Source organism: Rahnella woolbedingensis (assembly GCF_003602095.1).
GTDB classification, from domain to species: domain Bacteria; phylum Pseudomonadota; class Gammaproteobacteria; order Enterobacterales; family Enterobacteriaceae; genus Rahnella; species Rahnella woolbedingensis.
The window spans coordinates 1-113365 of sequence record NZ_RAHH01000006.1 but is presented as its reverse complement, the minus strand read 5'-3'; the positions used below and the strand labels follow the sequence as shown (position 1 = coordinate 113365).

127 protein-coding genes, 3 tRNA genes and 1 other RNA gene (1 of these 131 cut by a window edge) are annotated in these 113365 nt (G+C 50.4%); 79 read left to right on the top strand and 52 right to left on the bottom strand.

The genetic code is table 11. From position 1 onward, the window contains the following. On the bottom strand, positions 1–606 hold the 5' portion of the coding sequence (gene ppsR / locus D6C13_RS06425) for a posphoenolpyruvate synthetase regulatory kinase/phosphorylase PpsR (RefSeq protein WP_120131980.1). 216 nt of this gene lie to the left of the window's left edge; only the first 606 of its 822 coding nucleotides appear in the window; the start codon lies at positions 604–606; the stop codon falls past the left edge of the window. Between the two features lie 520 nt (positions 607–1126). Here ppsR and ppsA point away from each other — a divergent pair. Continuing rightward, a complete protein-coding gene (ppsA, locus tag D6C13_RS06420) occupies positions 1127–3502 on the top strand; it encodes a phosphoenolpyruvate synthase (RefSeq protein WP_120131979.1) in 2376 nt (791 codons plus the stop codon). A 201-nt stretch (positions 3503–3703) separates the two neighbouring features. Here ppsA and rprA read toward each other — a convergent pair. Together rprA and ydiK are read right to left on the bottom strand one after the other, a co-directional pair. Beyond that, positions 3704–3814: antisense sRNA RprA (gene rprA / locus D6C13_RS06415), an RNA gene on the bottom strand. A gap of 198 nt (positions 3815–4012) precedes the next feature. After that, on the bottom strand, positions 4013–5110 hold the full coding sequence (ydiK, locus tag D6C13_RS06410) for an AI-2E family transporter YdiK (protein WP_120131978.1): 1098 nt from the start codon (positions 5108–5110) through the stop codon (positions 4013–4015). Between the two features lie 407 nt (positions 5111–5517). Between ydiK and ydiJ the strand changes: the two genes are divergently transcribed. Both ydiJ and D6C13_RS06400 read left to right on the top strand, forming a co-directional pair. Next, complete coding sequence (gene ydiJ, locus D6C13_RS06405) at positions 5518–8574, top strand: D-2-hydroxyglutarate dehydrogenase YdiJ (protein ID WP_120131977.1); 3057 nt, start codon at positions 5518–5520, stop codon at positions 8572–8574. A 15-nt stretch (positions 8575–8589) separates the two neighbouring features. Next, positions 8590–9009 carry a hotdog fold thioesterase gene (locus D6C13_RS06400; protein ID WP_120131976.1) on the top strand — a complete coding sequence of 140 codons (420 nt, stop codon included), beginning with the start codon at positions 8590–8592 and terminating at the stop codon, positions 9007–9009. Between the two features lie 112 nt (positions 9010–9121). Here the strand turns inward: D6C13_RS06400 and D6C13_RS06395 are convergent, their stop codons facing one another. Next, positions 9122–9526: a hypothetical protein gene (locus D6C13_RS06395; RefSeq protein WP_112287950.1), complete on the bottom strand. Its 405-nt coding sequence runs from the start codon at positions 9524–9526 to the stop codon at positions 9122–9124. Between the two features lie 458 nt (positions 9527–9984). On the opposite strand from D6C13_RS06395, the gene sufA reads away from it, so the two are divergent. The 7 genes from sufA to D6C13_RS06360 all read left to right on the top strand — a co-directional run bounded on the left by sufA (position 9985) and on the right by D6C13_RS06360 (position 17010). Continuing rightward, positions 9985–10356, top strand: coding sequence for a Fe-S cluster assembly scaffold SufA (sufA, locus tag D6C13_RS06390; RefSeq protein ID WP_120131975.1), 372 nt, complete (start codon positions 9985–9987; stop codon positions 10354–10356). Positions 10357–10408: 52 nt separating this feature from the next. Then, entirely contained in the window at positions 10409–11932 is a 1524-nt protein-coding gene (gene sufB, locus D6C13_RS06385; protein WP_120131974.1) for a Fe-S cluster assembly protein SufB, read from the top strand. A 116-nt stretch (positions 11933–12048) separates the two neighbouring features. Then, positions 12049–12795 (top strand): Fe-S cluster assembly ATPase SufC, encoded by a 747-nt coding sequence (gene sufC, locus D6C13_RS06380; protein ID WP_120131973.1) that lies wholly within the window; start codon positions 12049–12051, stop codon positions 12793–12795. Further along, a complete protein-coding gene (gene sufD / locus D6C13_RS06375; protein WP_120131972.1) occupies positions 12770–14071 on the top strand; it encodes a Fe-S cluster assembly protein SufD in 1302 nt (433 codons plus the stop codon). Before sufC ends, sufD begins: the two co-directional genes overlap by 26 nt. Next, positions 14071–15291 carry a cysteine desulfurase SufS gene (gene sufS / locus D6C13_RS06370; RefSeq protein WP_120131971.1) on the top strand — a complete coding sequence of 407 codons (1221 nt, stop codon included), beginning with the start codon at positions 14071–14073 and terminating at the stop codon, positions 15289–15291. The genes sufD and sufS overlap by 1 nt, the downstream gene beginning before the upstream one ends. A gap of 28 nt (positions 15292–15319) precedes the next feature. Then, the gene (gene sufE, locus D6C13_RS06365; protein WP_120131970.1) at positions 15320–15733 is read left to right on the top strand and encodes a cysteine desulfuration protein SufE; all 414 of its coding nucleotides are present in this window, start codon (positions 15320–15322) and stop codon (positions 15731–15733) included. Positions 15734–15993: 260 nt separating this feature from the next. Continuing rightward, complete coding sequence (locus tag D6C13_RS06360; RefSeq protein WP_120131969.1) at positions 15994–17010, top strand: L,D-transpeptidase family protein; 1017 nt, start codon at positions 15994–15996, stop codon at positions 17008–17010. 202 nt (positions 17011–17212) lie between these two features. On the opposite strand, the gene D6C13_RS06355 is transcribed toward D6C13_RS06360, so the two are convergent. From D6C13_RS06355 to D6C13_RS06330, 6 genes are all read right to left on the bottom strand, one after another. Then, on the bottom strand, positions 17213–17449 hold the full coding sequence (locus D6C13_RS06355) for a major outer membrane lipoprotein (RefSeq protein ID WP_056773575.1): 237 nt from the start codon (positions 17447–17449) through the stop codon (positions 17213–17215). Positions 17450–17742: 293 nt separating this feature from the next. Further along, the gene (gene pykF / locus D6C13_RS06350; RefSeq protein ID WP_120132072.1) at positions 17743–19155 is read right to left on the bottom strand and encodes a pyruvate kinase PykF; all 1413 of its coding nucleotides are present in this window, start codon (positions 19153–19155) and stop codon (positions 17743–17745) included. A gap of 555 nt (positions 19156–19710) precedes the next feature. Further along, positions 19711–19787, bottom strand: a tRNA-Val gene (locus tag D6C13_RS06345). Between the two features lie 28 nt (positions 19788–19815). Continuing rightward, positions 19816–19892: transfer RNA gene (locus D6C13_RS06340), tRNA-Val, on the bottom strand. A 28-nt stretch (positions 19893–19920) separates the two neighbouring features. Further along, positions 19921–19997, bottom strand: a tRNA-Val gene (locus D6C13_RS06335). Between the two features lie 225 nt (positions 19998–20222). Then, positions 20223–21596: an MATE family efflux transporter gene (locus D6C13_RS06330; protein ID WP_120131968.1), complete on the bottom strand. Its 1374-nt coding sequence runs from the start codon at positions 21594–21596 to the stop codon at positions 20223–20225. 257 nt (positions 21597–21853) lie between these two features. On the opposite strand from D6C13_RS06330, the gene D6C13_RS06325 reads away from it, so the two are divergent. After that, complete coding sequence (locus D6C13_RS06325) at positions 21854–22507, top strand: riboflavin synthase subunit alpha (RefSeq protein ID WP_120131967.1); 654 nt, start codon at positions 21854–21856, stop codon at positions 22505–22507. Between the two features lie 92 nt (positions 22508–22599). Here the strand turns inward: D6C13_RS06325 and cfa are convergent, their stop codons facing one another. Both cfa and punC read right to left on the bottom strand, forming a co-directional pair. Further along, on the bottom strand, positions 22600–23751 hold the full coding sequence (gene cfa / locus D6C13_RS06320; RefSeq protein ID WP_120131966.1) for a cyclopropane fatty acyl phospholipid synthase: 1152 nt from the start codon (positions 23749–23751) through the stop codon (positions 22600–22602). Positions 23752–24128: 377 nt separating this feature from the next. Beyond that, the gene (gene punC, locus D6C13_RS06315; protein WP_120131965.1) at positions 24129–25322 is read right to left on the bottom strand and encodes a purine nucleoside transporter PunC; all 1194 of its coding nucleotides are present in this window, start codon (positions 25320–25322) and stop codon (positions 24129–24131) included. Positions 25323–25458: 136 nt separating this feature from the next. On the opposite strand from punC, the gene punR reads away from it, so the two are divergent. Next, positions 25459–26364 (top strand): DNA-binding transcriptional activator PunR, encoded by a 906-nt coding sequence (punR, locus tag D6C13_RS06310; RefSeq protein WP_120131964.1) that lies wholly within the window; start codon positions 25459–25461, stop codon positions 26362–26364. 39 nt (positions 26365–26403) lie between these two features. Here the strand turns inward: punR and purR are convergent, their stop codons facing one another. Further along, positions 26404–27429, bottom strand: a complete 1026-nt coding sequence (gene purR / locus D6C13_RS06305; RefSeq protein WP_120131963.1) for an HTH-type transcriptional repressor PurR — start codon at positions 27427–27429, stop codon at positions 26404–26406. Between the two features lie 262 nt (positions 27430–27691). Here purR and cydH point away from each other — a divergent pair, with 262 nt between their 5' ends. Next, positions 27692–27853: a cytochrome bd-I oxidase subunit CydH gene (gene cydH / locus D6C13_RS26175; RefSeq protein WP_112287936.1), complete on the top strand. Its 162-nt coding sequence runs from the start codon at positions 27692–27694 to the stop codon at positions 27851–27853. 164 nt (positions 27854–28017) lie between these two features. Here cydH and D6C13_RS06295 read toward each other — a convergent pair whose 3' ends face one another. Then, a complete protein-coding gene (locus D6C13_RS06295) occupies positions 28018–28923 on the bottom strand; it encodes a C40 family peptidase (protein ID WP_120132071.1) in 906 nt (301 codons plus the stop codon). Between the two features lie 354 nt (positions 28924–29277). Here D6C13_RS06295 and D6C13_RS26070 point away from each other — a divergent pair, with 354 nt between their 5' ends. Beyond that, positions 29278–29406, top strand: coding sequence for a hypothetical protein (locus D6C13_RS26070; protein ID WP_279630050.1), 129 nt, complete (start codon positions 29278–29280; stop codon positions 29404–29406). Then, positions 29387–29728: a Grx4 family monothiol glutaredoxin gene (locus tag D6C13_RS06290; protein WP_120131962.1), complete on the top strand. Its 342-nt coding sequence runs from the start codon at positions 29387–29389 to the stop codon at positions 29726–29728. The genes D6C13_RS26070 and D6C13_RS06290 overlap by 20 nt, the downstream gene beginning before the upstream one ends. Before the next feature lie 111 nt (positions 29729–29839). Here D6C13_RS06290 and rnt read toward each other — a convergent pair whose 3' ends face one another. The 3 genes from rnt to nemA form a co-directional block, all read right to left on the bottom strand. Further along, positions 29840–30556 carry a ribonuclease T gene (gene rnt, locus D6C13_RS06285; RefSeq protein ID WP_120131961.1) on the bottom strand — a complete coding sequence of 239 codons (717 nt, stop codon included), beginning with the start codon at positions 30554–30556 and terminating at the stop codon, positions 29840–29842. A gap of 91 nt (positions 30557–30647) precedes the next feature. Continuing rightward, complete coding sequence (gene gloA, locus D6C13_RS06280) at positions 30648–31055, bottom strand: lactoylglutathione lyase (RefSeq protein ID WP_112287933.1); 408 nt, start codon at positions 31053–31055, stop codon at positions 30648–30650. Between the two features lie 162 nt (positions 31056–31217). Further along, a complete protein-coding gene (gene nemA, locus D6C13_RS06275; RefSeq protein WP_120131960.1) occupies positions 31218–32315 on the bottom strand; it encodes an alkene reductase in 1098 nt (365 codons plus the stop codon). 193 nt (positions 32316–32508) lie between these two features. Between nemA and D6C13_RS06270 the strand changes: the two genes are divergently transcribed. Together D6C13_RS06270 and D6C13_RS06265 are read left to right on the top strand one after the other, a co-directional pair. Beyond that, positions 32509–32748: a DUF1289 domain-containing protein gene (locus tag D6C13_RS06270; protein WP_120131959.1), complete on the top strand. Its 240-nt coding sequence runs from the start codon at positions 32509–32511 to the stop codon at positions 32746–32748. Between the two features lie 129 nt (positions 32749–32877). Continuing rightward, on the top strand, positions 32878–33774 hold the full coding sequence (locus D6C13_RS06265; protein WP_120131958.1) for an aldo/keto reductase: 897 nt from the start codon (positions 32878–32880) through the stop codon (positions 33772–33774). A 51-nt stretch (positions 33775–33825) separates the two neighbouring features. Here the strand turns inward: D6C13_RS06265 and D6C13_RS06260 are convergent, their stop codons facing one another. From D6C13_RS06260 to D6C13_RS06250, 3 genes are read right to left on the bottom strand one after another with little or no spacing between them, the layout of a single operon-like run. Beyond that, complete coding sequence (locus D6C13_RS06260; RefSeq protein WP_120131957.1) at positions 33826–35877, bottom strand: FUSC family protein; 2052 nt, start codon at positions 35875–35877, stop codon at positions 33826–33828. Between the two features lie 9 nt (positions 35878–35886). Continuing rightward, complete coding sequence (locus D6C13_RS06255; protein ID WP_120131956.1) at positions 35887–36744, bottom strand: efflux RND transporter periplasmic adaptor subunit; 858 nt, start codon at positions 36742–36744, stop codon at positions 35887–35889. 1 nt (position 36745) lies between these two features. Further along, positions 36746–36970 carry a DUF1656 domain-containing protein gene (locus D6C13_RS06250; protein WP_120132070.1) on the bottom strand — a complete coding sequence of 75 codons (225 nt, stop codon included), beginning with the start codon at positions 36968–36970 and terminating at the stop codon, positions 36746–36748. Between the two features lie 194 nt (positions 36971–37164). On the opposite strand from D6C13_RS06250, the gene slyA reads away from it, so the two are divergent. Continuing rightward, positions 37165–37599, top strand: coding sequence for a transcriptional regulator SlyA (gene slyA / locus D6C13_RS06245; RefSeq protein ID WP_101077051.1), 435 nt, complete (start codon positions 37165–37167; stop codon positions 37597–37599). 116 nt (positions 37600–37715) lie between these two features. Here the strand turns inward: slyA and D6C13_RS06240 are convergent, their stop codons facing one another. After that, on the bottom strand, positions 37716–38186 hold the full coding sequence (locus D6C13_RS06240) for an outer membrane lipoprotein (protein ID WP_120131955.1): 471 nt from the start codon (positions 38184–38186) through the stop codon (positions 37716–37718). A 395-nt stretch (positions 38187–38581) separates the two neighbouring features. On the opposite strand from D6C13_RS06240, the gene anmK reads away from it, so the two are divergent. The 5 genes from anmK (at position 38582) to pdxY (ending at position 43272) form a co-directional block, all read left to right on the top strand. Next, positions 38582–39700 carry an anhydro-N-acetylmuramic acid kinase gene (gene anmK / locus D6C13_RS06235; protein ID WP_120131954.1) on the top strand — a complete coding sequence of 373 codons (1119 nt, stop codon included), beginning with the start codon at positions 38582–38584 and terminating at the stop codon, positions 39698–39700. 83 nt (positions 39701–39783) lie between these two features. After that, the gene (locus tag D6C13_RS06230; protein WP_120131953.1) at positions 39784–40095 is read left to right on the top strand and encodes an MliC family protein; all 312 of its coding nucleotides are present in this window, start codon (positions 39784–39786) and stop codon (positions 40093–40095) included. A 111-nt stretch (positions 40096–40206) separates the two neighbouring features. Continuing rightward, positions 40207–40872 carry a pyridoxamine 5'-phosphate oxidase gene (gene pdxH / locus D6C13_RS06225; RefSeq protein ID WP_120132069.1) on the top strand — a complete coding sequence of 222 codons (666 nt, stop codon included), beginning with the start codon at positions 40207–40209 and terminating at the stop codon, positions 40870–40872. A 162-nt stretch (positions 40873–41034) separates the two neighbouring features. Continuing rightward, a complete protein-coding gene (gene tyrS, locus D6C13_RS06220; protein ID WP_120131952.1) occupies positions 41035–42309 on the top strand; it encodes a tyrosine--tRNA ligase in 1275 nt (424 codons plus the stop codon). Between the two features lie 102 nt (positions 42310–42411). Continuing rightward, complete coding sequence (gene pdxY / locus D6C13_RS06215; protein WP_120131951.1) at positions 42412–43272, top strand: pyridoxal kinase PdxY; 861 nt, start codon at positions 42412–42414, stop codon at positions 43270–43272. Between the two features lie 89 nt (positions 43273–43361). On the opposite strand, the gene gstA is transcribed toward pdxY, so the two are convergent. From gstA to D6C13_RS06190, 5 genes are all read right to left on the bottom strand, one after another. Beyond that, positions 43362–43967: a glutathione transferase GstA gene (gene gstA / locus D6C13_RS06210; protein ID WP_120131950.1), complete on the bottom strand. Its 606-nt coding sequence runs from the start codon at positions 43965–43967 to the stop codon at positions 43362–43364. A gap of 198 nt (positions 43968–44165) precedes the next feature. Beyond that, complete coding sequence (gene dapA / locus D6C13_RS06205; protein ID WP_120131949.1) at positions 44166–45032, bottom strand: 4-hydroxy-tetrahydrodipicolinate synthase; 867 nt, start codon at positions 45030–45032, stop codon at positions 44166–44168. A 124-nt stretch (positions 45033–45156) separates the two neighbouring features. Continuing rightward, positions 45157–46830: a sensor domain-containing protein gene (locus tag D6C13_RS06200; RefSeq protein WP_120131948.1), complete on the bottom strand. Its 1674-nt coding sequence runs from the start codon at positions 46828–46830 to the stop codon at positions 45157–45159. 190 nt (positions 46831–47020) lie between these two features. Next, on the bottom strand, positions 47021–48154 hold the full coding sequence (locus D6C13_RS06195; protein WP_120131947.1) for a GGDEF domain-containing protein: 1134 nt from the start codon (positions 48152–48154) through the stop codon (positions 47021–47023). 141 nt (positions 48155–48295) lie between these two features. Further along, positions 48296–48565 carry a hypothetical protein gene (locus tag D6C13_RS06190; RefSeq protein WP_120131946.1) on the bottom strand — a complete coding sequence of 90 codons (270 nt, stop codon included), beginning with the start codon at positions 48563–48565 and terminating at the stop codon, positions 48296–48298. A gap of 305 nt (positions 48566–48870) precedes the next feature. Between D6C13_RS06190 and D6C13_RS06185 the strand changes: the two genes are divergently transcribed. Then, positions 48871–49902, top strand: coding sequence for an AraC family transcriptional regulator (locus D6C13_RS06185; protein WP_120132068.1), 1032 nt, complete (start codon positions 48871–48873; stop codon positions 49900–49902). A 164-nt stretch (positions 49903–50066) separates the two neighbouring features. After that, positions 50067–51962 (top strand): diguanylate cyclase domain-containing protein, encoded by a 1896-nt coding sequence (locus tag D6C13_RS06180; protein WP_120131945.1) that lies wholly within the window; start codon positions 50067–50069, stop codon positions 51960–51962. A gap of 72 nt (positions 51963–52034) precedes the next feature. On the opposite strand, the gene D6C13_RS06175 is transcribed toward D6C13_RS06180, so the two are convergent. The 6 genes from D6C13_RS06175 to sapC form a co-directional block, all read right to left on the bottom strand. After that, positions 52035–52589 carry a serine acetyltransferase gene (locus D6C13_RS06175; RefSeq protein WP_120131944.1) on the bottom strand — a complete coding sequence of 185 codons (555 nt, stop codon included), beginning with the start codon at positions 52587–52589 and terminating at the stop codon, positions 52035–52037. Between the two features lie 129 nt (positions 52590–52718). Further along, positions 52719–54233: a dipeptide/tripeptide permease DtpA gene (gene dtpA, locus D6C13_RS06170; protein WP_120131943.1), complete on the bottom strand. Its 1515-nt coding sequence runs from the start codon at positions 54231–54233 to the stop codon at positions 52719–52721. A 583-nt stretch (positions 54234–54816) separates the two neighbouring features. Then, positions 54817–56019, bottom strand: coding sequence for a CMD domain-containing protein (locus tag D6C13_RS06165; RefSeq protein WP_120131942.1), 1203 nt, complete (start codon positions 56017–56019; stop codon positions 54817–54819). 255 nt (positions 56020–56274) lie between these two features. Further along, the gene (sapF, locus tag D6C13_RS06160) at positions 56275–57084 is read right to left on the bottom strand and encodes a putrescine export ABC transporter ATP-binding protein SapF (RefSeq protein ID WP_120131941.1); all 810 of its coding nucleotides are present in this window, start codon (positions 57082–57084) and stop codon (positions 56275–56277) included. Further along, on the bottom strand, positions 57084–58076 hold the full coding sequence (gene sapD, locus D6C13_RS06155; RefSeq protein ID WP_120131940.1) for a putrescine export ABC transporter ATP-binding protein SapD: 993 nt from the start codon (positions 58074–58076) through the stop codon (positions 57084–57086). Before sapD ends, sapF begins: the two co-directional genes overlap by 1 nt. Next, positions 58076–58966 carry a putrescine export ABC transporter permease SapC gene (gene sapC, locus D6C13_RS06150; RefSeq protein WP_120131939.1) on the bottom strand — a complete coding sequence of 297 codons (891 nt, stop codon included), beginning with the start codon at positions 58964–58966 and terminating at the stop codon, positions 58076–58078. Before sapC ends, sapD begins: the two co-directional genes overlap by 1 nt. 174 nt (positions 58967–59140) lie before the next feature. Between sapC and D6C13_RS06145 the strand changes: the two genes are divergently transcribed. After that, entirely contained in the window at positions 59141–60331 is a 1191-nt protein-coding gene (locus tag D6C13_RS06145) for a tyrosine-type recombinase/integrase (protein ID WP_120132067.1), read from the top strand. A gap of 475 nt (positions 60332–60806) precedes the next feature. Here the strand turns inward: D6C13_RS06145 and D6C13_RS06130 are convergent, their stop codons facing one another. The 11 genes from D6C13_RS06130 to D6C13_RS06085 form a co-directional block, all read right to left on the bottom strand. Further along, positions 60807–61175 carry a hypothetical protein gene (locus D6C13_RS06130; RefSeq protein ID WP_120131936.1) on the bottom strand — a complete coding sequence of 123 codons (369 nt, stop codon included), beginning with the start codon at positions 61173–61175 and terminating at the stop codon, positions 60807–60809. After that, positions 61172–61597, bottom strand: a complete 426-nt coding sequence (locus D6C13_RS06125) for a hypothetical protein (RefSeq protein ID WP_120131935.1) — start codon at positions 61595–61597, stop codon at positions 61172–61174. The genes D6C13_RS06130 and D6C13_RS06125 overlap by 4 nt, the downstream gene beginning before the upstream one ends. Before the next feature lie 11 nt (positions 61598–61608). Further along, positions 61609–61995, bottom strand: a complete 387-nt coding sequence (locus D6C13_RS06120; RefSeq protein WP_120131934.1) for a hypothetical protein — start codon at positions 61993–61995, stop codon at positions 61609–61611. A gap of 9 nt (positions 61996–62004) precedes the next feature. Next, complete coding sequence (locus D6C13_RS06115; protein WP_120131933.1) at positions 62005–62385, bottom strand: hypothetical protein; 381 nt, start codon at positions 62383–62385, stop codon at positions 62005–62007. A 110-nt stretch (positions 62386–62495) separates the two neighbouring features. Continuing rightward, positions 62496–62852, bottom strand: coding sequence for a S24 family peptidase (locus D6C13_RS06110; RefSeq protein ID WP_120131932.1), 357 nt, complete (start codon positions 62850–62852; stop codon positions 62496–62498). Further along, complete coding sequence (locus D6C13_RS06105; protein WP_120131931.1) at positions 62849–63046, bottom strand: hypothetical protein; 198 nt, start codon at positions 63044–63046, stop codon at positions 62849–62851. Before D6C13_RS06105 ends, D6C13_RS06110 begins: the two co-directional genes overlap by 4 nt. Continuing rightward, the gene (locus D6C13_RS25595) at positions 63036–63206 is read right to left on the bottom strand and encodes a hypothetical protein (protein WP_167457990.1); all 171 of its coding nucleotides are present in this window, start codon (positions 63204–63206) and stop codon (positions 63036–63038) included. The genes D6C13_RS06105 and D6C13_RS25595 overlap by 11 nt, the downstream gene beginning before the upstream one ends. After that, positions 63193–63483, bottom strand: coding sequence for a host cell division inhibitor Icd-like protein (locus D6C13_RS06100; RefSeq protein WP_120131930.1), 291 nt, complete (start codon positions 63481–63483; stop codon positions 63193–63195). Before D6C13_RS06100 ends, D6C13_RS25595 begins: the two co-directional genes overlap by 14 nt. Next, entirely contained in the window at positions 63467–63775 is a 309-nt protein-coding gene (locus tag D6C13_RS06095; RefSeq protein WP_095921507.1) for a hypothetical protein, read from the bottom strand. The genes D6C13_RS06100 and D6C13_RS06095 overlap by 17 nt, the downstream gene beginning before the upstream one ends. Beyond that, complete coding sequence (locus D6C13_RS06090) at positions 63772–64098, bottom strand: hypothetical protein (RefSeq protein WP_095921508.1); 327 nt, start codon at positions 64096–64098, stop codon at positions 63772–63774. The genes D6C13_RS06095 and D6C13_RS06090 overlap by 4 nt, the downstream gene beginning before the upstream one ends. Before the next feature lie 242 nt (positions 64099–64340). Beyond that, positions 64341–64973 carry a LexA family protein gene (locus D6C13_RS06085; protein ID WP_120131929.1) on the bottom strand — a complete coding sequence of 211 codons (633 nt, stop codon included), beginning with the start codon at positions 64971–64973 and terminating at the stop codon, positions 64341–64343. A gap of 110 nt (positions 64974–65083) precedes the next feature. Between D6C13_RS06085 and D6C13_RS06080 the strand changes: the two genes are divergently transcribed. The 43 genes from D6C13_RS06080 (at position 65084) to D6C13_RS05870 (ending at position 95401) form a co-directional block, all read left to right on the top strand. Further along, positions 65084–65290, top strand: a complete 207-nt coding sequence (locus tag D6C13_RS06080; protein ID WP_095921510.1) for a helix-turn-helix domain-containing protein — start codon at positions 65084–65086, stop codon at positions 65288–65290. A gap of 29 nt (positions 65291–65319) precedes the next feature. Continuing rightward, positions 65320–66144: a BRO-N domain-containing protein gene (locus D6C13_RS06075; protein ID WP_095921511.1), complete on the top strand. Its 825-nt coding sequence runs from the start codon at positions 65320–65322 to the stop codon at positions 66142–66144. Next, positions 66141–66947: a helix-turn-helix domain-containing protein gene (locus D6C13_RS06070; RefSeq protein ID WP_120131928.1), complete on the top strand. Its 807-nt coding sequence runs from the start codon at positions 66141–66143 to the stop codon at positions 66945–66947. The genes D6C13_RS06075 and D6C13_RS06070 overlap by 4 nt, the downstream gene beginning before the upstream one ends. A gap of 8 nt (positions 66948–66955) precedes the next feature. After that, entirely contained in the window at positions 66956–67837 is an 882-nt protein-coding gene (locus D6C13_RS06065; RefSeq protein WP_120131927.1) for an ATP-binding protein, read from the top strand. Next, positions 67834–69180 (top strand): replicative DNA helicase, encoded by a 1347-nt coding sequence (locus D6C13_RS06060; RefSeq protein ID WP_120131926.1) that lies wholly within the window; start codon positions 67834–67836, stop codon positions 69178–69180. Before D6C13_RS06065 ends, D6C13_RS06060 begins: the two co-directional genes overlap by 4 nt. A gap of 17 nt (positions 69181–69197) precedes the next feature. After that, positions 69198–70019: an antitermination protein Q gene (locus D6C13_RS06055; RefSeq protein WP_120131925.1), complete on the top strand. Its 822-nt coding sequence runs from the start codon at positions 69198–69200 to the stop codon at positions 70017–70019. 194 nt (positions 70020–70213) lie between these two features. After that, entirely contained in the window at positions 70214–70765 is a 552-nt protein-coding gene (locus D6C13_RS06050) for a hypothetical protein (protein WP_120131924.1), read from the top strand. After that, entirely contained in the window at positions 70759–71685 is a 927-nt protein-coding gene (locus D6C13_RS06045) for a hypothetical protein (protein ID WP_120131923.1), read from the top strand. The genes D6C13_RS06050 and D6C13_RS06045 overlap by 7 nt, the downstream gene beginning before the upstream one ends. Next, positions 71606–72226: a methyltransferase domain-containing protein gene (locus D6C13_RS06040; RefSeq protein WP_120131922.1), complete on the top strand. Its 621-nt coding sequence runs from the start codon at positions 71606–71608 to the stop codon at positions 72224–72226. The genes D6C13_RS06045 and D6C13_RS06040 overlap by 80 nt, the downstream gene beginning before the upstream one ends. 109 nt (positions 72227–72335) lie before the next feature. Further along, positions 72336–72713: a putative holin gene (locus D6C13_RS06035; RefSeq protein ID WP_120131921.1), complete on the top strand. Its 378-nt coding sequence runs from the start codon at positions 72336–72338 to the stop codon at positions 72711–72713. Next, a complete protein-coding gene (locus tag D6C13_RS26170; RefSeq protein ID WP_120131920.1) occupies positions 72710–73006 on the top strand; it encodes a phage holin family protein in 297 nt (98 codons plus the stop codon). The genes D6C13_RS06035 and D6C13_RS26170 overlap by 4 nt, the downstream gene beginning before the upstream one ends. Beyond that, entirely contained in the window at positions 72990–73427 is a 438-nt protein-coding gene (locus tag D6C13_RS06025) for a lysozyme (RefSeq protein WP_120131919.1), read from the top strand. The genes D6C13_RS26170 and D6C13_RS06025 overlap by 17 nt, the downstream gene beginning before the upstream one ends. Continuing rightward, entirely contained in the window at positions 73424–73942 is a 519-nt protein-coding gene (locus D6C13_RS06020; RefSeq protein WP_120131918.1) for a DUF2514 family protein, read from the top strand. The genes D6C13_RS06025 and D6C13_RS06020 overlap by 4 nt, the downstream gene beginning before the upstream one ends. A 47-nt stretch (positions 73943–73989) precedes the next feature. Continuing rightward, a complete protein-coding gene (locus D6C13_RS06015; protein ID WP_147408173.1) occupies positions 73990–74211 on the top strand; it encodes an Ig domain protein group 1 domain protein in 222 nt (73 codons plus the stop codon). Between the two features lie 115 nt (positions 74212–74326). Further along, entirely contained in the window at positions 74327–74590 is a 264-nt protein-coding gene (locus D6C13_RS06010) for a hypothetical protein (protein WP_120131916.1), read from the top strand. Between the two features lie 16 nt (positions 74591–74606). Next, the gene (locus D6C13_RS06005; RefSeq protein ID WP_120131915.1) at positions 74607–74789 is read left to right on the top strand and encodes a hypothetical protein; all 183 of its coding nucleotides are present in this window, start codon (positions 74607–74609) and stop codon (positions 74787–74789) included. Between the two features lie 16 nt (positions 74790–74805). Then, entirely contained in the window at positions 74806–75411 is a 606-nt protein-coding gene (locus tag D6C13_RS06000) for a terminase small subunit (RefSeq protein WP_120131914.1), read from the top strand. Positions 75412–75630: 219 nt separating this feature from the next. Continuing rightward, positions 75631–77253 carry a terminase large subunit gene (locus D6C13_RS05995; RefSeq protein WP_120131913.1) on the top strand — a complete coding sequence of 541 codons (1623 nt, stop codon included), beginning with the start codon at positions 75631–75633 and terminating at the stop codon, positions 77251–77253. Further along, positions 77253–78719: a DUF1073 domain-containing protein gene (locus D6C13_RS05990; protein WP_120131912.1), complete on the top strand. Its 1467-nt coding sequence runs from the start codon at positions 77253–77255 to the stop codon at positions 78717–78719. The genes D6C13_RS05995 and D6C13_RS05990 overlap by 1 nt, the downstream gene beginning before the upstream one ends. Next, complete coding sequence (locus tag D6C13_RS05985; protein ID WP_244212642.1) at positions 78679–79422, top strand: phage head morphogenesis protein; 744 nt, start codon at positions 78679–78681, stop codon at positions 79420–79422. Before D6C13_RS05990 ends, D6C13_RS05985 begins: the two co-directional genes overlap by 41 nt. A gap of 287 nt (positions 79423–79709) precedes the next feature. After that, on the top strand, positions 79710–80933 hold the full coding sequence (locus tag D6C13_RS05980) for a DUF2213 domain-containing protein (protein WP_120131911.1): 1224 nt from the start codon (positions 79710–79712) through the stop codon (positions 80931–80933). Between the two features lie 6 nt (positions 80934–80939). Further along, complete coding sequence (locus tag D6C13_RS05975; RefSeq protein WP_120131910.1) at positions 80940–81443, top strand: structural cement protein Gp24; 504 nt, start codon at positions 80940–80942, stop codon at positions 81441–81443. Positions 81444–81454: 11 nt separating this feature from the next. Further along, positions 81455–82396 (top strand): DUF2184 domain-containing protein, encoded by a 942-nt coding sequence (locus D6C13_RS05970; protein WP_120131909.1) that lies wholly within the window; start codon positions 81455–81457, stop codon positions 82394–82396. 42 nt (positions 82397–82438) lie between these two features. After that, on the top strand, positions 82439–82810 hold the full coding sequence (locus D6C13_RS05965) for an STY1053 family phage-associated protein (RefSeq protein WP_120131908.1): 372 nt from the start codon (positions 82439–82441) through the stop codon (positions 82808–82810). Next, positions 82776–83186, top strand: a complete 411-nt coding sequence (locus D6C13_RS05960; protein WP_120131907.1) for a DUF4054 domain-containing protein — start codon at positions 82776–82778, stop codon at positions 83184–83186. The genes D6C13_RS05965 and D6C13_RS05960 overlap by 35 nt, the downstream gene beginning before the upstream one ends. Next, positions 83183–83731, top strand: a complete 549-nt coding sequence (locus D6C13_RS05955) for a hypothetical protein (RefSeq protein ID WP_120131906.1) — start codon at positions 83183–83185, stop codon at positions 83729–83731. Before D6C13_RS05960 ends, D6C13_RS05955 begins: the two co-directional genes overlap by 4 nt. Beyond that, on the top strand, positions 83718–84104 hold the full coding sequence (locus D6C13_RS05950; protein WP_120131905.1) for a head-tail adaptor: 387 nt from the start codon (positions 83718–83720) through the stop codon (positions 84102–84104). The genes D6C13_RS05955 and D6C13_RS05950 overlap by 14 nt, the downstream gene beginning before the upstream one ends. Then, positions 84097–84645, top strand: coding sequence for a phage neck terminator protein (locus D6C13_RS05945; protein WP_425272695.1), 549 nt, complete (start codon positions 84097–84099; stop codon positions 84643–84645). Before D6C13_RS05950 ends, D6C13_RS05945 begins: the two co-directional genes overlap by 8 nt. A 3-nt stretch (positions 84646–84648) precedes the next feature. Beyond that, complete coding sequence (locus D6C13_RS05940; protein ID WP_120131903.1) at positions 84649–85809, top strand: DUF3383 family protein; 1161 nt, start codon at positions 84649–84651, stop codon at positions 85807–85809. 10 nt (positions 85810–85819) lie between these two features. Beyond that, on the top strand, positions 85820–86260 hold the full coding sequence (locus tag D6C13_RS05935) for a DUF3277 family protein (protein WP_120131902.1): 441 nt from the start codon (positions 85820–85822) through the stop codon (positions 86258–86260). A gap of 3 nt (positions 86261–86263) precedes the next feature. Continuing rightward, positions 86264–86689: a phage tail assembly chaperone gene (locus D6C13_RS05930; RefSeq protein WP_120131901.1), complete on the top strand. Its 426-nt coding sequence runs from the start codon at positions 86264–86266 to the stop codon at positions 86687–86689. After that, complete coding sequence (locus D6C13_RS25875; protein WP_371819756.1) at positions 86686–86877, top strand: DUF6889 family protein; 192 nt, start codon at positions 86686–86688, stop codon at positions 86875–86877. Before D6C13_RS05930 ends, D6C13_RS25875 begins: the two co-directional genes overlap by 4 nt. Continuing rightward, positions 86867–88864, top strand: coding sequence for a hypothetical protein (locus D6C13_RS05920; protein WP_120131900.1), 1998 nt, complete (start codon positions 86867–86869; stop codon positions 88862–88864). Before D6C13_RS25875 ends, D6C13_RS05920 begins: the two co-directional genes overlap by 11 nt. Beyond that, positions 88864–89466, top strand: coding sequence for a phage baseplate protein (locus tag D6C13_RS05915; protein ID WP_120131899.1), 603 nt, complete (start codon positions 88864–88866; stop codon positions 89464–89466). The genes D6C13_RS05920 and D6C13_RS05915 overlap by 1 nt, the downstream gene beginning before the upstream one ends. 1 nt (position 89467) lies before the next feature. Further along, positions 89468–89773: a phage baseplate plug family protein gene (locus tag D6C13_RS05910; RefSeq protein WP_120131898.1), complete on the top strand. Its 306-nt coding sequence runs from the start codon at positions 89468–89470 to the stop codon at positions 89771–89773. 2 nt (positions 89774–89775) lie between these two features. Continuing rightward, a complete protein-coding gene (locus D6C13_RS05905; protein WP_120131897.1) occupies positions 89776–90840 on the top strand; it encodes a hypothetical protein in 1065 nt (354 codons plus the stop codon). A gap of 19 nt (positions 90841–90859) precedes the next feature. Beyond that, positions 90860–91195: a hypothetical protein gene (locus D6C13_RS05900; RefSeq protein ID WP_167457992.1), complete on the top strand. Its 336-nt coding sequence runs from the start codon at positions 90860–90862 to the stop codon at positions 91193–91195. 62 nt (positions 91196–91257) lie between these two features. Then, positions 91258–92007, top strand: a complete 750-nt coding sequence (locus tag D6C13_RS05895; RefSeq protein ID WP_120131895.1) for a Gp138 family membrane-puncturing spike protein — start codon at positions 91258–91260, stop codon at positions 92005–92007. Between the two features lies 1 nt (position 92008). Then, positions 92009–92362, top strand: a complete 354-nt coding sequence (locus D6C13_RS05890; RefSeq protein WP_120131894.1) for a contractile injection system sheath initiator — start codon at positions 92009–92011, stop codon at positions 92360–92362. Further along, complete coding sequence (locus tag D6C13_RS05885) at positions 92363–93562, top strand: baseplate J/gp47 family protein (protein ID WP_120131893.1); 1200 nt, start codon at positions 92363–92365, stop codon at positions 93560–93562. Then, positions 93559–94239, top strand: coding sequence for a baseplate wedge 1 family protein (locus D6C13_RS05880; protein WP_120131892.1), 681 nt, complete (start codon positions 93559–93561; stop codon positions 94237–94239). The genes D6C13_RS05885 and D6C13_RS05880 overlap by 4 nt, the downstream gene beginning before the upstream one ends. Further along, complete coding sequence (locus D6C13_RS05875; RefSeq protein ID WP_120131891.1) at positions 94239–94973, top strand: gp53-like domain-containing protein; 735 nt, start codon at positions 94239–94241, stop codon at positions 94971–94973. Before D6C13_RS05880 ends, D6C13_RS05875 begins: the two co-directional genes overlap by 1 nt. Before the next feature lie 2 nt (positions 94974–94975). Continuing rightward, the gene (locus tag D6C13_RS05870) at positions 94976–95401 is read left to right on the top strand and encodes a tail fiber assembly protein (protein ID WP_120131890.1); all 426 of its coding nucleotides are present in this window, start codon (positions 94976–94978) and stop codon (positions 95399–95401) included. Positions 95402–95738: 337 nt separating this feature from the next. On the opposite strand, the gene D6C13_RS05865 is transcribed toward D6C13_RS05870, so the two are convergent. The 8 genes from D6C13_RS05865 to pspF form a co-directional block, all read right to left on the bottom strand. Then, positions 95739–96557: a DUF3037 domain-containing protein gene (locus D6C13_RS05865; RefSeq protein WP_120131889.1), complete on the bottom strand. Its 819-nt coding sequence runs from the start codon at positions 96555–96557 to the stop codon at positions 95739–95741. Next, positions 96554–97294, bottom strand: a complete 741-nt coding sequence (locus tag D6C13_RS05860) for a HipA family kinase (protein ID WP_120131888.1) — start codon at positions 97292–97294, stop codon at positions 96554–96556. Before D6C13_RS05860 ends, D6C13_RS05865 begins: the two co-directional genes overlap by 4 nt. Before the next feature lie 156 nt (positions 97295–97450). Continuing rightward, the gene (locus tag D6C13_RS05855; protein WP_095921872.1) at positions 97451–97687 is read right to left on the bottom strand and encodes a DinI-like family protein; all 237 of its coding nucleotides are present in this window, start codon (positions 97685–97687) and stop codon (positions 97451–97453) included. Between the two features lie 9 nt (positions 97688–97696). Further along, positions 97697–97939 (bottom strand): DinI-like family protein, encoded by a 243-nt coding sequence (locus tag D6C13_RS05850; protein WP_120131887.1) that lies wholly within the window; start codon positions 97937–97939, stop codon positions 97697–97699. 7 nt (positions 97940–97946) lie between these two features. Continuing rightward, positions 97947–98216, bottom strand: coding sequence for a hypothetical protein (locus D6C13_RS05845; RefSeq protein WP_120131886.1), 270 nt, complete (start codon positions 98214–98216; stop codon positions 97947–97949). A 185-nt stretch (positions 98217–98401) separates the two neighbouring features. Next, positions 98402–99367 carry a putrescine export ABC transporter permease SapB gene (sapB, locus tag D6C13_RS05840; RefSeq protein ID WP_120131885.1) on the bottom strand — a complete coding sequence of 322 codons (966 nt, stop codon included), beginning with the start codon at positions 99365–99367 and terminating at the stop codon, positions 98402–98404. Beyond that, on the bottom strand, positions 99364–101046 hold the full coding sequence (gene sapA, locus D6C13_RS05835; protein WP_120131884.1) for an ABC transporter substrate-binding protein SapA: 1683 nt from the start codon (positions 101044–101046) through the stop codon (positions 99364–99366). Before sapA ends, sapB begins: the two co-directional genes overlap by 4 nt. Positions 101047–101410: 364 nt before the next feature. Next, positions 101411–102418, bottom strand: coding sequence for a phage shock protein operon transcriptional activator (gene pspF / locus D6C13_RS05830; RefSeq protein WP_120131883.1), 1008 nt, complete (start codon positions 102416–102418; stop codon positions 101411–101413). Positions 102419–102650: 232 nt separating this feature from the next. Between pspF and pspA the strand changes: the two genes are divergently transcribed. The 6 genes from pspA to D6C13_RS05800 all read left to right on the top strand — a co-directional run bounded on the left by pspA (position 102651) and on the right by D6C13_RS05800 (position 106770). Next, positions 102651–103322 carry a phage shock protein PspA gene (gene pspA / locus D6C13_RS05825; protein ID WP_120131882.1) on the top strand — a complete coding sequence of 224 codons (672 nt, stop codon included), beginning with the start codon at positions 102651–102653 and terminating at the stop codon, positions 103320–103322. Positions 103323–103411: 89 nt separating this feature from the next. Beyond that, a complete protein-coding gene (gene pspB / locus D6C13_RS05820) occupies positions 103412–103639 on the top strand; it encodes an envelope stress response membrane protein PspB (RefSeq protein ID WP_013576050.1) in 228 nt (75 codons plus the stop codon). Further along, the gene (pspC, locus tag D6C13_RS05815; RefSeq protein ID WP_120131881.1) at positions 103639–103998 is read left to right on the top strand and encodes an envelope stress response membrane protein PspC; all 360 of its coding nucleotides are present in this window, start codon (positions 103639–103641) and stop codon (positions 103996–103998) included. The genes pspB and pspC overlap by 1 nt, the downstream gene beginning before the upstream one ends. Before the next feature lie 84 nt (positions 103999–104082). Then, positions 104083–104334, top strand: a complete 252-nt coding sequence (locus tag D6C13_RS05810; protein WP_120131880.1) for a phage shock protein PspD — start codon at positions 104083–104085, stop codon at positions 104332–104334. After that, a complete protein-coding gene (locus D6C13_RS05805; RefSeq protein WP_120131879.1) occupies positions 104309–105706 on the top strand; it encodes a YcjX family GTP-binding protein in 1398 nt (465 codons plus the stop codon). The genes D6C13_RS05810 and D6C13_RS05805 overlap by 26 nt, the downstream gene beginning before the upstream one ends. Continuing rightward, entirely contained in the window at positions 105703–106770 is a 1068-nt protein-coding gene (locus D6C13_RS05800; RefSeq protein WP_120131878.1) for a YcjF family protein, read from the top strand. Before D6C13_RS05805 ends, D6C13_RS05800 begins: the two co-directional genes overlap by 4 nt. Positions 106771–106874: 104 nt before the next feature. Here D6C13_RS05800 and D6C13_RS05795 read toward each other — a convergent pair whose 3' ends face one another. Next, positions 106875–107066 (bottom strand): chemotaxis protein, encoded by a 192-nt coding sequence (locus D6C13_RS05795; RefSeq protein ID WP_120131877.1) that lies wholly within the window; start codon positions 107064–107066, stop codon positions 106875–106877. A gap of 425 nt (positions 107067–107491) precedes the next feature. Here D6C13_RS05795 and D6C13_RS05790 point away from each other — a divergent pair, with 425 nt between their 5' ends. The 4 genes from D6C13_RS05790 to tssI all read left to right on the top strand — a co-directional run. Then, positions 107492–108778, top strand: a complete 1287-nt coding sequence (locus D6C13_RS05790) for an HlyD family secretion protein (protein ID WP_120131876.1) — start codon at positions 107492–107494, stop codon at positions 108776–108778. Further along, a complete protein-coding gene (locus D6C13_RS05785; protein ID WP_120131875.1) occupies positions 108765–110864 on the top strand; it encodes a peptidase domain-containing ABC transporter in 2100 nt (699 codons plus the stop codon). Before D6C13_RS05790 ends, D6C13_RS05785 begins: the two co-directional genes overlap by 14 nt. A 216-nt stretch (positions 110865–111080) precedes the next feature. Continuing rightward, the gene (hemB, locus tag D6C13_RS05780; RefSeq protein WP_120131874.1) at positions 111081–112055 is read left to right on the top strand and encodes a porphobilinogen synthase; all 975 of its coding nucleotides are present in this window, start codon (positions 111081–111083) and stop codon (positions 112053–112055) included. A 423-nt stretch (positions 112056–112478) separates the two neighbouring features. Continuing rightward, a partial coding sequence (tssI, locus tag D6C13_RS05775) for a type VI secretion system tip protein TssI/VgrG (protein WP_120132064.1) occupies positions 112479–113365 on the top strand: 887 nt, incomplete at its 3' end.

Here is a 113365-nt window from a genome sequence, read left to right as displayed (position 1 = left end):
ACCAAACAATTTATGCATATGCGGTTTCAGTGCTGAGGGCAGCTGGATGTTATCCATATCGTCAGCAGTAAACGGATAGTTAGCCGCGCGGATACCGAACTGAAGCGCCAGATAGAGGCTGGTGGGGGTTTTACCGCAGCGAGAAACGCCCAGTAAAATCACTTGCGCCTGATCGAGATTGCGCAGGGAAATACCATCGTCGTGTGCCAGCGTGTAATCAATGGCGGCAATGCGCGCATCATATTTAGTGATGTTACTGGCCGTCAGGCCATGCGTCCGGTTGGCAATGGGAGTGGGATCGACCCCCAGTTCATTTTGCAAAGGTGCCACCAGTGACTGAACGATATCCTGGCAAAACCCTTCGCTGCCATTAATGATGTCGCGGATGTTGGGGGAAATAATTGAGTAAAACACCAGCGGACGGGCACCCGTTTTTTCAAAGATTTCGTTAATCTGCTTGCAGACAGTTCTCGCACGTTCCTCACTTTCCACAAAAGGTAACGAGTAAGTGGTCGCGTTGACCGGAAATTGAGAAAGCACCGCATGGCCCAAAACCTCTGCCGTGATAGCCGTACCATCGGAAATGTAAAACACGCATCTGTCCACAAATGACTCCTGAATTAAATCACTTCATTTTATTTATTCGCGCCGATGTCTCGCAGCTTATTAAGTAATAACCAGAATTGAAGGAAATAAAAAGGGTAATTCCTTTGCAATCCCAACTTATCGTCATTGCTGCGAGACAGTGCGCAAAACTGCTGTAAAAAATGAAATGGCATTTTAAATTTTTCGCGATTCCTCGCAGGTTTTTGATTTGCTTCAGCACGGCTTCAGCAGCTCTGTTAGCATGAATCACTGATCGGAAAGGGAGATAACTTCTTCATGATTCATAAGGAATAATGCTCAGTTCACGTCAGTAACAAAAATCCGGGGGCGGGAATTTTCCTAAACAAAAATAGTTTGATTTGCTGGATCGATTCACCTGTCCATCTCTTATGGATCATTATGCTAGTCTCAAAATGAAAGCGTTGTTAAGTGACACAAAAAGTGTCGCAGGCAGCGGTGGAATAACCGGTTTTACACTCCTGTTGACTATTACTGTAAATAAATAAGAAAGGATTGTTTCATGGCTCATCCCGATCCCGATTTACGCAATGTTATCTGGTACAACCAACTGGGTATGAACGACGTTGATAAAGTCGGGGGCAAGAACGCATCCCTCGGAGAAATGATCACTAATTTGTCTGACCTGGGTGTTTCCGTTCCAAATGGTTTTGCAACGACGTCGCAGGCATTTAATGATTTTCTCGATCAAAGCGGCGTAAACCACCATATCCATGAACTGCTGGATAACACGGATGTGGACGACATCGCACAACTGACCAGAGCGGGCACACAAATTCGTCAGTGGATCATTGAGACGCCATTCCAGCCAGAACTTGAGCAGGCGATTCGTGAGGCTTATCAGCAGCTTTCTGAAGGCGAGCCGGATGCCTCTTTTGCCGTACGTTCATCAGCCACAGCCGAAGATATGCCCGATGCGTCTTTCGCCGGGCAGCAGGAAACTTTCCTGAACGTTCAGGGCTTCGATGCGGTAATGACGGCTGTGAAACATGTTTATGCTTCCCTCTTTAACGACCGCGCCATTTCTTATCGTGTGCATCAGGGCTACGACCACCGCGGGGTGGCGTTATCTGCCGGTGTGCAACGCATGGTGCGTTCAGATCTCGCTGCGGCTGGCGTGATGTTTACCATTGATACTGAATCGGGTTTTGATCAGGTCGTCTTTATCACTTCTGCCTACGGCCTGGGTGAAATGGTGGTGCAGGGGGCGGTGAATCCTGACGAGTTCTATGTGCATAAGCCGACGCTTGAGAAGAAAAAACCTTCGATTGTTCGTCGTACCATGGGCTCAAAGAAAATCCGCATGGTCTATGCACCCAGCCAGGAACACGGTAAACAAGTTCAGATTGAAGATGTGCCGGCACAGCTGAGTACCCGATTCTCCCTGACCGACGATGAAGTGCAGGCGCTGGCGCGTCAGGCTTTGCTCATCGAAAAACACTATGGCCGTCCGATGGATATCGAATGGGCAAAAGATGGTCATAACGGCAAACTTTATATTGTGCAGGCGCGTCCTGAGACCGTGCGTTCAAACGGGCAGGTGATGGAACGTTACCAGCTCAATGGCAGCAGTAAAGTGCTGGTTGAAGGGCGTGCAATTGGTCATCGCATCGGTGCAGGGCCCATCAAGATAATCCACGACATCAGCGAAATGCATCACGTTAAAGCAGGTGATGTCCTCGTGACAGATATGACGGATCCCGATTGGGAGCCGATCATGAAAAAGGCCTCGGCCATCGTCACTAACCGCGGAGGCCGCACCTGCCACGCCGCGATTATCGCCCGTGAACTGGGGATTCCTGCTGTTGTCGGTTGCGGAGATGCCACGGAAAAACTCACTGAAAATCAGAAAGTCACGGTTTCCTGTTCAGAAGGCGATACCGGGTATGTGTATCAGGATGAGCTGGATTTCACCGTACAAAGTTCTGAAATCGATGAGCTGCCAGAATTACCGCTGAAAATTATGATGAATATCGGCAATCCGGATCGCGCCTTTGATTTCGCGTGTTTGCCCAATGAAGGTGTCGGGCTGGCGCGTCTGGAATTTATCATCAACCGCATGATTGGCGTCCATCCTAAAGCCTTGCTGGAGTTTGATCAGCAATCGCCGGAACTTCAGGAAGAAATCAGCAAGCTGATTCAGGGCTACGACAGCCCGCGTGAATACTACGTCGCGCGCCTGACCGAAGGGATCGCGACGCTTGGCGCAGCATTCTGGCCAAAACGCGTCATCGTTCGTTTGTCTGATTTCAAATCAAACGAATATGCCAATCTGGTAGGCGGCGAGAAGTATGAACCGCATGAAGAAAACCCGATGCTCGGCTTCCGTGGTGCGGGTCGGTATGTTTCAGATAGCTTCCGTGATTGTTTTGCACTCGAGTGCGAAGCAATGAAGCGCGTGCGTAATGATATGGATCTCACCAATGTTGAAGTGATGATACCGTTTGTGCGTACCGTGGCTCAGGCTGAAGCCGTCGTAGCCGAACTGGCTAATCAGGGACTGAAGCGCGGCGAAAACGGGCTGAAAGTCATCATGATGTGTGAAATACCGTCGAATGCTTTACTGGCGGATCAGTTCCTCGAACACTTTGATGGCTTCTCGATTGGTTCGAATGATATGACTCAGCTCGCTCTGGGGCTGGATCGCGATTCTGGTGTGGTTTCTGAACTCTTTGACGAGCGAAATGAAGCCGTCAAAGCACTGCTTTCAATGGCAATCAGAGCAGCCAAAAAACAGGGGAAATATGTCGGCATCTGCGGGCAAGGGCCTTCTGATCACCAGGACTTTGCGCAATGGCTGATGGATGAGGGAATTGACAGTCTGTCGCTGAACCCGGATACGGTTGTCCAAACCTGGCTGGCATTAGCGGAAAAGTAACCCGGTCCATAAAGTAATTTTTAAAGCAATAAAGTAAAGGCTGTCACTCCCGGGTGATGGCCTTTTATTTTCGTTCAATTCAGTGGCGAATAATCAGTGGCGAATAAATATACCGGAGAAGGTAAGAAAAAAACGGAGATTTCGTCGGATAGTTGTGGGGGCAATAATTAAAATATTCTGACAATTTCAGCTGGCAATAAATAAAAAAAAGGCCCGTCATAGATGACAGGCAAAGACTACACACAGCAATTTGGGGTATACCGGCTCAGGGGAAAGCCTGTATATATATCAGTGGGTTGAAATCCGAACTGTTAATAATACTAAGTTTCTCAAGGTATTTAGTCTGTAAGAATTCTCCTAATAGGGTTTATTCTCATACTATTTAATGAGGACAGTTTTTGAGGGCAGGCCAGATGTTGAAAAAATGAAGATACAAGAAGGGAATAAAAAAAGGCGCTGCCACATTAAATTTCATGGGCAACGCCGTCAGAGCGTTACTTAATGACGATATTATTCATCCAGTGCTTTTAGCGCTTCTTCAGGATCCATCTCCGGCTCAGGAGCTTCATGTACCCAAAGGGAAATCAGGCGATAGGATACGGCCAGTACCACCGGGCCGATGAACAGCCCGATCATACCGAAAGCAAATAATCCGCCGATAACACCAGATAAAATCAGTAGCATAGGCAGATCCGCGCCCATGCGGATGAGAACCGGACGCAGCACGTTATCAAGTGACCCGACCACGCAACTCCAGACCAGAAGCACGGTGCCCCAGGTGTTGTCGCCTGACCAGTAGAGCCAGATAATTGCCGGGATCAGTATCAGCAACGGGCCTATTTGCGCGACGCAGCAAACGAACATTATTACGGTAAGGACAGTGGCATAAGGGATACCCGCAATCGCCAGTCCGATACCACCAAGAATTGACTGCACAAGGGCTGTTACGACCACGCCTAAAGCGACAGCGCGGATAGCTTGCCCGGCGAGAATGACGGCGGCATCACCGCGTTCTGCGGCCAGACGAATGGCGAAGTGGCGGATCCCCAGAGCAACCTGTTCACCGCGGCTGTACAGTAAGGCGCTGAATAACAGCATCAGCGAACAATGGACAATAAACCGGCCCAGATGCCCTGCCTGGATAACAAACCACGCGGCTGTTTGTCCTACATAGGGCTGAACTTTACTCATCAGCGCATTACCACCGCCATTAATCAGCGCGTGCCAGCCGGTGTAAAGCTTATGGCCCACCAGCGGAATAGAGTTGAGCCAGTGGAAATCAGGCATATGTAATGAGGAAGGGTGGCTGGCAATTTCAACCAGTGGCGCACCATTTTCAATTGCGCTGCTCACCAGCGTCGCAATTGGCAAAACAAACAATAAGATCAGCAACAACGTCATGATGATGACGGCAAGAAACCGGCGTCCCCAAAGCAGGCGTTGCAGCTTTATCATCAGCGGCCATGTTGCGATAACCACCATGCCTGCCCAGACAAACCCAAGGATAAAGGGCTGAACGATCCAGATACTGGCGACGGTCATGAGTGCAATAAACAGCACCCCAAACATAATCTGGGGTAAATCGTAACGTTTAATTGGGAGATTCATTCATGTTTCTCAATGTGATAAACGAAGTAAGGCACGAACCCTATGCCTCCATACCTTGTATTTCAAACCCGGGACTTTCAAACTCCTGGGTATTCAAAATTCATAGTCTTCAAAATTCATAGTCTTCAAAACCGAGAGTGTTCAAAATCCATGCAATCTGAAATAAGCATGGAACATCCGGCCGCTTTTGGATAGCTCGCCGCAAGATTAGTTGCAACGCGATTTGTTGATACGTGCTTTTTGCGATTCATCATGAAAGTAATGCAACAAAGGGCAACCAGACGGAGCGCGGAAAAACGAAGTATGTTAGTTTTTATTCTGGGTAAATAACAGGTGGATCTGCAAGGCAGATCCGGCAGGTCGCCTCGGGCCCGCCAGGCATACAACAAAGACAGAGTCATAATTCAATGATCCCACAGATTTCTCAGGCGCCGGGTGTCATCCAACTGGTGCTCGATTTTTTGGAAGCGCTAAAAAAGAACGGTTTTACGGGTGATGCCACAACAACGTACGCAGACCGGCTGACGATGGCGACAGACAACAGTGTCTATCAGCTGTTGCCGGATGCCGTTCTGTTCCCGATCGCCACATCAGACGTTGCACTGATTGCGCGTCTTGCTGGGCAGGAACGTTTTAAAACGCTGGTATTCACTCCGCGCGGTGGCGGTACCGGTACCAACGGTCAGTCGCTGAACCGCGGAATTGTGGTTGATATGTCCCGTCATATGAACCGCATTCTGGATATTAATACCGAGCAGGGCTGGGTCAAAGTAGAGTCTGGTGTAATAAAAGATCAACTTAATGATTACCTGCGCCCGTTTGGCTATTTCTTCTCACCGGAACTCTCAACCAGTAACCGCGCCACGCTTGGCGGAATGATTAATACCGATGCCTCCGGGCAAGGGTCGCTGGTGTACGGCAAAACCTCAGATCATGTTCTGGGCGTCCGGGCTATCGTGCTTGGCGGCGACATGCTTGATACCACCGCTATTCCTACCGAACTTGCCGATAAACTAGGCGAAGAAGATTCCGTTATCGGGCGGATTTACCGCACGGTGCTCGACAGTTGCCGTGATAACCGGGCGCTGGTGATTGAGAAATTCCCGAAACTAAACCGTTTCCTCACCGGATACGATTTGCGGCATGTGCTGAGTGATGACCTGCAAACTTTCAACCTGACCCGTATTCTGACCGGTTCAGAGGGATCGCTGGCCTTTATTACCGAAGCCCGGCTGAACATCACGCCAATTCCTAAAGTGCGTCGTCTGGTCAACATCAAGTATGACTCGTTCAACTCGGCCCTGCGCAACGCACCTTTTATGGTGGAAGCTAAAGCCCTTTCAGTAGAAACCGTGGACTCAAAAGTACTGAATCTGGCGCGTGAGGATATTGTCTGGCACAGCGTGCGTGACTACATCAAGGATGTTGAAGGCAAAGACATGCAGGGGCTGAACATTGTCGAGTTCGCGGGTGATGATGCGGATCTTATTGAAAGCCAGGTGAGCGCTTTGTGCGAACGTCTCGACGGGCTAATGAGTGACAAAGAAGGCGGTGTGATTGGCTATCAGATTTGCGCCGATCTGCCGGGTATCGAGCGCATCTATAACATGCGTAAAAAAGCCGTCGGACTGCTGGGCAACGCGAAAGGGCAGGCTAAACCGCTGCCCTTTGCCGAAGACACCTGCGTGCCGCCTCAGCATCTTGCGGACTACATCGTTGAATTTCGGGCGTTGCTCGACAGCCATAATCTGAGTTACGGCATGTTTGGACACGTGGATGCGGGCGTATTACATGTTCGTCCGGCACTGGATATGTGTGATCCACAACAGGAAATGTTGCTCAAGCAAATTTCCGATGAAGTGGTGGCGCTGACGGCAAAATATGGCGGTCTGCTGTGGGGCGAACATGGAAAGGGCTTCCGTGCTGAATACAGCCCGGCATTCTTTGGCGAAGAACTGTTCCATGAGTTACGCCGGATTAAGACCGTGTTCGACCCGGATAACCGTCTCAACCCGGGTAAAATCTGTGCGCCACTGGATTGTGACGAACCGATGATGAAAGTGGACGCGGCAAAACGCGGCACACTGGATCGCCGTATTCCGCTGGAGGTTCGCCAGTCATTCCGCGGTGCGATGGAATGTAACGGTAACGGTCTGTGTTTTAATTTCGATGTGAAAAGCCCGATGTGTCCGTCGATGAAAATCACCGGCAGCCGCATTCATTCGCCAAAAGGTCGCGCGGGTCTGGTACGTGAATGGTTGCGCCTGCTGTCAGAACAGGGTGTTGATCCGCTGGCGCTGGAAAATGCCTTGCCTGAAAAAGGCCTCAGTTTCCGTACCCTGATTGACCGCACGCGCAATACCTGGCACGCCAATAAAGGTGAGTACGATTTTTCGCATGAAGTGAAGGAGGCGATGTCCGGCTGTCTGGCCTGTAAAGCCTGTTCCACACAGTGCCCGATTAAAATTGATGTTCCCGGATTCCGCTCGCGTTTCCTGCAGCTTTATCACACACGTTACCTGCGTCCTGCCCGTGATCATTTCGTGGCTGGCGTGGAAAGCTATGCACCTCTGATGGCGAAAGCACCCAAGCTGTTTAACTTCTTCCTTAAACAGCCATGGGTGCGTGAAATGAGCCGGAAAAGTATCGGCATGGTGGATTTGCCCTTGCTCTCTTCACCGACATTGCGTGAGCAACTGCTTGGGCATCGCGCCAGTACAATGACGCTTGAGCAACTGGAGGCGATCCCTCCTGCACAGCGCGGCGAGTATGTTCTGGTGGTTCAGGATCCGTTTACCAGTTTCTATGACGCGCAGGTAGTGGCGGATTTTGTCCGGCTGATTGAAAAGCTCGGCCTCAAACCTGTTTTGTTACCCTTCTCACCGAACGGTAAAGCGCAGCACATTAAAGGCTTCCTGACCCGATTTGCGAAAACAGCAAAGAAAACGTCACTGTTCCTCAACCGGGTTTCGCAATTAGGGATGCCGATGGTGGGCGTCGATCCTGCGCTGGTGCTGTGTTATCGCGACGAATATAAAGAAATCCTGGGTGAATCACGTGGCTCATTCCAGGTGCAGCTGGTACATGAATGGCTGGATACGTGGCTGGCAGAGCTTCCGGCTCAGCAGCAAAGTGGCGAATCCTGGTATCTGTTTGGCCATTGCACAGAAAGCACGGCGTTGCCCAACAGCGGCAAACAATGGGGTGATATTTTTGCCCGCTATGGCGCGAAGCTGGAAAGCGTCAGTGTGGGTTGCTGTGGAATGGCCGGGACGTACGGGCATGAAACTAAAAATCTCGAGAACTCTCTGGGGATTTACGAGCTTTCCTGGCATACGTCTTTGCAGCGATTACCGCGCCAGCGGTGTCTGGCAACCGGCTATTCTTGCCGCAGTCAGGTAAAACGTATTGAAGGTAACGGTGTCCGCCATCCGTTACAGGCCTTACTGGAAATCATTCCCTAAACATAAGGAAGCGCTATGCCACTCTGGAAACGCAGTACCACGCTGGACGCCCTGAATCAGCGCAGTCAGGGATGTATGGTCGGGCATGTGGGAATAGAATTTACTCAGCTCGGCGAAGATTTTCTCGAAGCCACTATGCCGGTGGATAACCGCACAACACAACCGTTTGGGCTGTTGCATGGCGGTGCCTCGGTAGTGCTGGCTGAAACGATGGGGTCGATGGCGGGCTACTTATGCTGCGAAGGCAGCCAGACAGTGGTCGGTGTGGAAATTAACGCCAGCCATATGCACTCAGCGCGACAGGGACATGTTCGCGGCGTATGTCGTGCATTGCGCGCAGGGCGTCGCAGTCAGGTCTGGCAAATTGAAATTTTTGATGAGAAACAAAATCTGTGCTGCGTTTCAAGGTTAACGACGATGGTCATTGATCACTGATACAGGTGCTAATCAGTTTCACAGAGTGGTGTGACAGGGGAGGGCGGATACATCAATCGGGTGTCCGCCTTTTTATTTGGCTTAAAGAATTTCGTAACGCATTGATAGTAAATCAAAGCTGGAAAGGGACTCGCTTTGCGAAGTCAGTTTGAAAGGCCGTCGCTTTTTCCCAGATGCCCATCATGGCATAATACTGACAGATGAGTTTTAACGTATGCCGTGCAAAATGATAACTCTGAACACGAAAGAGTTCACAGCGGACAACACTGTTGATTTCAAGGATCAGGCGGTTGTGTAATTTGCAAAGCGCATGAAGATAGCTGTGGTCATCCCCGTTTTGCAGGCAAAGATTCGCCATTTCCAGACAGATGTTGTTGAAGCGTTTGAGCTGGCACAGATGTGCATCAGGGCGTCGTAAGGCAGCATCAGCCATGTAGAAATCCACAGTAGCATCGCGGACATTCGATTTATATTCGTCGATCTTGCCTTGCAACCACGCATTTACCGATTGAGCCATTCTCAGTATTCCGGGTTATCTGAATGATAATCATTATCAAAGTATGATCATCATATTGGCAAAAAATGGCCGGATCAACGTTTTCATCGGTTTTTTTTCATTTTGTTGTGTGCAGGCAGTTAAGCAAAAAGAGCTTTAATTTTTTCGGTTGTGGCGAATTCATAAATAGGCATTTCCGATGAATGTTTTATAATAGACACAATGAAAGCTATTAACCCGCAATGTTTATAAGGTTAATTTTAATTTTTAACAAAAAATTGACAATTTATTCAATCAGTTGATGGTTGTGGTGTTCAAGACCCGCCGACGACCAGGTGTTAACCCGATGCACATTGAGTGGCTTTCCTCGTGGGCGATCGCTATACCCTCTTAAAACAAGAGGTTGAAGTGGTACCTGTTATCACTAGAATAGAGACAATAGGTCTTGTCTATGACCGTAAAATTATGAGGTAAGACAGATGCAAACTGAAACTGTCGGCTCTTTCTCTTTAGACGACAACGTATGGCAAGGTGTGAGCCTGACTGATTCTGCTGCGAAACAGATTAACACTCTGATGGCGCAGGACTCTGACGTCAAAGGTCTCCAGCTCTCGGTGAAACAATCGGGCTGTGCCGGCTTTGGCTACGTTCTGGATTTAACCAAACAACCGGCCAGCGATGACCTGGTGTTTGAACATGACGGCGCTTTGCTGTTTGTTCCGCTGAAGGCCATGCCTTTCATCGACGGAACCGAGGTGGATTTCGTCCGCGAAGGACTGAATCAGATATTTAAATTCAATAATCCTAAAGCTCAGCATGCGTGCGGGTGTGGCGAAAGTTTCGGCCTGTAAAACAACGGCTTTCAGTCTCTAAGATTATTGTAAACAAAGCGATGTAACCAACATGTCACGAAGCAACGTAGAAATTCCAGATGATGTGCAGTCTTGGGTCGGCGAGGGGACGAACTATAAAGAAGGGTTCTTTACCCAGCTGGCAACCGATGAATTAGCATCAGGCATCAATGAAGATGTGGTGCGTGCCATTTCCGCGAAGCGTAATGAGCCTGAGTGGATGCTGGAGTTCCGTCTGCAGGCTTATCATGCCTGGTTGAAAATGGAAGAACCGCACTGGCTCAAAGCGTATTACACGCCTCTTGATTATCAGGATTACAGTTATTACTCCGCGCCATCATGTGGCAGCTGCGATGATACCTGCGGTTCTCAGCCTGGCGCCACGCAGCAACCTCCGGCCGATTCTCACAGTATTCCTGCACTCGACGGTAAAAACTATCTGACCAGTGAAGTGGAAAAAGCCTTTGAGCAGCTGGGTGTTCCGGTTCGTGAAGGCAAAGAAGTGGCGGTCGATGCAATCTTCGACTCCGTTTCAGTGTCCACCACCTACCGTGAAAAGCTGGCGGAATCAGGCGTTATCTTCTGCTCATTCGGCGAAGCGATTCACGAATATCCTGATCTGGTGCGCAAATACCTCGGTACTGTAGTGCCGGCGCAGGATAACTTCTTCGCAGCCCTGAACGCTGCCGTTGCTTCTGACGGGACCTTTGTTTACGTGCCAAAAGGCGTGCGTTGCCCGATGGAACTGTCGACCTATTTCCGTATCAACGCCGCGAAAACGGGTCAGTTTGAACGTACAATCCTGATTGCCGACGAAGGCAGTTACGTCAGCTACATCGAAGGGTGTTCTGCACCCGTTCGTGATACCTACCAGCTGCATGCAGCGGTGGTTGAAGTGATCCTGCACAAAGACGCGGAAGTGAAATACTCCACCGTGCAGAACTGGTTCTCAGGCAGCAAAGACAGCAGCGGCGGTATTCTGAACTTCGTGACCAAACGTGCATTGTGCGAAGGTGCCGGTTCCAAAATGTCCTGGACGCAGTCTGAAACCGGTTCGGCGATCACCTGGAAATACCCAAGCGTTATCCTCAAAGGCGATAACTCTATCGGTGAGTTCTTCTCAGTTGCACTGACCAGCGGCAAACAGCAGGCGGATACCGGCACCAAAATGATCCACATTGGTAAAAACACCAAGTCGACCATTATCTCCAAAGGCATCTCTGCGGGTCACAGCCAGAACAGCTATCGCGGTCTGGTGAAGATCCTGCCAAGTGCAGAAAACGCACGTAACTTTACGCAGTGTGACTCGATGCTGATTGGCGCAGACAGCGCAGCGCATACCTTCCCGTATGTCGAAGTGCGTAACAATACTGCGCAGCTGGAACATGAAGCCACAACGTCAAAAATCGGCGATGACCAGCTGTTCTACTGTCTGCAACGTGGTATCAGTGAAGATGATGCTATTTCCATGATTGTTAATGGTTTCTGTAAAGATGTCTTTTCCGAGCTGCCGCTGGAGTTCGCTGTCGAAGCACAGAAACTGCTGGCCATCAGTCTTGAACATAGCGTCGGTTAATTCGTCGACGTTTTTCCTCCCGGCATGGCGTGGTGTGACGTCTGCGCCGGGCAGGTTTTAGTTCAGCAAAGCATAAACAGAATTATGAGCGCGCAGGCGCAAACTCAAGGATACGTATGTTAAGCATTAAGAATTTGAAGGTCCGTGTCGAAGAAAAGGAAATTCTGAAAGGCCTTGATCTGGAGATCAAACCGGGTGAAGTACACGCCATCATGGGCCCTAACGGCTCAGGTAAAAGTACGCTCTCCGCGACACTGGCTGGCCGTGAAGATTACGAAGTCACCGATGGCTCCGTCATGTTCAACGGCAAAGATTTGCTGGAACTCGCTCCTGAAGATCGCGCGGGTGAAGGCGTCTTTATGGCTTTCCAGTACCCGGTGGAAATTCCCGGTGTGACTAACCATTTCTTCCTGCAAACTGCAGTGAATGCGGTCCGTAAATACCGCGGGCAGGAGCCTATGGATCGTTTTGACTTCGCTGATTTCATCGAAGAAAAAATCGAAATGCTGAAAATGCCTGCCGATTTGCTGACCCGCTCAGTGAACGTTGGTTTCTCCGGCGGTGAGAAAAAACGTAACGATATCTTGCAGATGGCCGCCCTTGAGCCAAGCCTGTGCATCCTCGATGAAACCGACTCCGGTCTGGACATCGATGCGCTGAAAATTGTTTCCAACGGTGTTAATGCTCTGCGTGATGGCAAACGTTCATTCGTTATCGTGACCCACTACCAGCGCATCCTCGACTACATCAAGCCTGACTACGTGCACGTTCTGTATCAGGGCCGTATTGTTAAATCCGGCGATTTCACCTTGGTTAAACAGTTAGAGGAGCAGGGTTATGGCTGGCTTACCGACGAAGAGTAATGCACCTGCGGCGGGCAGTTCGCACGCCATGCAGCAGCTTTACCGTCTTTTTGAAAGCCGTGGTGGTGAACAATCCACTCACGCTCATGCACACTGGCAGCAGGTGCTGCGCCTGGGTTTCCCGCACGCAAAACTGGAAGACTGGAAATACACCCCGGTTTCTTCATTGCTGGGTAATCAGTTCTTTGCTCCGCAGCAACAGGCACTGACTGTTGATCATGTCAAATCGCTGGCGCTGCCACTCGATTGTTACCGTCTGGTGTTCATTGATGGTCGTTTCGATGCCGATCTCAGTGATTCAGACACCGGTGCTTTTGACATTGAGAAACTGAGCCCGGCGGCGCAGCAAACTTTGCCCGATCCGATTCAGTCAGAGGTGTTTTTACACCTGACAGAAAGCCTGGCGCAGGATTCTCTTTCTGTGCGTTTGCCCGCGGGCAAGCAGGCAGAAAAACCGTTGTATCTGCTGCATCTGAGCAGCGGTCGTGGTGAATCACGCGAAATGAATACCGTGCATCATCGCTATCATCTGGCGATTGAAGGCGGGGCGAAAGCTGAGGTTATCGAACATTATCTCAGCCTCAACGATCACGGCCATTTCACCGGTGCACGTATGACGGTGAACGTGGGCGATAATGCCGATTTCGCGCATTACAAACTGGCCTTTGAAAGCCAGGCAAGTTTCCATTTCTCGCACAATGATCTGGTTATCGGTCGTGATGCGCGTGTTTCCAGCCACAGCTTCCTGCTGGGTGCGGGCCTGACCCGCAACAACACCAGTGCGCAGCTGAACGGTGAAAACAGCAACCTGAACATTAACAGCCTGGTTCTGCCGGTTGATTCTGAGATTGCAGATACCCGTACTTACCTGGAACACAACAAAGGTTATTGCAACAGCAACCAGTTGCATAAAGTGATCGTGAACGATCGTGCTAAAGCGATTTTCAACGGCATGATCAAAGTGGCTCAGCACGCACTGAAAACCGACGGCAAAATGACCAACAACAACTTGTTGCTGGGCAAACACACTGAGGTTGATACCAAACCGCAGCTGGAAATTTATGCCGATGACGTGAAGTGCAGCCACGGTGCGACTGTGGGTCGTATCGACGACGAACAGCTTTTCTATCTGCGTACCCGTGGGATCAGCGGGCAGGATGCTCAGCAAATGATCATCTTTGCTTTTGCCGCTGAACTGACGGAAGCCATTGAGAATGAAACCCTGCGTGAAGTCGTGATTGCCCGTATTGCAGGCCGGCTAAATCGAGGTAAGTAATGAGTTTTCCACTGGAAAGAGTACGTAGCGATTTCCCTGTACTGAGCCGTGAAGTTAACGGCCAGCCGCTGGCCTACCTTGACAGCGCGGCCAGCGCACAGAAACCGCGTCAGGTCATTCAACGTGAAATGTCTTTCTTCGAGCAAGGTTATGCTGCGGTTCACCGCGGCATTCACACAATGAGCGCAGAAGCGACCGAGCAGATGGAAAACGTCCGCACGCAGGCCGCACAATTCATGAATGCTGAGTCGGCAGAAGAAATTGTCTTCGTGAAAGGTTCCACGGAAGCCATTAACCTGGTCGCTAATACCTGGGGGCGCGAATTTTTGCAGCCCGGCGACCACATTATTCTGACCGAAATGGAACACCACGCGAACATCGTACCCTGGCAGATGCTGGCGAAAGAACGTGGTTTGCATATCGACGTCTGGCATCTGACGCCGGAAGGTGAGCTTGATTTATCGCAGCTCGAATCCCTGATCACGCCGCGCACTAAATTGCTGACTCTGGCACATGTTTCCAATGTGCTGGGCACCGTTAATCCGCTCGAAAAAATCATTCCTCAGGCGAAAGCCGCCGGGCTGACCGTTTTGGTGGATGGCGCACAGGCAGTTATGCATCACGCGGTAGACGTTCAGGCGCTGGGTTGTGATTTCTACGTGTGGTCCGGGCATAAACTGTACGGGCCGACCGGCATTGGGATTCTGTATGGTCGCAAAGCCTTGCTGGATCAGATGCCACCGTGGGAAGGCGGCGGCTCGATGATCAAGCATGTCAGCCTGACAGAAGGCACCACTTTTGCAGCAGCCCCGTGGCGCTTTGAAGCGGGTACCCCGAACACCGGCGGTATTATGGGGTTGGGTGCTGCCATCGAATATGTGACTGAACTGGGCCTGCAGAACATCCACGCTTATGAACAGGAACTGATGGACTACGCGCTGAAAGCGATGGAGCAGGTGCCGGATATTCAAATTTACGGCCCGACAACGCGTGCAGGGGTGATTGCGTTCAATCTGGGTAAACACCATGCCTATGATGTCGGCAGTTTCCTTGATCAATACGGAATTGCCATTCGCACCGGTCATCACTGTGCGATGCCGTTAATGTCCTTCTACGGTGTACCGGCTATGTGCCGCGCGTCGCTCGCGATGTACAATACCCGTGAAGAAGTCGACCGTCTGGTCGCAGGACTGCAACGTATTCACCGGCTGTTGGGTTAATCCTGCCAGCCTTGATCAGGATGTTGTTATGGCTTTGCCCGATAAAAATAAGTTAGTTAAAAACTTTTCCCGGTGCCCGAACTGGGAAGAGAAGTATCTGTATGTGATCGAACTGGGTGGCCAGTTACCGGTGCTGGCAGAAGAATATCGTCAGGATCAAAACCTGATTTCCGGCTGCCAGAGCCAGGTGTGGATTGTGATGCGTACGGATGAAAATGGTGCGCTGACCTTTGAGGGTGACAGTGATGCTGCCATCGTAAAAGGTCTGGTGGCTATTGTGTTCAGCCTGTATCAGGGCTTAACGCCGCGTGATGTCGTTGAGCTGGATGTGCGTCCGTTCTTCACTGAACTGGAACTGAGCCAGCATCTGACACCTTCCCGCTCGCAAGGGCTGGAAGCGATGATCCGCTCGATTCGTGCTAAGGCTGCACAGCTGTCTTAATATAGCCTACCGTCATGCTGCTTTGCTCATTAGGAATTGTCTGCTAATGAGCAAGGCAAATTCCCCGTTCTCCCTTTCGCATTTCCTTTTTAGTCTGATTTTTCAATTCACTATCTTTGTCGTTTTCTTCAGACTTACTTCAGGTAACTTTCTGATTTTCTGTGGTTTGATTGCCACCAGATTCTGCGCTGCTAGTATTACCAGACGAGAAAATTGTCTTGCCTCAGATTGTCTGAGTGCAGGCCGAAAAAGGACTGAGTATGAGACGCGCATTACCCCTTCTGGCAATGTTAGTTGGCACTTTTGTGGCAGCGCATTCCATGACTGCAAGTGCAGCAGAATACCCTTTGCCGCCGGATAACAGCCGCCTGATTGGCGAAAACACGACTTATGTGGTGCCTAATGACGGTAAACCGCTGGAAGACGTGGCAGCCAAATATCAGATTGGCCTGATCGCTATGCTGGAAGCTAACCCCGGTACTGACCCCTATCTGCCAAAAGCGGGAACCGTACTGACTATTCCTTCACAGATGCTGTTACCCGACACAAAACGCGAAGGCATTGTGGTGAATCTGGCGGAACTGCGTCTGTATTACTATCCGAAAGGCGAAGATAAAGTCATCGTCTATCCGATTGGTATTGGTCAGCTGGGTCGCAATACGCCGGAGATGGTGACATCAGTCAGCCAGAAAATCCCTAACCCTACCTGGACGCCGACGGTAAATATCCGCAAAGCGTATCTGAAAGATGGCATTACCTTGCCGGGAATGGTGCCTGCCGGACCGGATAACCCGATGGGGTTGTTCGCGATGCGTCTGTCAGCCGGAACAGGGCAGTATCTGATACACGGCACGAATGCCAACTTTGGTATTGGTATGCGCGTGAGTTCAGGCTGTATCCGTCTGCGTCCTGACGATATCGAGGCGCTGTTTAACTCGGTGCCAAAAGGGACACGGGTGCAGATTGTGAATCAGCCAATCAAATATGACGTGGAGCCGGACGGTAAGCGTTATATCGAAGTGCATCAGCCTTTATCGCATACAGAAAAGGATGATCCGCAAACCAAACCGATCCCGCTGACCGCTGCCATGAAGAAATTCATCAAGAACGATGAGACTAATGCCGCCATGGTAAAAGAGGCGATTACGCGCCGTTCAGGCATGCCGGTTGTAGTGAGTGTGGGTGATAAGGCGACAGATACACCACCCCCTGTGAATGAGCCACAAACGGCTGCTGCGGCACACCAATCTGGAGTGACAACCGCAAGCGCGCAGTAAGCGCTACAGAAACGATTCAGAAGCGATTTTTTCTAAAGGAGCCATTATGGCTCCTTTTTTACGTCCGATATTCAGGCGTGCCATAGGGAGCGTTTTAAAAAAGAGGAAAGATGAAGGTCATGCCAGATGAACAACGGGGAGGGTAAATTGCAGGCAAAAAAAATGGCGCACTGAGTGCGCCATTGAACTAGAGAAGTAAATATTACTTCTTGTAAGCGTGAGCTTGGTTGTCAAGACGTTGGTTAGCGCGAGCTGCATCGTCTTTAGCTGCTTGAACGTCAGAACGCATTGCGTTCACGTCGTTGCTCAGTTGGTCAACTTTAGAGTTCAGAGTAGAAACGTCTGAAGACAGTTGGTCGATTTTAGCATTGCTTGAACAACCAGCCAGCATAGTTGAAGCCAGGATTACAGCGCCCAGTACCAGTTTAGTGCGATTCATTATAAAACCCTCTAGATTAAGTTAATCTCCATGTAGCGTTACAAGTATTACACAAACTATTTTCTAATGAGAATAATTTTTTGCCAGTAAACGCTATATTTTGATCGTTCGCTCAAAGAAGCATCTTTTTTTACGAAAAAGTTAAAAATTGCTGCGAAAACAGCTGTATTCCATGGGACTTATCCCAATTTTGCTGCTACCGCTTTTCGCACTTTTTATGAAACAAGATACTTTTTGAATAAATGAACGCCACTTTACGCGGCGTTCATTAATGCTTTTGGTGCCGTTTTTAATTAAACAACATGTACCGATGAAGTATTTGTTGTGCCGCTCTGAACCAGTGCGCCAGAAACCATTACTACGATGTCGCCTTTCTGAGCCAGACCACTTTCGATGGCGGCTTCTTTACCGATACGGTAGAAATCATCAGTAGAGGCAATTTCTTTTACCAGCTGAGTCACAACACCTTTGGTCAGGATCAACTGACGTGCGGTGATTTCATTGGTGGTCAGAGCCAGGATAGTGGCATGCGGGAAGTATTTACGCACAGCTTTAGCGGATTTACCACCGCTGGTTGCGACAACGATCAGTGGCGCATCCAGTTTCTCAGCAGTTTCTACAGCACCGCGGCAAACGGCTTCAGTAATACGCAGTTTGCGGTTGTCGTTCTGACCATCGATGCGGCTTTGCATTACTCGGTCAGTACGGTCACAAATGGTCGCCATGATGGTCACAGCTTCCAGCGGGTATTTACCTTTCGCACTTTCACCAGACAGCATAACTGCGTCGGTGCCGTCGATGATGGCGTTAGCCACGTCGCCTGCTTCAGCGCGGGTAGGGCGTGGGTTTTTGATCATAGAATCGAGCATCTGCGTAGCGGTGATAACCACTTTGCGTGCACGGTTACATTTCTCAATCATCATCTTCTGCGCGAAGATAACTTCTTCAACCGGGATTTCAACACCCAGGTCGCCACGTGCAACCATGATGCCGTCAGAAGCTTCGAGGATTTCGTCGAAGTTGTTCAGGCCTTCCTGGTTTTCAATTTTGGAGATGATCTGGATGTGCTCGCCACCGTGTGCTTTCAGATGTTCGCGGATTTCCAGAACGTCAGAACGTTTACGGATGAAAGAAGCCGCGACGAAGTCAACGCCTTGCTCACAACCGAAGATCAGGTCACGTTTGTCTTTTTCAGCCAGCGCTGGCAGTGCGATAGAAACGCCTGGCAGGTTAACACCTTTGTTCTCGCCCAGGTCACCGTTGTTCAGCACTTTACAGGTGACTTCGGTTTCAGAGACGTTGGTCACTTCCATACCGATCAGGCCGTCATCGACCAGAATGGTGTTGCCGATTTTCAGGTCAGCTGCGAAGCCCTGATAAGTGACTGCAACGCGCTCGGTGTTACCGATAACGCTTTGATCAGTCGTGAAGGTATAAGTCTGACCCGCAACCAGAGAAGCGTCTTTGCCGCCTTCCAGTTTCATGGTGCGGATTTCAGGACCTTTGGTGTCGAGCAGAACTGCCGCTTTGTGACCGGTCTTCGCCATCACGTTGCGGATATTTTGAATGCGCTGACCGTGCTCTTCATAATCACCGTGGGAGAAGTTCAGACGCATAACGTTCATGCCTGCATCAAGCAGTTTGGTCAGCATTTCTTCGGATTCGGTTTTCGGGCCGATGGTACAAACAATTTTAGTCTTTTTCATGACGATTTTATCTACAAGTTGTGATGGATTGGAAAAGTGTTTGCCTGACAGCATTGCTGCCCGCGCGGAAATTGGATGGTGCCTGGTTGAATCAAATCATTACTAAGCGTAGAAGACTGTGAAAGGAATGGTGTAGTAAGTTCAGCCAAAGCATAGCGATTTGTGCGATTTATCATCGCTACTGGAGTGGTCACGCTTTTATTAGGGCGATATCGACAGATCAAGGGGCTGAAACCATTCAATCGAAGAGACGATGCGTATTATAGAGGGGAACGGGTTGGGAAACCAAATAAAAAACGTGATGTTGCGCAAGCTTAGGGCATATTTCGGAACGTTGTTTTGAATTTACCCAATGCGGGCAGCGTATAAATCAGCAGGTCACAACATTTTTTTCACGCTGCGATCGAAAATGACACAAGTGACAAATAATCTTAAAAAAATACAAACGGATGTCGCTGAGAAACGCTGGACGTAAACAGAAAAGGGTGTTCGGAGATTTTAGTGTTGGGATTTGAATCAGAATTGACAGCACAGAGGAAAGAGAGAACGTTGCTTTGGTGCGTCCGAGTGGACTCGAACCACCGACCCCCACCATGTCAAGGTGGTGCTCTAACCAACTGAGCTACGGACGCACATCATGCAACGGTACTGCGAGAAAATTGGTGCGTCCGAGTGGACTCGAACCACCGACCCCCACCATGTCAAGGTGGTGCTCTAACCAACTGAGCTACGGACGCACATCATGCAACGGTACTGCGAGAAAATTGGTGCGTCCGAGTGGACTCGAACCACCGACCCCCACCATGTCAAGGTGGTGCTCTAACCAACTGAGCTACGGACGCATCGTTTTTCTTTTTTTGTCAGCCAGTGTTGGCGACGGGGACGAATATTAACGACCTCTCTGAATACTGGCAAGGGAAAAAAGACATTTTCCTGTCATATTGTGCGTGACTGTCGAGCGAATGCGCATTGCGTTGTTTTTTTAGGCATATCAGGCACTGCACGGATACAAAATCCCGCGCGCCGTAAGAGAGCTTATCAGCGCGTGGGAGAAAACAGCAGATCAGTCAGCGACCGGCTTTTTGCAAAATCGTGTAGGACGGTTGCTTCTGTAACCAGCGCATGCGCAACGTCATCATCAGCGCTGCAAAGGTCAGCCCCAGAATAAATCCGCACCAGAAACCACTCGGTCCCATTCGCGGTACCAGCAAATCGGTAAGGCCCAGCATGTATCCGACCGGCAGTCCGAGTACCCAATAGGCAATGAACGTTATATAGAAGATAGAACGGGTATCTTTATAGCCACGCAGAATGCCGCTGCCAATAACCTGGATGGCATCTGAAATCTGGAACAACGCTGCAAAAATCAGAAGATGCGAGGCCAGCGTTACCACTTCAGGGCTGTCGTTATACAGCGCAGCAATGTGTTCGCGGAACAAAATCGCCGTTGTTGCGGTACAACAGGCCATAAGTATGCCGGTCATAATACTGGTATAGGCAGCGACTTTGGCGCCTTCAACGGAAGATTCCCCCAGTCTTGAACCTACCCGAATCGTTGCCGCCACACCGAGTGAAAGGGGGACGACAAACATCAGTGAGCCCACATTAAGGGCTATCTGATGACTGGCCACGGCGACAATGCCCAGCGGAGAAACCAGCAGGGCCACAATGGCGAACAGTGTGACTTCAAAGAATAATGCCAGTGCAATAGGCAGGCCCAGCTGAGAAAGACGGCGCAGCGTCGCCCAGTCGGGTTTAGCAAAACGTGTAGCAGGTTGTATGTCACGCAGGGCACGGTTATGACGGACATAAAATCGCATCATAAAGAACATCACCCAATAGACAGTTCCCGTTGCGACGCCGCAGCCGACGCCACCGAGGGCGGGTGCACCGAATTTACCGTAGATGAAAATATAGTTAACGGGGATATTCACCAGTAAACCGATAAAGCCAAAAACCATCCCCGGCTTGGTTTTTGACAGGCCTTCGCATTGGTCGCGCAGCACCTGGAAGAACAAATAACCCGGCGCACCCCACATAATGGCGTGTAAATAACCGACGGCCTTGGCCTTCAGTACGGGATCAATATTGTGCATCAGGCTGAGAATATGGTCGCATTGATATAATACGGCGATGATCAGCACGGAAACACCTGAAGCCAGCCAGAAGCCTTGCTGAATCTGATGTCCAATCTTGTCGCGGCGACCGGCACCATTGAGATGCGCCACGGTCGGCGTCAGGGAAAGTAATAAGCCGTGTCCGAATAAAATAGCGGGCAGCCAAATGGAGGTCCCGACTGCGACGGCGGCCATGTCTGTGGCACTGACTGAGCCGGCCATTATGGTGTCGACGACGCCCATGGAAGTCTGAGCGATTTGCGCAAGGATGACCGGAATGGCAAGCGCTAATAAAACCCGCGCCTCTGCAAGGTACTTCTGCACAGATACACCTTTTTTTGTTGATTATATTGAATAAAAATCGCCACGTAAGGTGGCCGCAAAGAGTGGGGGAATAGCCCGAAGATTGTACATTGTCGGGATTTTTAAGCAAACAAAGCTGTTAACGAGCGGTTAAATAATGAAATGAAAGCAGACGGGGCTATTTCTGCCCGTGAGGATTTGGCTTTCCCTGAAATCTGCGGCAAACTGACAACAGTGTCGCTTTTAATACAACAGACTTATGAATTGAGGAAAGGGCTATGTTTACCGGAATTGTTCAGGGAACCGGAACGGTCGTATCGATCGATGAAAAACCTAATTTCAGAACCCATGTTGTCCGCTTGCCGGAGGATATGCTCGACAATCTGCAGCTGGGTGCTTCTGTTTCACATAACGGCTGCTGTCTGACTGTGACCGAAGTGAAGGGTGATTTGGTCAGTTTCGACCTGATGAAAGAGACGCTTCGTCTGACAAATCTGGGCGAGCTGAATGTCGGTGATCAGGTGAATCTGGAACGCGCCGCGCGTTTTAATGACGAAATTGGCGGTCACCTGATGTCGGGGCATATTATTTGTACCGCGGAAGTGGCGAAGATTTTAACGTCAGAAAATAACCGTCAGATCTGGTTCCGTATGCCACATGAAGATCTGATGAAATATGTATTACATAAAGGTTATATCGGCATTGATGGTATTAGTCTGACCATCGGCGAAGTCACCCGTACCCGTTTCTGCGTGCATCTGATTCCGGAAACGTTGCAACGTACTACGCTGGGGACTAAACGTCTGGGCGACAAAATCAATATCGAAATTGATCCGCAGACTCAGGCGATAGTTGATACCGTTGAACGTGTTTTAGCCAGCCGAGAAGCCGCTATTGCGACCGCGCAGGCAATGATCGAAAAGTCTGAATAAAGGTTTTACCGTCAGCTTTTAAGCCTCTGAAAAACAAAAACCGGACATGATAGTCCGGTTTTTTTATGTCGTTCAGTCGCTCACAGGGATGATTAACGTGGAACGCGCATTCCGCCGTCAACGCCTTCAGGACTGAATACCACTTGCCAGAGCTGAATGTCACGTGCCCTGAATGCCCCTGCACAAGCATTGAGATAATAAGTGAACATGCGGTGGAAACGATCGCCATATTTTTCTGCCAGTTCAGGCCAGTATTTCTGGAAACGTTCATTCCACGCCATCAGGGTACGATCATAATCCGCGCCGATATTATGCCAGTCTTCCATCACAAATAATGATTCGCTGGTGTGAGCAATTTGTTGAATTGAAGGCAGGCACCCATTCGGGAAGATATATTTGTCGATCCACGGGTCTACGCTAAGATCTGTTTTGTTAGAGCCTATGGTATGTAGCAGGAAAATGCCGTCGGGTTTGATATTGCGTTTGGCGACATTAAAGTAGGTCTGGTAATTTTTCGGACCCACATGTTCAAACATACCGACAGAAACCACGCGGTCGAACTGATCGTTGAGATCACGATAATCCTGCAACAGAATAGTGACATCCAGCCCTTCACAGCGTTTCTGAGCCAGTTTCTGTTGTTCTGCCGAAATCGTAACGCCCACCACGCTGACACCATAATGGCGTGCTGCAAATTCTGATAATCCGCCCCAGCCACAACCGATATCCAGCAACCGCTGGCCGGGTTTTAATTGCAGCTTATCGCAGATCATTTTGAGTTTGGCTTCCTGAGCTTCTTCAAGTGTTGTCGCTTCTTTCCAGTAGCCACAGGAATATTGCATGTAGGGGTCGAGCATCAGAGTAAATAAGTCATTACCCAGATCGTAGTGTTCTTTTCCTACAATCCATGCACGTTTACGGGATTGCAGATTGGTAAGACGCGCCGCTGCGATGCGCAGAGTGTCTTTAAAATGGTGGGGGAGTTTATTTTCCAGGCCTGCACGGAGAACACGCTGGAAAAAAATATCAAGGCGGTCGCATTCCCACCAACCATCCATATAGCTTTCACCCAGACCCAAAGAACCTTCCTGTAAAACACGTTTAAAGAAGTCAGTGTTTTTTACTTTAAGGTCAAAAGGGCGATTACCGTTAATCTGGATGTCCGCTGTAGCCAGTAATTCGCTGACTATCCGATACCACTGATTGTCCTGAATGCTTAGGTCTTCTATACACGATGAACTCATAGCTTCTCCATCACTTTCTCTTCTGACTTATTAACCTGCCGGGAAAAGCAAAGGCTATATTGCAGGTCTTTATGAGAACAGACGACTAGCGCCTCGTCCGATATCCGACAACAACAGAGGAAATTTAGAAGAACGCCTGCGGCCAAAGACACGCAGGAAAATCATCCCTGAAGAACGTACTAGAGAAAATAGTGTGACGCATTCCGCGCGTCCGGCTTAAGTATGTAATAAAAGTTTTGTATAAATGCTACTTTGTAAGGTTTTGTAGAGTATAGGCTCGCCGGCAGGCATTCTCAATAGTTAATCGTCATGAATGAAAATGTCCGTTAAGTGATTGTTACTTATGGTCATTATAACGATTAATTTTCGAGACTGACTCAGGCTTCCTGCTCTGACTTTTGCTCAGTATATTGCGGATTTTCGTGCCGTACAGACATCCACCGGCCCAAAACTACCAACAATAGTGTAGACAGCATGGTGGTGACTGTCGCTATTAATGGTTGCACAATAAATGCGGAAACTAAAAGACTGGCGAGGAAGCATAATCCCAGTTGCAGGGTATTTTGCAACGCAGCGGCTTTGCCTGTATTAGCAGGAAATGGCATTAATGCGTTTGCGACAACAATGGGATAGATTGCGCCATTCACCAGCGCCATGAAGCAGAACGGGATCAACAGGCTCACTAACCCGGCATCAGTGAACATGGCGACACAAAATAGCCCCGCAACACTCAGACCATACCCCGTCAGCAGCCAGGGCAAAATTTTATTGCCGTCTAATTTGCTGATAAGCAACCGGCAGCCAAAACCACCCAGCAGGAAAGCGATGGTCTGCGGAACATAGCTCAGACCAATCATGCCCGGCGAATAGCCCATATCGCTCAAAATAAACGGCGAGCCCGTCAGCCACGCAAAGAAACCGGCGGAGCAGGCGGCGTAAATCATGACATTACCGCTGTAAACGCGTGATTTCAGCAAAGTGCCAAAACCCACTTTATCCGCAGATTTGTGTTCTGCAGGCTTGTTTTCCCGCAGCGTGAAAGTGGCGATAAGCAACAGGGCGGCTACCGCAGTGAGCAGGGCAAAGATGGCTTCCCAGTCAAAATGATTGAGCACCCATGCGCCCAGCAAAGGGGCCAGCGCCGGTGAAAGTGCCACCAGCGGCATAATGCTGGCGAAAGTTTTTTTAGCGACATCGGCTGAAAAACGATCCACCACGATAGCCTGCCAGGTCACTGCCGCAGCACAGACGCCCATTGCCTGTAAGAAACGCAGAGCGAGAAGGGCGCGTACGTTGTCGACCCAAATCACACCCAGACAGCCCACGGCAAACAACATCAGGCCGAGTAATAAAACCGGTTTACGGCCAATCCGATCCGACAGCGGTCCCCAGAGCAATTGTCCTATAGCGAATCCGCCGAGAAAAATACTCAGGCTGGCGCTGATCATTCCCGGACTGGTCATCAGGCTGGTTTGCATTGCGCTAAACGCAGGAAGGTACATATCTGTGGCTAAAAAGCCGAGCATGCTCAGGCCAGCCAGATAGAGCATAAATCCAAAGGAGGGTTTCATTATTATCTCGTTAATTTATTTGTTGCAGGTGATTTGAGGCAGAAATCAGTTCGGAGACGGATTTTAACGCTTTGATAACAGCGTTGTGAAACGCTAATATTTGCACTCTGCTATCAAAAATATTGAAGGCTAAATTATGTGGTCAGAATACGCACTGGAAGTCGTCGATGCTGTGGCGAGAACGGGCAGTTTCAGCGCAGCGGCACAGGATTTACATCGTGTGCCTTCTGCCATCAGCTATACCGTTCGTCAGCTGGAACAATGGCTGGCGGTGCCGCTATTTGAGCGCCGCCACCGTGACGTTGTTTTAACGCCAGCGGGCAAAGTTTTCGTGGATGAAGCGCGCGTTCTGACAAAAAAAATGATAGCTACACGCCGCCAGTGTCAGCAGGTTGCCAACGGCTGGCGGGGCGAGTTGCGGATTGCTGTCGACAGAATCGTCAAACCGGCAAGAACCCGGCGACTGGTGCTGGATTTCTATCGCCATTTCCCTGATACCGAACTGATCATTCACTCTGAGGTGTTTAACGGTGTGTGGGATGCGCTGGTCGACGGGCGTGCTGATGTGGCAATCGGCGCGACCCGGGCGATCCCCGCTGGCGGTCGCTTCAGCTTTCGCGACATGGGGTTTATGGACTGGCACTGCGTCGTCAGCCCGCAGCATCCTCTGGCGCAGTTATCGGGCGCGCTGAGCGATGAACAGCTCAGGCCATATCCCGCGCTGTGCCTGGAAGATACTTCACGAACGTTGCCCAAGCGTGATACCTGGACTCTGGATAACCAGCGGCGTCTGGTTGTGCCGGACTGGACCTGCGCGCTGGAATGTCTGAGTGAAGGTTTATGCGTAGGGATGATGCCCGCTCATCGCGTCAGTCAGCAGATTGAACAGCAAAAATTACAGGTCCTGGCGCTGGAAAATACGTTCCCTGACAGTCCGTGTTGTCTGACGTGGGATCAGAGTAATCCTTCGCCGTCACTGGCCTGGTTGCTGGAATATATGGGCGATACAGAAACGATGAACAAAGAATGGCTGCGGGATTAAGAAATAAAAACGCCTGCAAAGGCAGGCGTTAAAACAGCATTAACGACGGTAATCACGGTACGGGCCATCGGCCACCGAACGACGCTCAACCAGTTTCGGATGCACCTCGATGGTTTGTGATTCTTCGCGTTTACTGATGATGCGGTCGAGCAGCATGGTAAAGGCCATCTCACCTAACCTTTCTTTCGGCTGATGCACGGTCGTCAGGGCCGGAGAGAAATACCGCGCATTACGCACGTTGTCATAACCGATCACTGAAATATCCTGAGGAACACGCAATCCGAGCTCATCAGCAGCGCAGATAGCGCCCATCGCCATGACATCACCACCGCAGAAAACGGCGGTAGGGCGTTGTTTCTGCATCAGAATCTTGTGCATCGCCTGATAACCTGACTCCGGTTCGAAATCACCCTGAACAACCCATTCATCGCGAAGCGGGATATTGGCTTCGGTCAGTGCTTTGACGAACCCCTGGAAACGACCACCGCCAGTGTTACGCGCCAGCTGTCCCGGGATCACGCCAATATCACGATGCCCGCGTTCAATCAGATAGCGCCCGGCCATGTAACCGCCTTCGAATGCGTTATCGATAATGCTGTCGGTGAAGTTTTTACGTGCTTCGCCCCAGTCCATCACGACCATCGGGATCGAGCGGTACTCTTCGAGCATATTGAGCAACTCGTCAGGATATTCCGCGCACATCACCAGCAGACCGTCGACGCGTTTTTGCGCCAGCATTTGCAGATAGGCCTGTTGTTTTTCCAGATTATTGTGCGAGTTACACAAAATAAGCGTATAGCCTTTAGAGAAACAGCTGTTCTCAACGGCTTCAATCACCTCGGCAAAATAGGGCGCTTCACTGGACGTTGCCAGCAGGCCAATCGTCTTGGTGTTATTCACCTTAAGGCTGCGGGCTACGGCGCTCGGCGAATAATGTAGCTCTTTAATGGCAAGGAGCACCGCATCCTTGGTTTCTTCGGCGACGAAACGTGTTTTATTGATGACGTGCGACACGGTTGTAGTGGAAACGCCAGCGCGCTTTGCGACATCTTTAATCGTTGCCATGTAAAGAATGACTCCTGAACTTCCGTGCTTCAGCACGTTAGCATTATGTTAATCGTTTGCCTGCGTGGATTTAACTGCTGACTCAGAAAAGGGCAGTGAAATCGTTGGGTGGATTCTTCAGAATGAGGCGTGAAATGCTCTCGGGTGAAATCGACCGGCACACAGGCGTGTTAACCGACAATTTTCTCTTATAATGCATGAAAGTGGAAGTAAAATTGTCATGTTCACATTGTCATTCAGCAGAAGATTTTAAATGTGAATTATGCGAAAATGCGTTGGCACACATTTAGTGTGGCTAAAAGAAACGCCACAACTTGATCCGAAAGGGGGTTTGATGGACAGCAACCTGAAATTATCGTTGATCACCACGGTATGCGCTTTGCTCATGATTATCGCTTTCAGCTTCACGGCAGTGATGAACTAATTCAGCAGTGAGACGCAACAAAAAAGGGCGATACCTCTCACAGGAATCGCCCTTTTCAATTTTACGCAGTGCCCGTTACCGCCGATACTCTTCCCTGCAGAAACTCTTCGTTAAATGCTATTCAATGGCTGATTAGCGAAACTTCAGACTTAACGAATTGTTTATTATCGGATTGTTTTCGGGGTCATCACCCGACGTGCGCCAACATAGTGATCTTGCCAGTAATCGTCACCCAGTGAGGTGATTTTGATGTCTTCACCGGTTCTTGGTGACTGAATGAATTTGCCGTTGCCGACATAAACACCCACGTGGTCCGCAGCGCCGCGGTTATTGATCCTGAAGAACACCAGGTCACCGCTTTCAAGTTCGCCGCGTTTGACCGGAGCCGCATCGCGCAGATGGTACATTTCATTTGCCGTACGCGGCATTTTAATGCGGATCAAATCTTTGTAAGCGTAATAGACCAGACCACTGCAATCAAAACCGGTATTCGGAGAGGTTCCTCCCCAGCGATAAGGTTTACCGACCTGGTGCATCAGTTTCGTCATCGCCGTTTGTTGTGCATGCTGATAGCGTTTTTTATGTGTCGCACTCAGCGTAATCGGTTTGGTGTCTTCTTCGCGTAACTTCTTGCCTTTGCGGTGCCGGCCATATGCTTCTTTTTTGCTGACCTTTTCAGTGCTGTTTTTGGCAAGCGTTCGTGATTTCGTTTCTTTCTCTGTCTTTTTCCCGGCCCGTGTTGTCCTGAGTGTTTTTTCTTTTTTACCTTCGGTCCGGGTCGTTTTAAGGTTTTTTTCTGAAGTCGTCTTTTGCTTAACCAGTTCGGTGCTGCTGACTTTCTTCGATTTAGCTATTTTTTCCTGAGTCTTTTTCTCTGTCACCGGCGCGACTTTTGATTTCTTACTGGTTTTCGCCGCCACTGTTTTTCGCTTTCGCCGTTCTTCCGGCGTCACGGGAGTCGCATGACTCTTTCGCTGATCGGCAGAAACGCGTGTCTGTGGCGACGCATGAGCCATATTGAGCATCATCTGGGTAAAGAGCAGCACAAAAAGCGTGAACAGTACGCGCATAGCTTCGTTACCATGAGTGGTTGAGTTAAACATCAGGGATGTCAGAGTATTGCCTAAAAGAACCTGACAAAAAAGCACGAATTGACTCGATTCTAGATCATATTGTGAGAAAAAGTTAATAGCTTTTTTTATGTTGAAATAACCGCCATTTTCAGTCAAAAAAATAACCATTTTTCATCAGGTTAATATTTGAGATAAAGAAGGCGATTTTGCAAATCTGTCATTATCGTCGAACGGCAAAAATGTTATTCTCGATGGATCTTTAAATATGTGATGCTCAGCGCAGTCGCCGAAAATTGTTTAATAAAATGCCAGTATTGAGAAAGACCCCACAAAAAATGGCGTTTTTATCTGATGGCTGGCGTCGTTACAATAGAAAGTATTGTGTTTGCGCACCGTTTTTGGGTGCCGCGCGTGATGAGTAATGACCGTGACAGCCTGTACCGGCTTGAGGAAGCAAGAAATGACCACTCCAACTATTGAAAAAATTCAGAAGCAAGTTTCTGAAAATCCGATCCTGCTTTACATGAAAGGTTCTCCAAAGCTGCCAAGCTGCGGTTTTTCCGCTCAGGCTGTTCAGGCGCTTTCCGCCTGTGGCGAACGCTTTGCTTACGTTGATATTTTGCAGAACCCGGATATCCGTGCTGAAATGCCAAAATATGCTAACTGGCCAACTTTCCCTCAACTGTGGGTTGATGGTGAACTGGTTGGCGGTTGTGACATCGTCGTTGAGATGTTCCAGCGTGGCGAACTGCAGCAGCTGATCAAAGAAACTGCTGAGAAATATAAAACCTCTGAAGAGTAATTTGCAGAAGTTCGCTGTCCTTTGAGGATGGCAGAGACAAAAAGAGCGACATTGCGTCGCTCTTTTTTTATGACTGAATTGAGTCAGTCCAGAATTGCAGACATTACGGACTTACTGCTGATTTTCCTGCTGTGCCGCCTGGTCTTCGGTTTCTTCTGCGGTCAGTGGCAACGGCCAGCCGCCAAGGCGCTTCCAGCGATTCACCAGCTCACAAAACAGCTCAGCGGTACGTTCGGTATCATACAGCGCAGAGTGAGCCTGACTGCTGTCAAACACCATGCCTGCGCTGATGCAGGCTTTCGCCAGCACGGTTTGCCCGAGCACCAGCCCGCTTAACGCCGCAGTATCAAATGTGGCGAAAGGGTGGAACGGATTACGTTTCAGCCCGGCGCGCTCGGCTGCTGCCATCAGGAAGCTGTGATCGAAATTGGCATTGTGCGCCACGATGATCGCGCGGTTGCAGTTTTGCTCTTTCATCCCTTTGCGGATGACTTTAAAAATTTCGTGCAGAGCGTCATATTCACTGACCGCGCCGCGCAGCGGGTTGGTCGGGTCGATACCGTTAAACGCCAGCGCTTCCGGCACCAGTACCGAGCCTTCAAAAGGTTCTACGTGGAAATGCACGGTCTCATCGCTTTGCAGCCAGCCGTCCTCATCCATCTTCAGTGTGATTGCCGCAATTTCCAGCAGCGCATCGGTTTGGGCATTAAATCCGGCAGTTTCAACATCAATTACTACCGGATAAAAACCACGAAAACGGCCTCTCAGGGCGTTAATGTCACTATTCTCGGCCATTAGTTTCTTATCTTCATCGAATTCAGCGCGCATTATGACAAATTTTGCCGCCCGTTGCAGGGCTGCGGCAAAAAATGGGCAATAAAAAAGGGCGCAGTTGCGCCCCTTTCAGCAATCCGTAGGATCAGTTGCCCAGACCCTGGCCTGCATGTTTGGATTCGATCAGCTCAATTTTGTAGCCGTCCGGATCTTCAACAAACGCGATGATGGTGGAGCCGCCTTTGACCGGACCGGCTTCACGGGTTACTTTTCCGCCCGCATTGCGGATGTCATCGCAAGTTTGTGCGACGTTATCAACGCCTAAAGCGATATGCCCGTAAGCGGTGCCGATGTCGTAGCTGTCGACGCCCCAGTTGTAGGTCAGTTCAATGACTGCGCCTTCGCTTTCATCGGTGTAACCCACGAATGCCAGAGAATATTTGTATTCAGTATTTTCGCTGGTGCGCAGCAGGCGCATGCCTAATACATCGGTATAGAAGCTGATCGCGCGTTGCAGATCGCCAACACGAAGCATGGTATGGAGTAAACGCATAGGTTCCTCTTTATTTGCAGGATGAGAATTATCGGTTCAAGCCTAACTGATAGTGACCATTTTGTCTGTAAAACGACGCTCAGTGACTGAAGGCCTGACCAAAAAAAGCAGCAGAAGGAGGGCATCTTCTGCTGCAAGGATGGGATCACTCTTTTTTAATCATTACAGCGTCGGGTAATCGGTGTAACCCTGAGCACCGCCGCCGTAGAAGGTTTCTGGTTTTGGATCATTAAGCGGAGCGCGGGATTTCAACCGTTCAACCAGGTCCGGGTTTGCGATATAGCTGCGACCGAAAGCCACGGCGTCGATGTAACCTTTTTCGATAAGCTCTTCGCCTTTTTCAGCGGTATAAGCACCGGCACCGACAATCACGCCCTGATAATGGGCGCGGATCACCGCACGGAATTCAGTCGAATAAGGCTTGCCGCCGGCCCAGTCCGGTTCAGAAATATGCAGATAAGCGAGTTTACGTTTGTTCAGCTCATCCAGCAGATAGATGGCGGCCTGTTCCTGATCTTCACCGTTGTCCAGCCCGTTAAACGGACCCATTGGCGAAATACGGATACCCACGCGGTCTGCGCCGATTACCCCGATGGCCGCATCAACCACTTCCAGCGTCAGGCGGGTACGGTTTTCAATGCTGCCGCCGTATTCGTCTTCACGCAGGTTAGATGCCGGAGACATGAACTGGTGCAGCAGATAACCGTGCGCCGCGTGCAGCTCAATGTAATCAAAACCGGCTTCGGCAGAACACTCAGCGGCGTGGCGGAAATCATTAATGATCCCCGGAATTTCGCTCAGTTCCAGCGCACGCGGAGTCGGGGAATCAACACGAATGGCGTTGCCTTGCTCATCGCGCAGGCTGGTGCGGGTATTAGGATTGACGGCTGAAGATGAGACCGGTGTCTGGTTATCCGGCTGCACGCTGTTGTGAGAAATACGGCCTGTGTGCCACAGCTGAACCGCAATATGGCCATTTTTCTGATGCACGCCAGCGACGATTTTTTTCCACGCAGCGACCTGTTCTGGTGTGTGCAGTCCCGGCGCACCGGCATAGCCTTTCGCCTGGAAGGAAACCTGAGTGGCTTCAGTAATGATCAGGCCGGAACTGTGGCGCTGAGCGTAATATTCGCCCATCAGCGGGGTAGGGATGTCACCCGGTTCGATGCTGCGCAGGCGGGTCAGTGGCGCCATAAAGACACGGTTAGGCAGCGTATTCTGGCCGACAACAATGGGGGTAAAAAGCTTGGTCATTTCAATAACTCCGGATTTAATGGACTGATCGGTATGGCATTTAGGAACATAATTCCCGCTTCACGATCGTTTCGCAATGCCTCTTTCTATCGCATCTGGCGTCTGTCTGACTACGCGCACGGTGCCTTTTTGCAGATCTTCTTGCAGGATGGGAAGAAAACGTCTTGAATAAAAGTTCACCGTTATTTGCGGAGGGCATGTGGCTCAGCAACTTGAGTTCTTCGAAATTCCCAGTCCGTGCCGTGGCATTTGTCAGGCCGATGAGCGCGGCTATTGTCGTGGTTGCCTGCGCAGCCGTGAGGAACGTTTCGGCTGGATGAAAATGACGGACGCGGAAAAACGTCACGTGATCCGTTTGTGCCAGCAGCGGCTTTTACGCCAGATTCGGGCCGGAAAACAGCCCGACGAACCTTTGCCGGAACAACCGGAACTGTTCTGATTTTTCACACCAGCTGTCAGTGTGGTGACGGTTGTCTGCTTCTTTGCAATTCTTACGTTCCGCATCAATACAGCGCCGCAGGCGTTGTGTATTCTGTCGATCGAAAATCAAAAATTTAAGGGATTCATAATGGAAGCGCGTACCCCGATTTCTCCTCAAGGCCCGGTATTCTCAAAACTGATTTGCGGTTACTGGCGTCTGATGGAATGGAACATGACGCCGCAACAGGTCCTGGCCTTCATGGAACAGCATATTGAGCTGGGCATTACCACAGCTGATCATGCTGATATTTATGGCGATTATCAGTGCGAAGCCGCGTTCGGTGAGGCGCTGCGACTCAAGCCATCCTTGCGCGAAAAAATGCAGCTGGTCAGTAAATGTGGCATTGCGACGCGTGCCAATCCTGATAACAAAATCGGTCACTACATTACAGACACAAAGTATATTGTGGAACGTGCCGAGAAATCGTTAAGTAATTTGCATACCGATTATCTGGATTTGCTGCTGATCCATCGCCCGGATCCGCTGATGGATGCCGACGAAGTGGCTGAGGCATTCACACAGTTGCACAAAAGCGGCAAAGTAAAACACTTTGGCGTTTCCAATTTCACCCCGGCTCAGTTCAGCCTGTTGCAGTCACGCCTGCCATTCCAGCTGGCGACGAATCAGGTGGAAATTTCCCCGATTCATCAGCCAGCCATTCTTGATGGCACGCTGGATCTCTGCCAGCAATTGCGCATCAGGCCGATGGCGTGGTCCTGTCTGGGTGGTGGTCGTCTGTTCAGTGATGATGAATTCCAGCCGCTGCGCGACGAACTTCAGACGGTGGCAAACGAAATGGGTGCCGATACGATTGAACAGGTGGTTTACGCCTGGGTGATGCGTCTGCCATCTCAGCCATTGCCGATTATCGGTTCGGGCAAAATTGAACGCGTGAAATCAGCCTGGAAATCATTGTCACTGGAAATGACCCGTCAGCAGTGGTTCCGCATTCGCAAAGCCGCGCTGGGCTACGACGTTCCTTAATCGCTCGGGCTTCAGGCTGCGGTCAACATTCGCAGCCTGAAGTGTTAAGCGTCAGGCAGGTTTGATGGTACTGACCACCGGCTGTGCCGGGCCATCATCGGTTGAAATGGCTTGCTGTAACTGCGACAGCGAGCAGTACAGACGCCAGATAACCCCCGCCAGTTCGCGCGCAGCCGGTTCAGGGTGATGAGCCAGCGAATTGCTCATCCGCAGTAACTCAATCAGCGTGGCATCCAGATTATCGTGGCTGACGCCGCGCTCCGTCATAACTCCTTTCAGACAGTGAATACACACGTCACGCACCGCAGAAAGCGGATCCGAACGCGTTTCCCATTCACGTAACTGCCAGACTATATGGCTGCAATTGAGCAGCACCACACCCCAGCGCAACAGCCAGGTGCGGGAAAGCTGATCTTTACTCTGACTGAGCTGATTCATCCGGTGGTAAATCAGCGATTCAAACTGGAAATGGCTCAGGGAAGGCTTGCGGCTCAGCTGATCCATAAAATCACGGCGAAGGGCGCGGATAATACGACGACTTTTGCGTTTATCAGAACTCGGCCTTAAGACCTGAAAAGCGATCCCCGCCAGCATCACTCCGGCAATTTTGGCCACGCCGTCATTCATAAATGCGCCATAGTCGTAATCTGGCGGATTGGTCACCGACAGAAAAGACCCCATGAACACAATCATTTGCGCCCACAAACCAGCGTAGCGTTTGTATTGCAGCTTCATCATCTGCATCGTGACTAACATGGGCAGGAAAAAGGCGCAAAACACCCAGAAATTGTCGATTTGTATCATCAGTCCGAATTTCAGCAGGAAGCAGCCGATAAACAACAATCCCAGACATTTAATCAGCAACTTAACGCTGCTGATGGGAGATGCGGTGGAAGAGTAGAGTACACAACTGACGGCTGTCAGCGCCACAGCACCGGCGCCCGAATCCCACTGCGTGGACATCCAGAATGCACAGCCAATCACAATACATAAAAATGTCCGTAGCCCGTTATACGCTGCCTCGAGGGTGTCAGTATGTTGCGCCAGTTGGCTGATTTTGGGCGGCTGGAGTGTTTCAGCCTCGGCCACATTGGCGTTTTCCACCCGGCGCAGCCAGCGTTCACTGCGCAGATACAGCCAGCAGAAATCACGCAACCGCTGCCAGAATGCCTGATGACGAAAGTCGGACGTGTCGTGAGGTTTAATGTGCTGGAGAATTTTCGACAGTTTGTATTTGTTGGTATCGGGCTTGCGCAATTCATCGAGCAAAACGCCCATCACTTCCGTCAGGTTTTCCGGCGGATTTGGCCAGTTAAGCAACATACGACGCAGGCTGGAAATATAACTGGTCATGCGCAACTGCTGATGAAGCAGATAATTGAGCACGTTGTTCTGACGGCGCAGGCGGTAATGACTCCAGACGGCCTGAATGCGCAACAGATTCATGGTAAGGATTTGCCCGATCAGACCCTCATGAGAAGTGCGGATCTGGTCGGAGATTTCGGTACGCCAAAGCAGCTGGGCATGTTCCAGTAACTGGGTATGCATTTTACGCAGCGAAGTGAGCAGGGCGTCGCCGTCGGAAGTGCTGGGCAGCACCATCATCATAAAGCCGCCGCACAGGATACCGGTGATGACTTCACCGACACGCGCCTGGGCGATATCAAAAATTTGTGTTGTGTCGGTGACGTTGACGGTGGAAAACGCAATGATGGCGGCGGTATAACCGGCCAGTGCGAAGGCATAAGAAACGTTGTTTTGATAATGATTGGACACATAGGTGCAAAGCCCCAACCAGGCAGCGATAGCCAATGTGAATAACCAGGGCTCATTCAGGCAGTATCCGGCAATAAAAACTGCGCCCATGGCCCCCAGAAGGCTGCCAATAATTCGGCCAATACTCTTACTGATTACGCCACCGACGGTAGGGAAACTGACCACCGCCGCGGAGGTCAGCGCCCAGTAGGGTTCATCCATCTGGAACTCAAAGGCGATATACAGCGCAAGTATCATCGCCAGCGAATTGCGCAGCGCATAACGCCATTGTGCCCACGTGGCTTTTCCCCACGGAGTGTTTTTCCATTCAAGCCAGGAAAGATTCACGGCGCCGCCTTAGTTGCGGACAGAAATCGAGCAGGTTGTTCCGGCCACTAAAATGACGTGTTCCGGTACGTTTTCAAGCTTAATGCGCACGGGTATTCTTTGCGCCAGCCGCACCCACGGGACATTCGGTTTGACGTTCATCAGCAAATCTTCGGGCGCGTCCAGGCTCTGATCATAAATCGCACGACCAATACTTTCTACCCGGCCCTGCAACGGAATATTGCCGTTAAAGAGGGTGATATCCGCCATATTTCCTTCGCGAATATTTTTGAGTTTCGTCTCTTCAAAATATCCCAGCACATAGAAAGAGTGGATATCCACCAGACCGACCAATGGCGTGCCGGTAGAGGCATAGTTCCCTTTGCGGGTTTGCAGATTGGTAATATAACCATCCGTCGGGGCAACGATATTAGTTTTGCTCAGATCCCACTTCGCTTGTTCAAGTGACGCTTGTGAGGCCTGATAGGCAGCCTGCATGGCTTTAGCGCTGATATTTGATTCGTCCAGAGATTCAGCTGAAATCACATTGGTGCCAAGACCTCGCCGACGCTGGGCTTCATGATTGGCCTTCGCCAGATCTGCTGCCGCCTTAGCGACTGCCGCTTCGGCATTATCGACTGCAATTTTAAAAGGCACGGGATCAAGACTAAAAAGCGGATCACCGCTTTTAACGAACTGATTATCGTGAACATTAATGTCGATGACGCGACCGGAAACTTCCGGCGTAATACTCACTATTTCGGCGCGAATTTTGCCATCGCGTGTCCACGGCGACTGCATATAATAGTTCCACATCCACCAGCCTGCGCATATTGCGACAGCGAATATCAACACGGTAGAAAAATATTTCAGAGTCTTAAATTTCATTTCAGAGGTTCACCATGAGCATCAGCGCGGCACAAATAGAGATCACAAAAAGAGATAAATCCATCAGGGTCGGGTGCCAGACTTCACCGGAATAAATCCAATCACGCAGGACCTGATGTATCAGAAGCCAGAAAACCAGCCCCAGTAAAAAAGCTTTAAACATCGGGGGGAAATATAGTGAGGCTCCCAGGACCAGATCGGGTAGCGGGAAGCCTGAGTGAAACATTTGCGCAGTCACAATATTAATCTCTGACGGTGATTGTGTTATAAACAAGTTTAAATCTGAAAGCGTTAACAGCGCTCCCGGATGCAATAGTACCTATCATTATATATTGAATTGTAATTTCTCGATTAAAGTTTCAAAAACTAAGCTAAACTCTGGGGAGTTATCTTAGCATGCTAATTATAAGGAGGGGATAATTGGAATCGAATCTGGGGTCAGATTTAGCACGATTAGTTCGTGCCTGGCGTGCGTTGATTGACGATCGGTTAAAGCCGTTGGAACTCACGCAAACACACTGGGTAACACTGCACAATATCAACATGTTGCCTCCGGAGCAGTCGCAGATCCAGCTGGCGAAAGCCATCGGAATCGAGCAACCGTCTCTGGTTCGTACACTGGACCAACTGGAAGAAAAGAAGCTGATTACCCGTCAGACTTGTGCGAGCGATCGCCGTGCTAAGCGTATCAAGCTGACTGAAGAAGCCGCGCCAATCATCAATGAAATGGAATCGGTCATTGATTCCACACGCAAAGAAATTTTGTCTGGCATGTCTTCTGTAGAAATCGAACAACTCGGTGGGATGTTATCCCGGCTGGAAAAAAATATTGCTTCACTGCAAAGCAAATCATAAGAACCGATTGTTAGCTCATTTCGTCACACAGCGTCGTATTTGCTCTACCCATAAAAAAACCGAAGCCAGTGGCTTCGGTTTTTTATTTGCGCTCAGTAGCCGGTTCTCAGAAGAGATCAGGCACCCGGAGAAACGGTGATAGTGCTGCCGCTGCTCGCCATACTCACACGCTGACCTACGCTGAATTTGGTCGCGCCGACTTTCTGAACGACCTGAATTGTGGTGCCGTCATCACGACGGATTTGCAGTTCTACGCCCTGAGAGCGGTTAAGAGAACTTTGCACGCCCTGACCCGCGACGCCACCGGCAACAGCGCCCGCAGCCGTTGCCAGGCTACGACCTGTCCCGCCACCGACCGTATTACCCAGGAAACCACCCAGTACCGCACCGCCCAAAGCACCGACGATGTTTGAATCATCTCCGCCCTGGATCTGTACCGCACGTGTAGAAACGATAGTCCCGTAAGTCACTTGTTGAATTTGTTTTGCCTGAGACGAGGAGTAAACGTCGCCTGACAGTGAGTTATCGCTGACGCAGCCAGCAAGTGAAATGCCGGCGAGTGCGACGACAACTAAACGCTTAATCATAAATAGCTCCTTTATAATGCTGCTGTACAGCTTTCAGACCAGCCACAACAACAGAGAAAAAAACAGTACACAGTTCAACATCAGTGTCGAGGGTGGTCGTATACCATATTGACTTCACTTTCTCCTAGTATACAGGAAGCGCGCTCAACTAATAATAAACGCTGGTTTAAGTTTTCGACAGCGGCGGGTGTGATCAAATAAGTACATCTTAAATGTTGTTCTTGCCTGATTAATCGCCAGTCTTCTTTCAAAAATTAAAATTCGCATCACGAAAAACACGAAGTCATCACAAGGTGTAATAAAAACTGAGTAACTCATGGCGTTATGCTTCCTATAGCGATTACTCTGTCGTTATTACTTTGTCGGATGTTTTTTGGGAATTGAGGATGTTATCTATGAAGTCAGGTCGTTATATCGGCGTGATGTCCGGCACCAGTCTCGATGGCGTGGATGTCGTGCTGGCTGCAATCGACGAGCGCATGGTCGCGCAACAGGCCAGCTACTCGCATCCCATTCCTATTGCATTAAAAAATGCCATTCTCGGCATGTGCCAGGGACAACAGGTGACGCTGGAAGAAGTCGGCAGGCTTGACACGCAACTGGGGATTTTATTCGCTGAAGCTATTTTAGGGCTGCTGAAAAGCGCCGATATTTCGCCGGAAGAAGTCACCGCGATTGGCTGCCACGGACAAACGGTCTGGCATCAGCCTAAAGGCGAAACCACGTTTTCAATGCAGCTGGGTGATAACAATCGCATTGCGGCCATGACCGGCATTACTACCGTCGGGGATTTTCGCCGTCGCGATATGGCGTGGGGCGGGCAGGGTGCGCCGCTGGTGCCGGCTTTCCATCAGGCGCTGTTGTCTGATCCGGCTGAACGCAGAATGATCCTTAATATTGGCGGGATCGCGAATCTTTCAATGCTGCTGCCGGGACAACCGGTGCGTGGTTACGATACCGGTCCGGGCAATATGCTGATGGATGCGTGGATCTGGCGTCATAAAGCGCAGCCTTACGACAAAGGCGCGGAATGGGCCAACGAGGGAAGGGTAAACTTACGTCTGCTGCAACAAATGTTGTCCGATGCGTACTTTGCTGAGCCTGCGCCTAAAAGCACCGGGCGCGAATATTTCAATATGGCGTGGCTGGAAAAGCAGCTGGCGCGTTCACCGGAAGTTTCTCCTGCTGCTGTGCAGGCCACGCTGGCTGAGCTCACGGCAGTCAGTATCGCCGAGCAGGTTCAGCTTGCTGGGGGCTGTGACCGTCTGATGGTTTGTGGCGGCGGGGCGCGAAATCCGCTGCTGATGACGCGGTTGTCTGCGATGCTGCCGGGTACTGAAGTGTGTACTACCGATGCCTGTGGGATCAGTGGTGATGATATGGAAGCGCTGGCGTTTGCCTGGCTGGCATTCAGAACGTTATCCGGTCAGTCGGGCAACTTGCCTTCCGTGACCGGAGCCAGTCGCGAAACCCTGCTCGGAGCGATTTATCCGGTGGTTTCAACCCGCGCCTGAAGCGTTCTCGGTTTTATCTCAATGTGTTGTGCTAAACGGCATGGTACATAACAGATAAACCGAGAACACTCAGGGAGTTCAGAATGAAAAAGGCGATCATCGCTTCTCTTGCAGGATTAACGCTGGCCGGATGTAGCCAGTTCAGCCACCAGACCGAAAGCCCGACGCAGGAACTGCACTACCAGTGCGGAACATTGCCGCTGACCGTCACGCTGGATAAGCCGGCGCAGCAGGTTAATATGGTGCTCGATGGCGAACAGCTGAAACTGAAACAGGTTGAAGCCGCTTCCGGAACTAAATACAGCGATGGCCGTTACACGTTCTGGTCGAAAGGCAATCAGGCCTTTGTGCAGCGCGGTGAGAACGTCATCATCGATGATTGCGTTCAGCAATAGAATTTATTAAACCTCTGCTTTCCCTTTCTAAACCCCGCATCAGGAACGTTGAGATCCTGACGCGGCGGGTGCACAATGCGTATACCTTCCCTTGATACGCAATTGATCCATATGGCTGATAATAAAGAATTTGATATTGCGGACTCACGCCGCGAATACACCCGTGGCGGATTACGTCGTGCGGATTTAACGCCACAACCGCTGCCTTTGTTTGAACGCTGGCTGAAACAGGCGTGTGATGCCCGTCTGGCGGACCCGACGGCGATGGTTGTCGCGACGGTGGATGAAAATGGACAGCCCTTCCAGCGTATCGTGCTGCTCAAACATTATGATGAAAAGGGGCTGGTGTTTTACACCAATCTCGGCAGCCGTAAGGCGCAGCAGCTGGCGGGCAATTCCCGTATCAGCCTGTTATTCCCGTGGCATATGCTCGACAGACAAGTGAATGTTCTCGGTCAGGCAGAACGTTTATCCACGCTGGAAGTAATGAAATACTTCACCAGCCGTCCGAAAGACAGCCAGATTGGCGCGTGGGTTTCTCAGCAATCCACCCGCATTTCAGCGCGCGGCGTGCTGGAAAGTAAATTCCTCGAACTGAAACAAAAATTCAGTAATGGCGAAGTCCCGTTGCCAAGTTTCTGGGGCGGTTTTCGTGTCAAAGTCGATTCAATGGAATTCTGGCAGGGCGGCGAACATCGTCTGCACGACCGGTTCATTTATCAGCGGGATGAGGCAGAGACAGAAACTGGCTGGAAAATAGACCGCCTCGCACCTTAACCACGAAAAAATACGCGATTTCCTAGCGCTCGGACGACGAGCGCTTTATTCTATGTCGTTCCCCGTAAAGGTGAGAGAAAAGGCACATGCGCGGCATGTTGCCGGACATGAATCTGCACACATTCAGTACATATTTCTAAGTACAAACAAACGGAGTCTTTGATGGCGAGCAGCAACCTGATTAAACAACTGCAAGAGCGGGGCCTCATTGCCCAGGTAACGGATGAAGAAGCGTTAGCAGAGCAACTGGCGCAAGGGCCAATTGCACTCTATTGCGGTTTCGATCCTACCGCAGACAGCTTGCATTTGGGACATCTGGTGCCGTTGCTTTGCCTGAAACGCTTCCAGCTGAACGGGCACAAGCCTGTGGCACTGGTCGGCGGCGCAACCGGTCTTATCGGTGACCCGAGCTTTAAAGCGACAGAGCGTAAGCTGAACACCAATGAAACCGTGAACGAGTGGGTGGAAAAAATCCGCCAGCAGGTTTCTCCGTTCCTGGATTTCAGCTGTGGCGAAAACAGCGCGATCACCGCCAACAACTACGACTGGTTCGGCGGCATGAATGTGCTGACCTTCCTGCGTGATATCGGTAAACACTTCTCTGTTAACCAGATGATCAACAAAGAAGCGGTGAAACAGCGTTTGAATCGCGATGACAGCGGCATCTCCTTCACCGAATTCTCTTACAACCTGCTGCAGGGTTACGATTTCTCTGAGCTGTACAGCCGTCATCAGGTGGTATTGCAAATCGGTGGTTCTGACCAGTGGGGCAACATCACGTCGGGTATTGATTTAACCCGCCGTATGCACCAGAAGCAGGTTTTCGGACTGACGGTTCCGTTAATCACGAAAGCGGATGGCACTAAATTCGGTAAAACCGAAGGTGGCGCTGTCTGGCTGGATCCGAAGAAAACCAGTCCGTACAAATTCTATCAGTTCTGGATCAACACCGCGGATGCTGACGTTTACCGCTTCCTGAAATTCTTCACCTTTATGAGCATTGAAGACATCAATGCGCTGGAAGAAGAAGACAAAACCAGCGGCAAAGCGCCGCGCGCGCAGTACGTTCTGGCCGAAGAAGTGACCGGTATGGTTCACGGCGCAGAAGGCCTGGCGGCCGCAAAACGCATCACGCAGAGCCTGTTCTCCGGTTCTCTGAGCGAAATGACCGAAGTCGATTTCGGTCAGCTGGCGCAGGATGGTCTGGAATTGTTTGAAGTGCCACGCGATACAGACCTGCAACAGGCGCTGGTCATTGCGGGTATGGCACCGTCGAAAGGTCAGGCGCGCACCATGATTTCTTCCAACGCGGTTTCTGTAAACGGCGAAAAACAGACTGACACTGAATACAGCTTTGCTGACAGCGATCGTCTGTTTGGTCGTTATACCTTGCTGCGTCGCGGTAAAAAGAACTATACCTTGCTGCTCTGGGCATAAGTTTTAGGCCGGCATAACGGGGGACTGAAAAGTCTCCCGTTTTTGTTCACTGATATCAGTTATTCCGCCATCTCCCGATGACGTTACTATCGGAAATTCTTCATGAAAAGCATTCTTTCTATCCAGTCACACACCGTTTTTGGGCACGCGGGTAACAGCGCGGCACAATTCCCTATGCGTCGCATGGGCGCAAACGTTTGGCCGCTGAATACCGTTCAGTTCTCCAATCATACTCAGTACGGCCACTGGACCGGCTGTGTGATGCCCGCCACGCATCTGACTGAAATCGCGCAGGGGATTGCGAACATTGACCGTCTGAAGGATTGCGATGCGGTGCTAAGCGGCTATATCGGCTCGGCGGAACAGGGACAAAGCATTCTGGAGATTGTCCGTCTGGTGAAAGCAGCAAATCCTGATGCCTGGTATTTTTGCGATCCGGTCATGGGGCATCCTGAAAAGGGCTGTATCGTGGCGCCGGGTGTTGCTGAGTTCCATTGCAATCAGGCACTGGTTAACTGCGACATCATCGCCCCGAATCTGCTGGAGCTGGAATTACTGAGCGGCCATGCGGTGGCAAGTGTTGAAGAGGCGGTCGCCACGGCGCGTGAGCTTATCAGCAAGGGGCCGAAAATTGTGCTGGTGAAACATTTAAGCCGCGCCGGTTATCACAGTGATCGCTTTGAAATGCTGCTGGTGACGGCGGATGAAGCCTGGCATATCGACCGTCCGCTGGTTGATTTTGGTGTGCGTCAGCCTGTCGGCGTTGGCGACCTGACCAGTGGTTTGCTGCTGGTCAATCTGCTCAAAGGCGAGGCACTGGATAAAGCGCTGGAACACGTCACTGCGGCAGTTTACGAAGTGATGCTGACCACCCACACGATGGGCGAGTATGAGCTGCAAATCGTGGCGGCACAGGACAAAATGGTCAAACCTGAGCACCATTTCCCGGCGGTAAAACTGTAAGATTTACTCCCATAGAAAACGCCCCGTGCTGTGACCAGACGGGGCGTTTTTGTTTGTGCGTTGCTATTTATACCTGTCAGGCGCAGGAATTACTTCAGGCCTTCCGCCGTCATTGCAGCGTCAACCGCAGGACGTGCAGCCACACGATCCAGATACGCATTCAGTTCGGTCAGGGCGCTCAGGTCAAACTTCAGGGCTTTTGCCCAGCCCATTACGGTGAACAGATACGCATCCGCTACGCTGAAACGGGCACCCAGCAGGAACTGATTGCCTTTCAGGGACTCATTCACGTAAGCAAACTTCTTGCTCAGCGCTTCGCGGGTCACGGCTTTAAAATCATCCGGCGTTTTAGGATTGAACAGGGGAGAGAAGCCTTTATGCAGCTCTGTCGCAATATAGTTCAGCCATTCCAGCGCGTGATAACGGGCCAGCGTACCTTGTTCCGGCATCAGCTGACGGTCTGGTTTCTGATCGGCCAGATACTGCACGATAGCCACGCCTTCGGTCAGAATGCTGCCATCATTAAGCAGCAGCGTCGGGATTTGTCCCTTCGGATTCACCGCCAGGAAGTCGTCACCGGCTTCGGTTTTCTTGGTCGCCAGATCAACTTTTTCAATGCTGAAGTCCAGACCTGCTTCACGAAGGACGATATGCGGGGAAAGCGAACAGGCACCGGATTTATAATACAGTTTCATAAATACTCCATTAGATGAGCAACGCGTCTGACGCCGTAAAACATCGAGGTTTTGCGAGACACAATACGGCTATATAAAATCTGCTTCTATCCTAGAACCGGCGGGAGCAAATGTCAGTGTTTTAATTCTGAGAATGAGCCTGATTGCTCATATTATAATGCGCAGAGTGACGGCCACCGCTGACCGTCACCAGGCTTATCAGCGGGAATGTTGATTGAGGAAGTCACGGATTGCCGCTTCGACATTTTCCGGCGCAGGGAGCATAGGTGAACGCAGTTCATTGTTCATCAGCCCGTCGAGCGATAAGGCGTACTTAATCGCCGCCGGATTAGGCGCAGAGAACATCAGGCGGATCATCGGCAGCAGGCCGAAAAACGTTTTACGCGCGGCCACCATATCCTGTTCTTTGAACTGACGGATGAGCTGCACAAACTCTTGTGGGAAAATATGCGAAGAAGCCGCAATGGCACCGGCACCGCCCAGACTCAGCGTCGAGAAAATCTGTACGTCTTCCCCGCATAGCACATCCAGTTCACCATCAGCGAGCAGTGACAGCGTCAGGTCAATGCTACCGCCGCAATCTTTGACGGCGCTAATTTGCGGATGCTTAGCCAGCTGGCGGAATGTATCAATCTCCATCTGCACGCCGGTACGGTAAGGAATGTTGTAAAGCACCAGCGGCACCGTGGAATGGTCGGCAATTTCAGTAAACCAGGCAACCAGTGCGGCCTGAGATGGGCGAATATAATAAGGTGCGGGGATCAGCAGACCGGCGACAGGGCGGCGAAGGATCGCATCCTGCATTTCGCGGATAACCGGCATATGGGTACCGGAGAGCCCCATGATGACCTGATGTCCGGGCACGACTTCCAGCACGGCATCCAGAACCTGAAGTTGTTCTTCTTTGGAAAGCATCGGCGCTTCGCCGGTAGTGCCGCAGACGACAACGCCATCAACGCCCCGTTTGAGCAGCCGGGTGCACAGAGATTTCAGTGCAGTAAAGTCGATCTCACCCTGTTTGAAAGGCGTGACCAGCGGGACCCAGATACCTGAAAACGATGACATGATGTATTTCCTTAAACGGCGTGATTTATCAGCCTCGGATCATGTCAGTAAAATAGGGACGAGCGCCAATTGAATGAATTAATAAGGTGTTTTGAGTTATCTATGAAGCTTATGTATCCGCGTTTCAGATACTGGCTGACATATTCATTTCTGCGTTAAGCAACGTTGATAATACTTCAACCGGCACCGGCCTTGAGAAAAGATAGCCCTGAAGATGTGAGCAACCTGCTGATACTAAAAAGGATTTTTGAAGCTGATTTTCCACACCTTCGGCGATGACGTTGAGATGCATTTTATTGCCGAGCTGGGAGACAGCAGAAACGATGGCGGCGGTATCATTCACTTCTGTGACGTACTGCACAAACGAACGGTCAATTTTTACGCTGTCGACCGAGATATCTTTCAATAAACTGAGGCTGGAATAGCCGGTACCGAAATCATCGAGCGAAATTTTGACGCCCGCTTTGCGCAGTTCAGCCAGATGACTGAGGCTGGTCGCATTGGCGTTCATCACCGACGTTTCTGTCAGCTCGAGTTCCAGACGTGAAGGCGGGAAATTCTCTTCTGCCAGAACAGCCAGAATTCGTGGCCCGAAATCCGGTTCACCTAGCTGTACGGCGGATACGTTAATCGCCAGATTCAGCTGACCAAAGTTTTTAATGTCCCGGCAGGCCTGGCGCAGAACGATTTCACCCAGCTGGATAACCATACCGGTTTCTTCTGCCAGAGCAATAAACTGAACCGGGGAAACCTGCCCGAGTACGCCGTGGTTCCAACGCGCCAGCGCTTCCACACAGACAACCTTTTCATCACGGCTGCGCAAAATAGTCTGGTAGACGCAGGAAAGGTCGCCTGCTTTTGCCAGCGATTCAGCCAGCGCTTTCACCATAATGCGTTTGCTGACGCTGCTGGCATCCAGCAATTCAGAATAAAACGAGAACATATTTTTGCCGCGTTGCTTGGCTTCCAGCAGCGCGGTATTCCCGCGGCGCATAATTTCACCGGCAGTAATATTTTCAGCGCCAAACATCACGATACCGAAAGAAATAGTGATCATCGGGTTTGCGCGCGTCAGCGTGAAAGGCTGGCGCATCATCACCAGAATTTCCAGCGCCAGATTATTGGCCATTTCGCTGGTCGGATTATTTCGCAAAATAATGGAGAACTCATCACCGCCGATACGGGAAACGGTTCCGCTGTTACCGACTTCATTTCGCAAACGCTGCCCGAATTCACACAGAATCGCATCACCGGCCTGATAGCCGTAAGTGTCGTTGATGTAATTGAAATCATTGAGGTTGAGCAGGAAAAGCGCGTACGGTTCAGGGCGATACATCCTCTGCGCCGCGATCTGGCTGAGTTCTTCACTCAGCGCCGTACGGTTCGGAAGACCGGTCAGCACATCATGGCGGGCGAGATAACGGATCTGCGCTTCGGAACTGCGCAGCAGGGAGATATCCATTATGGAAGTCAGAATAAAATGCCGGGACTCGAGGGTGACGCGCGACTTGCGCACCAGCACATTGCGCCGCTTTCCGGAAGGATCCACCAGCGTTTCTTCATTAACCGTTTTCTCACCGGTTTCCAGGACTTCGATATCACGCTGGCGCTGACGGGTGGCCTGCTCCGGCTCAGTGAAAAATGACACATCCTGACCAATCAGCTCCTCACGCGCACGACCATAAAACTCGCAGGCTTTCTGATTGAGAAATACCAGTTTACGGCTGTCGTCTTTGAGCACCGTCGCCTCGGGAAGAGCATCAAGAACTGCCTGGCATATCGCAATATCAGTAAGCATGAGTTAACTACCCCGAGCAGGAAATGAGTGTGGGTGTGGCACGGTGTATCAGCCGGTGACTCATCAGGTTGTTTTTACAATTATTACTCACAATTGGATGAGATTATTACCGTTGTTTTTAAATTTTAAAATTCAATCGGTTATCATGCCCTAAGTGAGGTATTCGATATTTTGTTCGGGTGAATAACGATCAACTCAGCTCAATGCGGTTTTTACCGGCGGATTTCGCCCGATACAAAGCATGATCTGCCTGGATTAATAAATGTGAAATTGAGTCCTGATCGGATTCACTGAAAGCCATTCCTACACTGACCGTCATCGGAATACTGTGCTGTGAATTCTGGGCCAGCTGAAAACGAATATTCTCTGCCATCCGTATTGCCTGTTCCCTGGGACGGGTGGTCAGGCAGGCGAATTCTTCTCCGCCTATACGGGCGAAAATATCCTTTTTCTCCAGGGAAGCCTTCACCACATTACAAAAGAAAACCAGCGCTGAATCGCCACCGGCATGGCCATACTGGTCATTGAGCCGCTTGAAATTATCCAGATCAAATAAGATCAGCTGCAAAGGGAAATCATTATTTTTACGCTTTCTTATTAGCTCATTACCGCGCTCAAGAAAATCCCTGCGATTACCCACACCCGTCAGTGGATCTGACAAAGAAGCCTGCTTATAACCCAGCTGACCGCGTTCGTAGACCATGGCAAGAATGATGAAAGACAGGCAAATTGCGTACAAAATGGCTTCAAAAATCAGTATAGCGAAGAATCCGCTGCTATGACCGCCCGCCATCTCGGCATAGGGCAGGCTGTCATCAAAGAAAGGACGAGCCAGGTAGAAACAGGCGTGGAAGAAACTCAGCGGCAACGCGGGCCAGTATGTCACCTGCAACTGCCTGCGCGCATGCCAAATCTCCAGTGTCGTCAGCAGGGTATAAGTCGCCGTTAACAATGATGTCAGGAAAATCCGCGGCTCAAGGTTGTGATAAAACGCCGGGTACAGGCAAAACACAAGCCAGATAATTGGCCCGGAAAATACCACCGGCAGAAACACCCGCCGGCCCGTAAATATTCTTAATGCGGCCCACATAATCCCGTAACAAAGTAAAATCATCATGTTACTGAACACCACGGGAATAACTTCACTCACTCCGGCGCGCATACTGCTGAGCAATGTGCCTGCCGTGGAGAACGCCAGCATCAGAGCTGTCAGCCCGAGCGTCGGATCCCTGCGCCCGCCGATCCACGCGAACAGCATGACGGCAGTGAGCAGGATGAGAATAAAAAGCTCAAATATAAATAACGTGTAAACGTCGAGATGCATAAATTTTATAAGTTTTTATTTGCGGGTATGCCGGAAGTTATTTTGACTGATTTTTAGTATGGGGCAGAAACACTTTTATCAAATTTAGGAATTTCTTTATGGCCGGAAAGGTAAACGGAGACGTTCAGGCAGGGTAAAAACTCAGGGATGTTTTTTAGTGCCGAATTTTTGATCCCATTCGCGGCGGTAACTGCGCGATTGTTTGCGGCCTTTTAGCCACAGAAAAGTACAGACGATGCAAACACCGGCCGAGAAAACGATATTACGCATATCCTGATCGTAAAAAATAACCAGCACGCAGTCGAGTGCGGCCACGATGGCAAACCATTTATGCATGTGCGATTGCCTGCGGGTTTCCGCATTCATGCGTTTGAGCTGACGTCCTTCATCCAGGACCTTTCTTTTTTCCATGGGCACTTCCTGGCGAGGGTTGAGTGAAAAAATGAATCGTGCTTTTTTAAGAATAGCAAATCACGAAAGTGAGGATCTTCAACATGATATTAACCGATCCTAAAATAATTATCGCGGATAACCGGATCATTCAATCCGGGGAATAACGCCCTTTAATTCCTGATTTTACAATCCGTTGTGCAATTTTCGTCGACCTCTAAAATATTAAGAAACAGTGAAAATGTATGACCAGGTGCTGCTACGCATTGATTTATCAGTATGAGGTAGATTATCGTTTCGGAATCATCTTAATTTCCGGTGAGAAAATGAGCGATTCATCTTCACGAAAGATAGTTGACGGTGCCAATATCTATCAGGATTTCGAAACCCGTTTCTATGAATGGGAAGACGGGATGTCCAGCGCAGGCTTCAAGCTTGAACTGCCCGATCGTCACAGGGATGAATTTGACTGGGGGGTGACAGGATACAATTTCGGACGCGTAATTGGCGGCGTTCTGACCGTCAGCGAGCACGATATTAACCGCCAGTATGGCAATCTGTTTTCCATGCCCGATCATATCGTGATTTTCATCATTATCATCGGCGGGATGGAATGCCAGTGCTTTGGCGAGCGTTTCACCCTGGTTCAGGGGGATATCATGATCCAGGATATGTCACAGCCGATCAAAATCCACGTCTATCCTGGTGACCAGAAACCGCGTCTGGGCTCGTATCAGTACATTATTATGCCCAAGCACAGTCTGCATTTTAATGTCGATATTGCGGCCCTGCACGGTAAGCGCATTCCTGCGGCATCACCGGTGAACATTATTCTGCGTAATCACTTTGCGACGATGGTGCAGGTGTTTGATCAGATGACCGAGCAGGAAGTGCTGAGCACTGGCGAAGGCGCGGCGTCTGTATTCCTGCAAACGCTGCACCTGGTGGCGGGCAAAAAAGTTGAGCATCCGTTTGAGCAAAGTGCCCGCCTGGAACGCATCTGTCTGTACATCGAAAAACATCTCAGCCAGCCGGTGAGTGTGGATGTGCTGTGTAAAAACTTTGCCATCTCGCGCTCGGGTTTATACCGGCTATTTGAGCCACTTGGAGGTATCGCGCAGTTCATCCGCAGCCGCCGCTTATTGCTGGCGAAACGTCTGCTGCGTACGTCATCAATGTCAGATCAAAGTCTGGCCGCCATCGCCCGTCAGTGCGGACTTGAGCCGGGTGCGCTGCGCCGTTACTTCCTTGAGTTTTATGGCGCGACCCCGTCAGAATTGCGGCAGAAATACCGTCGTGATGCAGAACAATCCGGTCAGGTTGATGCTACCCATGTGAACTGGGTAAGCTCACTTTAGCCGTTGATTTGCCGCTATTTGTGCAAATTCTGTAAAATAAATGCGTTTTTTGTGATCTGTCACTATTCTGAATTTTGCCCGGCAAGGGCGGAATCAGAGCCGGTTTTCCGATTAAACACAGTAAACTTGATGACATATTCACCAGTCATCATCGAGAGTGCATTATGTTAGTCCCTCAACAGGCAGTTGATGAACAGGCTAGGCTTGCGATACTGGCTTCTCTGGGCATCTTAGATTCCCCCAGAATTGAGGAGATCGACCGTATCACCCGCATGGCTGCGCGCCAGTTTCAGGCCAAAGCCGTCGTTGTCTCACTGATTGATGCCGACCGGCAGTGGTTTTTGTCGCATACCGGCATCGATATCAATCAGTCCCCGCGCGATACCTCGTTTTGCGGCCATACCATTCTTGAATCCGGCCCTCTGATTGTCAGAGATGCCCGTCTGGATTTGCGGTTTCACGATAATCCGCTGGTCACCGGCGCGCCGCATATCGTCTTCTATGCCGGTTGCGCACTGCATTCCCAGCAGGGAGTTGCACTGGGCGCGCTGTGCCTGATTGACGACCGGACAAGGGAGTGGAGCGAGGAGGACGGGCAAACCTTGATTGACATGACCGCGCTGGTGCAAAGCTATATTTTTCATCTGGAAAACCGGCAGTATACGGCGCGGGTGGAGGATAATCTGGCAAAGAGCGAAGCCTTGTTTGAGCAGACATTCGCTCATGCCGCTGTCGGATTTTCTCTGGTCGGCCTCGACTGGCGCTGGCTGCGCATCAATCCTCAGGTATGTAATATGCTGGGCTACGCCGAATACCAGCTGCGCAGTTGCCTGCTTCACGACGTAACGCATCCTGAAGATCTCTACGCCGAAAATATTTTGATCCCTCGTTTACTCTCCGGTGAAATTCACAGTTTTAGCGTCGAGAAATTGCTTCAGCGTGGGAACGGCAGCACGTTGTGGGTGACGCTCACCGCTTCCTTGGTGCGCAACGCTGCCGGAGAGGCGCATCACTATATCGTGGTCATCAGCGACATTACTGAGCGCAAAAACATTGAGCAGACTTTGTATTCGTTGCAGGGCGATCTGGAACGCCGCGTGGCCGCGCGCACTAATGAACTCCAGTTGGCGATGGAGCAACTGCATCAGGAAATTGCACAGCGTCTGAACCGCGAGCGGGAACTGACGGAAAGCAAAAACCGGTTGCGGGCTATTACCGACAACATTCCGGCACTGATTTGTCATGTAGATGCGAATGAAGAATACATTTTTGTGAACCACTTTCATGCCAGCTGGTATGGCGTGGCCGAAGATAAGGTGAGGGGTCGCCTGGTGAAAGACGTGGTGGGGCAGGAGACTTACCAGCAAATCGAGCCCTATATTCGCCAGGTGTTACAGGGGATGGCCGTCAGTTATGACATTGAGTTACCCGGTTATTCCCGAAACGGAAAAGGGGGGGTTTTGCACACCACGCTCATTCCGTGTGATGACAGCGGTCATGGTTACTATGGTCTTTCGACCGACATCAGTGAGATTAAAGAATTGCAGGCGCAGCTGGAATTTGAGGCCAATCATGATTCGCTGACCGGACTTCCTAACCGGCGGGCTTTCCAGCAATCCCTGATATATGCCGCCAGACAACAAGAAAAAGCAGATAAAGACATAGCCTTACTTTTTTTAGACATTGATAACTTTAAAGCATACAACGACACCTATGGGCACGAATTTGGCGATTTGATCCTGAAGTTTTTCGGTCATACTTTGCGCGATAACCTGCGTTCACAGGACGTGGTAGCACGTCTGGCAGGGGATGAGTTTACGGTCTTGCTGGGCCATTTAGTGAATACGGAAAGCGACGTCAGCCGGATTTGTATCAGCCTGATGAACGCATTGCGTTGTGTCGATCGCGTCGCAGGTGTACCGGTATCGCTGTCAGCCAGTATTGGCGTGGCGGTGGGGCGTGCGCGTCAGCCGTTATTACCCGATACCCTGATGGCGCGCGCCGACGCCGCCATGTACCGGGCAAAACAAAGCGGGAAAGGGCGTTACTATCTTGGATAAAAAGTTGGGATAACAAGTCATGAAAAATCGTCTGGCTACAAAGTTCAGGCGAAATTTCCGTTTGCTGACGGCTTACGTATTGATGATGATCTTGTTGCTCTTTTCGGTATAGCACACGGCATTGTCGGGGATGTTTTTATTGATGAAAGACATCGCACCAATGGTGACATTGTGACCAATGGTAATATCATTGCCGATAATGCAGCAATTAGCGCCAATATCGACATTATCGCCAATCACCAGTCGTCTTGTTCCCTCATCAACTTTAATGCCGATAGTGGTGTTTTGACGGATCCGGACATTCTGCCCAATGATGCAATGCGGGTTGATGACGATCCCCGTCAGATGAGGGAGTCTGATTCCTTCGCCAATTTGCGCGCCAAGCATGATCTCGATGCCATACTTTCTGATTAACGAATAGTTCATCTTGCGGGCACGGGCTTTACAGAAATGACTGTTCGTCGAATATAAATAGCTCGCGATACGCCACCAGAAAATATACCGGTGCTGAGGCTGTTTTATGCAACGGATGAGGATCCGTCGCCAGGAGAAATCTTTCTTGTTCTTAAGAATATCAGCGGATAAATAGCGGGTTAACTGTTTATACCGGCTGTGATTTTCGCTCATCAGGATTGTTCCGTTTTCGTAAGTCTCGCTTACGCAATCCTAACACAATGAATATTTTTGCTAAATCGTTGCCATAAAAAACGCCTCCCGGAGGAGGCGTTCGTCAATCATCATGACTACTTTTTACACTTACTGCGCAGCAGAAGCCAGTTCGGGTTGCTTCTCGTCAGAGTCACGATCCAGCGTCATACGATGCAGCTTAGATGCAGTTACCAGCATCAGCACTGCAATCACCGCGGTCGCAATACCAATCTGCAGGAACACGTGGCTGTAAATCGCCAGAGAGGCATGCGCGTCTTCGATTTCTGAAGGCACGGCAGTCAGGTTCGCCACGTAACCCGCGATAATCGCAGCGGCTGCGGTAGTCAGGAACCATGCGCCCATGATGAAGCCCATCAGACGTTGTGGTACCAGCTGTGCAACCATCGCCAGACCCAGACCAGAAATCATCAGCTCACCGATACTTTGCAGCGCGTAGCTCAGCACCAGCCAGTTAACAGAAACGATACCCTGTTCGTTGGCCAGGCTTGCACCCCACGGCAACACCAGGAACGCACCTGAACACAGCACCATACCAATGGCAAACTTGTGCGGCATAGGCATACGGTCGCCTACTTTGGTGTAAACAGCGGCCAGAATCGGGCTGGCAACCATGATCCAGAACGGATTCAGAGCCTGGAACTGCTCAGGCTGGAAGCTGATGCCCATCAGGTCGTGGCCTACGTTGTGGATAGCAAAGAAGTTCAGGGAAGTTGGCATCTGGCTGTACAGCACGAAGAACACCACGGCTTCCATCATCAGCATGAACGCCACAATCATCTTACGACGTGCAATGCCATGCATGGCGAAGGTTTCTTTCGCAAAGACAATGATGATACCCACAGAGACCACACCCAGAACCATACGTGCGATGGTTTGGTTATGCAGCAACCAGCTTGACAGGAACACCAGTGCAACCACGCCGACCAGAACCATCAGCAGCTTTTTGAACTGCAACGGGGAGAAGTCTGGTTTAGAACCCTGACGTTTTACCCATTTGCGGCAGAACATGAAGTTCACGATGGTGATCAGCATACCGACAACGCTCAGAGAGAACGCGACGCTCCAGCCATACTGCGCGGCAAGCCATGGGGTTGCCAGCATGGAGAAGAATGAGCCGATGTTAACGGACATGTAATACATGGTGAATGCGCCATCAAGACGCGGGTCATCTTTTTCGTAGCAGGTAGAAAGCAATGAGGATGGATTTGCTTTGAACAAGCCACTGCCGACGGCGATTGTCGCCATACCCAGATAAACCCAGAACACCTCGTGGCCGGAATAGGCAACGAAGGAATAACCTAACGCCAGAACAATCGCGCCGAGCACGATGACGCGTTTTGAGCCCAGAACTTTATCGCCTAACCAGCCGCCGATGGCAACGAAACCGTAAACCAGCGCGCTGAAAGAGGAGAACAGGGTAATGGAGTCAGCTTCACTCAGGCCAAGCATTTTGACCAGGTAAACCGCCATGATCCCTTGCAGGCCGTAATAACCGAAACGTTCCCACAATTCGATGGAGAAGATCAGGTAAAACGCTTTTGGCTGTTTGAAGGCGTTCAGACTCACGCTTTCATTGTTTGGTGTTTTGTTTGCAGTTGACACTCGTACCTCTGTTTATTCCTTCTGCCTGTATAGAGCAGAAACGCATAAGTGGCGCGAAATAAGCACCCTTTGCATTGTTATAAGATGGGATGACGGGAAGTAATGTTCACTATCTGCGTAAATGAGGCAAGGAGTTTGACATATACCGTTACATTTAACTTATCCGGCCTGATTAAACTGTGTTCGAAATGTTATGCAGAATTAACGTTTATGTTTTCAAAATAGAGAATGTGAATATGTTGTATAAATAATAATCCACAATGTGGATTTGTTATTGTTTTTCTGAAAAAGTATTAGCTGGTTTATTCGTCCGTTAAATAATGAATAAACAGTGAATACGTCTGCAATAATGGGCTATCTGCGGGGTTTTCTGAAACGGAAAAACAACGCGGCAAAGGTATCCAGAACGATGCATAGTCTAGTGTGATCTGCATCTCGTTTTAACACTAAATTTCCGGTTGAAAATAAGATTAGTACGACTTATGGCGGTTAGGAGGCGGGGTCATTTACATTTGACCTATCCGGCAGGCGATTATCCTGCCGGAAAGAGAGGGAGTAGCATGAAGAGAATTGCGGCGTTATCTCAGCGGTTAAGCGTATCTCCCAGCGTCTGGATCAGGCGGTTTGACCAACTGAACAGCGCGGCTGTGAGCAGGATATCCAGAGATTGTGTTGCCGAATATCCGGCATCTGATAATCCGTGCAACTGGCGGGCGTCAAAACGTTCCGGTGTGCGTGTCAGTGTGATCACCGTGTCCAGCAATGCGGTTTCTTTTCTGTCAGACAGCGTTTTCGACAGCACATCTACCGCATCATCACGAAGATTATCTTCAAACAATGAGGCGATAATGGTTTCGTTGCCACCGGCTTCGAGATAGAGCCGTCCGTGGATCCCTGCGCAATAAAGACAGCCATTTAACTGTGAGGTTGCCACTGCCGACAGTTCACGCCATGCGGCTTTCGGGCGCTCACCTGCCTGCATCACATGATTAAAGACGGCAGAGAATTCGCTCAGCGCATCGGCGTCATGTACCAGCAGAGTATAAAACGATGAAGAGCGCGCATCCGGGGCGATTAAATCCAGAACATCCTGCTGATGACGGCTGGCGGTTTCCGGTGCGACTTCCGCCAGCCTTGATTTCCATTGCAACATGGCCAGAGAAAACCCTTTCTGCTCGCAGCCTTCCGGTGCCGGGAAGCCGGGGAGTACCGCCGCTGCACGTCCGCGCAAACCATTCAGCACGGCCAGAATACGCGCCTGATAACTGACAAAACCTACCAGTTGCGTGAGCGTCACGATATCCCGCGTGCTGAATCCTACTCCGTAAAGCTGATCCAGCATCGGCGGGGTGATAAGCGTGGGCTGTGTGGCGAGTAAGCGGGCGAACTGTGTGATGTGAGTCTGGCGGATGTTACTTTCGCGGGAGGCATCAGGGCTGGAGAGCGGGGCGAGGCGGGCGGCGTAGTGGCTACAAAGTGATTGTACGCCGGTCACCTGCGCGACGGTCAGCGCGCTGCTGAGACGGTCATATAAGGAAAGCGTCTCGGTACGCGATACGACGAGATTCTCCGGGAAAAGGACTTCGTAGCAAGCGCGGGAAGCACGCAGAAGTTTCTGACGTTCGTTGAACAGCTGGCGAAGTGTCGGATCAAGCTGCATATCCAACCCGAGCAGAAAGCGATCCTGAACTAACGCAGCATGGGGATCAAGCGGCAGGTGACCATACTGGCTGGATTGTGTTTCATGATACCAGCCGCTGTGTGCGGCCTTGCGTTGTTGTTCCATGAACGGGTCCTTTGCTTCAAGCCTGGCATCCAGGCAAATTATCAGACCCTATCCTTGCCGATACTGGTGTCGATATAAAATAATGTTAAGCGATAAATCATAGCTAAAAGGAATAGAAAACGGCAGATATGCCAGAGGAACGGGTTTGGTCGCGAATTTCATCGGCAATATCCCCGATTGCAGAGATAAAAAACGGTGCCTGTTTTAAGGCACCGTTTATATATTCAGCTTATGAACCGCCAGTTTAACGCCGCGCTAATTGCCGTCGCGACGCCAGGCGTCTGCCGTGAGGGCTTCACCGAAATGACTTGAGATCAGCCTTTTCGTGAGGTCATGCAGAGGCGCTGCCAGCACTTCAGCGGTATTGCCACGCTCGACGACTTCACCTTCATGCATCACCAAAACCTGATCACTGATGTGCTTCATCATGCCAAGATGTTGTGTCACGTAGATGTATGAAATCCCCTGTTTTTCCTGTAATTCGAGCATCATATTGATGATTTGCGAACGCATGGACATATCCAGAGAGGCCAGCGCCTCATCGGCTATGATCACTTTGGGTTGCAGGATCAGTGCCCGCGCCAGTGCAACACGCTGTTTCTGACCGGATGCCAGCATGTGCGGGTAATAGTTTGCATGATCCGGCAGCATACCGACCAGCCGCAGTGTCTGGTTGATGCGTTGTTCACGCTGCTGCGCGTCCATTTCGCCGTTAAGGCGCAAAGGCGCTTCCAGCAACTGACCGATGCGCTGACGGGGATTAAGTGAGGTGCTCGGATCCTGAAAAATCATACGGATTTGCTGACTGCGGAAACGATAATCGCGAAATTCCAGAGGATGTTCGTCAATCAGGATTTCGCCGCCGCTCGGTTCAACCATCCCGGAAAGCATTTTAGCCAGTGTCGATTTACCTGAACCGTTTTCACCGATGATCGCCAGCGTTTGTTTTTCACGCAGCGTAAAGCTGACCGGTTTCACCGCATCCAGATTCATCTTGCGGAACAGTCCGGTGCGATAACGGAACGTTTTGCTCAGATTACGGACTTCGAGCAGGGTTTCGCCCATTATTGCTCCTCCATGTTCAGCGGGAAGTGGCAGGCGTAAGCGTGCGTTTTAGCCAGACGCAGGCGTGGCGTCTCGATGCATTTTTTCTGTGCGTAAGGGCAGCGCGGCCCCAAACGGCAGCCGATCGGCAGATGTTCCAGTGAAGGAATTGCCCCCGGCAGCGTATTCAGACGGCTTTTATGCGGCAATGAACGGCCAAAATCAGGCATCGCGCGGATCAGCGCCTGTGTGTAAGGATGATGCGGTGCGGCAAGCAGGTCTTCACACACGGCGCTCTCAACAGTCTGACCGCAATACAATACGTTAATGCGGTTGGCCCATTTGCTCATCATTTGCAGGTCGTGGCTGATCAGCAAAATCGTGGTGTTATTATTCTGATTCAGTCGTGCCAGCAGGCGGAAAATCTGCGCCTGTGTCGTCGGTTCCATCGCGTTGGTCGGCTCATCGGCAATCAGCAGACGCGGCTGATTGGCCAGCGCGATGGCGATCATCACCTTCTGACATTCACCTTCGGTCAGTTCGTACGGATAACTGGCCATGATGTCTTTGTGATCTTTAATCCCGACGCGGTGCAGCAGCTCAATGGCGCGTTTTTTCCGCCATTTCCAGCGCTGATACCAGCGGCCTTTATAGGTCCAGCCGGGAATGGCCTGAATCAGCTGGCGGCCAATACTTTCAGAAGGATCGAGACAGGATTGCGGCTCCTGAAAAATCATCGACACGTTTTGCCCGACCAGTTTGCGCCGCTCGCGTGGCGTCAGCTGCAACAAATCGATGTTATCAAAGCGCATACGGTCTGCCGTCACGCGCCAGTTGTCTTTGGTGACGCCGCAAATCGCCTTGGCAATCAGACTTTTACCTGACCCGGACTCGCCCACCAGTCCGCGGATTTCACCGGCATTCAGCGTCATGCTGACGCGGTCAACGGCTTTGACTGGCCCGTCGGCGGTCATAAATTCAATGGTCAGATTGCGGATATCGAGTAACGGCATTATTCCACTCCCGCATTAATTGCCCGGCGCACACCGTCACCCAGCAGATTTATCAGCAAAACGCTGATAAGAATGGCGGCACCCGGCAGCATGACGGTCCACGGTGCGACATACACCAGCTCCAGCGAATCACCGAGCATCGCTCCCCATTCCGGCGAGGGGAGTTGCGCGCCCAAATCCAGAAAGCCCAATGCCGCGATATCCAGAATCGCCATCGATAAGGCGCGGGTAAATTCTGTTGCCAGCACCGCGACGATATTCGGCAATACGGCATAACGCAGAATTTGCCAGGTCGAGGCGCCGTCGAGGCGAACTGCAACCACATATTCTTTTTCCAGCTCGTCGTGCACTGCGCTGTAAATGGTGCGCGAAATGCGTGGCAACAGTGCCAGCCAGACGGCCAGCATCGCGTGCTCGAGTTTCGGGCCAATAAAGGCCACCACAACAATCGCCAGCAGCAGGGAAGGGATCGAAAGCAGCGTATCCAGAATGTGGTTAAGAATGGCTGATTTCAGCCCGCGGGTGATCCCCGCCAGTACGCCGATAATCACGCCACACACAGAGGCCGCGAGGGTTATCACCAGCGCACCACCAATGGTCGGTGCCGCGCCGGTTAACATCCGGCTGAGTAAATCTCGTCCCAGGTCGTCCGTGCCGAGGAAAAAAGAAACGTTACCGTAGCGCGACCATGAAGGTGGCAGCAACTGGTAGCCGAGGAATTGCTGGTCGAGTGCGTAAGGCGCCAGCAGATGGCCAAAAACGCATAACAGCAGCAGCCCGAGCACGCCGTAGAAGCCGATCATCGACAGCGTGTCGCGATAGAAAATCCCCCACGTATGGCGCAGCGGACTCGGTGCCTGTTTTTCGCGGTATACATTATCGAAGGGCATATGCTTTCACTTCAATTCTCTGTCTTGTGGTTTGCTTTGATTTATTTTTAACTTTCATATCATTACCTTAAGTCCAAATAATGCTTCATTACGCTTTATCGTGCTTTAGTTTGTGTGGCTTCAATTTGTGACTTTTGTGTACACTCTTGTGTATATGAAACGGGAGTGTACACATTGCTTACAGATACCAAACTCAGAAAGTCACTTGGAAAGCGCCGAGACAAAGTAGAGGTAATCTCTGATGCACACGGACTGAACGTCAGGCTTTCAGTTTCCGGTGGTGTAACATTTTTCTATCGCTACCGCTGGGAAGAGAAGCCAGTACAGTTAAGCATAGGTGATTATCCTTCTATAACACTGTCTCAAGCAAGGGAACGTAGACAGCAATTTCGCACGTGGATAAATGAAGGGTACGATCCGCGCCGACAAGTAAAACTGGAAAGACAACAAAAGGTTGATGCTTACACGGTAGAAGACGCCTTCAATTACTGGGAGGAGCACTACTGCAAACCGGAGGGCATAGTCAAAATAAGGGCTAACCGACTGAATTTTGAAAACCACGTCAAACCTGTGCTCGGCAATATGATAGTTAACCAGACCACAAAATCCCACTGGCTAAGCCTGTTCGATAAAATGGGGCGCCGTGTTGTTACTGGTGAGGTGCTGGGCTTAATGCAGCGTGCGTTTCGATTCTGTTCAAATCGTGACGTTATTGAGGTCAACCCTATCGAATCATTACGTCGCTCTGACGTTGGCTTAACCGCGGCGATGAAAGATAGAAAGCTGTCCGATGACGAGATAAAAGTACTGTGGGATTCCCTGGACGATATGCCATCATCACAGCAGTTGGTGATCCGCTTTTTACTGATGACAGGTTGCCGGAGTACTGAGATACGAACGGCAAAATGGGAATGGTTCGATTACAAAGAGAAGACGTGGACCGTGCCAGCCAGTGAGTATAAGACCGGGCGGACAGTGCGCCGGGCGCTGCCGGAGAGTGCTGCTCAACTCTTGAAAGAACACCAGAAATTTTCGGTCACGAAGCATGTGCTGACTCCACCTCACTTTAAAAATCGTGAAGATAAGCCACCAGCGCAGCCAAGAATAGCGGCGTACTCCGCTCAGGTGATCAGTAAAACTGGAATGAAGAATTGGTCTCTTCATGATTTGAGGAGAACGGTTGCGACACGCCTTTCAGAACTCGGCGCGCCGCCCCACGTTATCGAGAAGCTACTCGGCCACCAGATGGGGGGCGTTATGGCTCGTTATAACCTTCATGACTACCTGGCAGATCAGCACCAGTGGCTGACTGTGTGGCTTGAACATCTGGAGAAAGTTGTTGGTCGGCCACTGGCGCCGCATTAACTTCTTGCTCCCACTTCAGCACATCTGATGTTCTCCAGCGCTTCGGGCTACCGCCAATGGCAGGCAGTGGGAAGGGGCGCTTAAAGCTTGCTGGCATTCTCTCTGGCGTGCTCCAGAAGTAAAGAGTGCTGCGTGAAATCTTGTAGCGAGATAAAACATCGCTGGTCAGCATGATTTCATCAGTGGCTGCATTATTGGTGTTTGCGGTATTCATCTTACACAGCTCCTATCGCTTTCTGGACTACCCTATAACCCCGTTTCCGGGGCTTCTTAATTGGCTCAATTTTCACTGGCGCTACTCGTGGCCGCGGCGGTTCTGGCTCATAGATTCCGTTACGCATTCGATACTTTTCCCTCATCTTCCAGGCATTCCACGCTGTCCAGTCGCAACCGTCATCAATCTTCACAGTGGCTTGAATCAGAGTATCGTTGACATCAACCAGTTTCGATTTTGATAGCCTACGCAGCGTTGGCATCAATTAGGAGCCTCCGATTTCAGAGCCTCCATTCGGAGCTTTGCGCGATGGTCACACGCCATGAATGCCACGCGTGGTATGTAGCGCTTCATTTCCTCAATCAAAAACTCTCCATGTTTTTCACGGCTTTGCTGATTAGCTTCTTTCTCTCGCTGACGGAGAAGAGCAAGGCGAGCCGTAATGCTCCTACGCGTCCCTTTCCATGACGCAAGCGCATGGTTTGCGCGGTTACGCCATCCAGAATCATTGTCGATAGAAGCCTTCAGCTGGCGCTCGATATCAATGATCGAATCTTCAGCATTAATGAGCGCCGCAAGATGGTCCGCAATGGTAATGAGTTCTTCAAATTTTACGTGTGGATTTTTCATCGTCTGCCCTCCTGATTGCAGAGTTTCATCGCAGCTTCCCAGCCCAATTCTTGAACCATGTCGCCCAACTGGTCGAAACAGCAATCAATCCACCGAATCCCCCTTTGCTTCAATGTTGGTAAGTTCCCCCAATGAATAAACCCGCCTTTTTTCTCAGCTAACATCGCTTCAAAATCCAGGATATGCACATACCAGTTCCATCGTTGCTCTGTAGTACGACCAGAGTCCTCCAAGTGGGAATCCAGGAACCCGATAATTGAGGGCTGATTCAGGAAGATGTCACCAAAGCGATGTCGATAGACGGGGCGTCGATGGATGCTGATTAAGTGAAAGAGATAAGCGTCAGCCACTTGAATTAAAGCTCTTTCATGAAGCGCCTTGATATCCCGGCGTTGTGCCGGGGACCTTGCATTGGAAGTCATGATCTTTCCCCTTAAAAAGGTTTGTTGCTGAGCAGTTCGGCGTACTGCTGTTTCATTTCTTCATGCTTCTCTTGCCACTTTGCGATTGCCAGTTTTCGAGCCAATAGCAAACGAATACGGCGAATGCAGCGGTAGTGAGCAGCGAAATAAGAAGCGGTGTGTTCACCCATTTGGTGGATCAGAACACCATCGCGTATAACTGGTGTGTCATCTTCATGCGTAGGCCAGCCCGAGCGGCGAAATGTCTTTGTCACCATGTAATGCGCAAGGTTGTTAAGTGCTGCGCTACGACTCAGGCAGCGCTTACGCCAGCCGTGACGTGTCACGACGAACACAGGGGATTGCACAATTTTGAAGGATTCATCAATCGCACGTTCTTTCTTAGGTACCAGTTTCATTGCGTCTCCTTAATGGATTGTTTGTTCGCCGCCAAGGCCTTGCTCTTTCGCCATCATCACGGTCTGTTTGATCAGGTCGTTCATGAATGCGTTTCCAGCTTCGGTGAGCTTGTCGCCGTGTTTGGTTAAATTACTGCTGTAGAGTTTGATGATTAGTTCTTCGGCTTCTGCCCGGCTGTATTCGCCATAAGCCACGCCTTCGAAATACTTGAGCGCGTCCTGAAGTGACTGCTGACTTAACTCAACAGTCGCTAAAGTCCCGTCGGGAAGATTCACCAGAACGCAGTTGCTCCCAGTTTTCTGGATCATTGCTTCATAACGCGCAGCAGCCTGGCGCTGGCGATATCGTTCAATCTTTTGCTGTGGTGATACTTTTTCGTTAATACTCATCGCTAATACTCCGATGCTGGCTTTTAGGATGCGGATTTCCCCGACCGTTAGGCCGTATTTAAATTTCGTATTTTCTCAATGCTGCTTTGTGTATTCAGTGGTTCTATATATTAATGCGCTCTTTCTGACAGGCTGATAACCACTCGGCCAATAATTACTAGTTCGCATTTATCTAATGGTTCAATTTTCCAATTTTGATAATGTTTGTTATTTGGTATAACCAAAATAGCATCAGGTAAAAATTGAAGACGCTTAACCATAAATATACCGTCGATGTAGAAAGCGAAAACTCCATCTTCTAAATACTTCTGATTCTTATTGTCAATAATAATAGTCGAACGACATTCAATTTCTCCGGTCATTGTGTCGTCGGGCATTATTGCAATTAGCCTTCCTTTTGCATCGTGAGGGAACGTAATCACCGTATTACGCTTTGGCTTCATTTGAACGGATGAAAGAGCAATCATTTTTTCACCACTTGCATAGCATTCTCCTCAATCAACCATGCAGCTACATTACCTGTAAGGCGCTTCAATAAAGAAACAATCGCCAGTAATTCACTGTCTTCTAATTGATGCGGATAACTCTCCAACATCATTAGAATTACTTCAGCTTGAGAGGCTCGCTCAGCGGCTTGTTCTAAAGTGATATCACGCGACATGTTTCTTTAACCCCTCAGCAGCAGCTTGTGAAATAACCTCTAGAATGCCAAGCATCAAATTAAGTTGCTCGGCACTGTTATTAAGATATCCAGCTGCGGTTGCAAGAGCTTTTATTTTCTCAAGTGCATCCTCAGCTGCTAAGCAATCAATTTGCGACATTAGCGAACTCCTTATTTGGCAGGCGGGCCGCTAAAGACAGGATGTAATCCTGAACCAGTTCCCGACGAGCTTCATGCTCAGAGAATGCCTGGATGCGGATCATGACGGGCTTTGCCTTCGAATCAGAACGCTTAACCGATGCAAACAGAAATATACTTGTGCTAATATCAGCATCAGCCTTATTAACTAATCCGCTGGCGCAGGTTTGTTTTAAGGTCAGGCTCTGGGCTTTAACGGGCGTTGAACCCAGAGCCGAATAATTACTGTTCGTTATCATCTGTTTTTCCTTCTTTCAGGTTGTACAAGGCACTGGATTCGACTTCGAGCATTCTTTCTAAGAACTTAGCGTTGGCTTCAATGAGCATACCTAAATTCTGCATATCAACTTTTACCATTTGACCGTCGTAATCACTGTTGCCAGCCGCCCAAAACATCAGGGAGCCAATTGATTTCATTCCGCAAAGCACATAATCAATCCCTGCAGCAGCATTGTTTGCTATTTTTTGATACTCAGAAGTTGTTAGTTTTTTTCCATCAGTATCAATAATCAGGTCTGCAATATTTATCATTTTGAATACTCCATAAGACCCTGGAATGACATTCTGAGTTTTTCAGATTTTTTGATAATTTCTTTAGCTTCACTATTTATTTCTTTAGCTTCTGAGAAAGCGCAGACAAGTATCTCAAAATCACCCGCTTTCTTATAAATTGCGAAGATAGGAGAATCAAAGCACAGGTGTGTTACTAATCTGTATTTGAAGTCCTCGTTAGTTTTTCGAAAATGATGAAATAGTTTTTTATTATCGACAACCATAAATGACTGGTATTCACCAGATGAAATGCGAAGTGAAAAAGACTCGCATTCTATTAAGTCATAAACTTGATGTGCCATATCTACGCTCCGTTCAATGCCGTTGAAATGAGAATACTCATTTCGTTGTATTATGTAAACAACGAACGTAGTTTTATTTGTTGTAATTAATATAATCCATTGTATTTAAACATTAATTAATTTCAATGAGAGGTGTTTTAGGGCGTAGGTTAGGGGTTGATTAGCTTGAATGGCTGGAAAATAACCAATAAAAAAGCCCCCAGATAGGGAGCTTATGTTTTAGTTTTACTGCAAATTCAGTTTTAAAGGAGTCGCAATTTGGTTTCTACAGCTACGCCAATGATCTTACAATTCCCGTTGATTGGTACTAAAGGCCATGCCGGGTTAAGGCCTTTAAGATAGCGTTGACCACTGTCGATTATTAATTTTTTGAATGTAGCTTCGTTAGAATCAGTTAGTTTCGCAATAACCAAATTTCCGTTAGCAGGCTCTCGGCCAGTATCAAATAAGACAAACGTACCTTCGGGAATGCTCAAGCCAACTGGGGCTGTCATTGAGTCACCATCTACTTCAAGCCAGAAGGCATCTCCTTGGATATGTGCATCAGATTCCAACCATAAATCTATGTCTTTCAGTGTATAGGCTTCAATAGCTTCGTTCCAGCAACCAGCCTGAACCTTACTTAAAACTGGGTATCGTTGACCAGGGACATAGCTTCCGGCAAAGGAAACATTTCCAGCTTCTCTACCAGAAATTAGGTACTCAGGATCGCACTGAAGTGCCTTGGCTAATTCATGTAGGTAGCGTGGCCTTTTTGTTCTTCCTGATTCAACGGACACTATTCCTTGCTGGGTTGTACCAGTAAGTTCGGCTAACTCAACTTGAGTCAGTCCCAGTTCTAGCCGACGCTTCTTGATCCTGTCTGCCAATTGCATTTTAACACCCCACATAAATTTGTCCCAAACAGCATACAACAATCATTGTAATTGACAAACAACGAAATGTGTACTCAAATACTACAAACGTTGTATATGGGGATTGTTACATGACTATTTCGAACCGCTTGAAAGAACGGCGATTGAAGTTGGGGCTGACGCAAAAGCAACTGGCAATTATGGCCGGAATTAAACAACAGACAATTCAGAGGATTGAGGCAGGGACATCTCATCGCCCCCGCCATCTCCTTGAAATATCGGAGGCTCTTAACTGTTCGCCGCACTGGCTTTTAAACGGCATCAAAGACCATGCCTAGTTCAGACGAAAATCAGTAGGAAATCTGTGATGAATAGTGCAATCAAAACTTTCGACTTCAAATCTGATGCGGGTGAATTGCTGGCATCGGTGCGCACAGTGCGGATCGATAGTTCTCCGTGGTTTTTCGCGGTGGATGTCTGCGAAGCGTTGGGACTTTCCCATACCCATAAAGCGCTACTGGCAGTTGATGACGAAGATAAATGCGAACAGGAACAGTATTCCGGTTCGGGGCGCAAACCACTGTTGGTCAATGAATCCGGTTTATACACACTGATACTCAAAAGTCGTAAACCACAGGCAAAACGTTTCAAGCGCTGGATCACCGCCGATGTACTGCCATCCATTCGTGCCACAGGTTCTTATGGTCTGGAGCCAGTTTCGGCAATGCCTGATTTTTCTGATGAGGTAGCCGCGGCGCGCGCGTGGGCAGATGAACGCGAACAGCGTCGCATTTCAGAAGGTTATGTCCAGCGTCAGGCCAAATACATTTCTCATCTGGAAAACCTGTTTCAGCCGGGCATGACTCCCTTCCAGTTCTGCAAACAGCTTAATGGCGTAAATGTCAGCCAGGTTAATGCCTTCCTGGAAAAGAATGAATGGCTTTACGACGAACGCCCGGATTCACGTAATGCCAGCTGGCGCGTGAAGTCCTACGCCCGTGATTTGTACCTTCGCGAAAGACACAACCGCGTGGATCCTTGTGATACGGAAAGCTTCGATACATGGAAGCCTATCCTGTTGCGTAAGGGAGCCGTTTGGCTTTATCGCCATTACCTCAAGGGCAACCTGCCCATGAAAAAAAGCTGGGACGGCAAATATTCCCACGATACAGATTTGGCAGGTGCGGCATGAGTATGGGGCTGATGGTTCAGGCAATGAAAATCAGGGTCGGTAACCCGCTGCGCAAGCTCGTCCTGCTTAAGCTGGCTGATAACGCCAGTGACAAAGGCGAATGTTGGCCGAGCCTTCAGCACATCGCCGATCAGTGTGAGATAAGCCGCCGCTCTGTCATCAATCACATCGACTCCCTTTGCGAACTTGGTCTGCTGAAAAAAGAACTGCGTCCCGGTGTAAAAGGGAATTCCAGCAATCTTTATTACCTGACTTTAGATGGTGCAGGAGATTCACTAGGGGGTGGTGCAGGAGATTCACTACTTAGTGCAGCACGTTCACCATATGGTGCAGGAGATTCACTAGGGGGTGGTGCAGGAGATTCACCCAGAATCAGTCACTCTTTTGAATCAGTCAATGAACCAGTCAGTGAACCTAAAACAATTGGAGCATCTGGCGATGAACCACCTGCCAAGAAAAATAAATACGCTTATCCAGAAGAATTCGAAAAGGCGTGGAAGGTATATCCGGCCCGAGAGGGCAGCAATCCCAAAAACTCCGCATACAGCGCATGGAATGCCCGGGTACGTGAAGGCATTGATCCCGAAGCAATGCTGGCAGGCGTAATCCGCTATGCCACGTTCTGCCAGGCCAAGGGACAGACGGGCACCACGTTCGTGATGCAGGGGCAACGGTTTTTCGGTAAAGCCCGTGAATTCGAAAATACATGGATTGTGGCCGGTCAGTCGCTACGTGCTGGTCGAACCAATACCCACAGCGGCTTTGATAACCGTGATTACGGCGATTCACAGATTAATTTTTAGGAGCGAACATGAGCAATTTTTATTTCCAGAACCAGTATCAGACCAAAATAAGCGACCTGTCCGCTCGCCTGCGTGAGCTGGATTCGACATTGGAACTCGCGAACGGTGTTATTTCGACTGATAACCGTTGGTACACCGGACATGAGAAAAAAACGGTGACATGTGAGCTCCACGGTGATTTTAACCAGACGGTTTTATCTCAGGAAGTGCGCGGTCGACTTCACACGCTGGAGTCGCGCTGTCCGGACTGTGTTGTGGATGAAATCGAGGCAGTCAAAAACGAGCAGAAACAGTTGCTGGTCGATCGCCTGATGGATGATGCAGGCATTACTCCGCGTTTTCAGCACTGCGAATTCAGCAACTACGAAGTGGTCAACAAAGCGGCCAGAACTAATTTAAACGCCTGCCAGAGCTACGCGAAATCCTTCCCTGAGCTTTCCAAAAAGGGAACCGGCCTAATCCTGATTGGCAAATGCGGTACCGGGAAAAATCATCTGGCCGTGGCTTTGGCGAAGGAAGTTATCCGTCAGCATCAGGAGTCAGTCCGCCTGACCGATGTTATGCGCATTATCCGCGCTGTGAAAAGCACATGGGGTAAGAACGCCGAACGTACTGAAGCTGATGTTATTGATTATTACGCATCGCTGGGATTGCTGATCATCGATGAAGTGGGTGTGCAGTACGGCTCTGATGCTGAAAAAATCATTCTGTTCCAGATTATCAATGATCGTTACGAAAACATGTTGCCGACCATTCTGATTAGCAATTTGACCATGCCCCAATTGTCGGAATCTATTGGCGAGCGACTGACTGACAGAATGAGCGAAGGCGGCGGTTCGGTGCTGGCGTTCAACTGGGATAGTTATCGTCAGTCTGGAGTGAAAGCATGACTTACGAAGAAGCCGAGCAAGCCGTAATCGGCGGATTGCTGCTGCGCCAGCTCGACGCGACAGTTTTTGAGGTATTTGGATTGCTACCTGCAGATGCTTTCTCTATCCGGCAGTACCGCGAAATCTATCTGGAAATCAAGCGCCAGTCCTTAGACGGGAAGAATACCGATCCCTTCCTGGTGTCTGACGCGCTGGGCGAGGGCTATGAGGCCCTTACGGTTGCAGCGTCAGGTCTTGCGTGGGCAGCGCCTGGTCTGAAGCACTACGCCGAGATGGTCAAGCGTAATCACTTCCTGCGTGGTGCAGAGGAAATGATGGCTGGCGCTTTGAAGAAGTTCGATTCCGCCCGTAATGCCGATGAAAAAATGGCAGCTATAAAGCAGCTGCAAAGTGGTATTCAGCGGCTGAGTTTCAGCGATGACAGCCGTGCACCGGTTCACATTGACGAACTGCTATCCGGGATGGCTGAAAAACTTGAATCAAGAATGGAAGGGCGCGAAGAAAGCCGCACCATCCTCACCGGGATTGAGGAACTGGATCAGCTTACGGGTGGTTTTGATTTAACGGACCTCATTCTGCTGGCCGCCAGACCTTCGATGGGGAAAACTGAATTCGCTTTAAACCTCATCGACAAAATTACCGAGCAGGGTTGCGGGGCTTTATTTTTCAGTATGGAGATGTCTGGTGCTCAGATTGCAGAACGTCAGGTTGCTGGCGCGGGGGGATTCTCAACCTCGAAATTGAAATCTCCACGGGCATTACATGACGAAGACTGGGCGCGGATCGGAATGGGCATTCAAAGCATGACTGGGCGCCCAATTTGGATTGATGATGCCAGCACATTGGACGTGAACCAAATCGCTGAGTCAGCAGAACGCCACGCATTAGAGCATCCGGAACTGGCGATCATCTTTGTTGACTACCTCGGACTTATCGAACTCTCAAGCAGCCAGCGGCATGATATTGCAGTAGGCGAAGTGTCGCGCGGACTTAAGGCTCTGGCGAAACGTATCAGACGGCCGGTGGTTGCCCTCAGCCAGTTATCGCGCGGGGTAGAACAGCGCACAAACAAACGGCCTGTGAATGCCGACCTGAAGGACTCCGGAAACATTGAGGCTGATGCGGACCTGATCATGATGCTCTACCGGGATGAGATATACGACGAAAACAGCCCGGCCAAGGGCTTGGCTGAAATTAACGTGACCAAAAACCGTAACGGGCCGCTCGGAACCGTTTACCGTCAGTTCAAATACGGGCATTTCCTGCCAATCGATCAGGCAGAAGCGGCGAATCGTTGCCGTCAGCAGGCCGAAGTACCATCACGCCGTTATTCAAAGCGCTAATAATTTAGGGGAATCCGATGAAACTCGAAAACGCACTTAAACAGTTCAACCCTAAAACCCAAACGTTCACCAACGTGCCGCCAGCGACAGCCTCAGATTCTCTGACGGGGCCAGACCTTGCGGCCTGTCTGGGCATGGCAGAATCTCAGGCATCTTTCGGGATGGGCGCTTTCCTCGGTAAAAATGGCATCAGCAAAGAGGACGGTCAGCGCACCATTGAACGGCTTTCTGTCTACGCCATGAAGAACGCCGGTAAGCACGTTGGTAAAGCAGCTGGCCGCCGGATGGCGCAATGCATGGTGATCCTCGCGAAGATGGCCTATTCGGAATACTGCAAGTCAGCTGGGAGTGTGAGCACCTGCATGGATTGTTCCGGTAACGGCTTTATCAAAGAGGAGCGGGCATTCAGAAATCAGATGGCAATCGACCGACAGGAATATCTTGATGCGCTGCCGGGAAATTTAGGGTTGCTTTATCATGATGAGATGAAATCCAAAAAAGAGGGCGTGGAAATTCATGATGTCCTCTGTCAAACGTGCATCGGCAAAGGCGTGATTTCAGATCGTTGTCGCTGTAATGGCACCGGCCGCGTGCGTGACCTGGAAAAATCAAACCTTCTCGGCGTTCCGGTCGATAAGACTTGTGATCGGTGTGCGGGCAGAGGATACAAACGGACACCCGGCACAACAGCCTACAAAGCGATTGTGGCGCTACTACCTGACCTGCAAGAAAGGACATGGAATCGTAACTGGCGTCCGCTGTACGAGTCGCTGGTGACCAAATGCGAGCAGGAAGAGAACCATGCTGATGTTGTATTCCAACGAATCACCAGTAGATAGTGTGATCGGGGATCATAAAGACATTTTTAATATAAAGTCTTGCATTTTGTCCGAACTTGGCGTAATTTCTCTAAATCATGGGCGTTTCTGTAGATGAGCGCTTATTAAAACATTCAAGACCTCGGCACCCGCCGGGGTTTTTGCGTTTCTGAGGCTGCCAATTTGGCGGTCTTTTTTGTTTGGGGTAACGCAATATGTCGGCTGTCGTTATCTGCGCTTCTGGCCCATCGCTGACTCTTGCTGATTGTGCGCTGGCCGTAGAATCTGGGCTGCCGGTCATCGCTGTTAATTCATCGTGGCAGGCGGTACCAGAATGCACCCACATCTACGCCGGTGATTTGCGCTGGTGGGATATCTATGTCCAGAACCTCCCAGAAAAGCCTCAGCGCTGGTCTTGCAACAATCGAGCTCATACTCGATATGGGGTGAACCTTTTTCCGACTGATACGGGCGATACCTTCAATTCCGGACAGCGGGCGATTCTCTTTGCTCACTGGCTCGGCTTCAGAGACATCATCTTGCTGGGTTTCGATTGCTCAATTGCTAACGGTAGCCACTGGCACGGAGATCACACCAGCCTGGATAATCCGACGGCAGAGAATGTGACGCGATGGTTTGGAGAATTTGAGCGGCTGGCGCATGAACTACCTGGCAGTGTGAACATTATCAACAGCAGCCGCCAGACGACGCTTAAATGCTTTCGTCGTTTATCTCTTGAGGCTGCCTTACGTGAGGTCACATGTTAAATCCCCCAATTTACATTGAAGGCATGCTGGGGATGGGTGACACCATTTATCAGCGAGCTTTCCTAAAAAATCTCCCAGCGGGCACATACATCAAAACGTCATGGCCTGAACTGTATGAAGACTTGCCAATTAAACCGGTTCGAAGCGATACCACGCTTAGGACTCAGCGCAAAAACGAGATGCAGAGCGAGGCGACTTTCTATCCGCCACCGTCACCGCGACAAACGAAGCGAATCTTCTACGGTCCTGCAGATCTGGCGCGTGGATCAATATTTGACGCAATGCGTAAACAGTTCGGGGTAGACCCGGCGGTGTTGGATTTGCCTTCATTCGGTTCGCCGCTGTTTACTGCACAGAAACCCATTGCTGTCATACGGCCAGCGACCGTTCGCTCTGAATGGCGCAGCGATTCCCGCAATCCAGACCCTGACTATCTTGTGCAAGCTTCACGCATTCTGCGTCAGAACTTCTTTGTGATCAGCGTGGCCGATCTGAAGGAGGGAGAAGAGTGGTTAGTGGGAGATGAACCTGAAGCCGACCTGAACCTGCACGCTGGTGAACTCGACATAAAAGAACTTATGCGTCTGGTTGAGCACGCTGCCGTTGTCGTTAGCCCAGTGGGTTGGGCTCTACCGGCGGCTATAGCTTACAAAACGCCTGTGTACGTTGTGGCTGGTGGGCGTGGCGGGCATAACGCGCCGGAGATTGTCACCGATCCCGATATGGACTTGCGCTGTGTAGGTTGGGCTATCCCTGATAATTATTGCCGTTGTGAAGCGTGGGATCACCAATGCGACAGGCGGATTTCTAACTTCGAATCAAAATTTGAGGCCTGGCTGAATGAAGTCGTTTTATCAAGAATTGAACAGCGGGCTGGTATTCCTCCCCGAGCTGGGGATCGGGCGTTATCCGGTTCCTAAATCACGTCCTTACGACGAGCATTATTTTGCAAAATATCAACAATTAGCAGATACCGAGACTGGGCATGCGCTCACACGGGCGCGCATCCAGCTGGTAGAGCGGCATTATGCTGGTGCTGTGCTCGATGTGGGTATTGGTGCCGGGCAGTTCGTGGAATCTCGCCCTGACACGCAGGGGTTTGATGTTAACCCTACTGGCATTGCGTGGCTCAACGAACGAGGGGCTTACGCAGACCTCTACGCGAATAAGTGGCTGGCGCTGACAATGTGGGATGTTCTGGAGCACATCGATGAGCCGGAACTGGCCGTGCAGCAGGCGACGGAATTCGTTTTCGTTTCGATCCCTATCTTTGCCGACGCTGGTGAAATCATTCGATCGCACCACTTCCGAAAGGATGAACACATTTGGTATTTCACTGATGAAGGTATCAGGGGCTGGTTTGCTGAGCAGGGTTTTACCTGCATTGAGCAGAACACCATCGAGTGTGATTTCGGGCGTAAAGGCGTTGCTTCTTACGCTTTCCGCCGCACCTCTTTCTAAGCTCGCGATTTGCTGGCTTTCTTATTTAGAGCCCGACCAATCAGCAATCTAACCCTCGTTAACTTTGTGGCCGCGGCTCTATTCACTACACAAAAAATGGAGTCCCACAATGGCCGAACCAATATCTGGAACAACAGCGGCGACAGTGGCGGTAACTGGTGTGACGCTTGTTGGTCTACTCTCAGGCATAAACGCCGGAGAGGCGATTGCGGCCTCCGCTGGGGCAGTAGTATTTCTCATCTCAGCAACCGACTTCCCAATTTGGAAAAGGATGCTTCTGTTCTTCGTTTCGATTGCAGTTGGTTACTTTGCCTCTGGATTCGCCGCCGCTCTTCTTTCTACGATCCTCCCATCCAGCATATCGGTTGAGAAACCTATTGGCGCATTGATCGCTTCTGCTTCGGCAGTAAGAGTTTTGATGCTCTTTGCTGCAAAGCCTGCTGGTCAGTCATCGCTGTTAGACCGCTTCTTAGGAGGTGGGAAATGACCCTTGAAATATTGCTTTTGAACGTCAATGCCGTCGTCTGCTTTTTGATAGCCGTCCGTTTGTTCACTTTTCGACGCGGTGAAAAGCAACACAACTGGGTCGGTTCCGTATTTGCCTGCATTTTGATAGTCGCGTGTTTTGCGATAGCTATCCGGATCATCACTGGCGAGTATCACAAAGCAGACTGGGCAGAGACAGCGATAAACATCACGCTGTGCATTTCTCTCTACCGATCTCGGGGAAATGTGATGCACATCTTCAGAAAGAGAGAATCACATGCAGATCAGCAATAGCGGCATCGCGAAACTGAAGGGTGAAGAGGGGGAAAAGCTGGTTGGCTATCTGGATAGCCGAGGCATTCCAACTATTGGCACCGGGCATACCGGGTTAGTTGATGGCGTTCCCGTCACCAAAGGAATGGTTATCACGTCTGATAAATCATCCCAACTTCTGCGCTCAGACCTGCAGTGGACAGAGAAGGCCATCAATGACAACGTAAAACTCACTCTCACCCAGAATCAGTACGATGCGCTTTGCAGCTTGGTATTCAATATTGGCGCGAGTGCTTTTATTGGTTCTACCGTGCTTCGCAAGCTGAACCTTAAAGACTATACCGGAGCTGCTGACGCGTTTCTGATGTGGAAGAAAGCCGGTAACAACCCAGATATTCTCCTTCCACGTCGTCAGCGTGAAAGGGCGCTTTTCTTATCATGAACTGGCTTTCTGCGTACTGGAAACCAATTGCCCTGGCCTTTTTCCTGCTCGCCTTAACGACTGGTAGCTATGTCAAAGGGATGCATGCCTCAGATGCAAAATGGCAACTGAAGTGGACTGAGCGTGACAAAGCTGACGCATTGGCGCTGGCCCAACTGGAATCCGCTGCAAGAACTGAAGAACAACGTAAGCAGGGTGAAATCGATGCGATATCTACAGATGCCCAGAACAAGATTGATGCTGCTCACAGTGATGCTGCCGTTGCTGCTTCTACAGCTGACAGCCTGCACAAACAGGCAGACAAGCTTGCCGCCAGACTTACAGAGCGTGAAAGAGCCTGCAAATCCTCAGCTGCCGGAGCAGGCCAAGCAACTACCAGCGGATCCACTGTGCTTGCCGAGCTGTTCCGCCGCGCTGATGAAAGAGCAACAAAGCTGGCAGCCATTGCTGACCAGTCAAGAGTCCGGGGATTAGCGTGTGAATCCTCATACGCAGCATTGAGCGCAAAGAAATGAACAAAATTCTCGCATGGCTTAAAAGCCTATTCATCAAGGAAACCATTATGTCTGAACCATTAGTTGACGCCGTAGTAGACCCTCAGCCAGTGACTGAAATCTCCACCACCGAGATTCAGCCGGTTGAAACAGCGGCAGCCGTCCAGTCTCCACTGGAAGATGCAAAGTCCGCATTCTCCAAGTTCGTGGCGTTCGTAGAGCACGGCATTGAGAAGCTCGGGAGTGAAGCGGAAGCAGAGCTGGTCACCCTGGCTAAAAAATATTTATAAAATTCTGCAAAAGGCATTCACTGAGTGCCTTTGACAGAAGAAACACAATGAATCATCGGTTGTCGGTTAAGGCAATGCCGAGGGTTATATTCATCTACCTAGCAGGAAATTCTAAATGACTCGCAAATTTGAAGGGTTACCCCAGCACGTTCAAGCTTCGGCACTGAGTGTTATTGAACAGCAATTTTCTAGCCTACGGATATTTGACGAACGCAATCAAGACCATGCGAACACCATTGTTAAAGTTGTAAGGGGCGCTTTTTTGAAACTTTATGAAGAAGAGTCTGAGGAAGCGGTGGCAGGCGGAGCATCAAAAAGCGTCGAGCTAAAAAACAACATCATGGTACATGGTGGCATTGTGAACGTTGGATGTCGCTAAGCGCGTGAGGCCTTGAATGTCCAGATTAAACGTTGAAATCATCCACCCTCAAAATGCAGATGTGAACAATATTTTAACCGCCATTGAGCGTAAATATGCCCGTAAGCCAGCAACACCGGAAACCATCGCTGAGATGGAGCGTGAAGCCGCAAGATTAATCCGCCGACTGATAACCACGAAGGTTACGTTCATTAAGTAGGAACCAAGGAGTCGAAATGACGCTGACAGAAGAACAAAAGGCGCTTTTCGATGCCCTGACGAAACTACAGCAAAAGTTCGTTACTCAACTGCTCAATGGCAAGAACCAGACGGACGCCTACAAGGCTGCTGGGGGGAAGGCAAAGACAGACGAATCGGCCAGAGCATCGGCAAGCCAAATCTTAACTAATGTTAACGTGCAGGCCTTCCTGAAGTGTATTCGGTACGAAGCTGTCAACGAAGCCATCATGACGTACGAAGAAGCGATGGAACGCCTCAGCGTAATGGGGCGCACATCCATTGCTGACCTGGCGACGTTCGGTACTCAAGTTGTCGGTGAAGATGATGACGGCAATCCCGTTACTCAGTCTGCCTGGTCATTCAAAAATGCCAACGAATTGAAACCCGAACAGATGGCGGCAATCTCTGAGCTAACTGCGGGGAAGGATGGGCTGAAGATAAAACTTCATGATCCGAAAGCGGCCATCAAACAGTTGGCAGAAATGCGCGGTTGGGAAGCACCGAAGAAAACCGAAATCAGCGGGCCGAATGGCGGTGCAATTCAGACAACCAATCTGACCGCCGATGAAGCTGCTGAAGCGTACCGCAAGTTAATGGGTTAACAGTGCAAAACAGGCACTTGGAAGCATAAAAACCCTATGCATTTTGATGTGCCTTTTATGCACTGTTTATGCAGTCTGTTTTACCTCGATTACCCATGAAAACCCTGATAAATAAATCTCTTGCCTGCATTCGTTGGCGAGTGCTCTTAGCGCGGGTCGGGTAACGTCCATTATGTTAAATAGCCCCCTTTTTATCTCAATTATCCAGAGTAGCTTTCAATGCCTATTCCGTTCCCGTTCGACTTTAAAAACCCGGATTACAACCAGGTGTTCGAATGGCGAATGGAGAGGTTGCAACGTATCCGTGCGAACCCTGAAACATTACCAGCGCTGAGAGCCTTCTATCGGAGTAACCCGGCGCAATTCATTATCGATTGGGGTATGACTACTGACCCGCGCAATCTTGACTTTGGTTTGCCGGTGTCCATTCCGTTTCTGTTGTTCCCTAAACAGGAAGAGTGGATTCATTGGATAATGGACCGCCGCAAGAACATGGAAAACGGCATTACGGAAAAAAGCCGTGAAATGGGCCTTAGTTGGACATCCATAGGTTTGGCCTGCACGTTATGCCTTTTCAATAAAGAGATGGTAATCGGCTTTGGTTCCCGTAAGGAAGAATACGTAGACAGCACAGGTAGCCCTAAGGCGCTGTTTTGGAAGGCACGAAAATTCGTTGAAATGTTACCGTTAGAGTTTCGTGGAAGTTGGAGTGATAAAAAACACGCACCTTATATGCGGGTAGAGTTTCCCGACAGCGGTTCAGTCATTACCGGTGAGGCCGGTGACAACATTGGGCGTGGTGACCGAACCACTATGTATTTTGTCGATGAATCCGCGTTTCTGCCGCGACCGATGCTGATAGAGGCTTCATTATCCCAGACAACGCGTTGTCGCATTGACCTCAGTTCGGTTCACGGAATGTCGAACCCGTTCGCACAGAAGCGCCACGGCGGGAAAATTCCCGTGTTCACGTTCCATTGGCGCAGCGACCCGCGAAAGGATGACGAATGGTACCGAAAAGAGTGTGAAAAACTCGATAATCCGGTGGTTGTTGCTCAGGAGCTTGATCTCAATTACAACGCATCTGCTGAAGGCGTTCTAATCCCTTCTGACTGGGTACAAGCCGCCGTAGACGCTCACATCAAACTCGGCATTCAACCAACAGGTAAACGTCAGGGCGCGATGGACGTTGCGGATGAAGGTAAAGACAAAAACGCCTTTTCTACCCGTCATGGATTCCTGCTGGAGAACGTCAGGGAATGGTCCGGTGTTGGCAGCGATATCTACCAGTCAGTTGAGAAAGTCTTCGGCTACTGCGAAGAAGACCGGTTGGAGGAATTCCGCTTCGATGAGGACGGCCTAGGTGCTGGCGTGCGTGGCGATGCAAGAGCCATAAACGAACAACGTAAAGCTGCCCGGCGGCCTTTAATTATGGCTACACCGTTTCGCGGTAGTGGCGGGGTGTTCGATCCCGATGCCGAGGCCGTGCGTGGTGACAACGGACAGGCCGCACGCCTGAACAAAGATTTCTTTGCCCGAGCTAAACCTCAAAGTTGGTGGCACCTGCGTAAGCTATTCCAGAACACCTATCGCGCAGTCGTTGAAGGCATGCCCTACAACCCTGACGAAATTATCTCTATCAGCAGCAAGATGGAGAACAAAGACAAACTCATCATCGAACTCTCACAGTCAACCTACTCCATCAATGGCGTGGGGAAAATCGACGTGGACAAACAGCCCGACGGTACCAAGTCGCCGAACCTGGCTGACGCGGTGATGATCAATTACGCGCCAATGAATTCAGCCCTGAACATCTGGGAGCTGCTAGGGAGACAGGCCTGATGGCACGAAATAAGACAGCACCTAAGCGGACAGCGCAAGCCACGACAGACGGCTATGAAAACTTTGCTGCTCGCGTCGGTATGCAGACACCTAACCTGCACTCCGCATCGACGTATCGGGCCAACTTCACCAGCCGCAACCGCCTACTTATTGAATGGTCGTATCGTTCGTCATGGGTGATTGGTGAGGCTGTTGATGCCATTCCTGATGATATGACCCGGAAAGGTATCCGCATCACTTCTGAGATTGATGCGAAAGACCGCGGGATTATTGAGTCACAGATGGATGAGCTTCAGATCTGGGATGCTCTGAACGACACGCTCAAATGGTCACGGCTATATGGCGGTGCAGTCGGTTTCATCATGATCGAGGGGCAGGCACCGTTCACGCCTTTACGACTGGAAACCATCGGCGAAGGTAAGTTCAAAGGGATCCTCCCGCTTGACCGCTGGATGATTAACCCAGTGCTTACCCGCCGCATTAAAGAGATGGGGCCTGATCTCGGGAAGCCAGAGTTTTACGACGTTGTGACGACAGGCACAGGCATTCCAGCGTGGCGAATTCATCACAGCCGGTTGATCCGATTCGATGGCGTGACGCTGCCATATCAGCAGAAAATGACCGAAAACGAATGGGGTATGTCTGTCATAGAACGCATCTGGGACAGGCTGACCGCGTTTGATAGTGCGACTGTGGGTGCCGCCCAACTAGTCTACAAAGCACATTTGCGCACCTACAGCGTTGATAAGCTTCGCGAGATAATCGCGATGGGTGGACCAGCATTCGAAGCCCTACTGAAGAACATCGACCTGATCCGTCAGTTCCAGAGCAACGAAGGCATGACGCTCATGGACTCAAAAGATAAGTTTGAAACGCACCAGTACAGCTTTAGCGGATTGGACGACATTATTTCTCAGTTCGCTGAGCAGATTAGCGGCGCAGTAGGAATCCCGCTGGTGAGGTTGTTCGGGCAGTCACCGAAAGGTTTCTCTACTGGCGATGCTGACCTTGCCAACTACTACGACCGGGTGAACTCACTACAGGAACGCCGCTTGCGTCCACGCCTTCGCAGGATTCTGGACATCATGTACCGCTCAGAGCTGGGCAAGCCATTACCTGAAGATTTCACGTTTGACTTCAATCCTCTCTGGCAGATGTCGGATGTTGACCGCTCGACGGTAGCTGTGAACACGACTACAGCCCTGAGTACTGCTCTGGCTGACGGACTGATGACACTGAAGGCCGCCATGACGGATCTGAGGGAAACCTCAGACGTTACTGGTATAGGCGCATCAATCACCGATGAGGATATTGAGAATGCGGAAGACACCCCGCCGCCAGGCATCGGCGAACTTAACAACAAATCACCGGAGTCGCCAAGCGGAGACCCGATATCGAACGAGCCTACGGCAGATAGCGCGAGCCGTGGGGGACATCGTAAATGGTCACTACGATGGTTCAAATGATAGCGTCACTGAAATCATGGACGCGCTGGAGCGTTACAGTGAAATCATCACTCCCTGGGCAACCAAGGTGGCAGAAAGTTTCACTATCGATGTGACGCGGCAAAATGAAAAACAGTGGCGGGATTACAGTAAAGCAATAGGCTCGGAGCTGCGTAACATGGTGGATAACGCCCCAGTAGGGCAGGTTATGCAATCCATCGTTGCTGAGCAGATCAAATACATTAAGTCACTTCCTCTCGAAGCCGCTGAACGTGTCTATGACATACAGAACAAAGCTATCGAGGCTGTTGTGACTGGCGGCCGCGCTGAGCCCTTTGCGAAAGAAATTGCTGCATCAGGCGACGTTGCCAAGTCACGCGCTAATTTGATTGCCCGCACTGAGATAGGCCGCGCATCCACAGCACTAACGCAGGCCAGAGCGCTTTCGATAGGTTCTATCGGTTACATCTGGCGAACTGCTGACGATGGTGATGTGCGTAAGTCACACGCCCAAATGGAAGGGGTATTTGTTCGCTGGGATAACCCTCCTACGCTGGATGGTATGACTGGGCACGCTGGTGCACTTCCAAATTGCCGGTGCTACTGTGAGGTTGTATTCCCGCATTCGAATGTTGCGGCTCTGCGAACAGGTGGTCAACAGCGCACTCTCGACGGTATGCGCATACCAACAGCGAGAGGGAAGGCGATCCGCGTTGCGGCATGATTGACTGGGCAAATGAGTAAACTTGCCAAAATAGCGAGTTGGCACTCAGTTCTGATTGAACATCAATAGTCGTTAATTGTTGCAAAAATGTTGTTGTCGAGAATATGCCTTTTTCAGTGAGTTGATACCAACTTTTGTCCCTCAGGCGTGGTTATTTGAACGAGCGCCTATCTCGCGGGGCGGTTAATGACCCTTATGTTAAATAGGGCGTTATCGAGACAATTAATACTTTTCACCAGGCTGCCATCCGGCGGCCTTTTTTATGCCCGCGTTCCAGCAGGTGAACAATGAAATATTTCTTTGAAAGCCGATTAGGCGAGACCCGTTTTCTGCTGGCCGACGGTTCGTTGTTATGTAAAGACGTACCGATAGCCAGAACGGGTAAGCAGCTATACAGCGCTCAGGACTTACCAAAATTAACGCCTGATGCAGCGGGTGAGATTGTCGTTAACCGCTCACCTGAGCAGGTATTCCATCCGGCAACACTCGCTTCCTTTGAAGGGATGAGCGTAACCATTCTTCATCCAGAAGATGCCGAAGGAAACATTCAATTTGTAAACCCCACGAACTGGCGTGAGCTGGCAATGGGACACCTGCAAAACATTCGTCAGGGCACAGGTAACCAGGCTGATTTAGTTCTGGCTGACCTGATCGTCAAGGACGAATACGCCATTCAGCTTATTGAAGATGGATTACGGGAAGTGTCGTGCGGTTACGACGCAGAGTATGAACAAACCGAGCCTGGGAAAGCTGAACAGGTAGATATCACCGGAAATCATGTGGCTTTTGTCCCCAAAGGCAGAGCCGGTTTACGTTGCGCAATTGGAGATAAAGATACGATGGCAACAACTCAGAAACAAAGCTGGTGGTCGCGGATGCAGCGTGCAATCAAAACCGGCGATTCGGACACCCTGAACGAACTGGCAGAGTCAGCGCCAGCGTCTTTGACGGGTGAAAATTCAGACCTTCCACAGGGTGTGAATCTCAACATTAACCTGTCTCCGCAACAGCCCCTTCCGGATAAGGACCCAGAGCTGGGCGGTCTGAAGACCGGCGATAATGATGCAGATGTTCCAGAATGGGCGAAAGCGATTCTGATGCGCCTGGATAAGCTGGAAGGGAAAACAACGGATTCGGATGATACTGGTAAGAACAAAGAGCTTACCGGTGATGAAGATGAAGATCTTACCACGATCACCGGCGACGCAGCCTACCGCGCTGACGTCATCATGCCAGGCATCGATCTGACCCGCAAAGTGAAGCCGACCGCATTCAAACGTGAAGTATTAGCCTCTGCGGATAAAGCACTGGTACGCCAAATTGTCGGTGATGCAGATATTCGCAAACTGCCTAAACAGTCTGTTGAGATGGCATTTGCTGCCGTTTCTGAACTTGCTAAAGGCCGCAATACCCGCACCCAAACCGGTGATGCACAACGCCAGATCGGCACACCAAGCATCTCCGATATCAACAAAGCTAACGCCGATTTCTGGGCTAACCGCAAAGGATAATTAACGATGACAGCATACCTCTTACGGATGCCAGTAGGCATTGCCGGGGCTATTTCACGCCCTCAGGATTTAACCACTGAGCCTGTGATCCTTAAATCCGCCAGCACCTTTGTAGCTTATGGCCTTGCGGGTAAATACGACACTGACGGTTATTTCGTGCCACTGACCGACGGCGATACTGCCGACAAGATTAAAGGCTTCTACGTGCGTCCTTACCCGACTACATCAACCCCGGATATGGTTCGACAGGTGGGTTCTGACAAGAACTTTCCGGGCGATGCACTGAAACGCGGATATATGACGGTGAGTCTCGGCTCCAGCTTCGATGCCAGCACCATCAAAAAAGGTGCACCGGTATATGTGGTCGTCTCTCTCGATTCGACCATTAACGTGCCGCTGGGTGGCTTCATGTCCACTTCAGTAAGTGGCAAAAACGTGGTGCTGCAAAACGCAGAGTTCACCGGCGCTGGCGATGCACAAGGCAACGCTGAAATCTCCTGGAAGATTTAAGGAAAAAACGAATGATTACTTTTGATCAGGCAACTGTAGACGGTTCAGGTGCCTTTCTAATTGGCGAGTTGGAACGTCTTGACCAGACACTCAATTTGCCATTGGTTGGGTACACGTGGAGCCGAGACATCCAGTTACGTGAAGACGTATCTATCGCAGATACCATTTCAAGCTGGACAAACACTTCATTTGCCGCGGCTGGTACAGGCGCTAATCCAAATGGCAAGAACTGGATTGGTCAGGACTCTACCGCTATTGCAGGCGTGAATGTCGATATTAACAAAAGCGGCAATCCTGTAAATCTCTGGGGTATGGAAGTGGGCTGGACTGTTATTGAGCTGCAGGCCGCTCAACAGGTTGGTCGCCCAATCGACACACAGAAATATGACGGCATGTCCCTCAAATGGAACATGGACACCGATGAGCAGGTATATGTCGGTGATACGTCTCTGGGACTGAGCGGTTTAGTCAATATGCCCGGTGTTGCACTGAATAACGCAGCCAAAACATGGGCTGTATCTACCCCAGATGAAATCCGCCAGAGCATCAACTCCGTACTGGACGCAGCTTGGGCGGCATCCGGTTATTCGGTTGTTCCGCAAGATCTGCTGATCCCACCAGAACAATTCTCTCTGCTGGCTAGCACTATCGTTTCTTCTGCAGGCAATCAGTCATTGCTGACTTATTTGCAGACCAACACCATCACTTATCACCAAAACGGTATTCCCCTGAATATCCGTGCGGTTAAGTGGCTCAAAGGGCGTGGCGTTGGTGCAAAAGACCGCATGGTTGCTTACACCAATGATAAAAAATACGTCCGCTTCCCACTGGTGCCGCTGCAAAGCATTCCTGTGCAGTATCGCGGTATTTATCAGATTGTGACGTATTACGGCAAGCTCGGTGCAGTAGAGCCGGTCTACAAAGAAACCCTGTCCTACGTGGACGGCATCTGATAACCAGAACGGCCCCGCAAGGGGCCAGAAGGACGACATAAAATGGCTTCTAAAGAAAAACTGGTTTCAATCCACGTTCACACACCCTTCAAACTGACCCTGAGTGACACTACCGTCCAAGAGTTTGGCAAAGGGCATTATACGGTGCCGGAAACGGTCGCATCACACTGGTTTACTCAGGCGCACTCTGAACTGGGTGAAGGTAGCGTAAATGAATCGACTGACCAGCAGGAACTTATCGACAGTCTGCAATCGCAGATCACCGATAAAGATACGCTGATTGCCGATCTTAAAGCAGGCCTGACCCAGCTGCAGGAACAAAACGACAGTCTGCAATCGCAACTGACCGCTGCACAATCTGGCGGTAATGGGGCCGGAGATGCCAAAGAATCAAAGCCTTCCAACAGTAAGTGATTTCCGCCGCGATTTCCCCCAGTTCTCCGACACCGCTAAATACCCAGACTTTCAGGTTCAGTTCCGTCTGAACCTGGCTGACATCCAGCTGATTGGTGAGGGCGTGACGGGTAAACAGTTGTTCCCTTATTTCGCTGAATTGTACGTGGCTCACTACATGACGTTATGGGCTGCTGACAGTCGGGCTGCACTGATTGGTGGCCCTGGTGGGTCAACCAATGGCGTACAGTCATCCAAGTCAGTGGATAAGGTCAGCGTAAGTTACGACACAGGCGCGACCATCAATCCTGATGCGGGTTTTTGGAACAACAGCCGTTATGGATCAGAACTGTATCAGATGATCACGATGTTCGGCGCTGGGGGGCGGCAGCTATGAAAAGTGGCGTTACTGTCCGGGCTGACAACACGAAGGCCGTTTTCGAATCGCTCCGGGAGATCAGCAAAAAAGAAGTGCTGGTTGGAATTCCTGAAGAAGACAGTCAGCGTGATGATATTCCGTTTGGTAATGCCGGGATCGGCTACATCAACGAGAAAGGCTCACCTGCTCAAAACATCCCTGCACGGCCTCATCTTGAGCCCGGAGTTAAATCCGTAGAAGCCCAGACTATCCCGCTGTTGAAAGCTGCCGTGCTGGCCGCTATCGACGGGAATATGTCTGGCGCTGAACGCGCGCTGAATCAGGCTGGCACTGTGGCTGCCAATGGCGTCAAGCGCTACATGACGATCACCGGATTCACGCCTCTCGCAGAAAGCACGCTTAAAGGTCGGGCGGCGCGGGGGCGCAAAGGGGCAGCCAAAGAACTTGCTAGCCGTGCAGCCGGAAACCTTCCTGACAACGCGAACGCCAGGCCGCTGATTGACACCGGCCAATACCGGCGGGCAATCACTCATGTGGTGAGGATTAAGAATGCCAAATCTTGATGTGACGGACGTTCTGTTTGATCCGGACTTTTGCGACTTTAACCTCTGGGTGACCAGGCGGGAACAGACCGTTGACGATGATGGTATTGGGCAGGATGGGGCGGTGAAAACTCAGTTCGCTGGTGTGGTCACAGTTGACCGTTCGCTCGAAAGTCGACGGATGCAGTCGGGGCAGGTTATCAGCGGGGCAATCCTCGTTGTGACCACTGAGAGGCTGACGCAGGGGCAAACGGGGCGAGATGCGGACATTGTGACGTATCAGAACCGGGATTATCGCGTGACCTTTGTTGACCCATACACCGCTTACGGCGCCGGGTTCGTTCAGGCTCACTGTGAGCTATTGCCATTTGATGGAGGCGTTCCCGTTGAGTAACAACACCAGCACTGAGGCAGGATGGCTGACGCCTACCAGTGGCGATCCTGCCTATGACGAAGCGCTCGACAGGCTGCTGAGCCAGTGGATGCGCAATGTTTCAGGCTTGCCCGCGAAAATGGTTATGCCGCGCTGGCAGAAAGACCAACCCGCACTTCCTTCTGTGGAAACCAACTGGTGCGCATTTGGGGTCACTGGTTGGCCGATTGATAACAGCCCAGCGTTTACCAACCAGACGGATGAGGGCGCCCAACTTTGGCGGCATGAGACATTCGAATGCCTGGCGTCGTTCTATGGTCCGGCCGGTATGGCGTATGCCTCTCGATTTCGCGACGGCATCTCCATTCCCCAGAACAATTCGGAACTCAACACGCTTGGCCTCTCGCTTGGCGATTGTACAGGGTTGACCCCTTTCCCCGAGCTCATCAATCAGCAGTGGGTTCGTCGCTACGACATGACGGTGCGCCTGCGCCGCAAGATCATCCGTGAATACGGTATCAAATCGCTGGTGGAAGCACCGGTCACCTATTTTGGAGAATAAATTATGACGCAGGGCTTACCTGTATCCAACGTTGTAAACGTTGATGTGATCATGTCGCCTACGGCGGCTACTGGTCGAAATTTCGGTTCGTTGCTGATCCTCGGGTCGTCTACGGTTATCCCTGTGTCAGAACGTATTCGCCTGTATGCAGCCATTGAAGACATCGGTGATGATTTTGGCGTCGACAGTACAGAATATGAAGCCGCACTGGTGTTCTTCGGACAGTCACCAAAACCTACTCAGGTTTATGTCGGGCGCTGGGCGAAAACGCTGACCTCTGCGGAGGTTGGTCCAGTCGAGACTGTTGTGCAAGCCGTGAATGCCTGCCTTCAGTACACCAACTGGTATGGGCTCGTAGTAGCTGACGATGTTGTTGGCGGTGGGGATGTGCTTGATGCTGAAGACGTTATTGATGTTGCGAAAGTTATTGAAGCTTCAAGCCTAAGCCGCATCTTTGGGGTGACATCCTCCGCGTCGGGTATTATTGACAGCACTTCAACAACCGATGTTGCTTCTCAACTTAAGGCTGGTAAATACGCTCGCACTTTCATTCAGTATTCCACCAGCAGCGCGTATGCAGCTATCTCAGCGTTTGGTCGGGCATTTACCGTCAACTTCAACGGAAGCAACACAACCATTACTCTGAAGTTTAAACAAGAGCCCACCATCACTTACGAAACTCTCACCGTGGGGCAGGCCGCCGCCGTCGACACGAAAAAAGCCAACGTTTTCGTTTATTACGCGAACGATACGGCAATTTTGCAGCAAGGCGTGATGGCAAACGGTGACTTCTTTGACGAGCGTCACGGGCTGGACTGGTTGCAAAACTACGTTCAAACCAATTTGTACAACCTGCTCTATACCAGCACGACCAAGGTTTCACAAACCGATGCCGGTACGACTCGCCTGCTTTCCAACGTTGAACAATCTATGGATCAGTCTGTTACCAACGGCCTGGTCGCACCCGGGGTGTGGAACGGTGGACCTATTGGTCAGTTGTCGCCGGGCGATACACTTACGAAGGGTTATTACGTTTACGCTCAGCCGCTGGCGCAACAGGCACAGTCTGATCGAGAGGCTCGCAAAGCCCCTGTTATTCAGGTGGCCTGTAAGTTGGCTGGCGCTATTCATTATGCTGATGTTCAGATTAACGTGGTTCGCTAAGGAGCGATAAATGTCGACTTATTCTTTTCTTGATGTAACCGCGTCGCTAAGCGGCCCAACCGGTGTTATCGATCTCGGACAAGGCTCAGCCAACTCCGAGGAAGGTATCACCCAAACAATGGGCGGTAGCAAAAATACCATGACCGTGGGTGCTGACGGCGAAGTGATGCACAGCCTGCACGCTGACAAGTCTGGCAGCATTACGGTAACGCTCCTCAAAACATCCCCGGTGAATAAAAAGCTTTCTCTGGCATATAACGCGCAGAGTCAGTCCTCATCAACATGGGGCAATAACGTGATCGTTATTCGTAACTCATCATCCGGTGATATTTCTACAGCGCGTTCGTGTGCATTCCAGAAACAGCCGGACTTCAACAATGCAAAAGAAGGCGGAACAGTTGCCTGGGTGTTCGACTGCGGCAAGATTGACCAGCTTCTCGGGGAGTTCTAATCGATGGAATTTGACATTAAGGGTATTCAGTATCGCGTTGCAAAACTCAGCGTTTTCGACCAGCTGAAAATTTCACGCAAACTATTACCTGTCATGGCTGGCATGGTGTCAGATTTTCGCAATGTACAGACCAAGATCAGCGAAAAAGACACCGAAGGTGCGATAAGTGCCATCCTGCCAAAAATAGCGGATGCGGTTTCTGCCATGAGTGATGACGACGTGAACGCAATTCTGTTTCCATGCCTCGCCGTGGTATCTCGTAAGCACATGAAATCATGGGTGTCAGTCTGCCCTCAGGGGGAAATGGCTTTCGATGATATTGACCTCCTGACCATGCTGCAATTGGTGGCCCGGGTGGTGGCTGACTCACTGGGAAATTTTTTGCAAGGACTCCCTACCAGCGAGACGCTAACCCAGCCAGCGGAATAACGTTCAATACCCTTCCGGGCGGGGAGGATTCAATACTTCGCCCGGTACTGGCCTTCGGCATTTCTCAGAAAGACCTCGACAGCGGTGCGGTAGATCTTTGCCGCATTGCCTTACTGAACGACTACCTCGACATGCGTGAGGACAACGAATCCCGTGTAGATAAATGGAGAGCCGCTAATGAGCGATAATGCAGACACGATAAAGGATTTTCTGATATCGCTCGGGTTCGATATCGATCAGGCTGGCGCCATTAAATTCGACACCGTTTTGAAGAACGTCACTGCGAATGTATTGAAGGTTGGCGCGGTAGTGGAAGGAACCGCGCTGACCGTCGTTGGCTTTACTACGCAGATCGCTAATGGTCTGGATAAAGTCTACTGGGCATCCCAGCGCACTGGTGCGAGTGTGCAAGGCATTAAAGCACTGGGTTACGCCGCATCTCAAACGGGTGCGAGTGCTGAATCTGCCATGTCCTCACTCGAAGGGCTGGCGAGCTTCATGCGCAACAGTCCGGGTGCGGAAGGTTTCCTGAACCGCCTGGGCGTTCAGACCCGTGACGTCAGCGGAAAAATGCGTGATACGGCATCCATCTTTACGGGTGTCGGGCAGAAGCTCAGCAGCATGTCGTACTATCGCGCCAGACAATATGCGCAGATGTTGGGCATTGATGAAAATACGTTAATGGCAATACGTCGCGGGCTCGGGCAATTCAGCTCCGAGTATGCGCTGACCGCTAAAAAAATTGGTTTCAATGCCGAGGTAGCGGCGAAGCAATCCAATATCTTTATGACATCCATGCGTGGGCTTACCGCTACGCTCGGTCAGGCACGGGACAAAATCGGGTCTAACCTCGCAGGCGGGTTGGCCGGCAGCATTGATTCTTTACGGAAACAGTTGTTGGATAACTGGCCCAAAATTGAAGCCGTATTGATGAAGGTGATCAAGGGCATTCTTTTTGCTGGCGATGCCATTACCCGAGTTTTATGGCGCACCGGTCAGGCCGTCGGAGACGTCATAGGCTGGTTTAAAAAACTGGACCCGGTGACGCAACAACTCATCATGCTGTTTGGCGGGTTGTTGGTGGCTTGGCGCTTAATGAATACGGCATTTCTTTCTTCTCCGATTGGCATGATTACCTCCCTGATATTAGCTATTGGGTTGTTGTGGGATGATTATCAGACATGGAAAGAGGGTGGCAAAAGCCTGATTGACTGGGGCAAGTGGAAGCCAGAAATAGATGCTGCTCTCAAAGCAATGGATCAGCTTAAAGCGTCCATCAAAAACATCGGGCTTGAAGTAGCAAAACTCCTCAACATCAATCTGAGCAACTGGACGCTAAAAGGTGACATCGAGAACCTGACGAAGCAATTCGGCGAGTTCGGCAAAATGATGTCGATGATTGGCGACCTTGTTAATGCCTTGAAAGATGGGAACTGGAAGCAGGCCTACAGTATCGGTAAGAAATTGATGGCTCAGGGGCAGGATCAGCCTGATGCCCTACCTGCAGTATCTGATAGCGCCAATAATGCAGCGGACTGGGTTAAAAATAAGTTTGGTTTTGACCCGCGAAGTGTTGGCCGATGGTTAGGAGGGGAAGGCGATGAGCCTGAACAGCACGCACAGTCACTGCAATCTCCGCGTGGTATTCGCAATAACAATCCCGGGAATATCGATTATCGGGGTCAGGCTGGCGCTGAGCTTGAAAGACCTGGTGGGCGCTTTGCCAGATTCAGTTCTGCGTATGACGGCCTTAAGGCTATGGCAAACCAGCTGATGCGTTACTTTGAGGGAAAAACAACGGGTAAGCGGCTCCAGACCTTGAATGACATCATATCGACCTGGGCTCCGGGAAACGAGAATAATACGGGGGCTTATATTGCTCAGTTGTCAAAATCACTAGGCGTGGCACCCAATGCAGTCTTAAACCTCAAAGACCCCCAGGTAATGTCATCCCTCATGAATGGAATTATTCATCATGAGAACGGGCGGAATCCTTATCCCGGTGAGCTTGTTCGTGCGGCCGCTGGCGGCGGCACATCCAGAAGTATTCAGCAAGAGACAACCATTAACATTCATGGCGTTTCTGACCCTCGCGAAGCCGCAAGGCTCACCGTTGATCATCAGAAAGGCGTCAATTCCCAGTTGACTCAACAACTACCGATGGTGCCGGGCTAATGGACATTCTCTCAGCAATTTTTCGCCAGCAATCACGGCGTATTGGTTTGCTTATACCCAGCGTGGTGGAGTCAGAGAAACACTCGGATACCCTCGAGATAACCGAGCACCCCGTTGAAAAACCAACCACTACCAGCGCGTCGGGTTTTGTTGCCGATCATGCCTATAAGCGCCCCAGCGAGGTCACGATGGAGTGTGGCTTTGCTGGCGGCGGTTCCCTTCTGGATTTTGTGGATACCTCCTCTATCGGCCTGAAACTTGGTTTGAGCCCTCAGGAGACCTATCAGGAATTACTGGATCTGCAAGCCTCACGCGTACCGTTCGACGTGGTAACGGGAAAACGAACCTACATAAACATGCTTGTCCGCGCCATTGAAGTGATGACCGACAAAACCAGCGAGAACGTACTCAAATGCACGCTGACGCTACGTGAAGTCATCATGACCCAAACCCAGACCGTATCAGTCGCCGATAAGTCGGAAATGCAGGATGGTGTCAGCACTTCTGCGGTACAGAACTCGGGTAACAAGTCTTTGACGCCGCCTAATGAGTCATTACTCAATAAATTAGGCAGTGGGATAACGTCATCCTTTGGGGGATAGCATGCAGGTAAATGAAATACCGTTATCTCCGGATAACCAGCAATTCCGCATTCTGCTTGGTGATACGACTTACACGCTGAAAATTATTTGGCGCGATGCTGCAGGCTGGATCATGGATGTGCAGGACAGCGGAGGAGTCGCTTTACTGACCGGCGTGCCGTTAGTTACCGGTGCCAACTTACTTGAGCAATATCCTCAACTGGGCATCAATGGGGCGCTGGTGGTTGTCACTGATAACGGCGCACCGGATGACCCGACCAAAACCAATCTTGGTACCTCAAGCCATCTCGCCTTTGTACAGGAATAAACATGTCTATTAACTGGATGCGCCATTTTGAACTGCAGCTTTTAGACCAGAACGGCCAGGGTGTTTCTCTGTCCGATTTTAAAGTTACTTTTCATATTCAGTGGGCAGACACGAAGTGGCCGCGCGTGGCCGAGGTGAAGGTTTATAACCTATCGACCGACACCACGAACAAAATACTCGGGCAGGAGTTTTCAAAAATACGGATCATCGCCGGGTATGACGGTATTCCGGCCGCCGTTGACGCCAGTCAGGTCGGCGTCGTTCAGGATATTCAAAGTGAGCAGGTCGGGCAGTCCAACGGCCAGAACTTTGGTTTGATATTCGATGGTGATATTCGCTTTACGGTGACCGGGAAGGATAATGTCACGGACTCATGGGTCCTCATTCAGGCCATTGGTGACCATGAAGCCTTTTTGTTTGCACGAACCAAAACCACTTTAGCCGCCGGCTACACGGTGGCAGACCTGCACCAGGTTACCATGCAGGGCTTTAATGCGTTTGGCGTGACTCAGGGGATCACTGGTGACATGCCTACAACCGTTTTTCCCCGCGGTCGGGTGCTCTATAACGCTTCGCGTAACGTGATGGACAATATCGCGAAGCAATGCAATGCGACGTGGCAGTTGGTGGATGGTCAGGTGCAGATGGTGCCAGAGGACAAATACATCCACGAGGCTATTGTCCTGAATGCGGACACGGGCCTGATCGGTATGCCTCAGCAGACTATGGGGGCCGGAGTAAACGTGCGCTGCCTTATCAATCCGAACATCCGCATTAATGGCCTCATCCAGTTGGATCAGGCATCGGTATATCGCACGGCACTCGGCACTGGTGAGATTGCGCAATCACCTGGTCGAATTTCTGAAACTGATGATAACGGCAACCGCGTGCTGACTGGCACAACCTCACAAGCAGCCAGTATTGCGACAGATGGCGTTTATATCGTGAAGTCTATCGACTATACTGGCGACACCAGAGGTCAGGCGTGGTACATGGATTTGATGTGCTTTGCGCGTGGCGCTCGTGACCTAGTCAATCAGACGGCTATACAGAAAACCAATTATTGAGGTGTTGAACGTGAAGCCTATTTTCAGAATTGTCATTGCTGTTGCTACGCTGGTTTCTTTTCAGGCATTGGCTGATTCGCAGTGTGGTGATTTTAAAGTTCACTGGGCAAATGACGGGTTAGCACGAATTAATGGCGCGAAGCCAGAATCACAAAAAATAACTTTTCTGAAAGCTAAAGATGACTACAACAATGTCAAAATTGAGTGGCGCATGGCTACCGATCAACCTGGTCGATGGGTTGGAATGGAGTTTATTGGACGTGACGGAAAAGCCATTCTCAATGCTCAATGGCTACAGGCCAGCATGAACGCACCGCGTCAGTACGCCACTTACGACTGCGTGAAAGTTAAGTAAACGAAGAGCACCCAAATTCAAAGAAGAAACCCGCCTTGTGCGGGTTTTTTTATGGAGTTTTTATGCCAATTCCTACTCAGTCCCAAATCGGCGGTGAACAGCAAACCGCTCAGGCTATAGCCGACTCCATTTCTAATCAGATCCGTGTAGCGATGCCTGGCATTATTCAGTCGTTCGACCCAGTAACGGTGACCTGCACTGTCTTACCGGCCATAAAGGGAAGCGATGCGTCTACTACTGGAACAGAATCAGCAGACCTCCCTTTGCTTGTGGATGTGCCCGTGGTCTTCCCGCGCGGTGGTGGGGTAACTTTGACGTTCCCGGTTAAATCCGGTGATGAATGTCTGTTGATTTTCTCCGATCGTTGCATTGATTTCTGGTGGCAGAGCGGCGGCGTGCAGGAGCCGGTAGACACACGCCAGCATGATTTATCTGACGGGTTCGCTATTATCGGGCCTCAGTCACAGGCGAAGAAAATTAGCGGGATCAGTGCCAATTCAGCACAAATGCGAAGTGATGATGGTTCAACCTATTTCGAACTGAACCCTACTACGCAGACGATCAATATCATGGCCCCAGGTGGCTTTAACGTCACAGCACCGTTATCTACGTTCTCGGCGGCCGTCACTGTAAAAGGGCTGCTGACATGGATGGGGGGCATGGTTGGGAGTATCGCTTCAGGCACTGCTGCCACGATCACCGGCGCTATTAAATTTGTCGGCACCCTTACTTCCAATGGCAAAGATATCAGCGACCAGCACACGCACAGTGGAGTGCAGACCGGTAGCGGTAATTCTGGCAAGGTGAACTGATATGCGATATCGACGCGAAGATTCTGACGGTGATTACACCTTCGGTCGTGGTGATGACACCTGGCTGGTAAATACCCCCGAATGCGTTGCTCAGGCTGTAAAAACACGCTTCGAACTTTGGCGGGGGCAATGGTTCCTCAATGTTACTGAAGGAACACCTTATATTCAGTCAGTGCTCGGAAAGCAGCGTTCCGACGTTTATATCCTTGCCGTTCGGGAGCGCATACAAACTACGCCGGGGGTGAGCAAAATTATCTCTTTCAATACGAATAACGATGGCACCACCCGCCGCGTAACCTTCACCGCCACAATCGATACCATCTACGGCGAAACAACAGTCACAAGCGAGGCATAAATGGCTTTGAACCTCGATACGCTGGGGTTATCGGCAACGGTAACTGCCCAGGGGATCAGTGCGCCTGACTATCAGACGATACTGGACACCATCACCGGCTACTTTCAGCAGATTTACGGTAGTGATGCCTATTTGGACCCGGACAGTAAAGATGGTCAGATGGTAGCTCTGGTCGCGTTGGCTATCCACGATGCCAACAATACGGCAATTCAGATTTATAACTCATTCTCACCGGCAACCGGGCAGGCTTCCGCCCTAAGCAGTAACGTTAAGATTAATGGGATCACACGTAAAGTTGCGACCAGATCAACCGTAGATGTGTTGTTAACTGGTGTAGCGGGCACGACAATCACCAACGGCTCGGTACGAGACCAAAACAACATCATTTGGAATTTCCCGGCAACGGTATCAATCGGTGTTGGTGGCACAGTGTTAGTCACAGCCACGTGCGCCAGCAGTGGCGCTGTTGCTGCGCTCGCAGGAACGGTGACTGCCATTAACACACCAACCCGCGGTTGGACGTCAGTAACAAATGCTTCAGCTGCTACCGTAGGCGCACCTGCAGAAACAGATGCCGAACTGCGCATCAGGCAGAGTCAGAGCGTGGCTCTGCCATCCATTACGCCGTTTGAAGGTGTCGACGGTGCTATCGCTAACGTGGATGGTGTGACACGTCACAAGCTCTACGAGAATGACACCGGTGTTACCGACAGTAACGGGCTGCCACCGCATTCTATTTCCGCGATTGTTGATGGTGGTAATGTGACTGATATTGCCCAGACTATCAGAGGAAATAAAGGGCAGGGCGTAAGCACCTATGGTACGACATCTATCACTGTTCCTGACACTTACGGAAATCCGCACGTCATTAATTTTTCGCGATCTACCGATGTACCGATTTTTGTATCTATCACCATTAAGGCCTTCACGGGTTACACCTCTCAGATTGGTGATCAAATTAAGCAAGCCATTGCCAATTACGTAAACACTCTGGATATTGGCGACAGTGTGCTGCTAAGCCGTATTTACTCACCAGCCAATCTGGGTGTAGTGAGCGGAGGAAATGCCCGCTATTACGATATCACGGACCTTCTGATAGGTAAGTCATCCGGCACTGTAGCTGCTGCAAATGTGAATATTGCATACAGCGAATCTGCCTCAAGTGACACCACGAATATTAGTATCGAGATTAGCTCATGAGTAAATACACTGACCTGATCACCAACTATCACGTTACGAAGCCTCTTTATTTTGACCATATCGATCTGAGCACAAGGCCCCTTATTGATGTAGCCAGCACAATGTCTTCACTGGTAGCTGCGTTTGATATCGATACCGCCGTTGGTGCTCAGCTGGACACGCTGGGTTTGTGGATTGGTCGCTCGCGCATTGTCAGCGAACCTATTTCCGGCGTCTATTTTTGCTGGGATTCAGAAGGATTAGGTTATGACCAAGGGGTATGGCAGGGGCCGTATGATCCTGACGCTGGATTTACGAACTTGAGCGATGAAACTTACCGCATCGTCCTTAAAGCCAAAATTGCGATCAATCACTGGAATGGAACAAACGAAACGCTACCGACAATTCTCGATACGGCGCTGGCCGGTTCGGGCTTGATGATGCAGATCGTAGATAACCAGGACATGACAATTTCAGTTTGGGTATTTCCGGAAATCGACATTTCTAATGTTTCGCTCGAGTTGATCGCTGCAATTCGGCAAGGATACCTGACCGTAAAAGCTGCCGGTGTTTGGGCTGGCGACATTCAGACACCATCCATTGAAACTCCGTCAGTCGGAAATAAATTTTTCGGATTTGATATGGATAACGATTACATAGCCGGATTTGACGATGGCGCATGGGAGAAAAAATTATAATGTCTACAAATAACTTTAAACCTTTTGGCGTAGGTGTTGGTGCAAATGTAACACCACAAGCCGATTACGAAGCTCTCGCGGCTCTGATAACGGGCTTCCAATCTGGCAAAGCTAATTCTGCACAAGTTAATAAAGCTATTCGACAAGCCACTGTCATGGCATCAGTCATTGGTCAATTCATTGCAAATTATAGCGGGAGCGATGTTTTAGATAATGGTGATTCCGCTACATTACTCAGCAATTTAATCACTGCATTAAAATCGAACAGCTCGAATGACTTCCTGCAAATAACAAATAATCTTGTCGAGATTAAAAATGCTGGCACGTCCGCACAGACGTCGGCAAGAACAAATCTTGGACTGGGAACCGCGGCAACGGCAACTGTAGGTACAGGCACAAACCAAATTCCAAATATGGGTAGTTTTACATCATCACTCAGCGAACAGGGATGGCAGAGGGTCCCCAGCAGTGCATCGCCCACAGGTTACATCATCATTCAGTGGGGAAGGGTACCGACAGTTCCAGCCGCTGGCTATGATGGTCCATTGACATTTTTAATTCCGTACCCTAACCGTGCCATGAGAACATATGTACATGCAGATTACACGCCTGGCGGCGGGCTGAGTGGACTGGCCTATTCGGCGTGTGATGGCTATAACGCTAGTAAAACTGGTGTCACTTACATTTGCTCCAACTCTGGCATTGGCGGTTCATACTTTTCAATAGGATATTAATCATGAATTATCTATGGCTCCCAGCGAGCAGCACATTTGTACCAGAGTCAATCAAGGATGATTATATTTCCGCTGGATGGGATCTCACCGGTGCTCTTGAATATAACGAAGAAGATTTTTATAAATTTCGAGACGTGCCTTCTGGTCAGGTTTTGTCGAATGTCAACGGCCTGCCTGCGTGGGTTGAGGCGGCACCAGCTTCCCATGAAGAAATGGTTAATGCGGCTAACTATGAGAAACAAAATAAAATTAGTGAAGCCAATGATTACATAAATTCCAAGCAGTGGCCCGGCAAAGCCGCAATGGGGCGCCTAAAAGATGCAGAGAAGGTGCAATACAATGCTTGGTTGGATTATCTGGATGAGCTTGAAGCCGTAGATACATCAGCAGCACCGGACATATCTTGGACTTCCGCACCGACCTCATAACTCTCCTTCCTGAGCCGAAACCTATTCACGTAAAAAAGCCCTCGGGAAGAGGGCAGTGAATCATCACAAAAAATTTAGTCCGGAACAGGAGAATTACTCCTTTTTTAACAGTAGCTCAGGAAATGAATTTGGCTTAAGTATCTTTAGTTTCGTAGTTAAAAAAACTCCCTCGATACTTTCAAATCAATAAGGATCGGGGCGGTAACCGGCTGGCGAGCAAAGCGTGTTGTTTTTAATTCTTTGGCTTATAACTTAATAAGTTATGCTGGCAGGCAGGTGGTGACCGGATAGGGATTCAGGCACAAAAAAACCGGCTCGGTGGCCGGGTTAAGCAAAATTAAAGGGAGGCTTTAGCAAATTCAATGATCGATTTTTCATCATCATGCTTAAAGTGAGCAATGTGGTGTCTATCAAAGGTTTTTCTAATTTCATCCATCGCCTTAGACTCGATTGAGTTAGGGGCTGTATGTCCGTCGATAGTGAACAGCACATTTTTTAGAGAAAGGATATTCTCTGCAGCAGCTCTGGTCACGCGTGAAACCCAAGAATCACAGTGCTCCATCATTTTACCTGGCTGGCTCTGAACAAAGGCCAGCGGTTTGATAGCGCAGAGAACTTCTTCTTCTGATTTCGCGACAAATGGCATAGTAAAACGAGTGAGCTCTCCCCCGAAAGTTTCCTTCCTAAAAGAGTCCCTTAGCTCAGCATAGGTGTTAAGCCGACGACGAAGCTCCTTGGCTAAGATTTCTTCTCTACGTTCCTTGCTGAAGTCAGAGTGATTCACAAATTGATTATAAATTCTTAATAACTCTTTTTCAGGATCGTTCGCCATTACAACTCGCGTAGAGCTGAAATGAAAAATTGATTCCCTTCTCATGGTCAAGTAGTTGAAGAAATTGGCTAGCTGTTCGTCGGTCTGGAAATGGTGACTTTGCTCCTGAGCAAAACGAAGCTCTCTAGCAACAGCATCTTTTGCTAAAGGGAAAATAGTGTCGTCTCTAAAGAAAGCGCTGATCCTAGCATCGTTGCTCTGGGTCAGCATAAAATGGAATGTTCGTTTTTTTGGCGAGCACATGACTACACCGATGTTTGCGAATTCCTCAGTTTCCGCATAAGGTGCATATCTCACAATGCTGTAGAGGCATGGAGTGTTCATGTTATTTTGCTCCAAAAATCAACACTATTTGCTTTATCAAGCGTATCTTCGATGAAAGCAATAAACTCGGCATTATCTTCAGGTTGTTCCAGGCACCACTCTTCAGGTATTTTCGCTAAAGAGTTCTGTAATGCGCTTCTGGCTGCAGCAAGTTCATCTTCACATTCTTGTTGGTCAACAATGTCAAACAGCCAATTTCTATGTCTTGCGCCGTAAACATGCATCTCAAAATCGTCATCAGCTTCATCATGGGCGAAGGCGAGGTTATGATCAATGAGGTAGTGCCTATTGTTATAAAAATCGAAGATTATGTTTACATTTCCACCCAGAGGAGAAAGCGTTCTATCTGCATTTTTAACCCATCTATCAAATAGATAAATTCTTTTTTGCGCCGGAATTTCAACTTTAGAATGAGCCTGACCAAATGTAATAGAGCCAGCACCTGGTATAAATTTGGTGGCAAATGCGTAACCTGGCTGCAACTCACCTTTGAGTTCTGGTACAAATTCAACTAATGCAGACTCTATTTCTACTATCTCGAAGTCAGGGATAGATAACCCCATCGCTTTAGCTAAACACCCCGCAATCCATTCTGCCATTAACTGCTTTGGTGGGAGACTTGGCCTACCTTTAATTACATAAAGTTGCTCATCTTCACATTTGCACAGAAAAGGACGGGTAGACCCTTCAGGAATCCGCCTGATGAACTCTTTCACCTTCATTACTTCATTATCCATGCTGCAAAGATGATCCTTGTTGTTATCTAACGGCTATGCAATTTCTAGAATATGTGAACATATCCATTATTTAATTTCATTGGCATAACCACATGATAGATCGGATTCTTTGCTTCACAAATGCTGGGGTTTTACTCAGTGGTTTGAAGTATGGTGTTAAGGTTGAAACCAGTCATCCGCGCTTTCCCACGTATTCTGCAACATCACATCGATAACTTCTTTGTCACGCGGCGTACCGCCCATCACCGACATCCCATCACTACCAGCTCGGCGAACGCTGAACGTAGCGCCCGGGTAATTTCTTTCCAGCCTTTGCTCAAACTCAACTTTGAAAGCCTCGACCGCGCCGGCGGGCAGCTGCTTGGTTTTATCGATCAGCAATTCAACGTGCATAAAACCCCCTCATTCGATTCCCAGCCATTCATTCGCATCATCAAACATCTCTTCCACTATTCCGGACAGAATCGCTTTCTGCGCTTTGCTGGCGTCCGTGTTGATACTGCTTAGCGTCACCATTGGCTTAACCTTCACGTCAGCATCAGGGAAGGTGCCATGTACGCGCTTGGTAAGTTCAGCCAGGATCAGTGCGTTGGCGTTCGGCACACAGGCCATATTTCTTTTGTCGTAAATCAGCTCAACAAACATAAACACCTCATTCTAAAAAAGTGGTACTGGTACTGGCGTCTTCGATCCCAGCCTCGATGTATTGGACACGCTTTTGCAATTCAGAGATTAGTGCTTTGGCTTCGCTGAGTCGGATCATCACTTGCTGGTCTGGATATGTCTCAGCTTTGAAATCGAGGAAGCCAGAAAGCGTATCTGAGAAAGAGGATTTAAGAAGCACAAACTCACCAAAAGCACTGTGTGCTGCTTGAAAGTCTGTCAGTAAACGCATCCCACCGAATTCGTCTTGGTTTTTCATATGATGATCGCTCATGCAAATATACTGTGTATGCATACAGTATATCTACATGAGGAATTGGTCAAAGAATTATGCTGGAATCACAAACACACTGTGTACATGAATGTGTGCTTTAATGTTCATTTAAGCCTGATGTGTATTTTAATTTACTGATTTAATTGATGTTAATCCAGTAACGGCATCACCTATCGAAGGGCATACCATTCCTTATGTTTCAATGGATTCATCAATGCACCGAGAATGTCTGAAAGTACGTTAACCACAATCACCAGCGAGCCGACCACCATCACACCTGCTGAAATCGCGGCGTAATCCTGCTGGCGGATAGCATTAATGAGCCAGCGGCCAACACCCGGCCAGTTAAAGACCACTTCGGTAATCATCGCCAGCGTTAGCATGGTCGAAAATTGCAGGCCGAGCTTTGGAATGACCGGCGGCAGCGCGTTGTGCAATACGTGACGACGGATGATAGTAAAGCGTGACAATCCTCGCGTCGCTGCGGCTTTGACATAGTTTTTCGCCAGCACATCGTCGGTGGAAATACGCATCAGGCGGATAACTTCGGTTGTCGGCGCTACGGCCAGCGCGGAAATCGGCAGAATCATATGGTGGATGGCACTCATGATCATTTCATGGCGATAAGGCGAATCAGACAGCCACGCGTCAACCAGCGTCAGGCCGGTGACAGTTTTCAGCTGATAGAGTAAATCAAGGCGACCGGATACCGGCAACCAGCCGAGCTGCATTGAGAAGAACAGCATCAGCAGCACGGCCAGCCAGAATACCGGAATGGAAAACCCGAGCAGGGCAAGGCTGCTGATTGCGACATCCGGCCATTTTCCGCGCATTACGCCCGCCAGAATTCCCAGTGGGATCCCAACGATTAAGGCCAGTGAAAAGGCCAGCACGCACAGTTCCATCGTTGCCGGGAATACGGCTTTGAGCTGATAAGTAATACTCTCGCCATTGATACTCGACACGCCAAAGTCAAACTGGCAGATGCCTAAAAAATAGAAACGGTAGGCATCCCATAACGATGCACCGCGCAGCGGAGCGTTGGGCGTAAAATAGCTCAGGCTAAATGCCACCAGGCTGAGAAAGAACAATGTGGTTATCAGCAATAATATGCGTCGTAACGTGAAGATAATCATGGGGCTTTCCTTCCTTCATCATCACGGCTTTTGTCATCCTCGCGGAAGACGCCGGCAAACGACGAGTTACCAAACGGGCTCAGTACCAGCCCTTTGATGTCGTAACGATAAGCCTGAAGTCGCAGGGAAGAGGCCAGCGGCAACACCGGCAGCTCCTTCTCCAGGATTTTTTGCGCCTGTTGATAAAACTCAATACGTTGCGAAAGTTGCTGTGACAAAAGCCCCTGACGGAGCAGTTCGTCAAATGCCGGATCACACCAGTGAGCATAGTTGGTCTGCGAATGAAGCGCTGCACAACTGAGCATCGGACGGAAGAAACTGTCCGGGTCATTGCTGTCCGTTGACCAGCCTGTGAGCGTCAGGTCATGATTCATTTCCATCAGCTTCGCTTCCTGAAAACGTCCTTCGACCGGAACAATAGTCACTTTAATCCCGACCTGGGCTAAATCTGCCTGGATCAGTTCTGCGGTTTTCAGCGGGCTCGGGTTGAATGATTGCGACGCCGTCGGTACCCACAAATGCAGATTGAGCTTTTCCTGTCCCAGATCTTTTAAAATCTTTCTGGCTTTATCGGGATTATATTCCGTGACCTGCGCGTTGCTGTCATACGCCCATGACGCACGAGGCAAAATAGACGCAGCGGTTTCAGCGGTGCCGTAATAAATCGACTGCATCAGGCGCTGATTATTGATAGACAGCGCAACGACCTGACGAATACGCGGATCGTTGAGCGGCGCTTTATTGGTATTGAACGCCAGATAAGCGACGTTCATCCCCGGACGCAGAGAGAGGCGCAGGCGCGGATCTTCGCGCAAAATCGACAGCTGACTGGCCGCCGGATAAGCCAGTACATCACACTCGCCGGTCAGTAATTTGGACAAGCGCCCGGTGCCGCCGACGCCCATATCAATCACTATCTGCGCCATGCGCGGGGTGCCTTTCCAGTATTGTCCGTTACGTGCCAGACGCACATACTGACCGGTGCGGTATTCGCCCAGCTGGAACGGACCTGTTCCCACTGGCTGACGGTCAATTTCCTCTTCATTACCGGCCTGGGTCAGATTCGCTGCATATTCAGCCGAAAGCACCGGTGCGTAGTGCGTGGCGAGATGCCAGAGGAATGAGGCGTCAGGATTATTGAGACGGAATTCGACGGTATAATCGTCGAGTTTTTTGATGCTTTTCACTGTACGGGCAAATTGCAGGCTGTCGAAATACGGATATTCCTCACCGTTCACCGCGTGATAATGATTATTCGGATCCACGATGCGCTGGAAACTGAACACCACGTCGTCAGCGTTCATTTTGCGCGAAGGTGAAAACCAGCTGGTTTTCTGGAAAGGCACATCTTTGCGCAGATGGAAACGGTAGGTCGCGCCTTCATCCAGCACTTCCCAGCTTTGCGCCAGTTCGGGGATAAGACGATACGTATAAGGGTCAACGTCCAGCAACCGGTCGTATAACTGCGCGGCAAGTGTGTCGATAATCAGCCCGCTGCTGGCCTTTTGCGGGTTAAACGTATTGACCATGCCATTAACGCAATAGACAAAGCCGCTCTGGCGAATATCTTTCACCGGCGCAGAGACTGCGGTCGGGCCGGGGTGTGTTGGGGCAGTCTCAGCAAAAACTGCTGTGGACAGGCCGCTCAGTAAAAGCATCCACAAAGTTAGACGACGCATAAAGGCTTCAAAGTTAAGGTGCAATAGCCTAAGTGTACCGTACTCTGCGAGGTACCCCAATCCATTGCACAAAACAGCCAGCGATCCTGCGGCACTTCGCGCAAAAACTGTCCTGAACGGCCTGAGAAAAACAAAAACTGGCGTCCACAACAACCTTAAGGGTGTTCAATAAGTAGCCATAACGTCATTGTGGTAATGAGAAATATTCTCAACAAAATGCTTTACAGACGATACTGAGAACTATTATCATTCATTTAACCGGACGAGAGGCGGCCCGCCAGGGACGTTTTTCGCGAGGTACGACATTGCTCACATTGCTTCCAGTATTACTTAGCCAGCTCGGGTGCTGGCTTTTTTTTGCCTGTTATTCAGCGACTTCCTGCGAATTCACCTGTATTGCGTGTTTCTTCAACATCCCGCGTAACTGATGATAAGTCACATTCAGCAGCTCGGCCGCCTTGCGTTGATTAAACCGCGCCTGCCGTAACGCCTGTTCAATGAGATTCTTTTCCTGCTCCGTCACCCATTGTTTGAGATCCAGCGGCAGCGTCGGCAGATTTTCTGGCTTGCTGATATCCGTCGTTTCTGCGGCAGCAGTGCGCTGCGCAAACGGATTCAGGATAATATTATCGAGCGGAAAATCACTGGTGCCGTGGCGATACATCGAGCGTTCGACGACATTTTTCAGCTCGCGGATATTGCCCGGCCAGCGGTAGGCCAGCAGGGTTTCGCGGGCATGCTCCGTAAATCCGGGAAATAATGGCAGCGAAAGTTCGCGGCACATCTGAATGGCGAAATGCTCGGCCAGTAACATGATGTCCTGCTGGCGCTCGCGCAGCGGTGGCAGTTGCACGACATCAAACGCCAGGCGGTCCAGCAGGTCGGCGCGAAATTTTCCTTCTGCCGCCAGCTGCGGTAAATCATCGTTTGTCGCACACACCAGCCGTACATCCACCTGCAGCGGCTGACTGCCACCGACGCGTTCAAGGTGCCCGTATTCAATCACGCGCAGCAATTTTTCCTGCACCAGCATTGGCGCCGTCGCCAGTTCATCGAGAAATAACGTGCCACCGTCCGCACGTTCAAAGCGCCCGAGATGGCGTTTCTGCGCGCCGGTAAACGCACCTGCTTCATGGCCGAACAGCTCGGAATCCAGCAGATTCTCGTTGAGCGCCGCACAGTTAAGTGAAATGAACGGCCCCTGCCAGCGGGGTGACAGATAATGCAGGCGATGCGCGATCAGTTCTTTACCGCTGCCGCGTTCGCCGGTCACCAGAACGGGTTTGTTCAGTTTCGCCAGCTGCGAGACCTGTTCCAGTACTTCAATAAAGGCATTGGCCTCACCGAGCAAATTATCTGTGTTATCCGTCATTTGGCTTTCCTTGTGTGGTGAAACACACTAACTCTTAGTGAAAATAATCATCTCGAAAAATAAGCATAGCAGATGCAAAAATAAAAACTTCAATTTATTCATGAAGATAATGATTTTAAAAAGTTGGCACGGATCCTGATATAGGTTTATCGCAGCGGAATAAAATTTCCTGCTGCTTTAACCGGTATCTGATTGGCCGGAGACTCAACAAAATCTAAGAGGAATTTCGATTATGGGTATTTTTTCTCGCTTCGCTGACATCATTAACGCCAACATCAATACGTTGCTGGATAAAGCTGAAGATCCGCAGAAACTGGTACGTCTGATGATTCAGGAAATGGAAGACACGCTGGTGGAGTTGCGTTCGACTTCCGCCCGTGCGCTGGCAGAAAAGAAACAGCTTATCCGCCGTATCGATCAGGGCGAATCCCAGCAGGCTGAATGGCAGGACAAAGCCGAACTGGCGCTGCGTAAAGATAAAGACGATCTGGCCCGTGCGGCGCTGATCGAAAAGCAAAAACTGTCCGAGCTGGTTACCACGCTGAAAAACGAAGTGACCGTGGTAGAAGAAACGCTGGATCGCATGAAGTCAGAAATTGGCGAGCTGGAAAGCAAACTGACCGAAACCCGTGCGCGTCAGCAGGCGCTGACTTTACGCCATCAGGCCGCAGCCTCTTCGCGTGACGTTCGCCGTCAGCTCGACAGCGGTAAAATTGATGAAGCGATGGCGCGTTTTGAGCAGTTCGAACGCCGCATCGATCATATGGAAGCGGAAGCAGAAAGCGTCAGCATTGGTAAAAAGAAATCGCTGGATCAGCAGTTCGCCGAGCTGAAAGCCGACGATGAAATCAGCGCACAAATTGCTGCCCTGAAAGCTAAAATGAACGGCAATCAGGACGCGTAATGTTTGCCATCAAACCTGCCTGTCCGCAGGCAGGTTGTTGCAGGATAAACGCCGTAACCGGTAATAAAAAAGACTCATAAGGAGATGCAATGAGCTTCCTGTTTTTAGCTATTCCGCTGACTATTTTCGTTTTATTCGTGGCGCCTGTCTGGTTATGGCTTCACTACAGCAATCGCCAGCAAAATGGCAGTCAGCTCAGTCAGCATGAGATGCAAAATCTCACCAGCCTGACTCATGAGGCGCAGCGTATGCGCGAACGTATTCAGGCGCTGGAAGAAATTCTTGATGCCGAACATCCGGGCTGGAGGCAATCATAATGGCGACCCGTCTGTCTGAGAAAAAACTCTACCGCGTGCCGGAAGAGGGCGTGGTGAAAGGTGTGCTGGCCGGGCTGGCGCATTATCTGGGCGTACCGGTAAAACTGCTGCGTATCATGGCTGTGCTGTCAGTTTTCTTCGGCTTGTTTATGTTCACCTTGGTGGCGTACATCATTCTCAGCTACGTGCTGGATCCGGTACTGGCCAGCGAATATGAAGATGAAAATGCACCGTCGCCGCGTAATTTGCTGGAAGAAGCTGACCGCGAACTGAAAGCCAGCGAGCAGCGTTTACGTCAGGTCGAGCGTTACGTCACTTCCGAAACTTTCGGCGTACGCAGCCGTTTCCGTCAGCTTTAACTCTTTACTCACCGCTTTGCCTCTGGCTGCCGGACGTTGCTCCGGCTGCTATTTTCCTTCTCACCTCCCGCTTAAGGAATCTTTATGACCCGTTACCTGAATTCCTCGCTGCCGGGTAAGCGCAGCATGTTTTCGAAAATACTGAGCCTCGCTTTTACGCTGGCGCTCACTTTCGGTCCTGCCGGGCTGGCAGCACGCGTGCTGGGTGTGGTGGGAAAAGGGCCACTTCGGTATGTTTTAGCACTATTATTAGAACCGTTATTCAAACGTATTCTTACTGCGCTGTTTGGGCGCTACGCCAGGGAGAGCAATGAAAAGACTACAAAACGACTTTAGTTCACTGATCAATCGCGGCATGGACAGGCATCTGCGGCTGGCCGTCACCGGTTTAAGCCGCAGCGGAAAGACCGCATTTATCACCGCCTTCGTTAACCAGCTTTTACATATGCACAGCGGCGCACGTTTACCGCTGTTTTCGGCTGCGCGCGAAGAGCGGTTGCTGGGCGTGAAACGCGTCCCTCAGCGTGATCTGGGTGTGTCGCGTTTTGCCTATGATGAAGGTCTGGCGGCACTTTACGGCACGCCGCCTGCGTGGCCAACGCCGACCCGTGGCGTCAGCGAAATCCGCCTGGCGCTGCGCTACCGTTCCAATGATTCCCTGCTGCGTCACTTTAAAGACACCTCCACGTTATATCTGGAGATCGTCGATTATCCCGGCGAATGGCTGCTGGATTTGCCGATGCTGGAGCAAAATTATCTCGACTGGTCCCGCCAGATGGCGGGGCTGTTACAGGGCGATCGCGCTGAATGGGCGAAGCCGTGGCTGACGCTGTGCGAACAATGCGATCCGCTGGCACCGGCGGATGAAAATCTGCTGGGCGCGATTGCGCAGGCGTACACCGATTATCTGGTGCGCTGCAAAACCGAAGGGCTGCACTTTATCCAGCCGGGACGTTTTGTTCTGCCGGGTGACATGGCCGGTGCGCCCGCACTGCAATTTTTCCCGTGGCCGGAGCTGAGCCGCTATTCCGATGCGCAGCTGGCGCAGGCGGATAAAAACAGCAATCTGGGTATACTGCGCGCGCGTTTCGACTATTACTGTCAGCACATCGTGAAAGGTTTTTATAAAGATCACTTTGTGAAATTTGACCGCCAGATTGTGCTGGTCGATTGCCTGCAACCGCTCAACAGCGGGCCGCAGGCATTCAACGATATGCGCCTCGCGCTGACTCAACTGATGCAAAGTTTCCATTACGGTAAGCGCACGCTGTTGCGTCGCCTGTTCAATCCGTGCATCGATAAACTGATGTTTGCGGCGACTAAGGCTGACCATATTACCGGCGATCAGCATGCCAATCTGGTGTCACTGCTCCAGCAGCTGGTACAGGAAGCCTGGCAGAACGCCGCTTTCGAAGGCATCAGTATGGATTGTGCCGGACTGGCTTCTGTTCAGGCGACTGAAACCGGTATGGTCGAATATCAGGGGCAAAGTCTGCCTGCGCTCAAAGGCCATCGTTTACAGGATGGCGCGCCGCTGACGGTGTTCCCTGGCGAAGTGCCGGCGCGCCTGCCGGGACATGCATTCTGGCAAAAACAGGGTTTCCATTTTGACGAGTTTCGTCCACGTGAAATGAGCGTGGACACGCCGTTGCCGCACATCCGTCTGGATGCGGTGATGGAGTTTTTACTGGGAGATAAAATGCGATGAGCGAACCGATAAAACCGCGTATCGATTTTGAAACGGAATTAAAAGCGCCGGTGGAACCGGTGATCAAACCTGCGCTGGCGTTTGACGAACAGATTTCAGAACGCTTTATTCCGGTCACCGCCGAAACCGACGAGCAGCAGGAAGAGGGTGAAGCCGAAGCCGTGCTCAGCCGCGCGCTGAAGCCCCGCCGCAGCCTGTGGGGCAAAATTGTGCGCCTTGGCGTCGCGGTGCTGGGCATCAGCGTGGTGGCGCAGGGCGTGCAATGGGTACACGAAGCGTGGATCCAGCAGGACTGGGTAGCACTCGGCGCATGCACGGCGGGCGGACTGATTATCCTTGCCGGTGTCGGTTCGGTTGCCACCGAATGGCGACGCTTGTACCGCCTGCGTCAGCGCGCCGATGAACGTGATGAGGCGCGTGAATTAATGCACAGTCACGGTTTAGGACAGGGGCGGGCGTTTTGCGAAAAACTCGCCGCGCAGGCCGGGCTGGATAACAGTCATCCGGCTTTGCAGCGCTGGCAGGCGTCACTGCATGAAACACAGAATGACCGCGAAGTGGTCGAGCTGTATGCCCGGTTAGTTCAGCCGGTGCTGGATGCCCAGGCGCGTCGTGAAATCAGCCATTCGGCGGCGGAATCCGCGCTGATGATTGCCGTCAGCCCGCTGGCGCTGGTGGATATGGCATTTATCGCCTGGCGTAACCTGCGTCTGGTTAACCGTATCGCCATGCTGTACGGCATTGAACTGGGCTATTACAGCCGCATCCGGTTATTCCGTCTGGTTCTGCTGAACATGGCGTTTGCCGGTGCGTCTGAATTGGTGCGCGAAGTGGGGATGGACTGGATGTCGCAGGATCTGGCGGCCCGTCTTTCTGCCCGTGCGGCACAAGGCATCGGCGCCGGTTTACTGACTGCGCGTCTGGGCATCAAAACCATGGAACTTTGTCGGCCGTTGCCGTGGCTGGATGGCGATAAACCGAAGCTGGGTGATTTTCGCCGCGAGCTGATCGGTAAGCTGAAAAACAGCATGGTGAAAAGCGATAAAACTAAATCAGGCGTGTGATATTTCACCCGTTTCATACCGCCAATGTTTCATACCGCCAATAATAAAAGCCCCCAAATAAATGGGGGCTTGTATTACGCTGATTAACCTTTAAAGACTGAAAACTAGGTTGTCAGATAGTTCTGTGCTTTAGCAAGACCATCGGAAATTTGTGAATACGCCTTGTTCACCGCATTACCGGTGTCACTTACCGCGTCCTGACCAAAGTTTGATAGGCGATCGGCAACTTTATTCACATCTTCCGACCAACCCGCACCATTAACCATTTCAATATCATGTTCTGTTAATTGTTTCATCTTAGGCCTTCCTTTTAATCTGTTAAAGCAAGTCCCCTTAAAAACCGGGGGCGATGAAAACATTGAGTAATGCTATGGAGATAATTTCTACGCAATGTCTTCACGGGGATTAAGCCTAGAACACTGACGAAGGAATTTGACTAGGAATAATCTCCTAAGTTGAATTTTATGCTTAACTCATTGTTTTAAAATTGAATAAAAAGTTAAAAGAATCTGATTTATTAATTTCACGTATAAAAAATAATCGGTTAAGGCTGAGGGGAATTATTTCTAAGACAAAAAGTAAATTAATATTACGGCGTGACTGTCTCCCGTCGGAAATACCGGCCAGCGATGTTTCAGAGTAATCGCGGTGGCAGGAGGTTTTCGGGCTGCTATCTTTTAAAGATTGTGTTTTTACAGCCTGTTTTTCCGGAACAAAAAATATGCTCTTTCGTAAAGAGGTCAATGAACATCAGCAAAACCACTGGACGGGTAAGGCGTTATTACTTGCCGGCTGGCCTGTATGGATTGTGACGTCACTGACCGCTGTTTTTATTATTTGCTTACTGATATTCCTAATTTTCACTAATTACACCCGGCGGATTAATGTCAGCGGTGAAATTATCACCCAACCGCACAGTATTAATTTGTTCAGCCCGGAACAGGGCGTGATCACTAAACTGTATGTTGATACCGGCAAGCGGGTTAAAAAAGGTCAGCCGCTGTATGAAATTGACGTCAGTCGCGTGACACAGGCGGGCAATGTCAGCACCACCACGCTCGCCGCGATTAAAAAACAGCGTGAGCAAATTGATTCGATTGTCGCTCAGCTTGAGCACAACAAGCAGGAAACGCTGCAAAACCTGCAACAACAGTTAGAGCAATATGAGAAAGCCCATCAGGTTTCGCAAAGCATGGTGGATTCCGCGCAGGAAGGGCTGGATGCCATGAAAAAAAGCATGCAGAACTATGGCGCATATCAGAAGAAAGGGCTCATCAATACCGATCAGTTGAACAACCAGCGTTACCTTTTTTACCAGCAGCAAACCTCGTTTCAGAGTCTGAACACCCAGGCGATTCAGGAAGCGTTGCAAATCACCAATCTGCGCAGCGAACTGGTCACGCGCGCCGCCGAGTTTGATAATCAGATTTCACAGTACGGCTACCAGCGTAACGATCTGGAGCGACAACTGGCGCAAGCCGATGCCAAAGGTTCCCTGCTCATCACCGCCCCGACATCGGGCAAAATCTCCTCGCTGAGCGTCACGCCCGGCCAGATGGTCAACGCCGGTGACAGCCTGGCGCAGCTGGTGCCCGCCAGTAATTCTCCGTTCTTTCTCGTTGCCTGGCTGCCCAATGAAAGCGTGCCTTACGTGAAAGCGGGCGAGCACATTAATATCCGCTACGAAGCCTATCCGTTTGAAAAATATGGCCAGTTCCCCGGCAAGGTGGAATCGATTTCCTCGGCACCCGTTTCGGAACAGGAACTCAATTCTTACGCCAGCGCGCCGCGCACGGCCAACGGCATGGTCAGCGGGCCCTATTACAAAGTGATTGTTTCACTGGACAAAAAAGCGATGGACTGGCACGGCGAGACGCTGAATTTATCCAGCGGCATGAAAGCCGAATCAACATTATTCCTGGAGAAAAGGCCGCTGTATCAGTGGATGTTGTCTCCGTATTACAGCATGAAGAAAAGCGTGGTGGGGCCAATCAATGAATCTCGATAACGTACGGGAGCTGGCTGACCGCCTGCACTTCAGCTGGCGCCACCGGGTGCCGCAGATTATTCAAACCGAAGCCGCCGAGTGCGGGCTGGCCAGTCTGGCGATGGTTTTTGGCTATCACGGCAAACACGTCGATTTGCAGAGTCTGCGCCAGCATTACGGCATTTCCTCGCGCGGGGCGACGCTGCGCACGCTGATGGACATCGCCACGGCCAATGAGATGAAATCCCGCGCCCTGAAGCTGGATATCGACGAACTGAATGCGCTGAAAACGCCGTGTATTTTGCACTGGGATCTCAATCATTTCGTGGTGCTGGTCGGTGTTAAACAGGGCAAAGTGATTATTCACGATCCGGCATTTGGGCGTCGTTCGCTGGGGATGCGCGAGGTTTCCGAACATTTCACCGGCGTGGCGCTTGAGCTGTGGCCGGACAACGGTTTCACCTCTGAAAAACCGCGCGTGCGGCTGGATCTGCGCAAAATGATGGGTAACGTCAGCGGGCTTATTCCGGCGCTGACCAAAATCTTCTGCCTGTCGCTGATGATCGAATCGGTCAACCTGCTGCTGCCGGTGGGCATGCAGCTGGTGATGGACCACGTGATCCCGGCCAAAGACCCGGATTTGCTGACGCTGATATGTCTCGGTCTGCTGTTCTTCATCATATTCCGCACCGGCGTCAGTATGCTGCGCGCCTGGACGTCACTGGTGATGAGTACGCTGATTGACGTGCAGTGGAAAGCGCGGCTGTTTGATCATCTGATGAAACTGCCTCTCGATTACTTTGAGAAACGCAAACTCGGTGATATTCAGTCGCGCTTTACCTCGCTCGACACGCTGCGTACCACGCTGACCACCAACGTGGTCAACAGTATTATCGACGGCATTATGTCGGTCGGACTGATCGTGATGATGGTGCTGTACGGCGGCTGGCTGATTTGGGTGATCCTCGGTTTTACGGCGATTTATGTGGTATTCCGCCTGACGACCTATAACGCGTACCGTCAGGTTTCGGAAGAACAAATCGTCAAAGGGGCGCGTGCCGGTTCGCACTTTATGGAAACGTTGTACGGCATCAGCACCCTGAAAGCGCTCGGTTTATCGAAAGCCCGCGCCAATTTCTGGCTGAATCTGAACATTGATAACGCCAATGCTACGGTGCGTAAAACCAAATTTGAAATGATGTTTACCGGCGGCAATACGCTGATTGCCACGCTCGATCAGGTGGCGCTGCTGTGGCTGGGTGCGACACAGGTCATCGACGGGAATATGACGCTCGGGATGTTCGTGGCATTTAACACCTATCGCGGGCAGTTCTCTGAACGTGCGGCCAATCTGCTGAATATGGTGTTACAGCTGCGGATGCTATCCCTGCACCGCGACCGTATCGCCGATATCGCGCTGACTGACACCGAAAAAGCGTTGCCGGAACGCGAACTGCTGCGTGCGGGCGAAGCAGCCTCGCTGGATGTGCGCGATCTGGTTTTCCAGTATGACAGCCTTTCTGCGCCGCTGATCAACGGGCTGAACCTGTCGGTGGCGGCGGGTGAAAGTGTGGCGATCACCGGGCCGTCGGGGCAGGGTAAAACCACGCTGATGAAAATAATGACTGGTTTGCTGACGCCCACCGAGGGCCGTATTCTGATTAATGGCATGGACATCACCACCGCCGGACTGAACAATTACCGCAGCTGTATTGCCTGTGTGTTGCAGGATGACACGTTGTTTGCAGGATCCATCGCCGAGAACATTGCCAGCTTCGATGAGCAGAAAGATGAAGCAAGGATTATCGACTGTGCCCGCCGCTGTAATATTCATGAGGATATCGAACGCATGCCGATGGGCTATGAAACGCTGATAAGCGAACTGGGCGGCAGTTTGTCCGGCGGGCAGAAACAGCGGTTGCTGATTGCCCGCGCGTTATACCGTCGTCCGGCGATTTTATTCCTCGATGAAGCCACCAGCCATCTGGATCTGGACAACGAATCCCGCATCAATCAGGCCATCGCCGAACTGGATATCACGCGGATATTTATTGCGCACAGGCCGTCAACGATTGCATCGGCCGATCGCGAGATAAAACTCGGTTAAATCCTCCCTTCAGGCGGTCCCAAATCCGGGGGCGCCTGACCTAAATTGCGGGCTCTGTTACATCTCCTCACGGAAAGTTCATCATTTGTTTAAAAGTTATTATAAAATGCGGGCTTCATCGTCTGACGGCGCTGCCATGCCTCCTGCCGTCTGAACTGTTTGCGCTCCTGTTTCTAAAAAAATTTCAGTGCAACAGATTAATTTTTAGGAGTTTTCATGTCGAATCAGTTCCCGAGCTCACGCCTTCGCCGCCTGAGACAGTCCGAATCCCTGCGCACTCTTTTTCAGGAAACTGAATTTAGCGTCAACGATCTGGTACTGCCGATTTTCGTAGAAGAAGAGACCTCTGAATACGTACCGATCGTCGCCATGCCGGGTGTGATGCGCATTCCGGAATCCCGCCTGGCGTTTGAAATCGAACGTTACGCCCGTGCCGGTATCCGCTCGGTCATGACCTTTGGTATTTCGCATCATATGGATGCCACCGGCAGCGACACCTGGAACGAAAACGGTCTGGTTGCGCGTATGGCGCGGATCTGTAAAGACACTGTGCCGGAAATGATTGTGATGTCCGACACCTGTTTCTGCGAATACACCTCGCACGGCCACTGCGGCGTACTGCATGACCATGGTGTGGATAACGACGCGACGCTTCTCAATCTCGGCAAACAGGCCGTGGTTGCTGCGGCTGCCGGTGCAGATTTCATTGCACCCTCCGCCGCGCAAGACGGTCAGGTACAGGCCATCCGCAGCGCGCTGGATGAAGCCGGTTTCATCGATACTTCGATCATGGCGTATTCCACCAAGTTCGCGTCCTCAATGTACGGTCCTTTCCGCGAAGCGGGCGGCAGCGTACTGAAAGGCAACCGCAAGCAATACCAGATGAACCCGATGAACCGCCGCGAAGCCGTGCGTGAGTCGCTGATGGATGAGCAGGAAGGTGCCGACGCGCTGATGGTGAAACCGGCTGGCGCGTATCTGGATGTGATCCGCGATATCCGCGAAGCCTCCCGTCTGCCACTGGCGGCGTATCAGGTCAGCGGCGAATACGCGATGATCAAGTTCGCGGCGCAGGCTGGCGCTATTGATGAGCGCGCAGTGGTTCGTGAAAGTCTGGGCGCGATTAAACGTGCGGGCGCAGATATTATCCTGACGTATTTTGCGATGGATATCGCCGAAAACGGTCTGTAATCCCCTTCATCCTTCAGGCCGCAGATGTTTTTGCTGCGGCCGGCAACCCGAATGATTTTGGGTTTAGGAAAAGTGACAGCGATCAAAACCGGGCTTTCGCCTAATGCCGGTCACGTAAGGTGACCGGCATTGTTTTTTTAAAGGATATACTGTTGTATCGGTCAACCGATCCTTAAACGATCAGCATTAGCGCAAAGCGCCCTTTTCTTTGTGCAAAACATGCATATATTTCACTCCTGCTTAAATAAGAATTCTTTGTGACTCCCCTCTCAGTTTATCCCTGCCATCAGGTCTACTGTCGTCACCTATATTATTTATCACATTGATTTTATTGTATTTATGCGATCTATACATCGCTAATGAAATCACTTTCTGATAAATGATTCCACAACAGTTGACGGAATAACTTTATGGCGACTCTTTATGGCGATTAATGGAACCCGCTTTACCTTTGCGGCTGGTAGCGTGGCTAAAGACACCTTTGCTGTCGTGAATTTTCAGCTTTCACAGGCTTACTCCGAACTCTTTACCCTGGACGTCACCCTGGCCAGCAGTGACCCGGCGGTCGGCTTTGAAAAAGTACTGGATGAAATGGCGACGCTGACCATCTGGCAGGGCGAAGAAATCAAACGACGGGTGCGCGGCATCGTTACCTTTTGCGAACAGGGTGATACCGGCAAACATCAGACCCTGTACCGCCTGACTATCCGTCCCAACCTCTGGCGCAGTGCGCAGCGCCGCAACTGCCGCAGTTTTCAGAACCTCGATATTGAAGGTATTCTCAAGCCTTTGCTCAAAGAAATGGGCATCGTCAAATATGACACCCTGTTTCGCGCCAGGCACGACTGGCGGGAGTTTTGCGTGCAGTTTATGGAAAGCGACTACGAATTTATCCGGCGCCTGACCGCTGAAGAAGGCATTTTCTTTTTTGAAGAAGAATATCTGAAAGCCAACGATCAGAAACTAACCTTTGCCGACAACTGCACGGCGCTGACCAGCATGGGGCAGATACCCTACAACCCCAATGCGGCCTCCGAGGCTGATACGTACTGCATCAACAATTTCCGCCGCAGTGCGCAAATCCGCCCTTCGCAGGTGACGTTGCAGGATTACACCTTCACCGCCCCGAACTGGCCGGCACAATTTCAGGACCAGCCGAAGCGAATGCCCTATCAGCATGCGGCCTACGAAATTTTTGATTATCCCGGCCGGTATAAAGACGAACAGCACGGCGAAGATTTTGCCCGCTATCAGATTGAAGGCTGGCGCAATAACGCGGATAGGGTCATGGGAACGTCGAACTCACCCCG

Coding starts and splice junctions, on each gene's coding strand:
- D6C13_RS06295 (WP_120132071.1), bottom strand. CDS start 28,923: ATGCGCGTACTGTTCACGCTTTTTGTGCTGCTCTTTACCCAGATGATG.
- gstA (WP_120131950.1), bottom strand. CDS start 43,967: ATGAAACTGTATTATAAATCCGGTGCCTGTTCGCTTTCCCCGCATATC.
- gloA (WP_112287933.1), bottom strand. CDS start 31,055: ATGCGTTTACTCCATACCATGCTTCGTGTTGGCGATCTGCAACGCGCG.
- D6C13_RS06265 (WP_120131958.1), top strand. CDS start 32,878: ATGGAAGCGCGTACCCCGATTTCTCCTCAAGGCCCGGTATTCTCAAAA.
- sapF (WP_120131941.1), bottom strand. CDS start 57,084: ATGGGCGAAACCCTGCTCGAAGTCCGTAATCTGAGCAAAACGTTCCGT.
- D6C13_RS05965 (WP_120131908.1), top strand. CDS start 82,439: ATGGCTTCTAAAGAAAAACTGGTTTCAATCCACGTTCACACACCCTTC.
- D6C13_RS05980 (WP_120131911.1), top strand. CDS start 79,710: ATGAAATATTTCTTTGAAAGCCGATTAGGCGAGACCCGTTTTCTGCTG.
- D6C13_RS06025 (WP_120131919.1), top strand. CDS start 72,990: ATGCAGATCAGCAATAGCGGCATCGCGAAACTGAAGGGTGAAGAGGGG.
- D6C13_RS06250 (WP_120132070.1), bottom strand. CDS start 36,970: ATGTTTCACTCAGGCTTCCCGCTACCCGATCTGGTCCTGGGAGCCTCA.
- D6C13_RS05970 (WP_120131909.1), top strand. CDS start 81,455: ATGATTACTTTTGATCAGGCAACTGTAGACGGTTCAGGTGCCTTTCTA.
- D6C13_RS25595 (WP_167457990.1), bottom strand. CDS start 63,206: ATGTCGCAAATTGATTGCTTAGCAGCTGAGGATGCACTTGAGAAAATA.
- D6C13_RS06190 (WP_120131946.1), bottom strand. CDS start 48,565: ATGGAAAAAAGAAAGGTCCTGGATGAAGGACGTCAGCTCAAACGCATG.
- D6C13_RS05860 (WP_120131888.1), bottom strand. CDS start 97,294: ATGGATAATGAAGTAATGAAGGTGAAAGAGTTCATCAGGCGGATTCCT.
- sapB (WP_120131885.1), bottom strand. CDS start 99,367: ATGATTATCTTCACGTTACGACGCATATTATTGCTGATAACCACATTG.
- D6C13_RS05995 (WP_120131913.1), top strand. CDS start 75,631: ATGCCTATTCCGTTCCCGTTCGACTTTAAAAACCCGGATTACAACCAG.
- D6C13_RS06360 (WP_120131969.1), top strand. CDS start 15,994: ATGAGACGCGCATTACCCCTTCTGGCAATGTTAGTTGGCACTTTTGTG.
- D6C13_RS06400 (WP_120131976.1), top strand. CDS start 8,590: ATGCCACTCTGGAAACGCAGTACCACGCTGGACGCCCTGAATCAGCGC.
- D6C13_RS06175 (WP_120131944.1), bottom strand. CDS start 52,589: ATGAGCGAAAATCACAGCCGGTATAAACAGTTAACCCGCTATTTATCC.
- ppsA (WP_120131979.1), top strand. CDS start 1,127: ATGGCTCATCCCGATCCCGATTTACGCAATGTTATCTGGTACAACCAA.
- D6C13_RS06080 (WP_095921510.1), top strand. CDS start 65,084: ATGACTATTTCGAACCGCTTGAAAGAACGGCGATTGAAGTTGGGGCTG.
- D6C13_RS05940 (WP_120131903.1), top strand. CDS start 84,649: ATGACGCAGGGCTTACCTGTATCCAACGTTGTAAACGTTGATGTGATC.
- hemB (WP_120131874.1), top strand. CDS start 111,081: ATGTCGAATCAGTTCCCGAGCTCACGCCTTCGCCGCCTGAGACAGTCC.
- punR (WP_120131964.1), top strand. CDS start 25,459: ATGTGGTCAGAATACGCACTGGAAGTCGTCGATGCTGTGGCGAGAACG.
- D6C13_RS06075 (WP_095921511.1), top strand. CDS start 65,320: ATGAATAGTGCAATCAAAACTTTCGACTTCAAATCTGATGCGGGTGAA.
- D6C13_RS05915 (WP_120131899.1), top strand. CDS start 88,864: ATGGACATTCTCTCAGCAATTTTTCGCCAGCAATCACGGCGTATTGGT.
- sufC (WP_120131973.1), top strand. CDS start 12,049: ATGTTAAGCATTAAGAATTTGAAGGTCCGTGTCGAAGAAAAGGAAATT.
- D6C13_RS26170 (WP_120131920.1), top strand. CDS start 72,710: ATGACCCTTGAAATATTGCTTTTGAACGTCAATGCCGTCGTCTGCTTT.
- D6C13_RS06005 (WP_120131915.1), top strand. CDS start 74,607: ATGTCCAGATTAAACGTTGAAATCATCCACCCTCAAAATGCAGATGTG.
- D6C13_RS05790 (WP_120131876.1), top strand. CDS start 107,492: ATGCTCTTTCGTAAAGAGGTCAATGAACATCAGCAAAACCACTGGACG.
- D6C13_RS05885 (WP_120131893.1), top strand. CDS start 92,363: ATGGCTTTGAACCTCGATACGCTGGGGTTATCGGCAACGGTAACTGCC.
- sufE (WP_120131970.1), top strand. CDS start 15,320: ATGGCTTTGCCCGATAAAAATAAGTTAGTTAAAAACTTTTCCCGGTGC.
- D6C13_RS06290 (WP_120131962.1), top strand. CDS start 29,387: ATGACCACTCCAACTATTGAAAAAATTCAGAAGCAAGTTTCTGAAAAT.
- D6C13_RS06180 (WP_120131945.1), top strand. CDS start 50,067: ATGTTAGTCCCTCAACAGGCAGTTGATGAACAGGCTAGGCTTGCGATA.
- sapD (WP_120131940.1), bottom strand. CDS start 58,076: ATGCCGTTACTCGATATCCGCAATCTGACCATTGAATTTATGACCGCC.
- D6C13_RS05865 (WP_120131889.1), bottom strand. CDS start 96,557: ATGAACACTCCATGCCTCTACAGCATTGTGAGATATGCACCTTATGCG.
- D6C13_RS06130 (WP_120131936.1), bottom strand. CDS start 61,175: ATGAAAAATCCACACGTAAAATTTGAAGAACTCATTACCATTGCGGAC.
- D6C13_RS06045 (WP_120131923.1), top strand. CDS start 70,759: ATGTTAAATCCCCCAATTTACATTGAAGGCATGCTGGGGATGGGTGAC.
- pdxY (WP_120131951.1), top strand. CDS start 42,412: ATGAAAAGCATTCTTTCTATCCAGTCACACACCGTTTTTGGGCACGCG.
- D6C13_RS06070 (WP_120131928.1), top strand. CDS start 66,141: ATGAGTATGGGGCTGATGGTTCAGGCAATGAAAATCAGGGTCGGTAAC.
- sufD (WP_120131972.1), top strand. CDS start 12,770: ATGGCTGGCTTACCGACGAAGAGTAATGCACCTGCGGCGGGCAGTTCG.
- D6C13_RS06240 (WP_120131955.1), bottom strand. CDS start 38,186: ATGATTAAGCGTTTAGTTGTCGTCGCACTCGCCGGCATTTCACTTGCT.
- D6C13_RS06050 (WP_120131924.1), top strand. CDS start 70,214: ATGTCGGCTGTCGTTATCTGCGCTTCTGGCCCATCGCTGACTCTTGCT.
- cfa (WP_120131966.1), bottom strand. CDS start 23,751: ATGAGTTCATCGTGTATAGAAGACCTAAGCATTCAGGACAATCAGTGG.
- D6C13_RS06325 (WP_120131967.1), top strand. CDS start 21,854: ATGTTTACCGGAATTGTTCAGGGAACCGGAACGGTCGTATCGATCGAT.
- punC (WP_120131965.1), bottom strand. CDS start 25,322: ATGAAACCCTCCTTTGGATTTATGCTCTATCTGGCTGGCCTGAGCATG.
- D6C13_RS05930 (WP_120131901.1), top strand. CDS start 86,264: ATGGAATTTGACATTAAGGGTATTCAGTATCGCGTTGCAAAACTCAGC.
- pspA (WP_120131882.1), top strand. CDS start 102,651: ATGGGTATTTTTTCTCGCTTCGCTGACATCATTAACGCCAACATCAAT.
- sufB (WP_120131974.1), top strand. CDS start 10,409: ATGTCACGAAGCAACGTAGAAATTCCAGATGATGTGCAGTCTTGGGTC.
- D6C13_RS05855 (WP_095921872.1), bottom strand. CDS start 97,687: ATGCACGTTGAATTGCTGATCGATAAAACCAAGCAGCTGCCCGCCGGC.
- pspB (WP_013576050.1), top strand. CDS start 103,412: ATGAGCTTCCTGTTTTTAGCTATTCCGCTGACTATTTTCGTTTTATTC.
- sufS (WP_120131971.1), top strand. CDS start 14,071: ATGAGTTTTCCACTGGAAAGAGTACGTAGCGATTTCCCTGTACTGAGC.
- pspF (WP_120131883.1), bottom strand. CDS start 102,418: ATGACGGATAACACAGATAATTTGCTCGGTGAGGCCAATGCCTTTATT.
- D6C13_RS05990 (WP_120131912.1), top strand. CDS start 77,253: ATGGCACGAAATAAGACAGCACCTAAGCGGACAGCGCAAGCCACGACA.
- D6C13_RS05785 (WP_120131875.1), top strand. CDS start 108,765: ATGAATCTCGATAACGTACGGGAGCTGGCTGACCGCCTGCACTTCAGC.
- anmK (WP_120131954.1), top strand. CDS start 38,582: ATGAAGTCAGGTCGTTATATCGGCGTGATGTCCGGCACCAGTCTCGAT.
- pykF (WP_120132072.1), bottom strand. CDS start 19,155: ATGAAAAAGACTAAAATTGTTTGTACCATCGGCCCGAAAACCGAATCC.
- D6C13_RS06020 (WP_120131918.1), top strand. CDS start 73,424: ATGAACTGGCTTTCTGCGTACTGGAAACCAATTGCCCTGGCCTTTTTC.
- D6C13_RS05850 (WP_120131887.1), bottom strand. CDS start 97,939: ATGTTTGTTGAGCTGATTTACGACAAAAGAAATATGGCCTGTGTGCCG.
- D6C13_RS06010 (WP_120131916.1), top strand. CDS start 74,327: ATGACTCGCAAATTTGAAGGGTTACCCCAGCACGTTCAAGCTTCGGCA.
- ydiK (WP_120131978.1), bottom strand. CDS start 5,110: ATGAATCTCCCAATTAAACGTTACGATTTACCCCAGATTATGTTTGGG.
- sufA (WP_120131975.1), top strand. CDS start 9,985: ATGCAAACTGAAACTGTCGGCTCTTTCTCTTTAGACGACAACGTATGG.
- D6C13_RS05810 (WP_120131880.1), top strand. CDS start 104,083: ATGACCCGTTACCTGAATTCCTCGCTGCCGGGTAAGCGCAGCATGTTT.
- ydiJ (WP_120131977.1), top strand. CDS start 5,518: ATGATCCCACAGATTTCTCAGGCGCCGGGTGTCATCCAACTGGTGCTC.
- D6C13_RS05845 (WP_120131886.1), bottom strand. CDS start 98,216: ATGAAAAACCAAGACGAATTCGGTGGGATGCGTTTACTGACAGACTTT.
- sapA (WP_120131884.1), bottom strand. CDS start 101,046: ATGCGTCGTCTAACTTTGTGGATGCTTTTACTGAGCGGCCTGTCCACA.
- D6C13_RS06085 (WP_120131929.1), bottom strand. CDS start 64,973: ATGCAATTGGCAGACAGGATCAAGAAGCGTCGGCTAGAACTGGGACTG.
- D6C13_RS06035 (WP_120131921.1), top strand. CDS start 72,336: ATGGCCGAACCAATATCTGGAACAACAGCGGCGACAGTGGCGGTAACT.
- D6C13_RS05955 (WP_120131906.1), top strand. CDS start 83,183: ATGAAAAGTGGCGTTACTGTCCGGGCTGACAACACGAAGGCCGTTTTC.
- D6C13_RS06200 (WP_120131948.1), bottom strand. CDS start 46,830: ATGCTTACTGATATTGCGATATGCCAGGCAGTTCTTGATGCTCTTCCC.
- D6C13_RS05960 (WP_120131907.1), top strand. CDS start 82,776: ATGCCAAAGAATCAAAGCCTTCCAACAGTAAGTGATTTCCGCCGCGAT.
- D6C13_RS06185 (WP_120132068.1), top strand. CDS start 48,871: ATGAGCGATTCATCTTCACGAAAGATAGTTGACGGTGCCAATATCTAT.
- D6C13_RS06000 (WP_120131914.1), top strand. CDS start 74,806: ATGACGCTGACAGAAGAACAAAAGGCGCTTTTCGATGCCCTGACGAAA.
- purR (WP_120131963.1), bottom strand. CDS start 27,429: ATGGCAACGATTAAAGATGTCGCAAAGCGCGCTGGCGTTTCCACTACA.
- D6C13_RS06195 (WP_120131947.1), bottom strand. CDS start 48,154: ATGCATCTCGACGTTTACACGTTATTTATATTTGAGCTTTTTATTCTC.
- sapC (WP_120131939.1), bottom strand. CDS start 58,966: ATGCCCTTCGATAATGTATACCGCGAAAAACAGGCACCGAGTCCGCTG.
- pspC (WP_120131881.1), top strand. CDS start 103,639: ATGGCGACCCGTCTGTCTGAGAAAAAACTCTACCGCGTGCCGGAAGAG.
- D6C13_RS06165 (WP_120131942.1), bottom strand. CDS start 56,019: ATGGAACAACAACGCAAGGCCGCACACAGCGGCTGGTATCATGAAACA.
- D6C13_RS05910 (WP_120131898.1), top strand. CDS start 89,468: ATGCAGGTAAATGAAATACCGTTATCTCCGGATAACCAGCAATTCCGC.
- D6C13_RS06110 (WP_120131932.1), bottom strand. CDS start 62,852: ATGATTGCTCTTTCATCCGTTCAAATGAAGCCAAAGCGTAATACGGTG.
- D6C13_RS05935 (WP_120131902.1), top strand. CDS start 85,820: ATGTCGACTTATTCTTTTCTTGATGTAACCGCGTCGCTAAGCGGCCCA.
- D6C13_RS06100 (WP_120131930.1), bottom strand. CDS start 63,483: ATGATAACGAACAGTAATTATTCGGCTCTGGGTTCAACGCCCGTTAAA.
- D6C13_RS05920 (WP_120131900.1), top strand. CDS start 86,867: ATGAGCGATAATGCAGACACGATAAAGGATTTTCTGATATCGCTCGGG.
- D6C13_RS06090 (WP_095921508.1), bottom strand. CDS start 64,098: ATGGCACATCAAGTTTATGACTTAATAGAATGCGAGTCTTTTTCACTT.
- D6C13_RS06115 (WP_120131933.1), bottom strand. CDS start 62,385: ATGAGTATTAACGAAAAAGTATCACCACAGCAAAAGATTGAACGATAT.
- D6C13_RS06230 (WP_120131953.1), top strand. CDS start 39,784: ATGAAAAAGGCGATCATCGCTTCTCTTGCAGGATTAACGCTGGCCGGA.
- D6C13_RS05890 (WP_120131894.1), top strand. CDS start 92,009: ATGCGATATCGACGCGAAGATTCTGACGGTGATTACACCTTCGGTCGT.
- D6C13_RS06065 (WP_120131927.1), top strand. CDS start 66,956: ATGAGCAATTTTTATTTCCAGAACCAGTATCAGACCAAAATAAGCGAC.
- D6C13_RS06040 (WP_120131922.1), top strand. CDS start 71,606: ATGAAGTCGTTTTATCAAGAATTGAACAGCGGGCTGGTATTCCTCCCC.
- D6C13_RS05800 (WP_120131878.1), top strand. CDS start 105,703: ATGAGCGAACCGATAAAACCGCGTATCGATTTTGAAACGGAATTAAAA.
- D6C13_RS26070 (WP_279630050.1), top strand. CDS start 29,278: ATGGCTGGCGTCGTTACAATAGAAAGTATTGTGTTTGCGCACCGTTTT.
- D6C13_RS06095 (WP_095921507.1), bottom strand. CDS start 63,775: ATGATAAATATTGCAGACCTGATTATTGATACTGATGGAAAAAAACTA.
- D6C13_RS06395 (WP_112287950.1), bottom strand. CDS start 9,526: ATGGCTCAATCGGTAAATGCGTGGTTGCAAGGCAAGATCGACGAATAT.
- D6C13_RS05895 (WP_120131895.1), top strand. CDS start 91,258: ATGCCAATTCCTACTCAGTCCCAAATCGGCGGTGAACAGCAAACCGCT.
- D6C13_RS06055 (WP_120131925.1), top strand. CDS start 69,198: ATGAAACTCGAAAACGCACTTAAACAGTTCAACCCTAAAACCCAAACG.
- D6C13_RS05805 (WP_120131879.1), top strand. CDS start 104,309: ATGAAAAGACTACAAAACGACTTTAGTTCACTGATCAATCGCGGCATG.
- D6C13_RS05875 (WP_120131891.1), top strand. CDS start 94,239: ATGTCTACAAATAACTTTAAACCTTTTGGCGTAGGTGTTGGTGCAAAT.
- D6C13_RS05950 (WP_120131905.1), top strand. CDS start 83,718: ATGCCAAATCTTGATGTGACGGACGTTCTGTTTGATCCGGACTTTTGC.
- D6C13_RS06125 (WP_120131935.1), bottom strand. CDS start 61,597: ATGACTTCCAATGCAAGGTCCCCGGCACAACGCCGGGATATCAAGGCG.
- D6C13_RS05870 (WP_120131890.1), top strand. CDS start 94,976: ATGAATTATCTATGGCTCCCAGCGAGCAGCACATTTGTACCAGAGTCA.
- tyrS (WP_120131952.1), top strand. CDS start 41,035: ATGGCGAGCAGCAACCTGATTAAACAACTGCAAGAGCGGGGCCTCATT.
- pdxH (WP_120132069.1), top strand. CDS start 40,207: ATGGCTGATAATAAAGAATTTGATATTGCGGACTCACGCCGCGAATAC.
- D6C13_RS06355 (WP_056773575.1), bottom strand. CDS start 17,449: ATGAATCGCACTAAACTGGTACTGGGCGCTGTAATCCTGGCTTCAACT.
- D6C13_RS06120 (WP_120131934.1), bottom strand. CDS start 61,995: ATGAAACTGGTACCTAAGAAAGAACGTGCGATTGATGAATCCTTCAAA.
- D6C13_RS05905 (WP_120131897.1), top strand. CDS start 89,776: ATGTCTATTAACTGGATGCGCCATTTTGAACTGCAGCTTTTAGACCAG.
- D6C13_RS06255 (WP_120131956.1), bottom strand. CDS start 36,744: ATGAAATTTAAGACTCTGAAATATTTTTCTACCGTGTTGATATTCGCT.
- D6C13_RS05880 (WP_120131892.1), top strand. CDS start 93,559: ATGAGTAAATACACTGACCTGATCACCAACTATCACGTTACGAAGCCT.
- dapA (WP_120131949.1), bottom strand. CDS start 45,032: ATGTCATCGTTTTCAGGTATCTGGGTCCCGCTGGTCACGCCTTTCAAA.
- cydH (WP_112287936.1), top strand. CDS start 27,692: ATGCGAAAATGCGTTGGCACACATTTAGTGTGGCTAAAAGAAACGCCA.
- D6C13_RS05975 (WP_120131910.1), top strand. CDS start 80,940: ATGACAGCATACCTCTTACGGATGCCAGTAGGCATTGCCGGGGCTATT.
- D6C13_RS06015 (WP_147408173.1), top strand. CDS start 73,990: ATGTCTGAACCATTAGTTGACGCCGTAGTAGACCCTCAGCCAGTGACT.
- D6C13_RS06105 (WP_120131931.1), bottom strand. CDS start 63,046: ATGTCGCGTGATATCACTTTAGAACAAGCCGCTGAGCGAGCCTCTCAA.
- rnt (WP_120131961.1), bottom strand. CDS start 30,556: ATGCGCGCTGAATTCGATGAAGATAAGAAACTAATGGCCGAGAATAGT.
- D6C13_RS05795 (WP_120131877.1), bottom strand. CDS start 107,066: ATGAAACAATTAACAGAACATGATATTGAAATGGTTAATGGTGCGGGT.
- D6C13_RS06060 (WP_120131926.1), top strand. CDS start 67,834: ATGACTTACGAAGAAGCCGAGCAAGCCGTAATCGGCGGATTGCTGCTG.